We start from the raw sequence: 113,531 nt of genomic DNA, 5'->3' as shown, positions 1-113,531 counted from the left end.
CGGGAAAACAACCGGGTCCATGCCCTGCGCGCCCAGGTCTCGGCGCTCGGGCCGGCGGCGACCCTGCAGCGCGGCTATTCCGTGGTCCAGGTCCTGCCCCGCGACGGCAGCGGCCCCGAGGTGGTCACCTCCTATAAGCAATCCCCGCCCGGCTCGCAGCTGCGCATCCGCGTCGCCGACGGTTCCGTTACCGCCGCGGCCATGGCGGCCAAGCCGGCCGACTAGCCAGAACCTTATACCCGCACCTTAAGCCCCCACAACGAAAGGGAGACCAGGATGAACGAAGACACCATCGGTACCGGCCAGGCCGGCGACGACGCCTTCCCGCCCGTGGAGAACCTGACCTACGAGCAGGCCCGCGACGAGCTCATCGAGACCGTCAAGATTTTGGAGCTGGGCCAGATGAGCCTGGACGAGTCGCTGAAGTACTGGGAGCGCGGCGAGGCCTTGGCCAAGGCCTGCGAGTCCCACCTCGACGGCGCCGCCCGCCGCGTGGAAAAGGCGCTGGGCAACGACCCGGATGCGCAGGGCGAGGAGCCGGCTTCCCCGGCCGAATAGGCCCGCGCCGCGCACCCTTGCGGTTTAACAGCTAGCTACTTTTAGAACAGAGAAAGGCACCACGTTGCAGATTTATGGTTACCCGGGCGAACGCGTCGATTTCGTCTCCGCCTCCGGCTCGGCCGGGGCAGTCTTTTTTGGTGATTCCCGCGCGCTAGTCGAGGAGTTTTTCGGCCCAGCCCACCAGGCCGCCGGCGACGTCATCAGCTATTTCAACGGCGCGATCGCGCTGACCTTCGAGGACGACGGCGTCGCGGACGTCATCGTCAAGCCGCACCTGAGCCGGGAGAAGATCGACGTCTTCCAGGCCAAGGAGAAGCTGACCGGGCTGACCCAGAACGAGCTCGCGGAGCTGGCCCAGGGCCCGGGTGTCAGCGTGGAATTTACCGACCGGCTGGAAACCGTTACTTTTGCTCGCCGCTAGGCGTTCCCGCCTCGGCGACGGGCTCGGCGGCCACGATGGCAGAAATGAGGGTGCGGTAGTCGGCATCGTTAGCAGAGCCGGAGACCATAACCCGCACGTCGCCTAGGTCGGCGGCCCACAGGTCGCGGACGTCGTTGTCGTCGCTGGTGTAGATCTCCACGGTCTGCCCGTCGATCTCGGTGGTGTCGGTGTGCTCGCGGTAGTTGCCGTCATAGCCGCGGCGGACCTCGTCGTAGTCGACGGTGGTCTGCGTGGCCTGGAGGTAGCCCTTCTCGGCGGTGACGAAGCCGACGATGGGCGCCGGCTCGCCGGCGACCTGACCGCGGCGGGCGGAGTTGGCGTACCAGCCATCGGGCAGCTGCGGCAGGCGGGCCGGAACGCCGGTGGCCTGGGTTTCCATGCGCAGGAAGTTCTCCGCGTCCACCTCGGTGACCTCGGCGTGCGGCGAGTCTTCCGGGTTGACCGTGCACAGGCCGGTCGCGCCGACGACCGCCAACATCGCGATGACGGTCACGCCCAGCGACAGGATCATGTCCTTGCCGCCCTCGAAAAGTTTGGGTTTATTCTCTGCAGCCACGCCCTCCAGTATGGCAGTTGGCAACGCCGTAAGAAAAACCCTCTCCCCGCCCGCAGCGTCCGCCGGACCCGCGCCCGGACGCGCGGGACTTCCCACTTTCGGGGGCGTTTGCCCACAGGTGGGGCGTACTGCGGGTGGAAATGGCTATCGGCGTGGATAATAGAGGGTGGATAATTTTCAGATCCTCACAGCATTAAAAGGAAGGTAATCTCCTCGATGTCGAATTCTCACGCTGGAACCCCGGAGGCACCAGATCGCAACCTAGCCATGGAGCTGGTGCGGGTGACCGAAGCCGCCGCCCTGGCTTCGGGCCGGTGGGTTGGCCGCGGGCAGAAGAACGAAGGTGACGGCGCCGCCGTGGACGCGATGCGCAAGCTCATCAACTCCGTGTCCATGGAGGGCGTCGTGGTTATCGGCGAGGGCGAAAAGGACGAAGCCCCCATGCTCTTCAACGGCGAAGAGGTCGGCACCGGCGAGGGCCCGGCGATGGACATCGCGGTGGACCCGGTCGACGGCACCCGCCTGATGGCCGAGGGCCGCCCGAACGCGATTTCCGTCATCGCCGCTGCCGAGCGCGGCACCATGTACGATCCTTCGGCCGTCTTCTACATGAAGAAGATCGCCGTCGGCCCAGAGGCCAAGGGCCACATCGACATCAGCGCCTCCGTCGAGGACAACATCAACGCCGTGGCCAAGGCCAAGAAGCTGCGCCCGTCGGACATCACCGTCGTCGTGCTGGACCGCCCGCGCCACGACGATCTGATCTCCCAGATCCGCGCCGCCGGCGCGAAGGTGCGCCTCATCATGGACGGCGACGTCGCCGGCGCCATCGCGGCCGCCCAGGACGGCAACTCCATCGACATCATGATGGGCATCGGCGGCACCCCGGAGGGCATCATCACCGCTTGCGCCATGAAGTGCATGGGCGGCGAGATCCAGGGCCAGCTGTGGCCGAAGGACGAGCAGGAGGCGGAAAAGGCCAAGGCTGCCGGCCACGACCTAGACCGCGTGCTGACCAACGACGATCTGGTCTCCTCCGAGAACTGCTACTTCGCCGCCACCGGCGTGACCAACGGCGACATGCTGCGCGGCGTGTCCTACCGCGCCCACTCGGCCACCACCCGCTCGCTGGTGATGCGCTCGAAGTCCGGCACCATCCGCTACATCGATTCGATCCACCAGATGTCCAAGCTGCGGGAATACTCCGTGGTCGACTACTCGGATCCGAACGAATAAATCGGACATACTCATCACAGCCCCCTCCCGCGTGCTTTTTGTCATACTGAAAGGTGGCTGTAACGCAGTTTTCAACAGCTCAATTAATCCAACTTAAGGAAGACGAGGTTTTTCATGACTGAGTACCGCATCGAACACGACACGATGGGCGAAGTGCAGGTCCCGAAGGACGCCCTGTGGCGCGCCCAGACCCAGCGCGCGGTGGATAACTTCCCGATCTCCGGCCGTGGCCTCGAGTCCGCGCAGATCCGCGCCCTCGGCCTGCTGAAGGCGGCCTGCGCCCAGGTCAACAAGGACTCCGGCGCCCTGGATGCGGACAAGGCTGACGCCATCATCGCCGCCGCCAAGGAGATTGCTGACAACCAGCACGACGACGCCTTCCCGATCGACGTTTTCCAGACCGGCTCCGGCACGTCCTCCAACATGAACACCAACGAGGTCATCGCCTCCCTGGCTGCTAAGGCCGGCGTCGAGGTCCACCCGAACGACCACGTCAACATGGGCCAGTCCTCCAACGACACCTTCCCGACCGCCACCCACGTGGCGGCCACCTACGAGGCCGTCAACGACCTCATCCCGGGCTTGGAGGTTCTGCACGAGTCGCTTCTCAAGAAGGCACAGGAGTGGAAGGGCGTCGTCAAGTCCGGCCGCACCCACCTGATGGACGCTACCCCGGTCACCCTGGGCCAGGAGTTCGGCGGCTACGCTCGCCAGATCGAGCTCGGCATCGAGCGCGTCAAGGCTACCCTGCCGCGCCTGGGTGAGCTGGCCATCGGCGGCACCGCCACCGGCACCGGCCTGAACACCTCCGCCGACTTCGGCGCGAAGGTCACCGAGGAGCTCAAGAAGCTCACCGGCCTGGAGGAGCTGCAGGAGGCGCACAACCACTTCGAGGCCCAGGCTGCCCGCGACTCCCTGGTGGAGTTCTCCGGCGCTATGCGCACCGTGGCTGTGAGCCTGTACAAGATCGCCAACGACATCCGCCTGATGGGCTCCGGCCCGCTGACCGGCCTGTCCGAAATCCACCTGAAGGATCTGCAGCCGGGTTCGTCGATTATGCCGGGCAAGGTCAACCCGGTCCTGTGCGAGACCGCCACCCAGGTCTCCGCTCAGGTCATCGGCAACGACGCCGCCGTCGCCTTCGGCGGTTCCCAGGGCCAGTTCGAGCTCAACGTCTTCATCCCGATGATGGCGCGCAACGTGCTGGAATCCGCCCGCCTGCTGGCCAACACCGGCCGCGTCTTCGCCGAGAAGTGCATCGACGGCATCACCGCCAACGAGGAGCGCATGAAGACCTTCGCTGAGTCTTCGACCTCGATTGTCACCCCGCTGAACTCCGCCATCGGCTACGAGAACGCCGCCAAGGCCGCCAAGCACGCTCTCCACGAGAAGATCACCGTGCGCGAGGCCGTCATTGACCTGGGCTTCGTCGACGGCGAGAACCTCACCGAGGGGGAGCTGGATCGCCGCCTGAACGTGTTGGACATGGCCAACACCGACCGCGACAACTTCTAGTTCCGCCAGCGTTTAAAAGCTGACCTACGCCTCCCACCGGTCCCAGTCGGGCCGGCGGGAGGCGTTATGCTTTTGTCATGCCTGCCGATACCTTCACGCGCTACCGCGAGTCCCGTCGCTCCCGCCGCCGCCTCATCCTCGCCGGGGTGACCGTGATAGTGCTAGCGCTTCTCGCAGCCGTCGCCGCTTACCTGCTGCGCCCGGCCCCCAGCGAGCCCGCGCCGTTTTCCCTCCCCACCGCCCGCGACGACGCGGGCGGCGACTTCGAGCTGCATACCGATCCCGGCTCCGCTTCTGCCCGCGGCATGTTCTACGGCGAGCTGAGCGAGGAAGACTCCGCCGATACTCCCTGGACCGCGGTCGCGGCGCTGACCGGGCAGACGGGGATCGTGACCTACCCGGACCAAAACTGCCAGGTCTACCTCTTCGATCCGGAGGCCGACGGCTCTCGGGTGGTTTTCGACGCCGAGACCCTCGCCGGGCGCTGCCAGGCGGACGGGACCTGGGCTTTTGAGCCCGCCGACCACGGCCTGCGCGCGACGTATACCCCGCGCGATGAGGCTGCGGATGCCGGCCTGGTCCGGGGCACGCTGACCGCCGAATAGGCCACGATGTAACGCCGGAAACAATCGGCCGAGAGTTTTCGAAAAATCATAGTCGTTGCACTTGGTGCAAACTTGCACCGCGTGTAAAGTTGCACTCCGTGCAAGACGATGACTGTGTAGGACTGCGTGAACAGAAGCGCCGCAAGACGCGGCGCCGGATCGAAGACTCCGCCACCAAGCTCGTGGACGAACACGGCTTCGCGGCGGTAACGGTAGAAGAGATCTGCGAGGACGCCGGCATTTCCCGGCGCACCTTCTTCAACTACTTCGACTCCAAGGCCTCGGCGGTCATGGGCAGCCCGTCCCGGGAATTCTCCCCGGAGCTGACCGAGTGGTTTTTGACCACCCCCACCGACAACGTTCTGGAGCTCAGCCTCACCCTCATCGCTAAGCACGTAGACGATCACTACGACAGCCCGGAAATCCACGCGCGTCGGCAAAGAATTGCCCAAGACAGCGAGGTAGCCGCCGAGTCCTTCGCCCGCAAGCGGGCCAAGGCCCAGGAGCTGCGCGAGCTGATCGAGAAGCGCTTGGAAAAGACCCCGGACGACCAACAAAACCCGAGAATGTCCCCGCGGTGCGAGGCCGCGCTCATCGCCTCCCTGCTTCGGGAGTCGCTGTGGCTGGTGGCCACCGGGGACTTCTACTCCACCGATAAATCTTTGACGGAGAATCTCCGTCGTTCTGCTCAAATTATTACTTCGTACGCGAAAGGCCTGGCATGGTAGTTGCAAACCCCCACGCGGGTAAAAAGAGCGCCGACAACCTCGGGCTCATCTTCAGCGCGCTCGTGCTGACAATGTTGATGTCTTCGCTCGGCCAGATGATCTTCTCCGCGGCCCTGCCCACCATCGTGGGCGAGCTCGGCGGCGTCGACCACATGAGCTGGGTTATTTCCGCCTTCCTGGTCACCATGACCATCGCTATGCCGATTTCCGGCAAGCTCGGCGACCAGATGGGCCGCAAGTGGATCTATATCGCTGGTACCTTCACCTTCGTCATCGGCTCCACCATCGGCGGCTTCGCCAACTCGATGACGCTGCTTATCATCGGCCGTGCCGTCCAGGGCTTCGGCGCTGGCTTCATGATGATTTCCTCCCAGGCCATCGTGGCCGAGGTGACCTCCGCCCGTGAGCGCGGCAAGTTCATGGGCATCATGGGCGGCGTCTTCGGCCTGTCCTCCGTGCTCGGCCCGGTCCTGGGCGGTTGGTTCACCGACGGCCCCGGCTGGCGCTGGGGCATGTGGATGAACATCCCGCTGGGCATTCTGGCCATGGGCGTGAGCATCGCCGTGCTCCACCTGCGCGTCGGTGAGAAGAACCTGCAGAAGTTCGACACCCTGGGTGCGACCTTCATCGCCATCACCACCACCAGCCTGATCCTCATGACCACCTGGGGCGGCACCGAATACGAGTGGTCCGATCCGGTCATCCTGACCCTGGCCGCCATCACCGTCATCGGCGCCATCCTGGTCGTGCTGATCGAGCTGCGCGCGGCCGAGCCGCTCATCCCGATGCACCTGTTTAAGAACCGCAACATGGTGCTGACCACCGCCTCCGGCATGGTCCTGGGCCTGGCGATGTTCGGTGTGCTGGGTTATATGCCCACCTACCTGCAGATGGTCCACACCCTCACCCCGACCGAGGCGGGCCTGATGATGATTCCGATGATGGTCGGCCTGATCGGCACCTCCACCGGCGTGGGCTTCATCATCGCCCGGACCGGCCGCTACAAGATCTACCCGATTGTCGGCCTGGCGATTACCGCCGGCGCCCTCTACTGGCTCTCCCAGCTGACCGTGGATACCTCCCTGACCCAGCTGGGCGTGCGCTTCCTGGTCTTCGGCGTCGGCCTCGGCCTGGTCATGCAGGTGCTGGTCCTGATCGTCCAGAACTCCTTCCCGCTGGCCCAGGTCGGCACCGCGACCGCGGCCAACAACTTCTTCCGCCAGATCGGCTCCGCACTGGGCGCTTCCCTGGTCGGTTCCATGTTCATCCACAACATGCAGGATGAGATGGCCACCCGCCTGCCCAAGGCCTTCGCCCAGATGGGCGAGCAGGGCGCGGCCCTGGCCCAGAAGTTCAGCGAGAATGGCGGCGGCGCCAACTCCCTGACCCCGAACATGGTCGCCAACCTGCCCGGCCCGGTCCAGGACGCCATCCTGAATTCCTACAACGACGGCCTCACCCCCGTCATCCTGCTGATGGTCCCGATGGCCATCATCGCCCTACTGCTCCTGCTACCGCTGCGCGAGGAGCACCTCAAGGAGACCATCTCCTAAACCCCTTACCTACTCCCATGCCAACGATGGCCACCCATTGCCGCACTGCGAACCAGCCGCGGCGCGGGTGGCCATCTTCTTTTCTCGCCTGCCTGAGGGGTCGGTGCCCCAAAGACAAAACGCGCCCCTACCCAAGGTAGGAACGCGTTGCGTGCAGTAGCGGTTGAGCGGAGCTAGTCCTCAGCGGGCGCGGTGCCGGGCGCATCCGGCTTCGGCAGCAGCTTTTCGTAGACGACGGTGTCGCGCCACTGGCCGGCGAGCTCGCCGTAGGTCATCTTCGCCAGGTGGGAATAGGTACCCACCTTGGCGAAGCCGCGGGACTCGTGCAGCTTGGCCGAGCCGGTGTTTTCCGGGAAGATCCACGCGTGGATGGCCCACTTGTGCAGCTCCTGGCAGACCTCGATGAGCTTGTCCAGCAGCGCGCCGGCCACGCCCCGGCCCTGGGCCGAGGGGTCGACGTAGATGGAGTCTTCCACCACGCCGTGGAAGACGGAACGGGAGGAAATCGGGGCGGCCGAAACCCAGCCGACGACCTTGTTGTCATCGTCTTCCTCGACGGCGACGAAGACGGTGGACAGGATCTTGGCGTTGGTGAATTGCTCGAGCGACAATGCCGTCGTTTCATACGTGGCGTGGCCGGTGTTCAGGCCCTCCTCGTAAATATGCATCATCTGCGGGTAATCGTTTGTCCGGAACGGACGAATGTTGAACGACTTTTTAGACATGCTGTCCATTATTCCTTGCAGTTGTTTTTGCGCGCTAGTCGGTTTCCCAAAACCGCGTTTCGAGCGTGCTCACCAGTGCTTTTAGTGATCGCCTTCGAGCAGGTCCGTGACCAGTTCCGCGATGGCGGAACGCTCGGAGCGCTGCAGGGTCACGTGCGCGAATAGCTCGTGACCCTTGAGCTTTTCGATGACGGCCTGCACGCCGTCGTGGCGGCCGACGCGCAGGTTATCGCGCTGGGCGACGTCGTGGGTCAGCACGACGCGGGACCCCCGCCCGAGGCGGGAGAGCACGGTGAGCAGGACGTTGCGCTCGAGCGACTGTGCCTCGTCCACGATGACGAAGGAGTCGTGCAGGGAGCGGCCGCGGATGTGGGTCAGCGGGAGGACCTCGATGAGCTCGCGGTCGAGCACCTCATCCATGACGTTTTCGGAGACCAGCCCGTCCAGAGTGTCGTAGACGGCCTGTGCCCACGGGTTCATCTTCTCCGACTCGGAGCCCGGCAGGTAGCCCAGGGACTGGCCGCCGACCGCGTACATCGGGCGGAAGACCACGATCCGACGGTGCTCGCCGCGCTCCAGCACGGCCTCCAGCCCGGCGCACAGCGCCAGCGCCGACTTGCCGGTACCGGCCCGGCCGCCGACGGAGACGATGCCGACGGAATTATCCAGCAGCAGGTCCAGGGCGATGCGCTGCTCGGCCGAGCGGCCCTGCAGGCCGAAGGCGTTGACGTCGCCGCGCACGACCTGGACGGAACCGTCCGCGGCCACGCGCCCCAGCGCCGACTGCTGGCCGGCCCACAGCTTCACGCCGCAGTGCACCGGCAGCTCGGCCACGGGCGTGCCCTCGCGGGTGCGGACGTCATCAATCACGACTTCCCCATCGCGATAGAGTTCGTCAATCACCTCGCCCGGCAAGGCGGCGTCCGCCATCCCGGTGTAGCCGGTCAGCACGACGTCCTGCGCGTGGTACTCGTCCGCCGGCAGGCCCACGGCGCCAGCCTTGACGCGCAGCGGCACGTCCTTAGTCACCAGCACGGTCTCCTTGCCCTCGTGCGCCAGGTTCAGCGCGCAGGCCAGAATCCGGTGGTCCCCCTCCGGGCCGCGGAAGGCGGCCGGCAGCAGGGACTGGTCCTGGTGGTTCAGCTCCACCCGCAGGGTGCCGCCCTCTTCGTTGGCGGGTACCGGCTGGTCCAGGTGGTCGTAGGTGACGCGCAGCTGCTCCAAATGACGAAGAGCTTGGCGGGCGAACCAGCCAAGCTCTGGGTGATGACGTTTTCCTTCCAGCTCCGAGATAACAACTACCGGCAGCACGATGTCGTGCTCGGCGAATTTCTTCAGCGCCCAGGGGTCGGACAACAGCACGGAAGTATCCAGAACATAAGTCTTGGTCTTGACGGAACCGTCGAGGTGGGCGTTGGTAAGCGGAAGGGTGGAGGTCGTGGTCGGATAGGTCATGGCTTTAAGGTGCTCCCTTAAAAATTGGCGGTCAATCACGAACCAGTGGTGCCCGGCCCGTGCGGACACCACCCAATGTAGGCCGGCTAGGTTGAAATTACATGGGTGAAAGATGAACATTAGTCAAACTAGCCGCAACATCCCGGCCACCCCTTCCCTAACCATCACGAAACCCGCGGGGCCGCGGCCAAATACTGCCGCCGCTTCCCGCGGGTGTGAATCAGCGCGCCTTAATGAGGCGCTGCGAAAGATTAGTCGTTGACGTCGATGTCGGCCTCGTACTGGCCGTGGTCATCGTCGTAGTCCCACTCGATGGAGCCGTTGGTGAAGCTCTGCTTCCAGCCCTCGAAGCCGTCGTCGTCATCGTCGTCGCGCTGCTCCGGAGCGGTCGGCAGGCCGACCTTGCTGTCGACGCCGCCCTCGGCGGTCCAGGTCTCAGCGATCTTGCCGATGACCGGCTGGGCGCCGGTCTCCTCGGAGTAAGCCAGCAGCTTGTCGTCGTCGAAGGTAGCAACGGAGCCGTTCTCGCCCTCGGTGATGTCCTTCGGCTCGCCCCACTCGGAGGTCTTGTCCTCGATGGCGGAAGCGAAATCAGCCGGAACTTCCTTCTCGCCGGCGGCGGTGGTCACGGCCTTCTTGTCGCCGTTGGAACCCTTGTCGTCGGCGTCGTCGCCCTTATCGTCAGCCTTGTCGTCGGCGTCGTCATCGTTGGAGCCGGTGGCCTCGTTAGCGGCGGAGCCAGCGGCGTCGGTTGCCTCGTTGGCGGCGGAGCCGGCGGTGTCCTTAGCGTCGTTGGCGGCGTTCTCCGCGTCGGAGCACGCAACTACGCCGAAGGACAGGGTGGCAGCGGCCAGGCCGGCAACTACACGACGAGAAATCTTGTTCATGGTTGATCCTCACTTTCGTTGATAAATACGCTTTAACAGCAACTTCCACCGTAAGAACGCATCCAGAGTTTTTCAACAAATATCCCAAACTTTAGTCAGAAATTATGGGATTTCATCTAACTATTTGCGCCGTTTATGCCGGTCAGAGGATTTCTTACTTTTTGGTAACGAACGCGCGGCCGCGCGCCGCGCTTGCTTGGCTTTGGTCTTCTCCCGGGCACTGAGCTTCGGCTTCTCCTGCCGGGAGGAGTTCTTCGTCCGGCCCTTCGCCACGCCCACGAAGTCCTGGATGTCGTCGGCGTCGCGGTCCTTCTTCCACACCAGGCAGATCTCCGTGCGCGGCACCTCGGCGTCCACCAGCCCCAGCGGCACCACCTGCTTTTTGGACAGCACTTTCAGCAGCGGCCGCGGAGCAATAACGATGCCCACGTTGGCGCCGACCACCTGCAGCCCGGCGCGCACGGCCTCGACGTCCACGAGCCCGGAATCCGGGATGCGATAGTTGAGGTACTCGTCCGCGACGTCTTCTGCGCGGACGTCCTCGCCGACCTCGGCGTAGACCGAGTCCTTGGGAACGGCCACGCCGGGGGCTTCGGCGTACAGGCGCACCACGTGGAAGGAGCTGTCGATGCGCTCATCCCCACGGGCCGGCACCCGCGCCAGCGCCAGATCCGCTCCCCCTTCCAACAGGGCGGCAAGCGCGTCGTCCGCGTCCAGTGTTTCCAGTCCCCCGTGAGCGGTGTTTTCCCGGAACCGACGAAACCACTTTCCCGGCTCCGTGCCGGTGGCAAATGCTAGGCGCAACATGGTCCTTATCCTAGCGAAAGTGCTACCGTTATCTTTGTGACTGATTACCAAAAAGATTCCCCGCAGCAGCCCTCCGGCACCGCCATGCGCCCGCAGACCGCGGCGAAGAAGCTTGGCATCTACCTGCCGGCCGCCCCGGAGTCCTTCCAAACCGGCGCGGTCACCCACGCCGAGCTCCGCGAGCTCCAGCACAATCCCCCAGAGTGGCTGGCCATCCTGCGACGCGAGGGCCCGCACCCGCGCCCCGTGGTCGCCCAGAAGCTAGGTATTTCGGTGACCTCGCTGAAAAAGAACGACATGGACGCCCCGCTGACCACAGCCCAGATCAAGGAGCTGCTGGAAAACCAGCCCGAGTGGTTGCGCGCCGCGCGCACGCAGCACGCCCAGGAACGGGACAACCACTCGGGCGCCAACGAGGCGTCCGAATAAAAGCTGCAGCTAGGCCCTCGCTGAGCCTAGCTGCAGGCCCCAATCCTTAGAGCAGCTTCCAGTCCTCGAGTCCCTCGTACAGCGGGAACTGCTTGGTAATCTCCTCCACGCGGGCGCGCAGCGCCTGCTTGTCCGCCTTATCGCCTTCCACCAGAGTGGTGGCGATGATGTCGGCGACCTCAGTGAAGGCCTCCGCGTCCAGGCCACGGGTGGCCAGCGCCGGCGTACCGATGCGCAGGCCCGAAGTCACCATCGGCGGGCGCGGATCGTTCGGCACGGCGTTGCGGTTGACGGTAATGCCGACCTCGTGCAGCAGGTCCTCCGCCTGCTGACCATCGACCTCCGAGTTGCGCAGGTCGACCAGCACCAGGTGCACATCGGTGCCGCCGGTGAGCACGTCGATGCCCGCGCCCTTGGCGTCGTCCTGGGTCAGGCGCTCGGCGATAATCTTCGCGCCCTCCAGGGTGCGCTCCTGGCGCTCCTTGAACTCCGGGGTGCCGGCGATCTTCATGGCGATGGCCTTGGCCGCGATGACGTGCATCAGCGGGCCGCCCTGCTGGCCCGGGAAGACGTTCGAGTTCAGCTTCTTGGCGAGCTCCTGCTTGGCCAGGATTATGCCGGAGCGCGGGCCGCCCAGGGTCTTGTGGACGGTGGTGGTGACCACGTCTGCATACGGCACCGGCGACGGGTGCAGGCCGGCCGCGACCAGGCCCGCGAAGTGGGCCATATCGACCCACAGGTAAGCGCCGACCTCGTCGGCGATCTCGCGGAAGCGCTGGAAGTCCTGGGTGCGCGGGTAGGCGGACCAGCCGGCGATGATGACCTTCGGCTTGACCTCCAGGGCCTGCTCGCGCAGCTTGTCCATGTCGATGCGCATGGTCTCCGGGTCCACCTCGTAGGCGGCGACGTCGTAGAGCTTGCCGGAGAAGTTCAGCTTCATGCCGTGGGTCAGGTGGCCGCCGTGGGCCAGGGACAGGCCGAGGATCTTGTCGCCCGGCTCGGCCAGCGCGGCCAGGACCGCGGCGTTGGCCTGGGCGCCGGAGTGCGGCTGCACGTTGGCGAACTCCGCGCCGAAGATTTCCTTCGCCCGGTCGCGCGCCAGGTCCTCGACCACGTCGACGTGCTCACAGCCGCCGTAGTAGCGGCGACCCGGGTAGCCCTCCGCGTACTTGTTGGTCAGCACCGAGCCCTGGGCCTGCAGGACCGCGCGCGGGACGAAGTTCTCGGAGGCAATCATCTCCAGGGTGTCTCGCTGTCGGGCGAGCTCACCGGTGATCGCCGCGTGCGTGTCCGGATCCAGCTCACGCAGCTCCTGGTAGCGAACGTCCGCGTTATTCGAAGCAGTCATAGAAATTCTTCCGTACCTTCCTTGTGGGGCTAAACTCACCCGCCACTCCCCGGCCCGCTCAAAAGCCGAACGCCCCGGGGTTGTATTAGGCGTGCCACTTATCTTAACGAAAGTGAGTACTTTCCCGTTTAGTTCGGCGTTTCCCGCTACCCGTTTACACCCGCTTGGAGGGAGCTTTGGAACAATAGGGGCTATGGCGCGCACGCATGACCCCAGCCCCTACCTGAACTTCGACCGAGATTCCTGGCGCGAGCTGCGCAAATCTATGCCCCAGGTGCTGACCGAAGAAGAGGTAGCCAAGCTATCCGGCCTCGGGGAGAACATCGACCTTAACGAGGTCGCAGACGTCTACCTGCCGCTGTCGCGTCTCATCCACATGCAGGTCGAGGCCCGGCAGAAGCTCACGGCCGCCACCGAACAATTCCTGGGCAATCCGCCCGCCAACGTCCCGTTCGTCATCGGCGTGGCTGGCTCCGTGGCCGTCGGCAAGTCCACCACCGCGCGCCTGCTCCAGGTGCTGTTGCAGCGCTGGGAGCACCACCCGAAGGTCAGCCTGGTGACCACCGACGGCTTCCTCTACCCCACCAAGGTGCTCAAGGAACGCGGCCTGATGCAACGCAAGGGCTTCCCCGAGTCCTATAACCGGCGCGCGCTGCTGCGCTTTGTCACCGAGGTCAAGTCCGGCGCCGCGCAGGTCAAGGCCCCCGTCTACTCCCACGTGGTCTACGACATCCTGCCGGACGAGCAGCAGGTCATCGAGCAGCCCGACATCCTCATCCTGGAAGGCCTCAACGTGCTGCAGACCGGCCCGACGCTAATGGTCTCCGACCTGATCGATTTCTCGGTCTACGTCGACGCCCGCACCAGCGTCATCGAACAGTGGTACATCGATCGCTTCCTGCGGCTGCGCCACACGGCCTTCCGCAAGCCGGGCGCTCACTTCGCCCACTACGCCGGGCTGGAAGACCCCGAGGCCGCGGCCCAGGCCCGCGAGATCTGGCAGTCGATTAACCTGCCCAACCTGGTAGAAAACATCCTGCCGACCCGCGTGCGGGCCTCCCTGGTGCTCACCAAGGGCCCGAACCACCTGGTCGAGCAAGTGCGCATGCGCAAGCTTTAAACAAAACTCCGCGCTGAACTCCCCGTCCTACTTGCCGAAGCGGCGGGAGCGCTGCGAATAGTCACGCAGCGCGCGCAGGAAGTCGAGCTTGCGGAAGGCCGGCCAGTACGTGTCCGTGAACCAGATTTCGGAATAGGCCGCCTGCCAGAGCAGGAAGCCGGACAGGCGCTGCTCGCCCGAAGTGCGGATGACCAGGTCCGGGTCCGGCAGCCCCTTGGTGTAGAGGTGGTGCGAGATGGACTCGGCGGTCACGCGCTCAGCCATCTCCTCCGCGGTCGTGCCCTCGGCCGCCTCCGCGCGCACCAAGTCTTGGACGGCGTCGACGATCTCCTGCCGGCCGCCGTAGCCGACGGCCACGTTGACGATGACCCCGGAGTTATCCTGCGTCTTTTCGGCGGCCTGACGCATGCGATCGACGACGGGGTCCGGCAGTAGGTCTAAGTGCCCGACCAAGCGGACCTGGCAGCCCAGATCGCCCGTCGAGAGGGTCTCTACCACATCCGAGATGATGTCGAAGAGGAGCTTGACCTCCGCCTCCTGGCGCTTGAGGTTTTCCGTCGAAAGCAGATAAATAGTGACAACTTCCACCTCGGTATCGGCGCACCAAGAGATCATCTCGCCGATCTTCTTGGCCCCCTGCCGGTGCCCGTGGCTGATGTCGGTAAAACCAGCTTCCCGTGCCCACCGGCGGTTGCCGTCCGCCATGATCGCGACGTGCTTAGGCTGGGGTTTGCCCTTGAGCCCCCGCAGGAGCCGGGCTTCGTAGAGCGGGTAGAGCAAAGCTGGCACGAAATTCACGCCCTTAGTGTAGCTGGCTATTGCCTCTCTCGAGCCAAATGCGGTTGAATGTCTAGAATTTCGAGGACTTGCGACGGTCGAGGACCCCGGCCTCTGCCATGGCCGCGTCCAGCGTCTCCTTGTCGAAGGGATCGATGCCGTGCGCCTCGGCAAAGAGGGTGCGGCGGCGGAAACGGGAGTAGCGGCGGTGGAAGAACCACCCCGCCATGATGACGAAGACGCCCATGATGGCGAGGATCAGCAGGCCGATGGGCGAGGCCTTACCGAACTCCGGCCCGACCGGGCCGTCGGAGCCGCCCTGGGCCAGCAGCATGAAGCTGGGGTCGCTGGCGGCGTAAATCACGTGATCGCTGATACTCATAGGGGCTTCGTCCTCCTGGTTAGAAATGCCCGATAGGTTCAATAATACTGCTCACTACGCGGGGCAAGAAGCGTGTGCTGCGCGGTTAGCGTTCGCTGTCCGCAGAAATCCCGGCGAACAAGTCGTTTTCCGGCAGCGACGTGGACACCCGCGTGCGCGCCAGCTCGAATTCCTCGGTCGGCCAGTATTTCTGCTGCACCGCAACCGGGGTCGCGAGGAAAGCGCCGGCCGGGTCAATCTGCGTCGCGTGCGCCCGCAGGGCGGCCTCGCGGTTGGCAAAGTACTCACTACATTCTACCTGAGTGGTAACCCTGGCCATAATATCGCCGAAGCCTTCGTCCCAGCGCGCCATCATCGGGGCGTACGGGCTGGTCTTGCCCTCCTTGAGCAGCATCTCGTGGAAGATCTTCATCCGCTGGTAGATAAACCCGTGGGAGTAGTACAGCTTCAGCGGCTCCCAGGCCTCGCCGAGCTCCGGGTGGTAGCCCGGATCCCCGGCCTTTTCCCACGCGATCATCGAGGCCCGGTGCACCATCAGGTGATCCGGGTGCGGGTAGCCGCCGTTCTCGTCGTAGGTGACGATGACGTGGGGGCGGAAGGAGCGGATGACGCGGACGAATTCCTGGGCCACCACGGCATCGTCCAGCGCGGCGAAGCAGCCCTCCGGCAGTAGCGCCTGGATGTCCTCGGTCCACGGGTCCCCGGGCAGGCCGGAGTCGACGTGGCCGAGCCAGTGGTGCTTAACGCCCAGCGCCTGGGCGGCAGCGGCCATCTCCTCGCGGCGGACCTGCTTCATCCGCTCCTTAATGCCCGGCTTGTCCATCGCCGGGTTGATGATGTCGCCGCGCTCGCCACCGGTACAGGTCAACACCAGCACCTCGTCGCCTTCGGCGGCGTACTTGGCGGTGGTGGCCGCGCCCTTCGATGACTCGTCATCCGGGTGGGCGTGAATAGCTAACAGACGCAATCCAGTCACGTGCTAAAACATCCTCAATCGTAGATTTACCGTCCGGCTCAGATCCGGTGCGTGGCGCCCGCGTGCGGGGCGCGAACGTTCAACCGCCTGAGCCTATGCGGATCTATCCTAAGCGATGACGGCGAATTCCCGAACGCCGGGCACTCTGACTAGACTGTGGCTCATGAGTTCCGGAGGAGACCAGCGCGCCCCGCGTGGGGCATCGGCAGCACGGCCCACGAGCACGGTCCTGTCGGCCCGCTACGGCGGCACCCGCACCCGCACCGCCCCGAAGGATTTCACGGGCAAGGCAATCGCCCTCGTCATCGGCGCGATCATCCTGGCCATGATCTTCTACGGCGTGCAGTATTTCATGCAGCAAGAAAAGGTCAACGCGGAAATCTCCTACGTCACCCACGAAATCCGCGACGATCACACCCTGCGCGTGTGGGCGGATGTCACCCGCAACTCCCCTGACGAGGCCGCATACTGCATCGTCCAGGCCTATGACTACTCCAAGGCCGAGGTCGGCCGGCGCGAAATCCCCATCCCTGCCAACGGTAAGGACAGCATGCGCATCGCGGTCGATATCCCCACCAATGACCGCGCCGTCGCCGGCGGCGTCTACGGCTGCTCGAGCCAGATCCCGGCCTACCTCGACGTCGACAACCCCGAATACGCCGAATAATCCCGGCTCCCACGCCGCTACCGTTACTCCGCCGTGCGGCGGGACCCGCTGGCCCCAGTCTTGGGGGACGCACACAAGTGCGGCCTAGCCGCTGTGCTAAAATTCGGGGCGCTACGTGGGTCGACCGTGCCTGTTTCTTTTTCGCCGGCCGACCCCACCATTTACCACCGGCCAGGTAGTGGCACGGTGAACAATCTGAGATGAATTTAGGGAAGGTGCACCATGGCTGAACAGCAAAAGCAGTACATCACGCCGGAGACCAAGGCCAAGCTGGAGGCAGAGCTCCAGGAGCTTATCGATCACCGCCCCGTCGTTGCCGCCGAGATCAACGAGCGCCGCGAAGAGGGCGACCTCAAGGAGAACGCCGGCTACGACGCCGCCCGTGAGATGCAGGACCAGGAAGAGGCCCGCATCAAGCAGATCTCCGAGGTGCTGGCCAACTCCACCACGGAGCGCTCCGGCGTCGAGGAGGGCGTGGCCCACATCGGTTCCGTGGTGCACGTCTACTACAACGGCGACGAGGACGACAAGGAAACCTTCCTCATCGGTACCCGCGCTGCCGCCTCCGACAACAAGGACCTGGAGACCTACTCTGAGCAGTCCCCGCTGGGCGCTGCCATCCTGGGCGCTCACGAGGGTGAGACCCGCGAATACACCGCTCCGAGCGGCAAGACCAATTCGGTCACGATCCTGTCGGCCAAGCCGTATGATTCTGCTAAGGCCGCTACCCCGCGCCAGCAGTCTTAATCCACATTTCTGCGATCCCCCTAACTCAGAAAAGAGCACTCCCCATGAAGAAGTTTTCTCGCCTCGCTACCGCCGGCCTCGCCGTAGTCTCCGCCCTGGGCCTTGCTGCCTGCCACCCGCCGCACGAGAACCCGTCCGAGGAGAAGATCGACAACGCCTCGACCTTCACCGACCGCGCTGAGCCGTCCAGCTCCGCCGCCGAGTCCGGCGCGGGTTCTTCCGCCAGCACCACCGCTGAGCCCTCCTCGGCTCAGCCGACCCTGGCCGCGGCCGGCGCCCCGCGCCACCTGACCTGCGAGTCCATCGCCGTCGCTGAGCCGGATTCCATCGCTCTGGACTGCGAGGACACCACCGACTCCATCACCAACATCGAGTGGACCGAGTGGGACAATGACTCCGCCCGCGGCACCGGCACCCGCGCCGGCGGCGCCAACACCGAAGAGGTCGAGGTCGTCCTCTCCCGCCCGGCCGAGTCCCCGCAGGGCCTGACCTTCACGGAGATCACCGTCGACGGCGAAGTCGTCGGCGAGAACTAATCTCCCCCTAAACACCACCGCCCCGCCGGAGTACACACGCACTCCCGCGGGGCGGTTTTGTTGTCCAGCTAAGGGACTAAAAGACCTAACAGAACCTAGTCTTCGCGCACCCAGGCACCAATAACGCCGGGGACGACCGCCGGCCGCTGGCCCAGCAGCGCTAGCCGGTTCGGGTCCTTTTCGACCTCGGTTACGACCGCGCGCACCGACCGCGAGGACTCCTTCGACGAGTGTCCCCCGCGGTGCATGCCCATCATGGGCGCCATTCCGCGGCCGATGCCTCCTGCCCGGCCATTCTGCGACGCCCCGGCCGCAGCCTTGTTGGCTTGCTGCGCCGGGCTCTGCCCGTAGGCACCGCCGGCACCCGAACCAGCCCCGGCACCAGCGCCCAGGCCACCGCCGGCCGCTCCCGGGACACCAGCGATGCCAGCAGCCCCCGGCACCCCGCCGCGCAGGCCACCGCGCGCTCCGGCTGAACCATGGCCGGAACCGCCGGCCGCACCCGGCGCCGCCGTGGTCATCCCTCCGAAGGCACTCCCCGGCAAGAAGGCCGCCCCGCGGTTGCTTCCGGCCAGGCCACCGCCCGCTGCCCCAATCCCCGGTCGACCGGCGCCTGGTGCGGCCCACGCCCCGGCCGGGGTGACAGTGCCCGGCGCACCGGCCGGTGTCGCTACACCACCTGCTGCCGATGCACCCGGCACCACCGCGCCCGGCATACTCGGCGCCGCCACGTTGGCCGCGTGCGTTGCCATCTGCCCGCCACTGAACGCCGAATCCCCGGCCGGAATCAGCCCGTGGTCGGCCAGCCACTGGCTGCCGCGGTGGGCGGCATCGCGCATCTCCTGCCGCGTCGCGGCGTCCAGGCCCACCCCGTCGACCGCACTAATCTGGCCGTCTGCGACTTCGAAGGAGCCCGGGCCCACGCCCGGGCGGTTCATAAGCTCCTGCATCTGCTGTGGCAGTGTGACTCCCTCGGTGGAATAGCGCTGCCCGTTTCCATCCACGGCCCCCATCCCCAAGTGCAGGTCCCCACCACCGCTGGCCGGGGCCTGGTCCATCAGGCTGCGCTGGATCGGCATGGACTGCAGCACAATATTCTGCAAAGTCCCCTGGTGCTTGAGCAGCATCGCCTGCTCCGCCGCTTTCCGCGCCACCGGATCCGGGATGGCAAGAACCGTACCCCAGTCAACCGACGCCACCACCTGGTCAGCTTGCAGGCCCGCCAGCATGGTCGAGTTCTTCCCAGCCATCACCGTCGCATTAGCCGCGAACTGCCGACCCGTGGCCGCGACCTCCCGAATCTTGGCCGCGGCCCGATCCGTGGTCTCCGACTGGTTGCGCGACTGCAACTGCCCCGCCAGCGCATCCATCTCGTTGGAAATCCCATTGACCCGCGACGCGAACTGCTGCCAGCGGTGAATCGTGTTGCTAATCCGGCCCATATTCGTAAACAAGAAGCCCTGGACCAGACCAAACAGCGACGACCCCGTATTTACCACCGGCGGCACAAAGCTAAACGGACTGTAGCCCGGCTCCGGCTGGTTCACAATCGGCATCGCCGACTTGCCTACCGCCCCGCCAGCATCCGCAATATCCAGGCCATGAGCATTCGCATCTTCCTGCTGTTCGAAACCCTGGGCCTCATCCCCCAGCACCGATGCCATCCAGCCCAACTGGCCCGCAAACTTTTCCAAAGTACTAAACGCCGACGCCGGGTCCATATGCACCGCCCGCCCGTGGATATCCCCCGCCCGGTCAATGCCAGTAATGGGCGAGAAGCCGAAGTCTAAGACGTCGAAACCGAAACTATTTAACTGGCTAACTCTTTCTCGAAGCCTCCGCATGGACTCAGAAGCCATCTCGAGCTCGCGGACGTCGATGTAAAACATTAAGTTAACCCCGCCAATCCCTTGATTCCTACTTCAGCTCCTTCGCAAGCTTGAGCCGTGGTCTCTTTTTCTAATGAAGTTCTTACTAACACTATTGTCCCTCCGATAGTATCTAGATACGCGATACAAGAATTCCCCGCCGATTCTTCACTCGTCTCAAGATAGAGACCATCGACTTCCTCGTCTTTCATCTCTTTGTTTTGAGGAGAAAATTCTTGAGAAGCCAGTGTTACTACTACATCTCGCTCCTCTCCCTCCACGAAGCTACAAACTAGCTCTCCCCAGTAACCTTCCTCGGGCTTCCCAAATCCAGCTTCCGTGAATTCTTCCTGGGTGATTTCCTGACAAGGTTTAAAGAGCTCAAACCCCGGGTCCATGGCATCCGGCTCCCCTAGTGGAGGAAGCAAGGACTTCGTGGACTCGGAGTTTGAGCTGTGGGGTTCTGCGTCGGATGCAACATCCGCGGGCTCGGACGCCGCCCCCTCGGCACCAATGGTGTTGTGCTCATCCTCGGCAGAAAGCTCCGAGCCTGTTTCAGAGAAACCGACTCCGGAACAACCCCCGGCGAGAAAGGCTGTGGCTAGTGCCACGCTGCTCAGTACCTTTCTAACCATGTGATCCCCCCGATCTTTCTGCGTGCCCCACCTCAACGTGTGAGACCGCCACCCCAGCAACAAAAGCTACCCCGAGCTTGGCTTTTATTACCGGGGCGAAGCACTTGGAAGCTCCTTGTCGGCTCTCCCTCGTGCCCCTTAGCGGCGGCCTCGGTACCCAGTTTGCATGAACATCGAAATTTTGTCTTCCCGAGCCGTCAAACTTTTTTCTGCGGCCGGTTTCAGCTGGTGTCTGCGCGCTAGTCCTTTTACAGAAAGTTGACAGCGTAGGTGCAGGCCATTTGCGGTTTGAAAACTGCATGAAAGTGAGCCACTCCATGTTCAAACCAACTGGCGCTTGAAGAAACGGGTGTACCCGGAATTACATAGATGTCATAAGCCTGCGGGGAATTCTGCGCTTCTTTCGCAGCTCATGGGGTCTCAACACATGGGCTACCAAAGCCAACCTGTCTAGTGCCTGTAGGTTTATCACAACAGCTTGACTGACATGTCCTGCCATGTCCAGCACTCAGCCACTAATCGCGTGCAATAACGGCGATGCCCAATGAACCCTTCGCGCTCACCGAGAAGCGCGAGCAGCGCACCTGTTGCCAGCCCGTGACCGCGAAGGGCGCACCTGAGCCGCAGAACCGGTAAAACCGGCCAAACCGCGGGGTTGCCGGAAACACAAAACCGCCCCTCCCCAAACGGGGAAAGGCGGTAGGCAGAAAGCGTGGTGCAAGCTAGCGGTTCTGGAAGTAGCTCAGCAGGCGCAGAATCTCGGTGTAGAGCCAGACCAGGGTGACGGCCAGGCCGAGGGCCACGCCCCAGGCGTGCGACGCCGGTGCGTTTGCGCGGATGAGGCGGTCGGCCAGGTCGAAGTCGTTCATGAAGGACAGGGCAGCCAGGACGATGCAGACGATGGAGAAGATGATCGCCAGGGTGCCGCCGTCGCGCAGCGGGTTGTTGCCGGTGAACAGCGCCAGCAGCAGGTTACCGATGACCAGCACGAAGACGCCGATGATGGCGCCGGAGACAATCTTGCGGAAACGCGGGGTGACCTTGACCGCGCCGGTCTTGTAAACGAAGAGCATGCCCAGGAAGACGCCGACGGTGCCCAGGATGGCCTGGCCGATGAGGGCGCCGGCGTCGGAGCCGCCCACGGTGAAGTAGCCGGAAATCAGCAGGGAGAACCCGCCGATGAACAGGCCCTCAAAAGCAGCGTAGATAAGGGTGACGATTGCGGAGTCCCACTTCTTGCCGAAGGTGGCGACCAGAACGGTGATGAAACCGCCGATGCCGCCGACCAGCGTCAGGATCATCGACAGCGAGGCATCACCGGTAACCACGGCGATTCCGAAGTTGACGACTGCCAAGGCGATAATGACGCCGAGCGTGATACCCGTCTTGGTGACGACGTCATCGACAGTCATCGGGCGCTCAGGAGCCTGGCCGTAAGCCTGCGGGTCGTTGTAGCCATTCGAAGATTGTTGCTCCGAAGTGGCAAGCGTGTTCATTACCGGGTTGTTACTGCGCAAGGGAATCCCGCTTCCTTTCCTTTTGGGAATATGTCTAGGAGTCTAGGGTCTGGTCACTAGGATCAACGCGTCGCGTTTCCAGAAAGTTCCCACTCTGTTGACTTATACCCAAAATTCTAGTTGCTCGGTGGCTCCGGGGGTGTGCCGCCACCTTCGCCGGGGCCGCCTTGGCCCGGGCCACCGCCCGCGGCAGGCGTTTGCCCGCCACCGGTGGCCTTGTCGGTGGCATCGACGGGCACATCGATCTCCAGCCGATAACCGGCCGACCTCGAGCCAGATACCGCAGGGGTCTGCGCGTCCCAGCCGTCGGAGAATACGTTGTCGGTTTCCAGGGTTATCTTGTTGGAGTTGTCGAGCGAGCCCGCATAGGTATCGTCGTCGTAACGGGCACGCGCGACCTCTTCCGGCACGACAATCTGCGAGGTCAGCACGGAGTTAGAAGCATCAGTGATCTCATCAATGCTGGTGAATACCTCGAAGTGGATGTGCGGCCAGCGCCCGCTATAGCAGCCCGGGACGATGGAATCGAAGGTCACGGTACCGGCATCGTCAGTGACCTGGACGCCACGCAGCCAGGTTTGATCCGTCACGCCATCGGAATACATGGAGTACTCCCCCGCACCGTTACAGTGCCAGACGTAGACTGCGGCGCCGGCCAGCGGCTGGTTGTCGTTGGTGATGTCGATGAGGTTCATCGTCAGCGTCATCGGCACGCCGTCGACCGAGCCGTTGCCAGCGACGGAGGTGGTCAGGTCACGGCGCTCGACGCCGCTTTCGTCCAGAATGTCGGGACCGTTGGGGCCGTCGCCGGGTCACCATCGCGCGCATGTCTAAAGCGAGTCCCTAATCTTCGATGTCGTCCCCCGGGCGAATGCGTGTAGGCCCCAGAGCAGTTCCAGATAGCTAACCAAGCAGTTACTGAGGCGTGCCTGTATCCAATTTTGGGGCTACAAACTCAGCGTTTGCCTAGTGTTTACCTCGTTGTCGGGCCCCGGCTACCACTGGCACTTAAGGTGTTGTCTGCTCTTTTCTCTCTGTCCCTATAAGCAAGGAACCCTGCCCATGTCTGCAGTTTCCCGCCGTCGTTGGCTACCGGCTACCGTCGCCGCCACGATGACCTTCAGTGCTCTGTCCGTCCCCACCGCCCTGGCGCAGGAGACTCCGAGTCCCCTGTCGTTATCAACGAGGTGGAGTCCAACGGCGACCCAGTCGGTGACTGGGTTGAGCTAGCCAACATCGACGAGGTGAACTCGGTAGACATCAGCGGCTGGTCAATCCTGGATGACGATGACGACCACACCCCAATCGTCTTCCCGGAAGGCACCGAGATTGAATCCGGCGGCTACTTCAGCTTCTACACGGACCTGGAAGACGACGGCTTTGGCCTAGGCGGCAACGACTCGGTTCACCTCTTTGACGCCGAAAGCCAGCTCGTCGAGGAGACCACCTGGGAAGGCCACGCTGCCACCACCTGGGGCCGCGTTCCGGACATGACTGGCGAATTCGCCGTGACCGGCGAGCCGACCCGCGATGCCACCAATATCGCCGAGGGCGAGACCGAGCCGGTTGCGGATACGGAGTGGCCCTTCGACCCGCAGACCATCAAGGACGTTGATCTCGGCGAGGAGTTTGCTATCGAAGACTTCTCCGGCATCGACTTCGACGCCGACGGGCGCGCCTGGGTTGTCAACAACGACGAGGGCGGCCTGCTGGCGCTCGACTACGACGTTGACAGCGGCAGCTACACCGTCGCCGGTCAGTGGAACCTCAAGTACCCGGACGGCAGCGGCCTGCCGGATACCGAGGGCATTACCGTTGCCGAGGACGGCTCCCTCTACGTCGCCACCGAGTGCGACAACGCATCCAACAATGTCTCCCGCCCGTCCGTACTCCACTTCGCTGCGCCGACCAGCGAGGGCGGGGACCTGGCCGCCGAGCAGGAATGGAACCTGTCCGAGTTCACCGGCGAAATCGGCGCCAACTCCGGCCTGGAAGCCATTTCTGCTCTGGGCGGCGGCGAGTTCGCGGTCGGTGTCGAGGCTAACGGCGAGGTCCTCTTCGTCGACCTGTCCGGCGACGCCCCGGTTCTCAAGCAGCGCTACGAGTCCCCCTTCGAAGGCGTCATGGCGCTGGACTACGACGCCGAATCCGGCGTCCTGCGCGCCCTGTGCGACGAGGTCTGCGAAGGCGCGTCCATCGAGCTGACCCAGGCTGACGGCGAGTGGAAGGCAGCCTCCGAGGTCCAGGCCCGTCCGACCGAGATGGACAATGTAGCCAACGAGGGCTTCGCCACCCACACCTTTGCCGGCGAGTGCACCGACGGCAAGCAGGAGGAAACCACCGTCTTCCTCTGGGCCGATGACGGCGTGACCGAAGGTATTCCTTTCCGGGCTGCGGAAAACACCCGCACCACCGATTGCGAGGGCGACCAGGGCCAGGACGACGAGCAGCCGTCTCAGTCCTCCGGCTCCTCTACCTCCTCCGCCTCTTCGGCATCCTCCCTTTCTTCCCTGAGCGGTTCTAGCGTCGGCGGGATCCTCGCAGCCGTGGTCGGCATCATCGCGGTCGTGGGCGGCGCCATGGCCTTCTCCAAGGCTCTGCCGCAGCAGCTGCTCGACCTGCTGCCTGCCCAGGTTCGCCAGTTCCTGAGCTAGTCCGCTCTAGTCCGCCCCGGCTTCCGGCCGGGAGCTAGTGGGTTTAAGCAAACTAAAGACCAGCCTATTGGCTGGTCTTTTCCGTATTCATCAACGCCTGCTGCATCTGCCTCTTAAGGCCTCAGCATTGTTTTTGGGTCTTGCTAGCCGCGGTTTTTAGGCCGGCTCAGCGCTATCCACCGTCTTGACCTCACCGTGGTCCTCGGGCTTGCGCAGGAACAGCGCGGCGATAACAGCGACTACTAGCAGGCCGCCACAGACCATGAAGGCGGTGGCCGCGCCGTCGCCCTGGGCGGCACGGGTGCCTCCCCCGGCACCGGCGACGTGGCCGATGATGGCAATCATCACAGCGATACCGGCCGCGCCAGCCAGCTGGAGCAGGGTGTTGAGGATGGCGGAACCGTGCGAGTAGATTTCGGACGGCAGAGAAGACAACGCCGTGGTGATGAGCGGGGTCAGGGACAGCGCCATGGCGACGCCAAAGATCGTGTACTGCACCACCAGCAGCCAGACCGGGGATTCCTCACTGACCGTGCCCATCCACAGCAGCGCGGCCGCGCCGATCAGGGTGCCGGGGACGACCAGCGGGCGGGGCCCGACGCGGTCGTAGAAGGCGCCGGCAATAGGAGAAAGCACCGTCTCCACCAGGCCGCCCGGCAAGGAGGCCAGGCCGGCGACCAGCGCGGTGGTCAGCAGCGCGCCCTGGAGGTAGAGCGGCAGAGTGTTGGCCATGCCCAGCATCGCGGCCTGGAAGAGCACGATGACGATGATGGCCACGACGAAGTTTTTGACCGTCAGCGGGGTCAGGTCCAGCAGGGCGCGGCCGCTCGGAGCCAGGGCGAGCTGGCGCCAGATAAACAGTGCCAGGCCGATAACGCCGGCGATGGACACACCGATGACGACGCCCGCACCGTCGCCGCCGTCGATGAGCACGCCCACCGAGGACAGGCCGTAGACCAGCCCGCCGAAGGCAATGGCGGAAAGCACCACGGACACGACGTCGAGCGGGGCGCGCTTGAGCTCGCTTACGTTACGCAGCTTCCAGGCCGCAAAGGCCGCGGCGACGGCGACGAGGGCGGCCATGATCCAGAACGTGGTGTGCCAGGTGGATACGGACATCACGGCACCGGCGAACGTCGGTCCCAGGGCCGGGCCGACTGCCATGACGATCGCAATAACGCCCATGACGGTACCGCGCACTTTCGGCGGAACCACGGTCATCACGACGGTCATCTGCAACGGCAGGAGGATAGCGGTACCCACGGCCTGCAGGACACGGCCGCCCAGCAGAATCACGAACGTCGGAGAGAAGGCCGCGACGACAGAACCAATAAGGAAGGCACCGACCGCAAAGAAGTACACCGAACGCGTCGTAAAGCGATCCAGGATCCACCCGGTCATCGGCATCATGATGGCCATGGTCAACAGCACGCCAGTCAGCAGCCATTGCGCGACCGCGGAGGTGACGTCGAATTCCGTCATGATGGACGGCAGGGCCACCGACAGGGCGGTCTCATTCAGCAGCATCACAAATGTGGTCAGTGCGAGCACCGAAATAATGAGCGTGGTCTCCCCTGACAGGGAGCGGGAACGCGGATCGGGCCTGGCCATCCGGCAACCTCCTGGAAAAACAAATTAAAAAGGGCCGCACGCCCCTGACAAGGGGCGGGCGGCATAATCGTGATAAGTCAACAATGCTGGACATTTGCGGCGCTGTCAACTTGAAAAACCAGTTGGCGGGAGCAACGGCTCTGCGACCTGCGGAACTTTTATCGCGCAGGGGCACCCGCCACAGGCGGAGCCCCGGTTCTTGCGATTGGCTCGGCTAGGGGCGCGAAGGGCTGCTACCCCATCAAAATTGCGCAATTTTTCGACACTTTTTGGACACTTTAGAGCCGGAAAGCGCGGTTCCCGTGGTGCCGGCGGAGTGTTTCCGCTGGTAGTGGTGCCCCCAGTGGGACTCGAACCCACACTGAATTGATTTTAAGTCAACTGCCTCTGCCGATTGGGCTATAGGGGCTGTGCAACCCTATTGAGTCTAATTCACAACAGGGCCGGGATGGAAACCGGGTCTCGGTCCCCGTGGCTGGTTGCTTGAGTCCCGTTGCCTAGGCTCCGTTGCGAAGGGCTAGCTGTCTGAGGTATCCATGCCGGCGACCAGGCCAGCGATGATGCCGTCGAGGATGTCTTTTTCGGAGACGACGAAGGAGCGGGCATCGTTGTGCTCCTCGATGAGGTTCATGATCCCCTCGACCGCCACTGAGCCGCCGCCGATGACGTCGGCACGGCCCGGGTGAATCACCGGGTTCAGAGCGCGCTCATCGGCCGGGGTGTGCATGAGCTGGTCCAAAAGCACGCGGAGGGCGTCGAAGCGCAGCTCGGTGCCGTGGATCGCATCGGCGTCGTAGCGCTCCAGCCCCTGGGCCAGCGCCGACAGGGTGGTAAACGTGCCTGCGCAGCCCACGAAGGTCTGGGCCTTATCGACGTTGACGAGCCGGGAGACTTCCTCCATCTTGTCCGCGACGAAGTCCTTGGCGATTTCGATCTCGGTCTCCGAGGGCGGGTCGGAGGGCATGATGCGCTCGGTGATGCGCACGCAGCCCATCTGTGCCGAGTGCGAGCTGTCGATGGTGCCGTCCTCATCGCCGACGATGAACTCCGTGGAGCCGCCGCCCAAGTCGATCACACAGAACGGGGCGCGCTCCGGAGCCAAGTCGCTAACCGCGCCGTTGAAGGACAGCCGCGCCTCCTCTTCCCCGGTGATGACCTCCGCGCAGGCTCCGGGTTCGATCTCGCCGAGGAGCTCCGCGGTCAGGTCGAAAAATTCCTGCTGGTTCTTCGCATCGCGCGTCGCCGAGGTGGCGACCATCCGCACTTTCTTGACCTGCTCGAATTTCATCTGTTGGACGAATTGCTCGAGCGCGTTGCGGGCGCGGCCCAAAGCCTCCTGGGAGATTTCCCCGGTCGCGTCCACGCCTTTGCCCAGGCGGATGATTTCCATAGTCCGGGTTACATCCTTGACTTTGCCGCCGGGCTGCACATCGGAGATAAGCAGGCGGATGGAGTTGGTGCCGCAGTCGATTGCTGCTACGCGAGTCATGCTGGTGTCGTGTCCTTAGGCGAGTTGTTCGAGCGGGTAAACGAGGAGGTTATGGGCCAGTTTTAGGTATTGGAGAAGTCGAACTGTTCCATATCGATGCCCAGGTCGGCCACGCTCGGCCAGTCAGCCGGGATGGCGCTGCCGCGCAGTTCGCCGTGCTCGGCGGCCAGCGCCACTGCCTCCGTACCCAGGCGGAAGTGCTGGGGGCCTTCGGCCAGCGCGTAGGCGATCAGAACGTGCAGGCACTTGACCCGGTCGGGCATCCCGCCGCCGGAGAAATCAGTGCCCAGGTCGGCAATCTTGTTGCGCTCGGCCAGGTAGTGCTCGTGGGCGGCGCGGTAGTCGCAAGCCAAGTCGGCATCGTCAGCCAGTCGCGCTTCCATCCACTTCATGACGTGGGCGACCTCGAGGCGGGAGGCCTCCGCGGTCAGGCGGGGATCCGTCAGGTAGTACAGCGTGGGAAACGGGGTACCGTCCTCCAGCTTGGGGGCGGTCTTGATGACGGCGGGTTGGCCGTCCGGGGTGTAGTAGGAAACTTCCAGCACACCCCGCGGAGTACGGCCCAGTTGCTGGCCGACGGTGGCGAGGTCCTTATCTGTCACGGTCATAGACGCTATTGTCTCACGAACACCCCACCGGCGTGAGCGCGGGGCGCTACTGCGGCGCGTAATCCGCGCCTTGGTCCACGGGATCCGGCTGCTCCGGGGAGTTGTGGGATTCCTCGATGGCCTCCTCCACGGCCGAGGAGACCGGCCCCTCGGAGGTCTCGTCCTGGTTAGCTCCCGTGTCCTTCGGCCCACCGGAAACCACCGAACGCGGCTCTTCGCCCTCGGAGAGCGAGTCCCACAGCACCGCGTACCACGGCTGATCCTCTTCCACGGCGTCCTTGCCGGTAGTCACCGAGTGATCCGGGCTCATCTGCGGGTCCAGGATTCGGTAGGCGGTCTCCCCCGGTTCGATGACTCCCAGGCGCCGGCGGGCTTCCTGCTTGACGAAGTCCTCGTCCTGGTAGTGGTCGATCTCTTCCTGCAGCTGCGCCTTTTCGGCTTCCTTCGCGGCGATGGACTCGTTCAGCCGCGCGATTTCGGAGCGTCCCTGATAGAAGTTGCGCAGCGGCACGGCGATGGCGGCCAGCACCACCACCAGCACGGCGACGATGACGGTAAAGCCGGCGACGTCGAGGCGGTCCGGCTTCCGGTTTGCCTTGGGCCGCGGGCGCGCGGTGGACCGGCCGGAGCGCCCCGCAGAGCGCGACGCTACCGGTACGGTGGTGCGCCGCTTGCTGGGGGTTTTCTTCTCGCGTGCCATATAGGCCACTATCCTAGCGTGACCGCCCCATCGCGCAGCGGCGGCGCGGCGGGGCGAGTGTTAAAAAAGGGGCGCAGTTTAAGACCACGCCCACAGAGCCTGGCGAAGCCCCAAGACGAGTAACGGCCCCGGGGAATACCCGGGGCCGTTACTTAAAATTTAGCTGCGCTTAGCCGTTGAAGCGCGGGAAGGCGGAGCGGCCGGCGTAGACGGCGGCCTCGCCCAGCTCCTGCTCAATGCGCAGCAGCTGGTTGTACTTCGCCACGCGCTCGGAGCGAGCCGGGGCACCGGTCTTGATCTGGCCGCAGCCCAGGGCGACGGCCAGGTCGGCGATGGTGGTGTCCTCGGTCTCGCCGGAGCGGTGGGACATCATGGTGCGGTAGCCGTTGCGGTGAGCCAGGTCCACGGCGTCGAAGGTCTCGGTCAGGGTGCCGATCTGGTTGACCTTGACCAGCAGGGCGTTGGCGGCCTTCTTGTCGATGCCCTCCTGCAGGCGGGCCGGGTTGGTGACGAAGAAGTCGTCGCCGACAATCTGGACCTTCTCGCCGATGGCGGCGGTCAGGGCGGTGTAGCCCTCCCAGTCGTCTTCCTGCAGCGGATCCTCGATGGAGACGATCGGGTAAGCGTCAATGAGCTCCTCGTAGACCTTGGACATCTCCTCCGCGGTGTGCTCGCCACCCTCGAAGTGGTACTTGCCGTCCTGGTAGAACTCGGAGGAGGCAACGTCGAGGGCCAGGGCGATGTCCTTGCCCGGGGTGAAGCCGGCCTTCTCGATGGCCTCCACGATGACGTCGAGCGCCTCCTTGGTGGAGCCGACGGACGGGGCGAAGCCGCCCTCGTCGCCCAGACCGGCGGACAGGCCCTTGTCCTTGAGCACGGACTTGAGGGCGTGGTAGACCTCGGCGCCGGCGCGCAGGGCCTCGGCGAAGGAGTCGAAGTCCAGCGGGGCGATCATGAATTCCTGGACGTCCACGCCGGAGTCAGCGTGGGCGCCGCCGTTGAGGATGTTCATCATCGGCACCGGCAGGATGTGCGCGTTCGGGCCGCCGACGTAGCGGTACAGCGGCAGCGCGGCGGACTCGGCGGCAGCCTTGGCGGCGGCGATCGACACGCCCAGGATGGCGTTCGCGCCCAGGCGGGACTTGTTCTCGGTGCCGTCCAAGTCAATCATGGCCTGGTCGATCAGGCGCTGGTCATCGGCCACGAAGCCGGCCAGCTCATCAGCGATCTCCTCGTTGACGTTCTCGACCGCCTTGGTCACGCCCTTGCCCAGGTAACGGTCGTCGCCGTCACGCAGCTCGTGGGCCTCGTGGACACCGGTGGAAGCACCGGACGGGACGCCGGCGAGCCCGTGGGCACCGTCATCCAGGAAAACTTCCGCCTCCACGGTCGGGTTGCCGCGGGAATCCAGGATTTCGCGTGCGAATACGTGCAGGATATCGGCCATGCTAGAAATTCACTCCTCTAGAGGTTAGATGTGGGCGCGCCCCGAAAACATGGGACGCCTACCTAGCTTCCATTTTTACCGAAAACTTGCCCGCGGCGTGGCCATATTCGCTTTCTGTGCCGGGCTGGCCTTAGCTGGTAGCCGGTTGGCCAATGGCATAAGAATTGGCCGCAGCGGCGACTTTCCGCACGTATTCCCCCGATTGGTTGTAGGCGAGCACACCAGCGACCCACCCCTGTTCGTGCGAAAGGTCACGTCCGTCCAAGCACAACAATTTCGCCGCCCCGGCCGCGGCGTCGTCGATCTGGTTCGGGTCCGGGTGTCCGTCCCCGTTGGCGTCCACCCCGACGCGCTTCCAGGACTCGGGGATGAACTGCATGGGGCCGACGGCCCGGTCGTACTCGGTATCGCCGTCAAATTCGCCGTTGTCCGTGTCCGGGATTTCGGCCGTGTTGTTGGTCCCGTCCAGGCTGATGCCGACGATGGGCGGCTGCGGGTAGCCGTTGCTATCCAGCGAGGACGGTTTGAACCAGTTGCCCGAGTAGGTGCCGTGCCGGGTCTCCACGTAGCCGATGCCGGCCAGCGTGTTCCAGCGCAAGTTACAGCCCGGCCAGGAATCCCGGGCGATAAGCTCTGCGTTGCCGTAGGCGCGCAGCGCCTGGGCGGGGATCCCAGTCTGCTCGGACAGATCCTGGGCCCAGTAGGTCAACTTGTCCGCGGTGCGCCCTGGGGCGTGGACGTTGATGTCGGCGACTTCTGCCGGGGATTGCGGCGGAACGTTGTCCGGCACTGGGTCGAGCTTGCGTACGGGCGAGGGCGCCCCCAAAAAGGACAGTGACCAGCCCACCAGCGCGACGATCAGCACGATGGCGAGGACCGCGGCGCAGCCGCATCCCCTCAGTGCCATCTTGCCCGTCCGTTGAGTCACGAGGTCATATCCTACCGGCCTGCTATCGCCCGGGGCGAACTGCGACATGAGGGCGCCGCGACCGGCGGAAAGGGTCACAAATTTGCAACATTTGTCACTCTTTTAACTTTTGTAACAACTTCTCGGCTATGTTCTATCTGGGCTCTACCCGGCCAGCTGCCGGGCCCTGGCCCTTTCCTTAACCTCTCTTCTCACCCCAAAGGACTTTTCTCATGCGTTCTCGCCTTACCGCCGCTGCGACCGCGGCAGCCACCGCTTTGACCCTGGCCCTGGCCCCGGCGGCCCAGGCCGCCCCGTCCATCCTGGATCTGGGATCCCAGCTCATCAAGGGCGCCGACTGCAACACCCTGCGCACCACCCTGCACGCTATCGATGCCACCACCTCCGGCGAGCTGCTGACCCCGGAGACCACCCGCAACCAGCTCTCGCGCAACCTGCGCGAGCTCAACCCCAACGGCCAGACCTTCTCGCCCATTCAGCTGGCCGCCACCAAGTTCGCCGGTGAGACCGCCGACCGCGCCCTGGAGTGCGGCATCGTTAAGCAGGACACCCTGCTGACCGGCGGCACCGGCCTGTCCTCCCAGCTGGGCGACTACCTCCCGCTGCTGTCCTCCACCCTGCGCCAGGGCGCCTAAAGAAAACTGCTCAGAAGAACTGAGCAGCTAGGAGCGACGGCTGCGCGCCTTGCCCTCCCGCCAGAGACGCTCCTGCTCTTCGCTCGGCACGACCGTGCGTGTGCCGTCGAAGAGGTAGGGGCTGCGCTGGCGCATCTTGTTCACGAAGCTGGCCGCCACGTCCGCGAATTCGAAAGCACCCCGGCGGCTGGCGATCTCGGCATGGAAGAGCACCTGCAGGAAGACGTCGCCTAGCTCGGCGCAGAGCTCTGCTTCCGCGGCGCCGGAGCGCACCGCCTCGGCGAATTCGGCGGATTCTTCCTCCAGATACGGCAGCAGGCTGGTGTGCGTTTGCGCCCGCTCCCACTCCCCGATGTGCAACGCCCGCGTCATCACGCGCTGCGCCTGGCCGACCGGGTCCTGCCGCGACTCCGCCTCGATGACCGCCTCGCCCGCCGCAATCCGGCGTCGGGCCTCCGGGTCGTTGTCGTCGGTGGTCACCAGCAGGCCCTCGGGCGTTTCCCCGGTTACCAGATCGGAGAAATTCCACCGCACCTTCACGGGAACTTCGCTGGTGAAAGACACCGGGCCGGCAAGCCGGCCGTGCGCCTGCATGGGGATCAGGGTGGGCCAACGTTCATCGAGCAGCAGGACAGTCATAGACCCCGAGTATAGGGGGTCGTCTTCGCTGAATTCCCTTGCGGGCGGTATACACGATAGTTTTAACGGGTGACTAATCAAGATTCCCCGGTGGTGGCAGCGACGGGCCGCTCCCACTCCGTGACGCTATGGACGCTGGTAGCGCTCATTATCGGCTCCACGGTGGGCGCGGGCATCTTCTCCCTGCCGCAAAACATCGCCTCCGTGGCCGGCCCGGGCGCCATGCTCATCGGCTGGCTCATCGCCGGCGTCGGCATGCTGTCAGTCGCCTTCGTCTTCCAAATCCTGGCGCACCGCAAGCCCAACCTCGACTCCGGGGTGTATTCCTACGTGCGCGCCGGCCTGGGCGATTTCATCGGCTTCACCTCCGGCTGGGGCTACTGGCTCGGCTCTGTCATGGCGCAGGTCGGCTACGCCACCCTCTTCTTCAACACTGTCGGCCACTACATCCCGTTCTTCAACGCGGACCACCAGTGGACCTCCGCCCTGGCCGTTTCGGCCATGACGTGGCTCATCTTCGCCGTGCTAGCCCGCGGCATCCAGCAGGCTGCCTTCATGAACCTGGTAACCACCGTGGCCAAGCTGGTCCCCATCCTGGCCTTCATCGTCCTGGTCGCCTTCCTCGGGTTCAGCTGGGACAAGTTCACCTTCGACTTCTGGGGCCGGGCCTCCGAAGCCAGCCTGTTCGAGCAGGTCCAGGGCATCATGCTGTTTACCGTCTGGGTCTTCATCGGCGTGGAGGGCGCGTCCGTCTACTCCAAGCAGGCCCGCACCCGCGGCGACGTCGGCCGCGCGACGGTCGTCGGCTTCTTCTCCGTCCTCGCCCTGCTGGTGTCCGTATCCACGCTATCTTTCGGCGTGCTGAGCCAGGAAGAGCTCGCCGCGCTGCCGGACAACTCCATGGCCTCGGTTCTTACCGCCGTGGTCGGCCCGTGGGGCGGCGCGCTCATCTCCCTAGGCCTGTGCCTGTCCGTGCTGGGCGCTTATGTCTCCTGGCAGATGCTGTGCGCTGAGCCCATCGTGATGATGGCTATCGATGGCCTCATCCCCCGCCGCATTGGCACCGTCAACGTAGCCGGCGCCCCCTGGGCCGCGCAGCTGATTTCCACCTCGGTCATCCAGGTCTTCATCATCATCTTCTACCTGAACGAGACCTCCTACAACGCCATGGTGCAGCTGGCGACCATCATGTACCTGCTGCCCTATATCTTCTCCGCGTTCTATCTGCTCTTGCTCACGGTGCGCGGCAAGGGCCTGAACCACCCGCACGCCGGGGTGCGTTTCGATATCTCCGGGCCCGAGGTCGGTCGCCGGGACAACCGCCGCCACTTCGCCATCGCGCTGGTGGCCTTCATCTACTCGGTCTGGCTCATCTACGCCGCCGATCCGGTCTACGTACTCTTGGGAGCTCTGGCGGTCATCCCGGGCATGATTCCCTACGTCGGCACCCGTCTGTACAAGCGCGAGCGCGTCTTCAACGCCTTCGAGTGGGGCGTGGTCGTCGTCGTGACCATCGGCGCCGCCATTGCCATCTGGGGGCTAAGCACCGGCTCGCTCACCCTGAGCTAGCAGCGCCGCTTTAAAGACCACACGGCCCAGGCACGCGGCAAAGCCCGGTTGCTCTCAATGCAGCAACCGGGCTTTTTCGGTGGGTTTTCGCGGGCTAGCTAGCAGCTAGCGCTCAGGGCGCGGCTAGTAGCGGATAACCCGTCGGCCGTCCACGCCGCCGTTGATGAGGCCATCGAAGACGTCGTTGACGTCATCCAGCTTGACCTCGGTGACGGTCGGCTTGATCTTGCCGCGGGCGTAGAAGTCCAGCGCCTCTTCCAGGTCCTGACGCGTACCGACCAAGGATCCGCGGATGGTCAGGCCCTTGAAGACGATGTCGAAGATCGGCGCCGGGAAGTCTCCCGGGGGAAGGCCGTTGAAGACGATGGTGCCGCCCTTGCGCGCCATGCCGATGGCCTGACCGAAGGCCTGCGGGTGGACCGCGGTCACGAGCACGCCGTGGGCGCCGCCCTGGGTGTATTCCTCCACGGCCTGAGCCGGATCCTGGTCCTTGGCGTTGACCGCGAACTCGGCGCCGTGCTTCTTGGCGAGCTCGAGCTTGTCGTCCGCGATGTCCACCGCGATAACGCGCATGCCCATGGCCACGGCGTACTGCACGGCCACGTGGCCGAGGCCGCCGATTCCGGAAATCACCATGAACTGACCCGGCTTGGTCTCAGCCTCCTTGAGGCCCTTGTAGACCGTCACGCCGGCGCACAGGATGGGGGCTACCTCGATGGGATCGGCGCCTTCCGGGATGCGCGCGCAGTAGCGGGTGTCGACCAGCATGTACTGGCCAAACGAGCCATCCACGGTGTAGCCGCCGTATTCGGCCTCGTTACACAGGGTTTCCCGGCCGGTACGGCAGTACTCGCAGGTGCCACACGCGGACCAGAGCCACACGTTGCCCACGATGTCGCCTACCTTGACGTCGTGCTCGCCCGGCCCCAGCTTGACGACCTCGCCGACGCCCTCGTGTCCAGGCACGAAGGGCGGCTCCGGCTTGACGGGCCAGTCGCCGCCGGCGGCGTGGACGTCGGTGTGGCAGATGCCCGAGGCGATGTTCTTGACCAGCGCTTGGTTGCGGCCGGGCTCCGGCAGGTCAACGTCTTCGAGGTTAAGCCGTGGGCCGAATTCTTCGACCACCGCGGCGCGGAATTGATCTGACATGGCGGTTGGTTCCTTTCTACGTTGCTCACTGCCCCAGGCAGTCCACTTGAACTAGTCAACCCGTGGCATCTTCGACTGGATGTCATACGTACCGGCGCAAGTGCCTTAACCAGCAGCGTAGAAGTGGCGAAGGGGCCACGCTAGGGCCCTACCCCACGTGCGAAACCTGCGAAGAACAGTGTTAACACCGCGTGGTGTGGACCCACCCAAGTAGTTCCTGAGGCGAACCAGGGCCGAGCCCAATTTTACCCAATGTTATGCCCGATAACACTATTAATGACTTAAAGTGATCTACTGCACGCCCTGCTCATGGTGCCAATTTTCATTAAGGGAAAAACTTACCCCCCCGCCAAACTAAATAGTCTGACGGGGGAAGCGTGCCGCGTAGGCGGCGAGCGCGGCTACTGTCCCACCGAAATGACGTTCTTCTTGTCCTTCGGTTTCGGCTTGCCCGGGTCGTCGCCGGTGACGTCGATCTTGTCCACGTCGAACATGGCGGAGATGAAATCGGCCACCCACTGGACCAGCTCGGTATCGCGCAGCTGCGGCGAGGTAACGTTCCGCCCCGCCTTCGGGAAAGGCACCTGAAGAGCCTGGGCCGCGGCGCGGTAATTCGACCCCGGGTACAGGCGCTTGAGGCGCACCTGCTTGGAATCAGGCAGCTCGACCGGGTGGAACTTCAGGCGGGTGCCCTGCACCGTGACGTCGGAGATCCCCGCCCGGCGCGCCTGGTGGCGCAGCCGTGCGACGGCCAGCAGGCGCAGGACCTCGGTGGGCACGGGCCCGAAGCGGTCCTCCATCTCCTCTCGCACGGCGCGCAGGTCCTTATCGTCCTGGGAGGCCGCGAGCTTGCGGTAGACCTCCAGGCGCAGGCGCTCGGAGTTGATGTAGCGCTCCGGGATGTGGGCGTCCACCGGCAGATCGATGCGGATTTCCTTCGGGGCCTCGTCGGTAACCTGCGGGGTCTCGCCCTTGGCCAGGGCCTTGAAGGTCTCCACGGCCTCGCCCACCAGGCGCACGTAGAGGTCGAAGCCGACCCCGGCGATGTGCCCGGACTGCTGGGCGCCCAGCACGTTGCCGGCGCCGCGCATCTCCAGGTCCTTCATCGCCACGGCCATGCCGGCGCCCAGGTCGTTGTTCTGGGCGATGGTGGCCAGGCGGTCGTAGCTGGTCTCGCTGAGTGTCGCACCCTTCGGGTAGAGGAAGTAGGCGTAACCGCGCTCGCGGGAGCGCCCCACGCGGCCGCGCAGCTGGTGCAGCTGGGACAGGCCCATGTGGTGGGCGTTTTCCACGATCAGGGTGTTGGCGTTGGCGATGTCCAGGCCGGTCTCGACGATGGTCGTGCACACCAGCACGTCGTACTCGCGGTCCCAGAAGCCCTGCACGGTCTTTTCCAGGACTTCCTCGGGCATCTGCCCGTGGGCGACGACCACGCGGGCCTCCGGCACGAGCTCGCGGATTTCACGCGCCTTCTTTTCGATGTCCGCGACCTTGTTGTGGATGAAAAAGGTCTGGCCATCGCGCAGCAGCTCGCGCCGGATGGCGGCGGCGACCTGCTTGTCCTCGTAGGCGCCGACGTAGGTCAGCACCGGGTGCCGGTCCTCCGGCGGGGTGAGGATGGTGGACATCTCGCGGATGCCGGCCATGGACATCTCCAGGGTGCGCGGGATAGGGGTGGCGGACATCGTCAGCACGTCGACCGAGGCCTTGAGCGCCTTGATGTGCTCCTTATGCTCGACGCCGAAGCGCTGCTCCTCGTCCACGATGATGAGCCCCAGCTGCTTCCAGTACACGCCCGTCTGCAGCAGGCGGTGGGTGCCGATGACGATGTCGACCGTGCCCTCCGCCAGGCCGGAGATGATCTCCTTGGCCTCCTTCTGGGTGGTAAAGCGGGAAAGCACCCGGATTTCCAGCGGGAAGCCCGCCATGCGTTCCGCGAAGGTGTTGTAGTGCTGCTGGGCCAGCAGCGTGGTCGGCACGAGGACAGCGACCTGCTTGTCGTCTTGGACGGCCTTGAAGGCCGCGCGCACGGCGACCTCGGTCTTGCCGTAGCCCACATCGCCCACCACGACGCGATCCATCGGCACGGTGGATTCCATGTCGTGCTTGACGGCATCGATGGCCAGCATCTGGTCCTCGGTCTCCACGAAGGGGAAGTTGTCTTCCATCTCCTGCTGCCAGGGCGAGTCCTCCGCGAAGGCGTGTCCGGGCGCGGCCTGGCGCTTGGCGTAGAGCTGCACCAACTCGCCGGCGATTTCGCGCACGGCGGCCCGGGCTTTCTTCTTGGTGTTCTTCCAGTCCGAGCCGCCCATCTTGGACAGCTTCGGGGCCTCGCCGCCGGTGTACTTGCTCAGCAGGTCCAGCGAGTCCATGGGCACCCACAGCTGATCCGCCGGCTGGCCGCGCTTGGAAGCGGCGTATTCCAGCACGATGTACTCGCGCCGCGAGGTCTCGTCCCCGGCCTTGATGGTGCGCTCGGCCATCTTGAGGAAGCGGCCGATGCCGTGGGTTTCGTGCACGACGAAATCGCCCTGCTTCAGCGCCAGGGGATCGACCTTGTTGCGGCGCTTGGCCGGGCGGCGCTTGGCACCGGCGATATCGCCCACACGGTTACCGGTCAGGTCGGTTTCCGTGATGACGACCAGCGGCAGGGCCTCCGCGTCCTTGAGCTTGCGCACCTTGGGGAAGACCAGCCCGGCGTGGCTGAGCGCCTGGTACAGGGTGACCTTGCCGGGGCTGGGCTCCCAGCCCGGGGTGGCGACCTCGGTGGGGATCCCCTTCTCGGCGAAGCGGTCGACCATGCGTTTGATGGCGCCGTGGGCGGGCGCGATAAAAGCCGCGCGGCCGCCGGCCTGGGTGTGGGCCAGCAGCTCGGCCATCATCTGGTCAATGGCCTTGAGATCCCCGCGCGGGGTCGGGCCGGGCTCGAACTCCAGCGGCAGGGTCTGCGCCTCGTCGGCGGCGAACATGCCGGGCGGCGCAAAGGTCCACAGCGGGCGCCCGGAGTCGGTGACCAGGTCCGAGAGCTCGTCGTAGTCGCGGAAGCTGGCCGCGGACAGGTCGAGGCCCTCCGTGGCCAGCGGGCCGTCGGCGCCCACGGCGGCGGCCTCCCAGCCGGCGGCCATGAACTCCGCGTCCGTGTCGACGAGGTCAGAGATGCGCGTGCGGATCTTCTCCGGCGCCACGAGGACCACGTGGGCGCCCGCGTCCAGGAAGTCGGTCAGGGGGACCATCGGGGCATCGCTGAGCGCCGGCAGGAGCGCCTCCATGCCGTCGGCGGGGATCTTCTCGCCCAGCTTGGTCAGCAGCTCCACCAGGGCGGGGTTGCCCGGGTGCTTCTGGGCCAGCTCCCCGGCCCGCTGCGCGACCGCGTCAGTCACGGGCAGCTCGCGGGCGGGATAGACGTCGACGGCGCCGACCTCGATCTCGGGGATGGTGCGCTGATCGGCCACGGAGAACTTCCGGATATCAGTGATCTCGTCGCCCCAGAACTCCACGCGCACGGGGTAATCCAGCGTCGTCGGGTAGACGTCCAGGATCCCGCCGCGGATGGCGTATTCGCCCTTCCGGGCGACCATGTCCACGTGGCGGTAGGCCTTAAAGTCCAGGGCCTCCACGAGCGCAGTAAGGTCGTGCTCTTCCTCCTCCGCGAAGTGGATCGGCGCGCGGCCTTCCACATCCTTGAGGATGGGCTGGCTAAAACCGCGCGCCGCGGTGACCACCACGCGCACGTCGCCGCGTGCCAGCCGGTCGAGGACCTGCGCGCGGCGGCCGATGATATCCACGCCGGGGCTTAGACGCTCGTGCGGCAGTGTCTCCCAGGCCGGGAAATAGGCCACGGCGTCGCCCAACATGGCGGCCAGTTCGGCGCTTAAATCCTCCGCCTCGCGGCCCGTCGCGGTGACCACCAGCACCGGCGCCTGGTTGGCCAGCGTGCCGATCGCCCAGGGGCGCGCCTGGTCAATGCCGGTGATGTGGAGGGCCCGCTCCCCCACCTGGGCCGCCAGGCCTTTCAGCTTCGGATCGGAGGCAGCGACCTTGAGCAGGCCGGCCAGCATTGCCGTCATGAATTCTCCTCTTCCTGGGTCTGCCCCGCGCCACCGGCCGGCGGCGCGACGAGCTTCGGCTGGGCTTGCATGTCGGAGAGCCCATTCCAACACAAATTAACAATATGCGCGGCCACGACCTCTTTGTCCGGCTGGCGTACATCCAGCCACCATAGCGCCGTGGTGGAGACCATCCCAACCAGCGCCTGGCCGTAGAGCGTCGCCAGTTCCTCGTCCAGCCCCCGGCGGGCGAAAGCCCGGCCCAGTATATAGCTGACCTGGCCAACCGCCGTATTCAGCAGCGTCCCATAGGAGCGCTCCGTGCCCGGCTTGGAATCCCGCACCAGAATGACGAAACCGTCGGTCTCCTCCTCCACGTAGGTCAGCAGCGCGAGCGCGGCCTGCTCAATGCGCTCCCGCCAGCTGCCGTGGTCGATCGCCTCTGTAATGACGCCCTCCAGCGCCACCATCTCCCGATCCACAACGACGGCGTAGATGCCTTCCTTGCCCCCGAAATGTTCGTAGACCACCGGCTTCGAGACCCCAGCCCGCGCCGCGATCTCCTCGACGCTAGCCCCATCGAAACCTAGCTCAGCGAAAGCCGCCCGCCCCACAGCCAGCAGCTGTTCGCGCCGCTGGCGGCCCGTCATGCGTCGTTTCACCATGCCTTAAAGCCTAGCCGCCGATGCCCCCGGCCAGCACCACCGGGCCTGCCACCCACCGCAGCGCCCCAGCGCGCACCAACCACCCACAACACCATTGCCCAACCTCGCTACAGCGCCACAACCCGATTATTCCGATCCCCGGCCCGTAAGGTAGTCTGTTAGGGCACAACGCCACTTCAATGGAGCGTCGTGATTCCCCATGGTGTAATCGGCAACACTACGGTTTTTGGTACCGTCATTCTAGGTTCGAGTCCTAGTGGGGAAGCTTTTCGTTTACCCGCCCCGACCGGTTTCCACTGGTGGGGCGGGTTTTTACCAATCCGACGTCCAACCGGCCCAAACTTTCTGGGGCTATTTTCTGTTTTTCGCGGTGGACTTTCTCGTACCCCACTCACCGTGTCTAGCACTAGACAAGAATCTGGCCGACGCATAAGCTCGAGATCAGACGGCAAGGGAAAGGTCCCGGCCATCGAACATGGAAGAGAGTCCGACATGCACAAGACTAGTGTCTTCACCCAACACCTCACCACCACACTCGTCACTGCCACAGGTGCGGATTCCCGCATTTCCTGAGTGGGACCGCGGGCGCTTCACACAGTTCTGGAAACCCACTCCCCTCATCTTTGACCGAGAGTTAAGACATGACCTATATCATCAGCGCGACCCAGTTCGACTACGACTTGGAGGTCTGGGGCGAGACGCTCCCGGAAGTGCGCAAGAAGCTCATCGACGAGGCCTTGTACCAGGGCATAAATATGGACTGCTGGATAGACCAGGTCCACGCGGTCTCCCCTCTCGATGAGTCCGTATTGGACGAGGACGAGCTCGCAGAGATCAACGACCCGCGCCCACTGAACTCGGATATCCTGTGTGAGTTGGCCATCCACGTCTGGGGCGCGCCGGACGTCAAGTACGAGGTAACTGAGACTCCCGTCTCCATCACCCGCGGCGAACTCAAGGCATCCCAGCACCTGCTGGGTTTGGACAATGCCGGCATGGCGCACGCGCTCAGCGTCGCCCCGCGCACCTACGCCCGCTGGATCGCCGGGACCATGGGCATCCCGATGGGGATCCGCGAAGACGTGTGCGGCCTTTTTGCTCGCATGGACAAGGACGCGGCCGAGCTCAGCGAACTGCACTACCAGGAGACGATCGTCGTCTACCCGAGCACCGAGTCGGAACAGCAGCTCGTCGGCCGCAGCCTGGGCTGGGAGCAGCGCACCTGCGAGCTCGCGATGCGCAAGCACGGCGTGCCCGTCTACCTAGGCGGCGAGGTCTAATGACCCACTAGATCGCTAAAAACGCCCCCGCAAGTAACCATCAGGTCACCTGCGGGGGCGCTTCCATATCGCAGCTCTGAGCTGCGTTAGCTGCGGACCTTCACGAGGTCGCGGTACACAGTGGGCTCGGAGACTTCCAGACGCTCCGCGGCTGCGGCGATTCCACCTTTGAGCAGGAAGAAGCCTGCTTCTTCAAGGTCCGCAACGACCTCCAGACGCTCGTCTCGACGCATCTGGTTTGGCGCAGCGCCTTGCTTTTCTAGTGCGGTATCCAGCATGGATTCCAACAGAGACTCCAGGTTGGTCCGCAAGCTTTCCAGGGAGTGGTGGTTTTCTTCCTCTGCCTCGTCCGAACCGGTGTTGGTTGCGTTGGAGACGGCCGCAGCGCTCGTGGCTTGCGCGAGCTCTACCGCCCGGCGCTTGGCCTCGGCCGTGGTCGGCATGGGAGCTCCCTCGGCAGCGCTGTCGCGGGATTCCCCGATGAGGCTGCCAGCTAGGCGCTGCACGTTGACGAGCTCGGTGATGTCAACGTTCACGCAGACCATCCCGATGAGTTCATTGGACTCATCCCGGATGAAGTAGCTGGACGAACGGCAGATTCGGCCGACGGCGTTTACTGAGCGGTAGCCCGCCACGAACGGAATGGAGTCGTGGGAACCTTGCTTCATGAACCACAGGGCGAAGTCCGTGACCGGGCCGCCGACCTTACGGCCACTGATGTGGCTGTTAACGATGGCGATGATGGACTCATCCGGCACGGTCAGGTCGTGCAGGACAACCTCACAGTTGGGGCCCATCGCCTGGCCCATGAACTCAACCAGGGGAACGTAGCGGGCATGCAGGTCGGCCGTGTCTTTCACCGGTGCGGAGGTGATGAGGTCTTTCAATGCCGTGTGCATGTCCGCGTTCCTTATCTCTGGTAGGGGCTCAATATTTTGCTGTGATTTTTCTTACGCTTACCGTAAGTTTAGCTGCAAGGCAGCAGTCGGGGGAAGAGAACGGTGGCCAGACCGCCCTCGGAGGTCTCCCGGTACTTGGAGTTCATGTCCTTACCGGTCTGGTACATGGTCTCAATGACGTTGTCCAGGGACACGGTCGGGTCGGACTCGCGCTCCAGGGCCATGCGGGCCGCGTTGACGGCCTTGACGGCGCCGACCGCGTTGCGCTCGATGCAGGGCACCTGCACCTGGCCGCAGACCGGGTCGCAGGTCAGGCCCAGGTTGTGCTCCATGCCGATTTCGGCAGCGGCGCACACCTGCTCCGGGGTGCCACCCATCAGCTGTGCCAGACCGGCAGCAGCCATCGAGCAGGCCACGCCGACCTCGCCCTGGCAACCAACCTCAGCGCCGGAGATGGAGGCGTTCATCTTGAACAGGGCGCCCACCTGGGTACAGGTCAGGAAGTAGTCGCGGTAGGTGTCCTCGTCGACCGGGGCGACGAACTTGTCGTAGTAAGCCAGCACGGCCGGGACGATGCCGCAGGCACCATTGGTCGGGGCGGTAACCACGCGGCCACCGGAGGCGTTGACCTCGTTGACGGCCAGGCCGTAGACGTTGAGCCAGCTCATGGCGCTCAGCGGGTCGTTGCCGCCGTTCGGCTTCTCCGTCAGGCGCTTGTACAGGACCGCTGCGCGGCGGGGAACGTGGAGCTTGCCCGGCAGGGTGCCCTCGGTGGTGATGCCGCGCTGGATGCCCTCCTTCATGACCTCCCAGACCTTGGCCATGTGTTCGCGCACTGCCTCTTCGCCGTGGGCCTCAATCTCGTTGGCCATGGCCAGCTCCGGGATGGACAGGTCGTGGCGGCGGCACAGGTCGAGCAGGGCCGCGGCGGTCGGGTATGCGTACGGTACCGGCTGGTGCGGAGCGCAGGCGCCGCCGACTTCCTCAGCCTCGACGATGAAGCCGCCACCGATGGAACAGTAGAACTTCTCCATGACGACCTCGTCGCCGTTGTAGGCGGTCAGGGACATGGTGTTCTCGTGTGCCGGGTGGAAGTCGGAGCGGAAGACGATGTCGTCGAAGTCGACCATGCGCTGGGCCGAGCCGATTTCCAGCTTGTTCGTGGCGCGTACCTTGGCCAGGAAGACCGGCATTTCGTCGATGTCGACGGTCTCCGGCTCGTTGCCAGCCACGCCCATGATGATGGCGTCGTCGGTGGCGTGGCCCTTGCCCGTCAGGGACAGGGAGCCGTAGACCTCGGCGTGGATGCGGTCGACCCGGTCGATGATTTCGGCGCGCTCGAGTTCATCGACGAACTGGCGGCCGGCCTTCATTGGCCCCAGGGTGTGGGAGCTAGAGGGCCCGATACCAATCTTGAACATTTCAAAGATACTGACGAACATGGCTGGATTACCTTTCCGAAGTTTTCCTATTCCCGTAGTGGGAGTACCGAAGTGGGGGCGGAGGAAGTGGTCTTAGAAGACCTGGATGATGTTGTAGACGATGGTGGCTACGGCCACGATGCCGATGACGGTGATGAAGTAGTTGCCGAAGTTTCCGCGGAACTTCTTCAGGGCGTCAATCTTGTGGATGGCGTACTGCGGCATCAGGAAGAGCAGGATGGCAATCGTCGGGCCACACAGGGTTTCAATCATGCCCAGGATGGACGGGTTAGCCCAAGCAACCAGCCAAGCGGAGACCAGCATGAAGATGAGGGTGCCGGTTTCCAGAGCCTTGTTGCGCTCCAGGCGGCCGCCGGAGGACTTCACGACGATGCCTTCGAAGCCTTCGGCCGCACCGAGGTAGTGACCCAGGAAGGACTTGGCGACGGCGATGATGGCGACAATCGGGGCGACCCAAGCGATAATCGGGTCATCGAAGTGGTTAGCCAGGTAGGACAGGATGGTGATGTTCTGTTCCTTGGCCTCTGCGACGTTCTCCGGGGACAGGGACAGCGCGCAGCTGAAGACGAAGAACATAACCACGCCGACCATGAGGGCCTCAGCGGCGGCCAGGACCTGGCCGGTCTTCTTATCGGCAGCTGCACCGTACTCCTGGCGCTTTGCCTTGGCGAAGGAGGAGATAATCGGCGAGTGGTTGAAGGAGAAGACCATGACCGGGACCAGCAGCAGCAGGGTAACGCCCAGGCCGTGGCCGGAGACGCGGGAAATCTCGCTCATGTCGAAGGTGCTGAACAGGGCGCCCGACCAGTTCGGGATGAGGTACAGGGACAGCAGGACCAGGATGGCGATGAACGGGAAGACCAGGACGGACATGGCCTTAACCACGAAGTCGTTGCCCATGCGGACAATCAGGATGAGGCCGCCGACCAGGATGGCCGACAGGAGCCAGCGTGACGGAGGCTCAATGCCCAGCTGGTGCTGCATGAAGCTGGAGACCGTGTTGACGATGGTGACCGAGTAGACCAGCAGAATCGGGTACACCGACAGGAAGTACAGGATGGTCATGGCCATGCCGGCCTTCGGGCCGAAGTGCTCCTCGACCACCTGGGTCAGGTCAGCGTCCGGGTTGGAGCTAGAAAGCATGAAGCGGGTCAGCGCGCGGTGGGCCATGAAGGTCATCGGGAACGCAACCAGCGTCATGATGATGAGCGGGATGATGCCGCCCTGGCCGGCGTTGATCGGGAGGAAGAGGACGCCGGCACCAATTGCGGTACCGAACAGGCTCAGCATCCAGACCGTGTCGGTCTTGTGCCAACCGCGAGGATCGACGGTGGGCTTTTCGTCGGCAAGAAGGGTGGCCGTGTTCTTTGCGTTGACGGCCTGCGAATCGCCAGAGCCGGATTCTGAACCGGCGGCGTTCTGCGGGTTGATGATTGTGGACATTGTTGTCTCTCCCAGTAGTGCGATATGTGAGCCACTTTCAGGACTCGGGTGGGACTGCCATCTGGAACCCTTGTGACGGCTGCCACTCGATTTCCCTTTCGTGTTAGTTGTAACTTTATCCCTCCCCCGAGGGTTGTGCAAATAAATTTGCTGCAAAACCCAAGAAAATGACTGCAATGTGACCAAACACTCAGAAATACGGCGTACCCAGCAGGTTTATCGCCCTATAGCGATACGGTAGTACCGTTTAACTGCGTGCAAAACCGCCCTTTTTGCACGAATGACAAAGATTTTTTCAGCCCTTTAGCGGAAATTGCAGAGTAATTTTTATCAGCTTCAGGCCTTTTATCACGACCGCGAGCGCGCGATTACTTGCGGCGCTGCCCCCACCAGCGGTTTCCGGCGCGCCGCACGAACTGCGCCATGTGTTCCGCGGTGTAGTTCACGGGCGCGCGACCCGGGCGGGCCAGCACCCACCCGCGCCAGTAGGCCAGCACCGCCAGGCCCGTGCCCACCAGCGGCGCCACCAACATGCCGAGCGCCTGGAATCCGGAGATGGAAAAGCCCACCATGACCACCCCCGTAATAATGGCGGGCACGGCATAGAGCGGGCTGCCGCCGAAGATGCCTGGAATCTGCCCCGAAGCGATGTCACGAATCATTCCCCCACCCACGGCGGTCAGCACGCCCATGAACACGCAGGCAATCAGCGGCATCCCGTGGGAGAGCGCCTTGACGCACCCAGTCGTGGACCACACGCCCAAGATGATGGCGTCGCCGTGGACCTTGAAGATCTCCCAGACTTTGCCCTTGAGATCGGTCAAGAACGCCACCAGCGCGCCCACGCAGGCCAGCCCCAGGTAGGCCGGGTCGGACACAGCGGCGGCCGCGCCCGCCCCGATGAGCATGTCGCGCATCATGCCGCCGGCCAAGGCCGAAAACAGCGCGAGGAAGATGAAGCCCACGATGTCGAATTCCCGCTTGCGGGCAATCGTCCCGCCGATGATGCCGTTGAGGACCACCCCGATCAGATCAAAGACTTGATAGAGGGTGGAGATGAGCGGATCGACGTCGTGCATGCTTTCCACAATAGGCAACCGCGCGGAGCCCAACCCCGCCCGGATGCCCTTTGCCTGCTGTGCTGGCTACTTGGCGTCCAGATTGGACTGGTGCCCGCCGGGGTTGCCGCGCGGCGCCGGCTCGTTCGCACCAGCCGCGGGCTGGGCCTGATTGGTCGGCGCGTAGGGGCTGCGGGAGGCATCGATAGAGCCGTGCTGGGCGTGGTTGGACGAGTGCCCGGCGTGCTCATCGAAGGTCATCGCCGCCGGATTCACGCGCACGTCGGGCTCGTCGCCGGGCTCGACCACGACGAACTGCCCCATCATGCCCTCGTCCTCGTGCAGGAGCATGTGGCAGTGGAACATATAAGGGATGGTCGGGTCTGGGTAATAGCCAAATTCCACCAGAAGGGTCGCCGTCGCCTTCGGCGGAAGGTCGATGGTGTCCTTCCATCCCTGGGTCGGAACCTCAATCCCCTGCCCGTTGAAGTCCAGGATCTTGAAGCGGGAGTTGTGGATGTGGAAGTTGTGCGGCCAGTCCGCGTTTTCGTTTTCCACGTGCCAGATTTCCGGCTTGTCGTGTTCAATGACCTCGTCCACGCGGGCCATGTCCATAGACTCGCCATTAATAAGGAAGGTATTGAGCACGAACGTGCGCTCCTTCAGCCCGTCCGAATCGGGCGTCTTGTCCGCGGCCGGGTCGAGCTTTGCCGGCAGCGCCGGGGCTTCCGGCGCGTCATCCTGGGGGCCGCGCAGGGTCAGCAGGTCGAAGGAGTCCTGGAAGCCGAAGTCCACGGTGTACTCGCCGTTTTCGGGGATGCCGAAACGGTCCTCGCGCGGGTGGGAGACAAGCTTGATTTCCTCGCCCGGGGCCAGGTCCACTAGGGCCTCGACGCGCTCACCGGGGCCGAGCAGAATGTCGTCGGCCTCCACCGGCGCGCCCAACAGTCCGGAGTCCGTGGCGATGACCTGGAAGGGAGCGTCGTTGTCCAGGCTGAGCGTGTAGAAACGCATGGTCGCGCCGTTTAAGAAACGCAGCCGCACCCGGCGCGTGGTGGCCTGGAAAAAGCAGTTGGTCTGGCCGTTTACCACCGGAGTGGTACCCATCAGGCCTAGTGTGTCATCGATCCGGTTGTCCAACTGGTCGTCGTCAGTGAATTTGAGATCGCAGATGACGACCGGGATATCGTCCACCCCGTAGTCGTGCGGGATTTCCAGCGATTCGGAGACCTCGTCGTCCAGGATGAACATGCCAGCCAGCCCGCGGTAGGCCTGCACGGCGGTCTGCCCGTGCGGGTGCGGGTGGTACCACACCGTGGCGGCAGGCTGCGCCACCGTCCAGGACGGCTCCCAGCTCTCCCCCGGTTCGATGGGCGAGTGCGGGCCGCCGTCGGCATACGCCGGCAGCTTCATCCCGTGCCAGTGGACGGTGGTCATCTCCGGCAGGTTGTTATCTACGCGGACCTTGACCTCCTCGCCCTTCTTGGCGCGCAGCGTCGGGCCCAGGTAATCGCCGTTGAACCCCCAGGTCCGCGTGCGCGGCTGGCCGGGCAGGATCTCGGCATGGCCGGCCTGGGCCTGCAGGTTGAACGTGCGGGTTGTACCCTCCAGCGAGCCTTCATAGAGCGGCGGGATGGCCAGCTCGCGCAGGTCGCCGTCGTAGCCGCGCGGTGCGGGCTGCTGGCTGGACTGGCTATCAGAGCACGCCGCCAGCGCGGGGGCCGCCGCAGCGCCCAGGGCGGCGACGAGCGTGCCGCGGAAAAACATTCGCCGGTTGAACGGGCGGTGCACATGGGCACGAGCGGGCATAAACAATCACCTTTGCCTTCACAACACCGTGAACAATTGATACTCCCTCCAGCCTAGGCCACCGGCCTCGCCACCTGTCCCGTGTTGGCGCCGCCGCGCACAATCTCACACCGGACGAGCTTGTTCCGCCGAGCTGAAGTTCTCGCTTCGCGGGCCGCAGCGAGGCCGTCCTTACTACCCAAAATTTTCGCCGTCCAATAGGCTCAGCACCATGCAAAACAAGAATAGGGAATCCCACAACGCGCGGCGTTTCGTCTGGGCAAACGGTCTGCAAAACCTCGGCGACCAGGTGGTCTCCGCCAAGACGGTGCTGCCGTGGGCGTTCCAGGCCGCGGGCGTTCCCCATTTCTTCACCGCCTTGCTGGTGCCCTTCCGCGAGTCCGGTTCGATGCTGCCGCAGGCAGCGCTGACCCCCTGGGTGACCACGCACAACAGCCGCAAGAAGCTGTGGATGATCGGATCGGTCGGCCAGGCCGTTTCCGCTTTCCTCATCGGGCTGGTCATCATCGTCGCCCGCGGCTGGTTGCTGGGCGCCGGGGTGTTGCTGGCGCTCGCGGCGCTGTCCGTCTTTCGGGCCCTGTGCTCCATCGCGGGCAAGGACGTCCAGGGCCGCACGATTTCTAAGGGCACCCGCGGCGAGGTCACCGGCCGGGCTACCGCCGTCGGCGGCGGCGCCACCCTCATCGTTGGCATCTTCCTCGTGTTCACCGGGCACCTGCCGCAGTGGGCGCTGGGCCTGTTGGTGGTCGCCGGCTCGCTGACCTGGGCGGTGGCCACCCTGGTATTCCGCGGCATCGAGGAGCCGGTCACGGAGGAGACCCAGCAGCCGCCGGCCCAGTCCTGGTGGCGCGACACCTGGAATCTGTATACCGAAGACAGCCGCTTTCGGCAGTTCGTCAACGTCCGCTCCCTGCTGTTGGTCTCCGCACTCTCGACCACGTTTATCGTCACCCTGGCCCAGCGCAACGGCGATACGCTGCTCGGCGGCCTGGGCTCGTTCCTGTTGGCCTCCGGCGTGGCCTCGCTCATCGGCGGGCGGGTCTCCGGGGTCTTCTCCGACAAGTCGTCCCGCAACGTGATGGCCGGCGGCGCCGCGGTGGCCTCCGTGGTCCTGGTTCTTATCGTGGCTGCGGATGCCACCCTGCCCGCTGCAGTCAACCAGTGGCTGCTGCCCGCCGGCTTCTTCGTGGTCACCCTGGCCCACACCGCCATCCGCGTGGCCCGCAAGACCTACGTGGTGGACATGGCCGAGGGCGATCAGCGCACCCAGTACGTGGGCGCGGCCAACACGATGATGGGCGTCATGCTGCTCATTGTCGGCGGCATCTCCGCACTTATCGCCCTGGCCGGGCCCTCGGTTGCGCTGCTCTTTTTGGCCATCGTCGGCGCCATCGGCGTGTGGCGGGCCCGCCAGCTGGAAGACGTCTCGGCGTAGGACTTTGTGTGTACAACGCCGCGGATCGCTCCAACGTGTCTGCTCAAAAGAACGCGGCTGGGCGCGCTCCGCTATATGATGTTTAGCGAAAAACTTATTGCACTTTCGCCGATTAAGATTTTGGAGAGTTCCCCACGTGGCAAGTCCGCAACCCGTAGCCGTCATCGTTCTCGCCGCCGGCGCTGGCACCCGCATGAAGTCTGCAACGCAAAAGACTTTGCACAGCATCGGCGGCCGCACCCTTCTGGGCCATAGCCTGCACGCCGCCGCCGGCCTGGAGCCCGAGCACCTCGTGGCCGTCGTCGGCCACCAGCGTGACCAGGTCTCCCCCGCCGTCGATAGCCTCGCTGAGGAGCTCGGCCGGGAGATCCTGCAGGCGGTCCAGGAAGAACAAAACGGTACCGGCCACGCCGTGCAGTGCGGCCTGGAACCGCTACCGGACTTCGAGGGCACCGTCATCGTCACCAACGCCGACGTCCCGCTGCTGCGCGCCGAGACCATCGACGGGTTGCGCGCCGCACACCAGGAGGCCGGCAACGCGGTCACCGTGCTGTCGATGGAGCTGGACGATCCCACCGGCTACGGCCGCATCGAGCGCGCCGAGGATGGCTCCGTGCAGGCCATCGTCGAGCACAAGGACGCCAGCGACGCGCAGCGCGCTATCCGCGAGGTCAACTCCGGCGTCTTCGCCTTCGACGCCGCCACGCTGCGCTCCGCCCTGACCCGCCTGGACACCAACAACGCCCAGGGCGAGCTCTACATCACCGACGTGTTGGAGATCGCCCGCGAGGACGGCCAGTCAGTCGGCGCCTTCCGCGCCCCGGATCCGGCGGAGCTTGCCGGCGTCAACGACCGGATCCAGCTGGCCGCCGCCGGCCGCGAGCTCAACCGCCGCCTGGTGGAAGCGGCCATGCGCGGTGGCGCCACCGTGGTGGATCCGGAGACCACCTGGATTGGTGTAGGCGTGACCATCGGCCAAGACGTGACCATCCACCCCGGCACCCAGCTGTGGGGTACTACCTCCATCGGCGACAACGCCGTGGTCGGCCCCGATACCACCCTGACCGACATGCAGGTAGGAGCCGGCGCCAGCGTCATCCGCGCCCACGGCGAGGGTTCGGTCATCGGCACCGAGGCCACCGTCGGGCCGTTCACCTACATCCGCCCCGGCGTCATCCTCGGCGAAAAGGGCAAGCTGGGCGGCTTCGTCGAGGCCAAGAAGGCCCACATCGGGCCGGGCTCCAAGGTGCCGCACCTGACCTATATCGGGGACGCGACCGTCGGCCGCGAATCCAACATCGGTGCCTCCTCCGTCTTCGTCAATTACGACGGCGTCAACAAGCACCACACCACCGTGGGCGACTACGTCCGCACCGGCTCGGACACCATGTTTATTGCTCCGGTGACGGTCGGTGACGGCGTGTATTCCGGAGCGGGTACAGTAATCAAGGACGATGTTCCGGCAGGAGCACTCGTTGTCTCTGGTGGCAAGCAGCGCAACATCGAGGGCTGGGTGCAGAAGAAGCGGCCGGGTACCCCGGCGGCGGAGGCGGCAGCCCGTGCGCAAGACGAACCACATAACGGCGACCACAAATAAGAAGGGTTTTTAACTCGCTATGACTGGCAAAATCACTGGCAGCAGCAAAAACATGAAGCTGTTTTCCGGGCGCGCACACCCGGATCTGGCTGAGGCCGTAGCCAAGGAGCTCAAGACGGACCTAGTCCCCACCACCGCCCGCGACTTCGCGAACGGCGAAATCTTTATTCGCTTCGAGGAATCCGTGCGTGGTGCCGACTGCTTCGTCATGCAGTCCCACACCCAGCCGCTGAACAAGTGGCTGATGGAACAGCTCATCATGATCGATGCGCTCAAGCGCGGTTCCGCCAAGCGCATTACCGCTATCCTGCCGTTCTACCCTTACGCGCGACAGGACAAGAAGCACCGCGGCCGCGAGCCCATCTCCGCCCGCCTGGTCGCCGACCTCCTGCAGGCCGCCGGCGCAGACCGTATCGTCTCCGTCGACCTGCACACCGACCAGATCCAGGGCTTCTTCGACGGCCCGGTCGATCACATGCACGCCATGCCGATCCTGACCGACTACATCAAGAAGACCTACCCCACGGACAACATCACCGTGGTCTCCCCGGACGCCGGCCGCGTCAAGGTCGCCGAGAAGTGGGCCCACGAGCTGGGCGACGCCCCGCTGGCCTTCGTCCACAAGACCCGCTCCACCGAGGTGGCCAACCAGACCGTGTCCAACCGCGTCGTCGGTGACGTCGAGGGCCACGACTGCATCCTGCTGGATGACATGATTGATACCGGCGGCACCATCGCCGGCGCGGTCCGCGTCCTCAAGGAGGCCGGCGCCCGCAAGGTCATCATCGCCTGTACCCACGGTGTCTTCTCCGATCCGGCCCGTGAGCGCCTGTCGGAGTGCGGCGCGGAGGAGGTCATCACGACCGATACCCTGCCGCAGTCCACCGAGGGCTGGTCCAACCTGACGGTCCTGTCGATCGCGCCGCTGCTGGCCCGCACGATCCACGAGATCTTCGAAAACGGCTCGGTTACTACCCTGTTTGAGCCGCAAGACTAAGAAAAAATCACTACCCTGGGTGCCCTAGGCAACTCCCCCGTTGCGACCGTGAGCCGGAACGCCTAAACGCTCCGGTGGGTCGCAACGGTGAGGGAGCCACGACCACAAGGAAGGACACTCATGGGTAGGTTTTCTAATTTCGACGGATCCGTAGCCCTGGTCATCGGGGCCGGCTACGGAATCGGCGCCGCGGTGGCCGAGGAACTCAGCGAGTGGGGTGCTCGCCTCGTTGTCGCGGACGAAGACCCGCAGCTGCTCGGCCAGCTCGTCGAGAAGCTCCGCGCCGCCGGCGCGGAGGTCACCGGCCACGTCATGGACACCACCGTGGAGGCCGCCCACCGCGACGCCGTTGACTTGGCCGTCCAGACCTACGGCGCGCTGCACCTGGCGGTCAACTGCCCCGGCTACGGCGGCAGCGACGACCATACCGGCGAATTCGCCGTGAGCGAGTGGGATCAGCTCATCGACCGCAACCTCAACGCCGTGGCCTACGGCATGCGCTACCAGCTCGAGCAGTTCATGGACCAGGAACGTACCTCGACGTGCTCGATCGTCAACGTCGCCTCCGTGCACGGCGCCTTCGCCTCGGCGGGTAATTCCGCCTACACCGCCGCCAACCACGGCGTGGTGGGCCTGACTAAGAGCGCCGCCCTGGAATACGGCTCCAAGGCCATCCGCATTAACTGCGTGTGCCCGGCCTATGTGCGCGGCGCCCGCCTGGCCAAGGACATGGACGATGAGGCGCTGCACCTCGTCATCAATTCCCACCCGCTGGGCCGCCTGGGCCAGCCGGAAGAGGTGGCCCACTTGGTGCGTTTCCTGCTGTCCCCGGACGCGTCCTATATCACTGGCAGCGCCCACATGGTGGATGGCGGCTACACCGCTGGCTAGCATTTGCCCAGCACAGCCGCTAAAGTTCTACGTTGTTGTTGAAAGATTTCAACGTGAAAGGACTTTTTGTGAAAAAGGCTCTCATGCTGGGAATGGCGTACTTCAGTTGTACTGTCGGCGCCGGCTTCGCCTCCGGCCAAGAGATGTTGTAGTACTACGCCGCCTTCGGCTGGTGGGGTGTCATCGGCGCCATCATCGCGCTGGTGCTCATGCCCTTGGCGGCGATGATCGCCATGCAGTACGGGAGCTATTTCCAGGCGACCTCCCACGACCGCGTCTTTTCCAGCGTGTCCGGCAAGTTCCTGGCCCGCTTCGTGGACTATTCCATCACCTTCACGCAGTTTTGTATTTCCTTCGTCATGCTGGCCGGTGCGGGCGCCAACCTCAACCAGCAGTTCGGCCTGCCGCTCTGGGTGGGCTCGACGCTGATGGCCGTCGCCGTCATCATCTGCGGCATGATGAACGTCGAGAAGGTCACCAACACCCTGGGCTCTATCACCCCGTTCGTGGTTGCCCTGCTGGTGATTGCCGCGGTCTATTCCTTCATGAACGCCCCGGCGGATCTCGCCGCCGTGGGCCAGTTCGGCATCGATAACGTGGAGACCACCCTGCCGAACTGGTGGGTCTCGACCTTCAACTACGTCGGTATCGCCATGATGGGTGGCGTCTCCATGGGCATCATCATGGGCGGCGACACCACCGACGTGCGCACCGCCGGCCGCGGCGGCATCATCGGCGGCCTGCTCTTCGGCGTCCTGCTGGTCATGATGGTCGTTGCCATGATCTTCAACGTCACGGACGTCTACGAGGACGCCCTGCCGACGCTGAGCATCATCACCAACGTCAATAGCACCCTGGGCCTGTTCGCCTCGCTGGTCATCTACGTCATGATTTTCTCGACCGCGCTGGGCAACTTCTACAGCCTCTCCCGCCGTGTGTCCACGCACGCCCCGCAGCGTTTCCGCCTGACCCTCGTGGTCATCGTCATCGTCGGCTACGTGCTGTCCTTCCTGGACTTCGCCACCCTGGTCGGCGCGGTCTTCCCGATCATGGGCTACGTTGCCCTGGTGATGATCGCCGTGCTGATCTTCACCTGGCTGGCCCGCGGCCGCGGCATCATCACCGCCGAGTCCCGCCGCCGCGACAAGATCCGCTCCCTGGTGCTGCGCATGATCGACCCGAAGCAGAAGTTCAGCAACGCCCAGCGCACCGAGCTCTCCCACGAGATCTTCCACTCCAACCTGGCTTCCCAGCCGCTGCGCGAATCCGTCTCCCAGGAGGTCATCGCGGAGCTGGACGCGGACTCCAGCAACCCGTTCAGCGCCGAAGGCTACGAGGTGGATGAAGACTGGCTGGAGGGGCGCTACGAGCCCATCCAGCGCGGCCAGGTGCGCTACGTCAGCAAGACCGACCCGACCGGGTACGACGCCGACGGCAACCCCATCGCCGCGTCCGACAAGGCGGCTAACGATGCCGCGGCCGAAGCCCCCGTCACGGCGCGCCCGCAGAAGGCCTCCGAGCAGGACTCCTAGGAGTGACCAGCACTCCTAGGCGTATATGGTGTCTCGAGGCACCATGCTCCCCGGGGCACGGAAATTGCGTCGCCGGGGCCGCGCGTGCTAGATTTCTATCTGTCTCGGCGAGGGCTGACTAACCACGCGCGTGGTGTTGGCCGTTATCGACGCGATTGATAAAACTACATTCCAAGCTTCACTTATTTAAGCCTGCGATGTGACTCGACCAAGACGTCCATCGGCAGGCTTTAGTCGTATTTATACGCCAAGTCCTTGCCGTGTGTACTTTATTTCGACCTACATTCGACTCACAAGGAGAAACAATGGCTAACGAACGCCCTGTCATCAAGGCCGAAGCCCGTACCGAGTTCGGTAAGGGTGCTGCTCGCCGCCTGCGCCGCGAGTGGAAGATCCCCGGCGTGATCTACGGCTCCAACACCGAGCCGATCCACTTCGCCGCTGGCCTGCTGGAAATCCAGACCCTGCTGCGTTACCACGGCGTCAACGCCGTTCTCGAGCTGGAGATCGACGGCCAGCAGCACCTGACCATGGTTAAGCACGTCGACCAGAACGTGCTGACCCTGGACGTTGACCACATCGACCTGCTGTCCATTAAGCGCGGCGAGAAGGTCGAGGTCGAGGTTCCGGTCACCGTCGAGGGCGAGCCGGCTCCGGGCATGATGTACCTGCAGGACGCCGACGTCATCATGATCGAGGCCGACGTACTCAACATTCCGGAAGAGATCGTCGTTTCCATCGAGGGCGCCGAGGACGGCACCGTCGTCACCGCTGCCGACCTGACCATGCCGGAAGGCTCCACCCTGGTCGCCGACGACGACACCGTCATCGTCTCCATCTCCGAGCCGGAGGTTGACACCGAGCTCGAGGAGGCCGCCGAGGCTGCTGAGGAAGGCGGCGCCGACGCTGGTGCCGAGTCCGTCGACGAGGGCGAGTCCTCCTCCGAGGACGAGGAGTAATCACTCTCCCCTCGCTAGGGACTTACTGCGGGCCCTCCACGCCACGTGCGTGGGGCGGCCCGCCTTTCTTTATGCCTGTGCCACAATGGTGGGCATGAGTGACGCTCCCCTGCTAATCGTCGGCCTGGGCAACCCGGGTCCGAAATATACCGGCACCCGGCACAACATCGGCCACGAGGTCATCGCGGAGCTCGCCAGCCGGGCCACGCCGCAGGCCGCCAGCCTAAGCCTCAACCGGAAGACCAACGCGGAGATCGCCGAGCTCGCCCCGGGACGCCTGGGCGCCCGGCGTATCATCCTGGCCCAGCCCCGCACGTTCATGAACACCTCCGGCGGGGCGGTCAAGGCGCTGGCGAATTATTTCTCCGTTCAGCCGGCGGACATCGTTATTATTCACGACGAGCTGGAGCAGGACTTCGGCGCCGTACGGCTGCGCCTGGGCGGCGGGGACCACGGCCACAACGGTCTGCGTTCGGTCACGAAGTCCCTGGGTACGAAGGATTACCAGCGCCTGTCGGTGGGCATCGGCCGCCCGCCCGGGCGCATGGACCCGGCCAGCTTCGTACTGGCGCGGTTTTCCAAGAAGGAGGCTGCGGACGTGCCGATCATCGCAGCCGATGCCGTAGATGAGATGCTGCGCACGTTAACATAACCTTTTATGAGGCTAGCTACCCTGAGGACCCAGTACGGCACGACCACCGTCCGCGTGGACAGCGACTACACCGGCGTGGAGCTCGACCACGAGGACGTGGGCGCCCTCCTGCGCAGCGGCGACTGGCGCAAGGCTGCCCAGCTCTCCGGCGAGCCCATCGTCTTCGACCACGAGGATCTAGCCCCGGTCATCCCGCAGCCCGAGAAGATCATCTGCGTCGGCCTCAACTACGCCCGCCACATCCGGGAGATGGGCCGGCAGGCGCCGGACCAGCCCACGCTCTTCGTGAAATTCGCCGACGCCCTCACCGGGCCTTTCAGCGACGTGTCCATCCCCGGCTACGCGCAGAGCAAGCTCGACTACGAGGGCGAACTCGCCGCGGTCATCGGCACCCGCGCGCACCGCATCGATCGCAGCCGCGCGCTGTCGCACGTGGCCGGCTACGCCATCATGAACGACTACACCCTGCGCGATTTCCAACGCCAGACCACGCAGTTCCACGCCGGCAAGTCCTTCTACCGCAGCTCCGGCTTCGGGCCGTGGCTCACCACCGCGGATGAGTGGTCGCCGGGTTCCGGCGCCCGGCTGACCACCACGGTCAACGGTGAGACCCGCCAGGACGACAACACCGACGACCTGATTTTCCCGGTCGCCGAGCTCGTCTCCTTCTGCTCGCACCTCTACCCGCTCAACCCCGGCGACGTCATCGTCACCGGCACCCCGGAGGGCGTCGGCTTCGCCCGCGACCCGCAGCAGTTCTTGGGCCACGGCGACACCGTGCGCGTGGCGATTGAGGGCCTCGGCCACATCGAAAACACCACGGTCTTCGCCGATTAATATTCATCTTTGATGGGTTTTCCCCACGGCCTCCCGGCGGCTACGATTGAATTATGAGCAAGAAAGACACGAAGACCACCCAGCCGCCGAAGCTGAACAAGAAGGCCTACGAGGACGAGCTCAAGCGCCTGCAGGCCGAGCTGGTCGACATGCAGCAGTGGGTCGTCGAGACCGGCGCCCGCGTGGTCATCATCATGGAAGGCCGCGACGCCGCCGGCAAGGGCTCGGCGATCAAGCGGATCACCCAGTACCTCAACCCGCGCTCCTGCCGCGTGGAGGCACTTCCCGCCCCGACCTCCCGGGAGCGCGGCCAGTGGTACTTCCAGCGCTATATCGAGAAGCTGCCCACCGCGGGCGAGATCGTCATCTTCGACCGCTCCTGGTACAACCGCGCCGGCGTCGAGCGCGTCATGGGCTTTTGCACGGAACAGGAATACGTCCGCTTCCTGCACCAGGCCCCGATCTTCGAGCAGATGCTCGTCGAGGACGGCATTATGCTGCGCAAGTACTGGTTCTCCGTCTCCGACGAAGAGCAGATCGCCCGCTTCGAGTCCCGCCGCAACGATCCGCTGCGCCGTTGGAAGCTCTCGCCGATGGACCTGCAGTCCATCACCCGCTGGGAGGACTACTCGCGCGCCAAGGACGCGATGTTCATCCACACCGACACCCCCACCGCGCCGTGGTACACCGTCGAGTCGGAGGACAAGAAGCGCTCGCGCATCAACGTCATCTCGCACCTGCTCAGCTCCATCCCCTACCAGAAGATCGAGCGCGAGATGCCGGAAATCCCGCAGCGCCCGGCCTCCGACGGAGAGGAATACGAGCGCCCGGCCCGCGAGGAATTCAAGTACGTCCCCGACGTGGCCGCCAACCTCGTGCGCGGCAAGCAGGATAAGAAGAAAAAGAAGGACAAGAAGAACTAGTCCCTGCTCTTCGAGCTAAGCGGCGCCAGTCGCTTAGCCGAAATCCCAAAAATCCCCCGCCAGGTGGAACAATCCAGCTGGCGGGGGAATTTTTGTCCGGCTGCCCAAAGCCGGCCCCAGCGCTTAGGTGGTTAACACCGCGCTGCGCGCTGGGGCCTGAGAACCTTAGAGCTGCGAGGCGTGGATGCGGCTAGGCAGGACCTTCGGGCGGGCGTTGGCCAGGCGCTCGACGATGCGGATGACCTGGTTAGAGTAGCCGAACTCGTTGTCGTACCAGACGTAGAGCACCAGGTGCTTGCCGCTGGCGATGGTGGCCAGGCCGTCGACGATGCCGGCGTGGGTGGAGCCGACGAAGTCGGAGGAGACAACCTCCGGGGAGGCGATGTAGCTGATCTGCTGGCGCAGGTGGGAGCGCAGCGAGACGTCGCGCAGGAAGTTGTTGACCTCGTCGCGCTCCACCTCGCGCTCCAGCTCCAGGTTCAACACGGCCATGGACACGTCCGGGGTGGGAACGCGGATGGCGTTGCCGGTCAGCTTGCCCTCGAAGTCCGGGACGGCCTTGGCCACGGCCTTAGCGGCGCCGGTCTCGGTCAGGACCATGTTCAGGCCGGCGGCGCGGCCACGGCGGTCGCCCTTGTGGTAGTTGTCGATGAGGTTCTGGTCGTTGGTGAACGAGTGGGCGGTCTCGACGTGGCCGTGGACCACGCCGTAGCGCTCGTTGATGACCTGCAGGACCGGGGTGATGCCGTTGGTGGTACAGGAAGCCGCGGACAGGATGTTGTCGTCCTCAGCGATGTCGCCGTCGTTGATGCCGTAGACGATGTTCTTGATGTCGCCCTTGCCCGGGGCGGTCAGCAGCACGCGGGCGATGCCCGGGGCCTCCAAGTGCTGGGACAGGCCCTCGCGGTTGCGCCACGCGCCGGTGTTGTCGACCAGGATGGCGTCCTTGATGCCGTACTGGGTGTAGTCGATGGTGGCCGGGTCGGAGGCGTAGATGACCTTGATCTTGGTGCCGTTGGCCCAGATGACCTCGTTTTCCTCATCCACGGAGATGGAGCCGTTGAAGGCGCCGTGGACGGAGTCGCGGCGCAGCAGGGAGGCGCGCTTGAGGATGTCGCCGTCGCCCTTCTTGCGCACGACGATGGCGCGCAGGCGCACGCCGCCGTAAGCGGCCTCGCGGGCGATCAGGATACGGGCCAGCAGGCGGCCGATGCGGCCGAAGCCGTAGAGCACGACGTCGGTGCATTCCTTGTTGACGCCGGCGCCGACGACCTCAACCAGCTCCTGCTCGAGGTAGTCGCGCAGGCTGTTGTAGTTGTCCTTTTCCTCTTCGTAGCCGATGACCAGGCGCCCCACGTCGACGGAGGCAGAACCCAGGTTCATCTCGGTCAGTGCCTGGATGATCGGCAGGGTCTCGAAGGTGGACAGCTCGCGCTCCGCGATGCGGCGGGCGTAGCGGTGGCTCTTAATGATGTCGATGTCGGTGACGCCCACCAGCGGGCGGCCGAAGATCGTGGTGACGACATTGTTTTTGCGGTGAAGCTGGTGGATTAGCGGCAGCATCTCCTGCGCCTTTTCGAGGCGCTCATTCCAGTTTTCTTGCCACACGTGCGAGTTCGCGGTCACGAAATCAATCCTTTTCACGGTCCGATGGGTGTACAACCAATTCTCAACCAAAAAGTTTATCGCGTTCTAGTTCGCCTTTTGGTTAAGACGGCGGAGGATGTCTTCCACCCTACCCCCGCCCAGCCCAGTGGCCGGTTCGCCGACGAGGCAGTATGCCACCGCCTTATCCCCCGCCGCGCGCCGCGATCGCAGAATCTGGTTGAGATGGGGGTAGATGGCAGGGGCATCCGGGTGCTGGGCGGTGTACTCCGTCGCCAGGCCCCGGGCCACCCGACCGCTGAAAGCCCGGGTGGAGACGGTCGGCCCGCCCTTGGAAAGCATTTCCCGGTTGGCCGGGCTCGTCCCCGCCTCATCGGCTAGGAGGAAGGCGGAGCCACAGACCGCGGCCGCCACCCCCGGCAGGCCAAGCACCCGGGCGACGTCCTCCGCGGTGCGCAGGCCGCCCGCGGCCAGCAGCGGCAAGCCCACCTGGCAGGCGCGCACCAGATCCGGCAGCGCGCGCTGGTCCGGCTCGGCGTATTCGTCCCAGATACCGCGGTGCCCGCCGGCGTCGGGTCCCTGCACGCACAACACGTCGGCCCCCGCCTCCGCGGCGGCGTGTGCCTCGGCCGGGTTGGTCACGGTCACCCAGGCCTCCGTCCCGCGGCCGTGGATGCGCGCGATCTCCGCGCCGCTGAAGGGGCCGAACATCGCCCAGACCACCCGCGGCGGGGTGGACACGCCCAAGGCGAGGTCGAGCTTGGCGTCCCAACCGAAGCTGTAGTCCGCGGCGGCCAGCTCCACCCCTTCGGCCGCCGCCACTGCCAAGGCGGCCTGGCGCTCCTGCTCGCGCAGCGGCTGTTGGGGATGGAAGAGGTTAACCGCCCAGCGGGTGGTGCCGGTGTCCAGCAGCTGCTCGAGCTGCGCTTCTGCCTGCTCACGGCTGGCCGTGCCCCACGCTAGCGTGCCCAGCGAGCCGGCCTTCGCGGCCGCCGCTACCAGCGCCGGGGTGGTAGGCCCGCCGGCCATAGGCGCCGGCAGGACGGGGCAGGTGAGTTCGTCTAGGACCGTGCTAGCTGTCATGCCTTAGAAGGATATATGCCAGACTAAAAGCGTGTCTTTTTTAGATAAACTCTTAAGCCCCTTCCGGAAGTCTTCCGCACACGGTTCTGCCCGGTCCGCGTCGTCGGGCTCTGCGCACACCGCGCCCGCGCCGGAGGACCTGCGCGCCGAGTGGCTCATCGTCGGCCTGGGCAACCCGGGCCCCAAATACGCGGCGACGCGGCACAACGTCGGTTTCATGGCTATAGATGACCTGCTGGCGGCTACCGGCGGGCTGGTCCAGCCGGTGCGCGGGCTGGCGGCCGACGCCGCCTCCTTGGACATCGACGGCACGCCGGTACTGGCCGTGCGCCCGCAAAACTTTATGAACTTAAGCGGCGAGCCGGTCGGCGAGCTGGCACGGCGCCTAGGCGTGCCGCCGGAGCGCATTATTGTCATTCACGACGAGCTCGACCTACCCGCCCACAAGGTACGGCTCAAGCAGGGCGGCAATGAGAACGGGCACAACGGCCTGAAATCCCTGACCGAGCACCTGGGCACGCGGGACTACCTGCGGGTGCGCATCGGCATCGGCCGCCCGCCGAAGGGCTCGTCCATCCCCGACTATGTCCTGGGCCCGGTGGATGCCAGCCGCGGGCTGGATACGGCGATTAGCACCGCTGCTGAGGGCGCCCGGCTCATCGTGGACAAGGGCCTGGCGGCCGCGCAGAATACTATCCACTCCCGCTAAGCGCGAAAGCGCCGGATCCCGGGCGGCGGCCGCGCTAGTCTAAAGATATGAAAACCTTCGTCATCACCGGCGCCTCCGATGGCGTCGGAGCCGCCGCTGCCCGCCTCATCCACCGCACCCGCCCCGACGATCGCATCGTCGTGGTCGGCCGCAACCCGGAGAAAACCGCGCGCGTCGCCGCGGACCTCGACGCCCCGCACTTGGTCGCGGATTTCGAGTCCCTCCGCGAGGTCCGCGAGCTAGCGGACAAGCTGGCCGAGTTCGGCCCGCTGGCCGGGCTGGCCAACAACGCCGGCGGCATCTTCGACGGACCGCTGACCACGGCGGACGGCTTCGAGCGCACCTGGCAGGTCAACGTGGTGGCCCCGTTCCTGCTAACTACCTTGCTGCGCGAGCAGCTCGGTAGCGCGCCGGTGGTGCAGACCGCCTCGATCGCCAACGTCCTGCTCGCCAAGTTCGACCCCGAGGACCCGAACACCTTCCGCGGCTTCAGTTCGGAGCGCGCCTACGGCAACGCGAAGCTGGGCAGCATCCTGCTGACCCGCTACCTGCACGAGCAAGGGCTGAATTCCGTGGCCTTCCACCCCGGCGTGCTGGCCACGAATTTCTCGCGCACCTCCAACGCCCGCCTGTCCAAGGCCTACACCGGGCGGCTGGGCCGGCACTTCGGCTCGGCCGAGGACGGTGCCCACAACCTAGCGTTTTACCTGACCGGCACGCCGGGTATCCACTTCACGCCGGGCGAGTACTACAACAACCACCAGCGGCCGGGCCGCCAGAAGAAGGTCTCCGACGCCGAAATCAGCGCTTTGTTTGATGCCCTGGGAAATAGGCTGCACCTCGACTAGGCCCCGTGCGATTAAACGTCCCTACTACTGGGAAGTAAACTATGCGCCATGAGTATTGCCGCTGAAGCCAACCGCCGCCGCACCTTCGCCGTTATCGCCCACCCGGACGCCGGTAAGTCCACGCTGACCGAGGCTTTGGCGCTGCACGCCCACATCATCAACGAGGCAGGTGCGGTGCACGGCAAGGCCGGCCGCAAGTCCACCGTCTCCGACTGGATGGACATGGAAAAAGACCGCGGCATCTCCGTGGCCTCGTCGGCCCTGCAGTTCGAGTACGCGCCCGAGGGCCACGAGGGCGAGCCGTACATGATCAACCTGGTCGACACCCCGGGCCACGCGGACTTCTCGGAGGACACCTACCGCGTGCTGACCGCGGTGGACGCGGCCGTCATGCTGATCGACGCTGCCAAGGGCCTCGAGCCGCAGACCCTCAAGCTGTTCCGCGTGTGTAAGGCCCGCGGTCTGCCGATCATCACCGTGATCAACAAGTGGGACCGCGTGGGCCGGGAGCCGCTGGAGCTGGTCGATGAGATCGTCAACGAGATCCAGCTGCAGCCGACGCCGCTGTACTGGCCGGTGGGCATCGCGGGCGATTTCCGCGGCCTCGCCCACGTCAACGACGACGGCGAAGCTGACGAGTACATCCACTTCATCCGCACCGCCGGCGGTTCCACCATCGCCCCGGAGGAGCACTACTCCCCCGCCGACGCCGCCGCGAAGGAGGCCGACGTCTGGGAGACCGCCGCGGAAGAGGCCGAGCTGCTGGCCGCCGACGGCGCGGTGCACGACCAGGAAATGTTCGAGCAGTGCGTGACCAGTCCGCTGATCTTCGCCTCGGCGATGCTGAACTTCGGCGTGCACCAAATCCTGGACACCCTGTGCGCCATCGCGCCTGCGCCGCGCGAGCGCGAATCCGATCCGAAGGCCCTGGAGGCCGCCGACTCGGGCGCGTCCAGCGCGATGGACGCCGTGCGCGAGGTCACCGATGACTTTTCCGGCGTCATCTTCAAGGTCCAGGCCGGCATGGATCAGAAGCACCGCGATAACTTGGCATTCATGCGCGTGGTCTCCGGCTGCTTCGAGCGCGGCATGCAGGTCCACCACGCCCAGTCCGGGCGCTCGTTCTCCACCAAGTACGCGCTGACGGTCTTCGGCCGCACCCGCGACACGGTGGATGCCGCCTACCCGGGCGATATCGTCGGTCTGGTCAACGCCGGCTCGCTCGCCCCCGGTGACACCATCTACACCGGCCGCAAGGTGCAGTTCCGCCCGATGCCTCAGTTCGCCCCGGAGGCCTTCCGGATCCTGCGCGCGAAGTCGCTGGGCAAGTACAAGGCCTTCCGCAAGGGCCTAGATCAGCTCGCCGCCGAAGGCGTGGTCCAGATCCTGCGCAACGACGCCCGCGGCGATGCCTCCCCGGTCATGGCCGCGGTCGGCCCCATGCAGTTCGAGGTCATGCAGGCCCGCATGGAGTTGGAGTACAACGTCGAGACCGTCACCGAGCCCATCCCCTACTCCGTGGCGCGCCGCACCGACGCCGAGTCGGCCCCCGAGCTGGGCCGCCAGCGCGGCGTGGAGATCTTCACCCGCACCGACGGCGAGCTGATCGCCCTCTTCGGCGACAAGTGGAAGCTGGCCTTCATCGAGAAGGAACACCCCGAGCTGACCATGGAAACCCTGGTCGCCGACTAGGCCACCAGCCGCCCCGACAACCGGGGCCATAGACGAAGGGTGCCTGACCGGAAACTTACCGGTCAGGCACCCTTTATTTGCTTTATTCTCTGCAGCCGCTGACTAGAGCCTCAGGCTTAGGCCCGCAGCCAGCTAGAACATCAGCATGAACGGGATGACTACGATCTTGACCACCTGGGCCACGACGATGGTCGAGGCGTAGCCGGTCATGATGCGGGAGTCGGTGCTGACCCCGGTGGCGTAGTTGACCACCGCGGGCTGGCCGAAGATACCGGACACGCCACCGACGGTGCGGGTCTCGGACTGGCCCAGCATGCGACTGAACAGCGCGAAGAGGACGATGACGACGATGGTAACCAGCGCCGCCAGCACCATGGCCTTCAGGCCCACGATGGAAAACGCGGTGGAGACGAAGGCCTCGCCGGAGGCCAGGCCCACCGAGGCCAGGAAGATCATCAGGCCCCACTGCTGGAACGAGGTGTTGATGGAGGAAGGAACCTGCCACGGCACCCGGCGGGTGCGGTGGACCGCGCCGAGCACCAGGCCGGTGATCAGCGGGCCCAGGGCGAAGCCCAGCTCGAAGGAGGCTCCGCCCGGCAGCGGGATCACGATGAGCGAAATCAGGTAGCCGATGAACAGGCCGCCGGCCACGGCCACCCAGTTCAGCTCCGCGTAGGACTTGACCGAGTTACCGAAGTAGTCGCGGATATCGCCCAGGCGGTCGAACTTCACGATGAGCTCCACGACGTCGCCGGAAGCCAGGTGCGTGTCATCGTTGGCCAAGAACAGCTCGTCGCCGCGGCGCACGCGCAGGATGCGGCCGCCGTAGCGCTCGAAGAGGTTGAGCTCGCCGACGGTGCGGCCGGCGACGTCCTCGTTGGAAATCGCCACGTCCTCGATGACCAGGCGCTTGTCCACGAACGGGGTCTGCGGCTGGCGCTTGCCCAGGGCCTTGACCAGCTCGCGCGAGTAGGACTTGGTCACCATCACGCGCATGATGTCGCCGGCGTGGATCTCCGGCGAGTCGCCGGCCACCATGACCTTATTGCCGCGGCGGATGGTCGCGATGATGAAGTGCTCGCCGAATTCTTCTTCCAGGTCCGCCATGTTGACGTCGTTCTTCGTCACGCGCACTGTGATGGCGCGGAAGACCTGATCAGCGGAGTTGTCCTGGTCCTTCTTCGCGGGCCAGGTCTGCTTCAGGATGAAGGAAACCATGAGGATGGCCACGGCCACGCCCACCGGGTAGCCCAGGGAGTAGGCCACGGCCGGCAGGTCCTCGCCGGTCTGCTGCTGGGCGACGGCCAGCGAGGCCGTCGACGTCGTCGCGCCGGAGAAGACGCCTACCGCGCCCAACGGGGAAATCCCCAGAATGCCACCGAAGCCCAGCGCGGCCCCGGCTGCCAAGATCACTGCGGCCGCGGCCGCCATCATCTGCTTAATCTGCTCAGATAATTCCTTGAAGAAACGTTCCCCGGCGGACAGGCCCTGCATGTAGATGAACAGACCCAAGCCCATTTCCTGTAACTTGCTCAGGATGGTCTCGTCCAGGTCCACGAAGGAACCGAAGGCGAGCCCCACGAACAACGTGCCGGCCGCGCCGAAGCGCAGCGGCCCGAAGGGGATCATCCCGAACAAGGTGCCGAGCACGATCATCAAGAAGATGGTCAGTAGCTCATTACCTTTAAAATTTCTAACACGTTACTTAATTCTAAGCGGTCGGGTGCGCTTCGCCAGCCGAGGCCCTGCCCTGACTAGGCCCGTCGCTGGGCAGCACCCCTTTCAGGGGCAAACTTTCGACGTCGACAGCGCCCACCAACTAGAGCCGCCCCAGCAGGTGCCGCTACACTGTCGGGCCGGCTGGAACACGAGACATGTATCGCGCCTAGTACCCACTTTTGGTACCCACCTTTAGCGCCCATTTTTATACCCACGCTGAGGGCGCGGCGGTGCGAGTAAATCTGCTAACGCCACGATGCCTTTGTCACGCAGGTCTTCCTGGTGATAGTCCGTTTTCTCTTCACCCGCTACAACCTACAGAGGTGTTTCCTTGGCTGCTTCACATTCTGCTGCGCCTGCCCAATCGGCTAAGCCGGCCGGGCTTTCCATCATCATCGCCGCCGCGTTTTCGGCGTTCCTCGCCACGTTCAATGAGACTTTCCTGAACGTGGCCTTTACTCCCATCATGGCCGACTTCGGCGTGGAGGTGACCACCGTCCAGTGGCTGGCCACCGCCTATATGCTGGGCGCGGCCGTGATGACCCCGACCGCGGGTTTCTTCTTCCGCCGCTTTAATACCAAGCCGCTGTACCTGGCCACGACCGCCACCCTGATTATCGGCTCCGTCGTCGCTGCCCTGGCCCCGAACTTCACCGTGCTGCTGCTCGGCCGCATCATCCAGTCGCTAGGCACGGGCCTGCTCGTGCCCATCGGCATGAATATCGCCCTGACCGTCGCCCCGCGCGAGAAGCTGGGCACGTTCATGGGGCTGATGGGCGCGATGACCACGCTGGGCCCGTCCGTGGCCATCGTGGTCTCCGGCGGCCTGCTGGAGCTGGCCTCCTGGCGCCTGCTGCTGTGGTTCTTCGGCGGGCTGGCCCTAATCAGCTTCTTCGTCGGCTGGATCGTGGTCTACAACATCTCCGAACACGCCAAGACCACCCTGGACGCGCTCTCCGTGGCCTTGGTTGCCGTCGCGCTCATCGGGCTGCTCTACGGCATTTCCACCATCTTCGGCCCGCAGCGCCTCGTCGCCATCGCCGCCATCGTCATCGGCGCGCTAGCCCTGGCCGCCTTCGTGCGCCGCCAGCGCACCAGCGCCGATCCGCTCATCGATCTCCGCCCGTTGGGGGTCTTCGCCTTCCGCGCCGGCGTGACCATCAACATCGTCGCGCTCATCATCGTCTTCTCGATGAATATCCTCGTGCCGATCCACCTGCAGTCGGTGCACGGCACCACGGGGCTGACCGCCTCGCTGGTGCTCTTCCCCGCCATCCTCATGGCCGTCATCCTCGGCCCGGTCGCCGGCAAGATTTACGACGCGCGCGGCCCGCAGCTCATCCTGCCGCTGGGTATGGCGCTGATGGCCGTGTTCTCCCTGGCGACCTCCTGGGCCATGAGCGGGGAGGTCCTCTGGGCCATCACGCTGTGGTACATCCCGGCCATCGTGGGCTCCGCCCTGGCCATCGGCCCGGTGCAGTCCTTCGCTCTATCTTCGCTGCCGCGCCACCTGAACGCGCACGGCGTGACCATCTTCTCCACCTCGTTCCAGGTCGCCGGCTGTATCGGTTCGGCGGTCTCCACCGGCATTTACGGCGCCTTCGTCTCCTCCGGGCAGGGGTCTGATGACACCGCCAACCGCGGCTTCCTGTCCGTCGGCGCGCTGCTGTTCGTCCTCGCCGCCGGGGCGGCAGTCCTGGCGGTTGCCGGCACCCGGTCCCGCACTGCGCACGACGCCACCGACACCGCCCCGGAGGCGGACCACGCGGCCCCGGCGGTCACGGATTCCCTGGTCAGCCAGCTCATGAAGACCGACGTCTACCACCTGCCGCCTGCCGCCACGATCCGCCAGGCGCTGCAGGTCTTCGTGGACAAGAAGATCTCGGCCGTGCCCCTGCTGGCCGCCGACGGCACCCTACGCGGCATCGTCTCCGACGGCGACGTACTGGGTGCGCTGGGCACCCAGGTCCCGCGTTTTACCACGCCTTATGCCTTCCTCATCCACCACGGCGAGGACGAGTTCAGCGTCGAGGTCGCCGCGGTGCTCGACAAGCCGGTGGCCGACATCGCCACCACCGACGTGGTCACGGTTGATACCGACGACGACCTCGGTACGATTTCCGCGGTGCTGGCCGAGCGCCACCTGAAGAAGGCGCCCGTAGTCGATGCCGCCGGCCGCGTCGTCGGCGTCATCAACCGCTCGGACATCAACCGCTACCTGGTCGCAACCTACGTCTCCGCCGCCCCGCACGCCTCGGCAGCCGGCAACGGCGAGGCTTAAGCGGGGACGCGACCTAGCCGCGCAGGAACTCCTGCCAGGCGGGCCATTCGCGCTCGACCTGGCGGGCGCCGGCGGCGAAGTTGGCCCGCAGCTTGGCCACCGAGCGCTCCGTCGAGGACACCAGCATCTCCTCCGGACAGAAGAGATAGGCCTGGCCGGCCCGCTCCAGCTCCGCCAGCCGCGCGCGGGAGGCGTTGAACCGGTCCGGGCGGGCGATGAGTGCGTCCGCGATGGCCGGGTAGCGCCGGAAGAGCCCGCGCACCATGCTGGGCCGGCGCGTCTTGGGCCGGATATAGTCCCGCGGCTTGGATCCGACGAAGAAGAACTTTGTATACCCGGCCAGCTCGGCCTGCTCGATGGTGATCCCGCCGTGCTCGCCGAGGGCACCGTCGACGTAGGGCGCGCCGTCGATCACCCGCAGCGGCATCAGCAACGGCAGGGTCGAGGAAGCGCGCACCCGCACGAAAAGATCCTCCGGGACGGTCACGTCCGCGCGCGTCCAGTAGACGGACTCCCCGGTGTCGGCGCGCGTGGCGGCCAGGTTCATCTCCGCCGGGTTGGCCTGGTAGCCCTCCCAATCGAAGGGCAGGTCCTGGTCGGCGGATTTTTCGTAGATGTACTCCGCGTTGAAATAGCCCTTGCCCCGCAGCAGGGAGCCCACGCCGCCGAAGCTGGGGTTCTTGGCAAAATCGGTGAAGGAATCCTCCGCGCGGATGGGGTCCCCCGACAGGTAGTTGACCGTGTGCGAGGAACCCGCAGAGACCCCGCCGACCCAGCCGAACTGGACCTCCTGCTGGATGAACTGCACGATGCACGCGGCGGTATAAGAGTTGCGCATCCCGCCGCCTTCGATGACGAGCGCGGTATCCGAGGCATCAATCATAATGGCCGCCATTCTAACCGCGGATACAATCGAAGCCATGGATGTGCGCAGTATCTGGTCCAAGCTGACCGGTCAAAAAGGCCCCGCGCTGGCCCGGGCCCGGGTTGACGTGCCGGAACTCGCCGCCGCGCACCTGCAGGTAACCACGGCGGAGTCCCTCGTCATCGTGATCGTGGATGCGCGCACCGCCGCGGCGGTGCGGGAGGCGGCCGATAATGCCCGCCCGCTGCTGCTGACGGACGGCGCCAGCGATGCCTCCCCGGGGGACGCGCGCACGGCGGTCTACCTCCTGCCGGTGCGTAAGACCACCCTGCCGGTCCACGATCCGAAGAAGGGCTGGCTTATCCCCGTCTCCGACGAGGAGCGCCGCGCGGTAGCGGAGAAGCTGACCGGCCCGGGCGAGTTCGAAATCTCCGAGCGTCTGGCCTTCGTGGTGGATTAGGGCCTAGAGCATCGCAAAGCCGATGATGACCAGGATGGCGGCCACCACGTAGCTTCCCACCTTGCTGACGGTCTCTTTGTCCTCCCGGGCCTGGGCGAAAAGCCGCCCGGCCGCCGAGTTGGGCTTGCGCCGCACCAGCCCGACGAAGGCCGCTACCGCGATGGGCAGGGACAGGGCGAAGGTGGCGTAGAGGAAGAGCCCGCCGTAGCGGATGCCCGCGCTATAGTCCCCCGCGGCCAAATAGATGAGACCCGCGAAGAAGGCGCCGGAGGTAATCGACTGGGCCACGCCCAGGATGAAGCCGGTCAAAAACGTCAGCGGGCTGGGGTTTTGCAGGGGCCGCAAAAGCTTGCTCACCATCTCGTTGGACTCTCCCCCGCGGTGGCGCCAGGTCATCACCGCCGCGGCCAGGCCCAGCACGATGAGCAGCACGCCCAGGATGGGGGTCTCGAGGAATCCCTCGACGTAGGCCTTGAGCTGGTCCAGCACGAACATGGTCACGACCGACAGGGCGAAGACGCCGAACCAGTCGCCGAAGATCAGAAGCGGCACGATCCGGCGGTACTTGCCGCGCTCGAGCATCACGCCTAGCGCCGTGACCACGCCAATGAGCAAGGCATTGACGGAGTCCAGGAAGGCGAAACTAGCGGCGTGCAGCATGGGCGCAATCTTACCGCTTAAGCCCCGCGCGTCCGAAGCCCTGCCAAGTTGCACACAGTCTGCAAGTTTTCGTACACTGTGCAATGTTTTCCGTGTCAGTACATCTTTACGCCGGTGTGCCACGGAATCCTTCTTTCCATTTCCTCCCCTCCCCGCCCGTTCGACGTCTCGCGCGGCGCGGAGCGGGACAACCGTTGCACATTCTTCGCCTCAGAAAGAACGATTTATGTCTAAATTCCTCTACCGGCTGGGCAGCTGGTCCTACCGGAAGGTCTGGCCTTTCCTGGCCTTCTGGCTGGTCCTGCTCATCGCCATGGCCGGACTGACCGCGGGCTTCGCGAAAGAGCCGAACCCGAATTTCTCCATGCCGGACATGGATTCCACCGTTACCCAAGACAAGATGAACGAGCGCTTCGACAACGACTCGGATGCCATGAGCGAGCCCACCGGCAACGTGGTCATCCAGGCTGGCGAGGGCAAGACCCTGGACGATCCGGCCGTGATGGGCGAGGTCGACGAGCTCATCGATGAACTTAAGAGCACCGAGGCCCTGACCGACACGGACCAGATGGTCAACCCGGTGCTGGCCGCCGGCGGCATGCAGAAGCAGATGGGCGAGCAGATGGCCGCCCAGGGCATGCCCCAGGAGCAGATCCAGTCCAACCTCAAGGCCCTGTCCCCGCTGAGCGAGGACAAGACCACCGGCACCATGACCATCACCTTCGACGCGCCCGAGGTTATGGAGATCGACGCGGCCGACCGCGAGGCGGTCACCGACGTCCTGGACGACTACGACTCCGGTGACCTGACGGTCAAATACAGCGGCAACGCCTTCTCCGCCGCCGGCCAAGAGATGAACATGACCGCCGAGCTTATCGGCATGGCCGTGGCCGCCATCGTGCTGCTGATTACCTTCGGCTCCTTCGTGGCCGCCGGCATGCCGCTGATCTCCGCGGTCATCGGCGTCGGCGTGGGCCTGCTGGGAGTGCAGCTGGGCACCATCTTCACCGACACCATCTCGGACATGACCCCGATGCTGGCCTCCATGATCGGCCTGGCCGTGGGCATCGACTACGCCCTGTTCATTGTCAACCGCTACCGCAACGAGCTCATCACCTCCTCCGGGCTGAACAACCTGAGCCCGAAGGAACTGGCCCAAGAGCTCAAGAAGATGGACAAGCAGACCCGCGCCCACTCCATGGGCATGACGCTGGGCACCGCCGGTTCCTCCGTGGTCTTCGCCGGCACCACCGTGGTCATCGCGCTGGTCGCGCTGACGATGATCGGCATCCCCTTCCTGGGCACCATGGCCATCGCCGCAGCGGCCACCGTGGCCATCGCCGTGCTGGTCGCCCTGACCTTCATCCCGGCCCTGCTGGGCCTGCTGGGCACCAAGATCTTCGCCGCCCGCGTGCCGGGGCCGAAGGTTCCGGACCCGGAGGACGAAAAGCCCACCATGGGGCTCAAGTGGGTCCGCCAGATCCGCGCGCGCCCGGTGACCAACCTGGTCGCCGGTATTGTCCTGCTGGGCATCCTGGCCATCCCGGCCGCCAACCTGTCCCTGGCCATGCCGACGGACGGCTCCGCCAAGCTGGGCAGCCCGCAGCGCGATGCCTACGAGATCACCGCCGACGCTTTCGGCGAGGGCCGCAACGCCCCGATGGTCGCTTTCGTCGACGTCGCCGACGTCAACGAGCAGGAGCGGATGCCGGCCTTCCAGCAGCTGCTGGCCGACTTCAACGGCACCGAGGGCGTCGAAAACGCCCAGATCGTCCAGACGACGGACACCATGGACGCAGCTCAGGTGCTCATCACCCCGACCACGGGCGCCACCGATGAGGCCACCACGGACACCCTGAACGCGCTGCGCTCCTACCAGTCCGATTTCACGGAGTCCACCGGCGGCGAATACGGCATCACCGGTGTCACCCCGATCTTCGACGACATCTCGGAGCGACTCACGGAGATCCTCATCCCTTATATCGCCGTGGTCCTGGGCCTGGCGTTCATCGTCCTGCTGCTGGTCTTCCGCTCCATCTGGGTCCCGCTCATCGCCGCGCTCGGCTTCGCGGGTTCGATGGCCGCCGCCTTCGGCATCACCGTGGCCATCTTCCAGGAGGGCATGTTCGGCATCATCGACGATCCCCAGCCGCTGCTGTCCTTCCTGCCGATCATGCTCATCGGCCTGACCTTCGGCCTGGCCATGGACTACCAGGTCTTCCTGGTCACCCGCATGCGCGAGGGCTACGTCCACGGCAAGACCGCAGGCAATGCGACCTCCAACGGCTTCAAGCACGGCGCCCGCGTGGTCACCGCCGCCGCCCTGATCATGATCTCGGTCTTCGCCGCCTTCATGCTCATGGACGAGCCCTTCATTAAGACCATGGGCTTCGCCCTGGCCATCGGCGTGGCTATCGATGCCTTCGTGGTCCGCATGACCATCATCCCGGCCACCATGTTCCTGCTGGGCGACAAGGCCTGGTGGAGCCCCAAGTGGCTGGACAAGGCCCTACCGAACATGGACATCGAGGGCGAGGCCCTCACCGCCAACCGCGCGGCTCTGATGGACGGCGGCGACACCACCCAGGTGAGCGCCCAGCCGGCCACCACGGCGGCAGCCGGAACCGCAGCGGCCACGGCTACCGCCACGGCCACCGCTACCACCACCGCGACCGGCCACGCCGGCGCGAATACGGCTGCGGAGTCGCGCCGCGCCACCTACGCGGACTTCCACCCGGAGCACGGCGGCTACGCCGCCCACGTCGTGACGGCCCGGCGCGCCGGCGACTACGCCGAGTCCGGCCCGGCCACCCCGCTGCCCTCCGGCGATGCCCAGCGCGCGGAAACTAGCGCCCGGGGGCGGCAAGGCGATAACCTTTCTGCCAAGGGTTCCTGGTGGACCAAGGTCAAGAAGGCACTAACTGGCAATGAGTAATCTCCGAGAAACGAAAAAGCGCGCGACCCGGCAGGCGATAGCGGATGCGGCCGGCCGCATCTATCTGGCCGAAGGCGCCGAGGCGCTCACGGTTTCTCACGTGGCGGAGCAGGCGGGCATTTCCGCCCGCACCTTCCACAACTATTACTCCAGCGTGAACGCGTGCCTGTGCCAGTTCGCCCTCGACGCGGCCAGCCTCATAGTCGACAAGGTCGATGAGTACCCGGACACCGCCAGCACGACCGAGATCGTGGAAGACATCGTCCGCCAGGGCTTTCGCCGGAACGATCCGGAGCTGCACTCCATGACGTCTCTGTTCATGGTGATGGACTACCTGGAAAAGGCGTCTTGTACCGACGTCAGCCGCGAGGAGGCCGAGCGCGTGGCGGAAAAGATCCGCGAGGTCTTTGCCCGCCGCAGCCCCGAGCGGGACGCCTTCGAGGTGCAGGTTGTCCTGCACGCCTGCGTCGCGGCTAGCGCCTCGGCGACCCAGGAGTTTTTCGCCCTGCCCGCCCCGCGCGATCCGGCCCAGGGCGAGGAACTGGTCCGCCGCGCCTTCGCTACCCTGCGTTCCATTACCTAGCCGAAGCTAGGCCCGAGCGGCACGTGCCACTTGGGCAAATGTTCACTGAAGGTTTACCCTGATCCAGCGCCGCACGCGTTGGATCAGGGTAAAATTTATGTCTAGGCCTTTTTCAGGTTTTCCCTATTCGCGATAGTTTTATTGGAGTATCACACAGTGAAGGTAGCCATTCTGGGCGGGGACGGATTCTGCGGTTGGCCCGCATCCCTCTACCTGTCCGACCAGGGCCACGACGTGCACATCGTTGACAACCTCTCCCGGCGCGCCATCGACGCCGAGCTCGAAGCCGAATCGCTCACCCCGATCCGCAGCATCGAGGAGCGGTTGGAGGCGTGGAAGGAAGTCTCCGGCAAGACCATCGGCTTCCACCACATCGACGTGGCCCACGACTACGAGGGGCTGCTGGAGTTTCTCAACACCGAGCGCCCGGATGCCGTGGTCCACTTCGCCGAGCAGCGCGCCGCGCCGTATTCGATGAAGACCTCCCGGACCAAGCGCTACACGGTGGACAACAACATCAACGCGACGCACAACCTGCTGGCGGCAGTGGTCGAGTCCGGCCTGGACATCCACATCGCCCACCTGGGCACCATGGGGGTTTATGGCTACGGCACCGCCGGCATGGAGATCCCGGAAGGCTACCTGGACGTCAAGGTCGAGGTCCCGGGCTCGGATCCGGTCGAGCAGTCCATCCTCTACCCGTCCAACCCGGGCTCGGTCTACCACATGACCAAGGTGCTGGACCAGCACCTGTTCGCCTACTACGCGAAGAACGACGAGCTGCGGATTACGGATCTTCACCAGGGCATCATCTGGGGCACGCACACCGAGCAGACCCGCCGGGACGAGCGGCTAATTAACCGCTTCGACTACGACGGCGACTACGGCACCGTGCTCAACCGCTTCCTGGTCCAGGCCGGCGTCGGCTACCCGCTGACCGTCCACGGCACCGGCGGGCAGACCCGCGCCTTCATCCACATCCGCGACATGGTCCGCTGTATCGAGCTGGCCCTGAACAACCCGCCGCAGCGCGGCGAACGGGTCAAGATCATCAACCAGATGACCGAGACCCACCGCGTGCGCGACCTGGCGGAGCTAGTCGCGAAGTTCTCCGGCGCGCAGGTCGCCCACGTGCCGAACCCGCGCAAGGAGTCCGCCGAGAACGAGCTGCACGTCTCCAACGACACCTTCCTGCGCCTGGGCCTTGAGCCCACCACCCTGTCCGAGGGTCTGCTGCAGGAGGTCGAGGACGTCGCGCGCAAGTACTGCGACCGCGTGGATCGCTCCAAGATCCCGGCGCGCTCCCTGTGGACCGCCCAGCAGTCCGCCGGCGTTCCCGAGAACGAATAAGGCAGTCAACCACCGTGCGCATTGCCATCTTCACGGAAGTCTTCCTGCCCAAAATCGACGGGGTCGTCACCCGCCTGACGCACACCCTGCGCGAACTGCACGCCGCCGGGCACGAGGTGCTCGTCTTCGCCCCCGGTAACCCGCCGGCGACCTATGCCGGCTTCGAGGTCGTGTCCATCCCCTCGTTGTCCCTGTGGCCGGTCTACCCCGAGCTGAAATGGGGCCTGCCGGATCCGCGGGTGCTTTACCGGCTGCGGCGCTTCGACGCCGACGTCGTGCACGTGGTCAACCCCATCTGGACCGCGGCGCTGGGCGTGTGGGCCGCCCGCCGCGAGGCGCTTCCCCTGGTGGGCAGTTTCCACACGAACCTGCCCGAGTACGTCGACGCCCTAGGCATCGGCTGGGTCCGGCCCGCCACGGAGACGGCGCTGCGCTACCTGCACAACCAGGCCGTGGAGAACCTGTGCACCTCGGATCCCATGGTCGAGCGCGCCCAAGAGCTGGGCATCCGGAACGTGTCGCTGTGGCCGAAGGCCGTCGACACGGACAACTACTACCCGCAGCGCTACAGCGAGCAGATGCGTTCCCGCCTGACCGGCGGGCACCCCGAGGCCCCGCTGGTCACCTACGTGGGGCGCGTGTCCAAGGAAAAGGACTTGGATCGCCTGCCCGGCATCATGGCGCGGCTGCGCGAGCGCGTGCCCGGCGCGCGGCTGGCGGTGGTCGGCGCCGGCCCGTACTCCGAGCAGCTAGCGGCCCAGTTCAGCCCCGACGAGGCGGTCTTTACCGGTTACCTGTCCGGCGACGAGCTGGCCGCGGCCTTCGCCTGCGGCGACGTCTTCTGCTTCCCCTCCCGGACCGAGACCTTAGGGCTAGTCGCCCTGGAGTCCTTCGCCTCCGGCGTGCCGGTGGTCGGCACCCGTGCGGGCGGGATCCCCTTCGTCATCGATGACGGGAAGACCGGCCTGCTCGTCGACGAGGACGCCTCCGATAGCGCGTGGGCCGAGGCACTCGCGGGCGTGCTTTGCGATGCCGACCGGCGCGCTGCGATGGGCACGGCCGCGCGCGCCGAGGCCGAGCGGTGGTCCTGGGAGGCGGCCACCCGCTCCCTCGTCGAGACCTACCAGCGGGCCGTCGATGGCCCGCTCTACCGCCAGCCTTAGGCGTAGCGCAGCGTGTCTACACGTTGCCCAGCGCCGCGCGGATGCCCTCCACGTCGACGTCGCTTACAGCAGCCGGCGTAAACGTCGCGTCCTGGGTCTTGTCGACTAGCACCGCGCGCACGCCCTCGCGGAAGTCGGGCAGCCCGCGCAGGTATTTCCCCAGCGCGTTTTCCATGGCAAGCGCGTCGTCGACGCTCTCGGCGCGCTTCTCGGCGGCCAGTAGCTCGGCCGCGGCCACCAGCGAGGTCGGGCTGGCGGCCCGGGTAAGCTCCGCGACCTGGCGCGCCAGCTCCTCATTGCCGGGCTGCTCCAGGCGCTGAGAGATTTCCTCCCACGTCGGCGCGCTAAAGACCGCCTCAATATCGTCGATTGTTTCTGCCAGCGGGGCCGCCTCCTCCGGCTGGCTGGCGTGCTCGCCCAGGGCGGCATCGATCCCGCGCTCGACGATGTCCTTTTCCACGGCCTCGGCGTCCTTGACGTAGTGGGTGGCCAGGCCGGAGTAGAGGAGATCGGCGGCATACATGCGGTAGCCGGTCAGCGCCCAGAACTTCGCCAGCGCCGGCGAGGACTTCCCGCGCGTGCCCACCGTCCGCTGGGCGGCGTAGCCCGCGCCGACGTCGGTGACGTAGCCGATATTCATCTCCGGCATGGACGCAAACGTCTTGTCCGTGACAATGCGGTGGCTGCCGTGCACGGAAATCCCTACTCCCCCGCCCATGACGATTCCGTCGAGGAGCGCGATGACCGGCTTCGGGTAGTGCGCGAGCTGGGCGTTCATGGCGTACTCGTCCGAGAAGAACTGGTCTACCTCGGCGACGTTGCCATCAATGAGGCCCTCCCGGGCTGCACGCACGTCGCCGCCGGCGCAGTAGGCCTTCGGGCTGCGGGAGACAAAGAGCACCTGCTCGATGGCGTCGTCGTCGCGCCACTGGTTGAGTCCCTCGACGATCTTGTCGACCATCTCCGGGTTGAGGGAATTCAAAGCCTTGGGCCGGTTGAGCTCCACCACTCCGGTACTGTTGCGGACGTCAAGAATTACTGGGGCATCGTTGTGTTCAGTCATGGTATCCAGTATTCCACGTCACACAGCGGCGCCGCAGCCCCATATTTCACGGAGGATCATTATGCCTGCACCTACTCCCCGGCTCATCGCCCTCGACATGGACGGAACCCTCCTCGACGGCGAAGGCCGCATCCCCGCCGGGTTCACCGAACTCGCCGCCCAGCTCCACGACAGCGGTGCGGTCTTGGTACCCGCCTCCGGCCGGCAGCTGGCCACCCTCCGCGACATGTTCGCCGAAATCCGCGGCATCGAGTCCTTCATCGCGGAAAACGGCACCGTGGTCAGCCACCACGGCCAGGTCGTGGACACCACCCAGCTGCCCGCCAACGTGGTCACGGACTGCCTGACGGCTTGCGAGAACATCGACCGCGCCCATACTTACGCGGTCGTCCTCTGCGCCCCGGAAACGGCCTACGTCGCCGCGGGTACCCCGGCTGACATCCGGGCCGAAATTGACAAGTACTACCACTCCGTGACCGTGGTCGACGACCTTGCCCCGGTCGCGGCCGAAGAGCCCTTGGTCAAGCTGGCGGTCTACTGCACCGGCGACTCCGAGGAGCACGTCGCCCCGCACCTGCGGGCCGCAGCCGCGGGCAACAACCTAGCCATTTCCGGCAAGAACTGGCTGGACGTCATGTCCGCCGACGCGGACAAGGGCCACGCGCTGGAACAACTGGCCGCGAAGCTGGACATCCCGATGAATGAAACCGCCGCCTTCGGCGACTACCTCAACGACTTTCAGCTGCTCCAGGCCGCCGGCACCGCCGTGGCGATGGAGAATGCTCACCCCCGCCTGAAAGAGATCGCCGATCTCCAAGCTCCCTCCAATCTTCGCAACGGCGTGTTAGAAGTACTCCGCGACTGGTTTGGAGAATAATCCCCACCATTGCCCTGATAATGAGTCTCACTCGCAGATCAGGGCACGGTTATTTCCCCCAAGCTAGGTAGGAGCCAGTGGTGAGTTCTAGGGCCGGCAAACTGGGCAAGCGCATTGCAAAGAAGCTGAACCAGCGCCGCAGTCGCAGCCAGAGCACCGGCACTAGCGGTGTGCCGTCTTCGCCGAGCACGCCACCTGCTCAACCTGCCCCAACTCCCCAGCCGGAACCGGAGCAGCCGGAGGCGAAGAAGGAGCCGAGCAGCCCCGGCGAGGCGGCAAAACAGGGCCCTGCATCGCCTGTAGCCCCGACCACACCGCCTGCCGCGGTGCCCCAGCCGCAACGCGCGCTCGGGCCCAACCCGGTGCGCAAGGCGCTTCCCGCCGGCCGCACAGCTGCGCCGGCGAGTAACCGGCGCCCGGTGGTCAAGGCCGCTCCCCAGGTAGTGGGCACTGCCCCGAAGGCAGCGGCCGCTACGCAACCCCGCGTGGCCAAGGCTGCGCCGGCGGCGCTGCCGGCAGGCGGCAAGGCGGGATCTTCTCTTGCGGCTCCGCGCCCGCGGGAGGTGGGCGGTGTCCGCGCCGCCGCGGGAGGGAAGCAACCGCGGAAGAAGAACACGGCGCGGCTGCGCTACGTGCCCGCCCTCGACGGCCTGCGCGGGCTGGCGGTCGCCGCGGTGATTATCTACCACTTCTTCGGCGACGTGCTGCCGGGCGGCTACCTGGGCGTGGACATGTTCTTCGTCCTGTCCGGGTTCCTGATTACCTCGCTTTTGGTCCGAGAATTCGACGTGACCGGCGGGATTAGCCTGCGCGATTTCTGGGTCCGGCGTTTCCGCCGCATCCTGCCTGCGGCCGTGGCGGTGCTGGCTATCTGCACGGCGCTGGTCGGCGCCATCGGCGGCGATATCGCCGTCAACCTACGCGAGCAATTCTTCGGCACCCTGTTCTTCGCCAACAACTGGGTCCAGATCGCGACCTCCCAGTCCTATTTCGCCGACAACGAGGTCCAGGTCTTCGCCCACTACTGGTCCCTGGCCGTGGAAGAGCAGTTCTACCTGCTGTGGCCGCTGGTTATCCTGGGGCTGTTCTCCCTGGGCAGGCGGCAACCGCGGCGCCTCGCGCTAGGGGTCAGCGTGGCGCTGGGGGTTGCCTCCGCGCTGGCGATGGCCTGGCTGGTCACCCCGGGCGAGGATCCGACCCGCGTCTACTACGGCACGGATACCCACGCCTTCGGCCTGCTGGCCGGCGCGGGCCTGTCCCTTATCATCACCACGCGCAACCCGAACCCGGAAGCGCCCGCGTGGCCGCACTACTCCGCTTCCGGGCGGCGCGTGGCCGAGGCCGTCGGCCTGGTGGCGTTGGTCGCCTACGCCGCGCAGCTGCTGTTCATGGCCGACGACTTAACCTTTACCTACCGCGGCGGGCTGCTGGCCTCCAGCGTGCTGGGCGTGGCGATCATCTGCGGCATCCTGGCCGAGCGCCCAGTACTCAACGCGCTGTTCGCCAACCGCTTCATGCGCTGGGCCGGCAAGCGTTCCTTCTCCCTTTACCTGTGGCACTGGCCGGTCGTCATTATCCTGCGGGAGCTTATCGGGGGCGCGAACGTGTGGGCCGTGGGTATCCTCGCCCTGCTGCTGTCTGCCGGGCTGGCGGAGGTCAGCTACCGGTGCATTGAAAACCCGCTGCGCCGCCGCGGCTACCGCACCACCGCCCGCGATTTCTGGTCCGCCCGCCCCGACTGGGCCACGCTGCGCTCGGCGTGGAAGGTGGCGGCGTGGCCGCTGGTCCCCGTGCTGGTCTTCAGCTCCCTCGGCGGCATCGCCTGGGGCCTGGCCCACTCCGGCGACAAGACCTCATTCGAGCAGGAGCTAGATGACCTGGCCGCGCAGAACCAGTCCCACAACGCCCAGGCGCCTAGCGACGACAGCCCGCGCAAGGGTGGCGGGGACGCCGCTAGCGCCCCGAATGGCAAGACTTCGGAGGATAAGAAGACCCCGGACATGGTCCACCCCATGCCCAGCGGCGACGAGATTACCGCCGTGGGCGATTCCGTGATGCTGGCCTCCAGCCAGTCGCTGCAGGACCGCTTCCCCGGAATCTATATCGACGCGGCGGTCTCCCGGCACTACGACCAGGGAGTGCCGGCCATCCAACAGCTCGCGGACTCGGGCCAGCTGCGGGACACGGTCTTTTTGGGATTCGGCACCAACGGGCCGCAGTTAGACGACGAAATCGATCAGATGATGAAGGCCATCGGGCCAAAGCGCACGGTGCTTATCGCCACCCCCTACGGCGACCGTGACTGGATGACCGCTGCGCGGCAGGAGACCATTGCCGCCGTAGAAAAATACGACAACGTCTACCTAGCGGACTGGTGCTCGCACGCCCAGCACGACCCGAACTACCTGCGCGAAGACGGGATTCATCCGGTGGCGGGCGTGGGCACCGATCAATACGCCCTGGCCTTCTATTACGGGCTGCTGCGCTACGCCCACGGCGAGAAGGCCACGACGACTAAGTGTGAGGTTTAGTCCTCGACCTTGAACTCGGCCATCTTGTCCCAGGACTCCTTGCCCTCGATGTGGAAGTTGATGATGTCCGGGGTCTCGACCAGGTACTGCGGGAATTCGCGGCAGGAGCGCTCGAAGTGCTCGGACTGGACGTGGTCGACGTCCTTGCCGTCGGCGTAGGTCTCCAGCAGCAGGAACTTCTGGCGGTCTTCCGGATCGCGGAACCACTTGAAGTCCAGGCAGCCCTCCTCGGCGTTGCAGGCCTGGGTGTACCAGTCGATCTCATCGAGGAAGGTCTCGGCGTACTCGGGCTTGACGTGGAATTGAACGTTGATAAAAATCATGGCCCCATCCTACCCGTCTGGGTGGATGGGGCCTTGCCTCGCTGAGGAGGCGCTAATCACACTAGCGCAGGAAGAACTCGGCCACGTAGACGAACTTCCCGTCGGTGGCGGTGGCCACGCCGAAGCCGCGCCCATCGTCAATGCGGGTGACCGGGACGTCGCGGTTGAGCCACGCGGTCCGCTCGCGGGCCTCCTGCTCGGTCAGGCGGTGGACGGAGCCCTCGCCGGCATCGGCAGCCGCGGTGCCGTGGCCGACCTTGCCGTTGAAGTGGACCTTGCCGGCCGCGGCCTCGTCGGCCCACTGCTGGGCGATGCCCGCCGCGCGCTGGTTCGGGTGGTGGCCTTGCTTGACCAGGTGGGCGTGGGTGGCCGCGCCGAGATCGGAGCGAACCTGGGCGAAGGCGGCACCCTGCGGCGGGGCGATGAAGGCCGGCAGCTGGATGCCGAAGCGGTCGGCGGCCTCGTAGGCCGGGGCGGGCAGCTCCACCTGCGGGAGCTGCGAGGACAGCTGCTCGACCTGGGCGCCTGCCTGGGATGACAGGTCCGCCGGCTGCGGCAGCACCTGGGCCTGGGCTGCCTGCGTCCCGCCGAGGGTCACGGCGACGGCGGCCAGGACGGTAGAAAACTTACGAGTTCGACGGTGGTTGCGCATACTCCCGACCCTGCCAGCCGCGTACTCCTTTCGCCACGCGAGCGCGCCCGTGGCGGCGAATCGATATCGCTTTGTAATCCTTTGCGGCCCGGCACTCGCTAGTACTTATCGACGTCGAGCTCGGCGAACTGCCGGTGCAGCTCCGCCGGGTCGCGCTCGGCGGCAAGTTCCGAGCCGGCGATGGAGACGAAGCCGTCGATGACGGACTCGCCGTAGTTGTGTCCCGCGCCGTCGGGCACGTTCTTCGCCCCCGGCAGGTCGGCGGCGACCTGCAGGGAGGTGATCACCGGGAACCAGGACATCGCTGAATCGCGGCTGGCCTGGGTGTCCTCGCTCATCCAGTCGGGCTCACGCCAGGTCAGCCCCGGCGACCACCAGCTGACCGGATCCGAGGTGTGCTGGATATACAGCATGCGGGTCGGGCCCCAGTCCTGCTCCGGCAGGCTGGCCCACTCGCGGGCCTGGGCGCTGGTGGTGGCGAAACGCACCACCAGACCGCCGGCGTAGACCGGCTTGATCTCCGTGGTGCCGGGGTCGCGGCGCTCCACGAACTGGGTGCGCAGCCGGTTGAAGTGCGGTGGCCCGGTCAGCAGGATGCCGTCGACGGAGTTGGCGATGTCGCGGAGCCCGGAAAACGCCGCCTCGATACCGGTGGTGCCCAGCGACTCGCCGTAGAGGTAGAGGCGCGGGCGGTCGTCGCGCCGCAGCGTGTTCCACCAGTCGACGATCGGAGTGATGAATTCCTGCCCGGCACGCTCGACCTGCTCGCCGCCGGCCAGGAAGTGGAAGGCCGAGGGCATCGCCGAGTACTGCGCGGCGACCACCGCGGTATCCCCGCCGTAGAGCAGCTCGAAACCCTGCGCGGAATACGACGAGATCCAGCCCGTGCCCGTGGTCATCACCAGCAGGATGGCCTCGCGCTCGGTGGCTTTGGTCCGCTCCAGCTCCTCGATGAGCAAGCGGGCGCGCTCCGCATTCGTCGCGCCGTTGCCCAGGCCCGCGTAGGCGCGGATGGGTTCCTTCGCCGGCCGCCCGGTGACCCGCTCGAGTTCGGCGCGCGAGGCGCCGGCGTTGAGGAAGCGCGAGCCCTGCAGCCCCACCCCGTCGAAGTCGATGACCGACTCGGGCGAGCCGGAACGCTCCGGGTTCGCCGGCGCGCGCGTGGCCGGGCCGGGGTCGGCGTTCTGGGCGGTAAAGATCTTTTCCCCGGCGCGCACGATGACGCCCGGGACGACGCTGTCGAGCAGGTAGACGCCGAGTGCAGCCACCACCGCCGCGGCGATGATCTGGCGGCGGCGGCGCGGCCAGTTGCCCGGGATCGCCTTCCCCAGCGCGCGGACTAGGGCCCGCAGCCCGCGGGCCACGACGACCAGCGCGGTGAATACGGCCAGCGCCACCGGCAGGACCAGCAGGTATTTGGGCAGGCTGAGCGCCGGCACCGAGAAGTTTTCGGCGACGTCGCGCTGCCACCGCACCGAGTAGAAGGTCACCGCCAGCACCCAGATGCCCAGTACGGCGTAGAAGGCGTAAGCGGTAAAGGTCCGCTGCCGCGGCGACCAGGTCTCCGCGTCGAGCCAGCGGTAACGCGGCGCGAGGTAGCGCCTGACGATCCGGGTCCACAGCCACTCCAGGCCCAGGCCCACCAGGTAGCCCAGACCGGCCGCCAGGCCGCAGATAAGTCCCTGGTAGTACCAGGTGCGCGGCAGGATGGACGGGGTCAGCCCGATGACGAAGAAGATAGCGGCGGCCAGCGCGCCCCAGGCGTTGAGCCGGGAGAAGACCTCGCGCGCGTGGTCTAGCGCTACGCTTCCAGCTTTTCGCCCCATTCCAACCATTCCATTTCCAATTCCTCGCGCTGTTGCCGGTGCCCCTTCAGTGTCGCATCCAGCGCCGTCAGCCGCTCGGTGTCGACCTGTTCCGCGGCCTCGACCATCTCCTGGTTGACCTGGTCGATCTGCTGGTCCAGCTTGGTGATCTTGCGCTCGAGGGCGTTCATCTTCTTGGTGATGGTGCGCTCCTCGGCCTGCGACAGGCCCTTCTTCTCCGGCGCCGGGGCCTCGCCCTCGCCCAGGTTGATGACCCCGCGCTCGGCGGCGGCCTCCTGCTCGGCGCGGCGGCGCAGGTACTCATCGATGCCGCCGGGCAGGTGCGTGAGCTTGCCGTCCCCGAACAGCGCGTAGGCGTTGTCGGCGATGCGCTCGATGAGGTAGCGGTCGTGGGAGATGACCACGAGGGTGCCCGGCCACGAGTCCAGCAGGGATTCCAGCTCCTGCAGGGTGTCGATGTCCAGGTCGTTGGTCGGCTCGTCCAGCAGCAGGATATTCGGTTCCGCCATGAGCACGCGGGTCAGCTGCAGGCGGCGGCGCTCGCCGCCGGAGAGGTCCCCGACCGGGGTGCGCTGGCGCTTCGGGCTAAAGCCCAGGCGCTCGGCCAGCTGCGAGGCGGATAGCTCCTTCTTGCCCAGCTGGACGTAGGTGGCCACGTCCTCGACGGCGTCGATAAGCCGGCGCTGCGAGTCCAGGTCGTCGAGTTCCTGGCGCAGCCAGCCCAGCCGCACGGTCTGACCCTCGATGCGCTTACCGGCGCTGAGCTCATAGTCGCCGGCCAGCGCGCGCAGGAGCGTGGTCTTGCCGGAGCCGTTCACGCCGACCAGGCCGATGCGCTCGCCCGGAGCCAGGCGCCACGTGAAGTGATCGAGCAGCACCCGCCCGTCCGGGGCGGCGATGGTCGCGTCCTCCAGCTCGATGACCACCCTGCCCTGGCGCTGTTTGGAAAAGCTCATCAGCTCGACTTTGTCGCGCGGGGCCGGCACGTCGGCGATTAGCGCCTCGGCGGCCTCGACGCGGTAGCGCGGCTTCGAGGTGCGCGCTGGAGCCCCGCGGCGCAGCCAGGCCAGCTCCTTGCGCGCCAGGTTGCGGCGGCGCTGCTCCATGGCGTCGGCCTGCCGGGCGCGCTCCGCCCGCGCGAAGGTCCAGTCGTTGTAGCCGCCCTCGTAGACGTCGACGGTCGCGTCGTGGACCTCCCAGGTCAGCGTGGCCACCGTGTCCAGGAACCAGCGGTCGTGGGTGACCACGATGAGCGCCAGCTTGCGCGCCAGGAGATGCTGGGCCAGCCACTGCACGCCCTCGACGTCGAGGTGGTTGGTCGGCTCGTCCAAAACCACCAGGTCCAGGTCCTTGACTAAGGCCGCGGCCAGACTCACGCGGCGCTTCTCCCCGCCGGAAAGCTGCCCGACGGGGGTCTCCAGGCCCAGCTCCGCGATGCCCAACCCAGAGAGCACGTCGCGCACCTTAGCGTTCGAGGCCCACTCGTAGGTCTCCAGCCCCAGCGGGGCCACCACGCAGTCGGCAATGGTCAGCTGCTCGTCCAGCTCGAAGCGCTGGGTCACCACCGCCATGCGCAGATCGTTGGCGTGGCTGACCCGCCCCGCGTCCGGCTCCGCGATGCCGCTCAAGACCTCCAGCAGGGTCGTCTTACCCCCGCCGTTGACCCCGACGATGCCGATGCGGTCGCCCGTCTGCACGCCCAGCGACACCCCGTCGAGCAGGGTTTTTAGGCCGTAGGACTTGCTGACTTGTTCCAAGTTTAAAAGGTTCGCCATAACAGCCCACCATCTTACTTCGCCGCCCACCACACCCCTTATTGCAGATGAAAGCTGTTTGCAATAGGCTTTCGGTATGCAGAAATCAGCTATTCGAACCCTTGCCGCTTTAACCGCCGCCGGACTGGTGGTCACCGGCTGTTCCCGCCCCGACGACAGCACCGAGTCCCAGCCCTCCGAGGCCGCGCACACCGAGGCCGCGGACGCGCATTCCGACCACGAACACCACCACGACGGGGTCGAGGCCGCCGCCGGCCAGGAGGAAGTCGCCCAGCTGCCGGGCCGTATCCTCCTCAGCACCGACGACGAGCTCATCAGCCTGGACGCCAAGTCCGGCGAGGAAATCGGCCACGCGGAGGCCTCCGGATTCAAGCGCCTGAACCCCGCCGGCGACGGCCGCCACGCCCTGGTCACCCGCGGCGACAAGTTCCAGGCCTTCGACATGGGGCTCATCCGCCAGGCCCACGGCGACCACTTCCACTACTTCACCCAGGACCCCGCGCTCAGCGATGCCACCTTCGCCGGCCTCCCCCACGCCGGCCACGTGGTCAGCCACGACGGCTACACCGCGCTCTTCTCCGACGGCGACGGTAAGGCCCAGATCTACAAGACCAAGGACATGGTTGCCGACGGGGCGGCCGCCGAACCCGTCAACACCGTCGAGACCGGAGCCCCGCACCACGGCGTGGCCGTGCCGCTCAAGGACGGCTCCGTCGTGGTCACCCAGGGCACCGAGGACGAGCGCCACACCATCCAGCACCTGGACGCAGACGGCAAGAAGCTAGCCGAGACCACCGAGTGCCCCGGCGTGCACGGCGAGGCCGCCGCCCAGAACGGCAATATCGTCTTCGGCTGCGAGGACGGCCCCGTCGTCTTCGACGGCTCCGACTTCCACAAGGTCGACGTCTCCGCGTTCGCCGGCAAGGGCGGCTACCAGCGCTCCGGCAACGCCGCCGGCTCGGAGGAATCCAACATCATCCTGGCCGACAACAAGACCGACGCGGACGCCGAGCACGAGCGGCCCACCTCCGTCGCCCTCATCGACGCCGAGGATAACTCCGCCCGCACCGTCGACCTAGACGGCAGCTACTGGTTCCGTTCCCTGGCCCGCGGCCCGCTGGACGAGGGCCTGGTGCTGACCACCGACGGCAAGCTCAACGTCATCGATCCGGATTCGGCCGAGGTCACCGACAGCATCGAGGCCATTTCCCCGTGGACCGAAAACGAGGAATGGCAGGCACCCGGCCCCATCCTCAAGGCCGCTAACGGCTACGCGTATGTCACCGACGCCAACCAGAAGGAACTGGTCATCATCGACTTGTTCAAGAAGGAAGTCGTCAAACGGGTCGAGCTGGAGACCCCGGTCACGGAGATGGAAGTCTTCTAATCCTCTGAGCCCGGCGCCTCCACTAGGTGCGCGCCCTTCGCCGGGCCCTGGGCCACCAGCCCGCGCGTGCCCGGGATTTCCGTGGTGACTTCCCCCACCACGTCGGCCGCGGCCTCCGGGTCCGCGCACAGGAAAGCGCACGTGGGGCCCGAACCCGAGACGATGCCGGCCAGCGCTCCCGCGGACTTGCCCACCCGCAGCGTCTGGCGCAGGTCGGGGCGCAGGCTCAGCGCCGCTGGCTGCAGGTCATTCGCCAGCGCTTCAGCCAGCGCTTCCGGCGTGCCGCGCAGCAGCGCCTGCGAAACCGGCTGCGCGTCCAGGCGCGGCTGACCGCCCTGCCCGGCCGCGCGCAGCCGGTCCAGCTCGCCGAAGACCGCCGGGGTCGACAACCCTTGCGCGGAGGTGATAAGCGCCCAGTGATAGGAACTGCGCGTGAGCATCTCCGCGAGCCTCTCTCCTCGGCCCGTACCCAACGCCGTGCCGCCCAACAGGGTAAACGGCACGTCCGACCCCAGCTCTTCGGCCGCCGCATACAGCGCCGACTCGTCCAAACCGGCGTACCCGGCCGCCCGGGCAAAGGCCTCGTTGGCCGCCCGCAGCGCCGCCGCCGCATCCGCCGAGCCGCCGGCCATCCCGCCGGCCGCCGGAATCCCCTTGCGCAGGGAGATATGGATACCGGGCAGCTCGCCCACCCCACGGTCCCGAAAGCCCCGGGCGACCATCTCCACGGCACGCCACGCCAGGTTCTGCTCGTTGGCCGGAACCCCCTGCGCGTAGGCGCCGGAAACGTCCATGCCCAGCACAACCGGCTCGCCCGGCCGCACGCTTCCGCGGGTCTCCAGGTCTAAAACGTCGTGGATATCCAGCGCCTGAAAGACGCTGACCAGCTCGTGGTAGCCGTCCTCGCGCGCGTCGCCAACGCCCAGGTGCAGGTTCACCTTGGCGTGCGCCAGCGCGCGTACCGCAAACTCACCCATTAGTTCGCCTCCCCCGCCGCGCCGGCAATGCCCGCCAGCCGGGCGAAGTCTTCCACCGCGAGCTTTTCGCCGCGCTGACGCGGATCGATGCCCGCTGCCCGCAGCGCCTCCTCCGCCGCGTTGGCGGAGCCAAAGTGCCCGGCCAGGCTGGCGCGGAGGGTTTTGCGGCGCTGGGCAAAGGCGGCATCGACAACCGGCCAGAGCTGCGCCCGGGCCTCCTCGGTCACCGGCCAGGGCGCCTGCCCCGGGCGGTAGCAATCGATGCGCACCAGGCCCGATTCAATATTCGGGGCCGGCCAAAACACGTTGCGCCCGATGGTGCCCGCCTGCCGCACCTTCCCGTAGAAGGCGGCCTTCACGCTGGGCACGCCGTAGATCTTGCTGCCGGGCTGCGCCGCTAGGCGCTGGGCGACCTCCAGCTGGACCATGACCAGCACGCGCTCGATGGACGGGTAGGCCGCAAGCAGGTGCAGCAGCACGGGCACCGCAACGTTGTACGGAAGGTTGGCTACCAGCGCGGTCGGCTCCCCCAGCTCGCCCGCGGTGATTTTCAGCGCGTCTTTTTCCATCACGCGCAGCTTCGCCGCGTTATCCGGATCGCGCTCGGCGACGGTTTGCGGCAGCTGCCCCGCCAGGCGCGGATCGATTTCCACGGCCGTGACCTGGGCGGCCTGGCCCACCAGCCCGAGCGTCAGCGAACCCAGGCCCGGGCCTACCTCGATAACCCGATCGTCTGGGCCGACCTCGGCGGCGGCGACGATCCGGCGGATGGTATTAGGATCCAGCAGGAAATTCTGCCCCCACTTCTTGGTGGGGGTTACCTCCAGCTGCTGCGCCAGCTGGCGGATTTCTTGCGGGCCCAGGAGGGTGTCACTCATGGGCACCCATCTTAGTCCATGCCCGCGCGGGTTTTAGCGCAGGCCCATCTTGGCGGTGCAGGCCGGCCAGGCGCCCCAGCCCTGCGAAGCCTGCACGCGCTCAGCGACCGCAATCTGCTGCTCGCGGGTGGCCTGCCAGGCCTCCGGCGCGTACTCGGTGCCGCCGTGGCCCGCCCAGGTGGACGGGGTGAACTGCAGGCCGCCGGAGAAACCGTTGCCGGTGTTGATGTTCCAGTCGCCGCCGGCCTCGCACTGCACGAGGGAGTCCCAGACCGAGCCGCCGGCCACGGCCGGGGCGGAGGCGGCCTTCTTGGTGCCGCGGGCGACCACGGCGGCGGTCGGCTCCTTGTGGACCTCTTCCTTGATGACGTCCTTGGACTCTTCCTTGCCGTTCTTGGTCACCACGCGGAAGGTCTTGGTGCGCTCGCCCGGGGTGCCCTCCTCGCGGACCTCCTCGGTGCCCTCCTCGAGCTCCGGGTCGTCGACGTAGTTCGGCTCGGCGTCGAATTCCTCGGTGACGTCGAATTCGTCGGTGGAGATCTTGTCGACATTAATCTCCATGCCCTCGGTGAGCACCTCGTCGATGGCCGGGGTGACCTGGTCGTCCTTGTCGACCTCGATGCCGCGGTCCTTCAGCACGTCGCCGACGGTCTTGGCCGCGATCTTGGTGTAGGTGATCTTGCCGCCGTCGTTGATGCGGACGATCTTCGGGCTGACGACCTCCAGCGACATGTTCTCGGTGACCTTGTCGGAGGCGTTAGCCTCGGAGCCGCCGGCCAGGATGGCCGCGCCCGGGGCAATGTTTTCCAGCTGGCCGACCAGGTCCTCAACGGTCAGGGCGGTCGAGGACAGCTTCTGCTGCGCGCCATCGACGGTCACAGCCACCGGCTTGGCGGTGCGCACGGTGATGGTGTCTCCCCCGCGCAGGTCCTCCGACGGGGCCGGGTAGACCACGTCCTCGTCGCCGACCTGGACGCCGGCGCTATCCAGCGCGCCCTCCACGTCCTTGGCGAAGGTGGCCAGCGCAACCTCTTCCCCGTTGACGTCGACGGTGACGTCCTTCTGGGCGCCGACGGCCACGACGCCGCCGACGGCCAGGGTGCCCAGCACGCCGCCGGTGGCGATGCGCAGGGGCAGGGAACGAGTGTTGTTAATGCGCTTAATCTGGTGGGAAGTAGTCATCGAACTCTAAACTCTCTGAGCTTTCTTCTGCTGGGGACACGGCTGGTTTTACCCATGGTGTTATCCACGTGGGTGCGCCCTAGCCGCACGCGGTTCGCGTAGATTCACGTGGCTGCGGCCGGGGCGTCAACTTTTAATAACAGTACGATAACAGCCCAGCTCAGTCGAGCACTAAACAGACACAGCCATCCCAGCGCCACCAACTACCACTGCATTCACAGGCACCACCGGCTACCTGCACAAACGGCGCGTGTGAAGATCGCCACACTTTAGGCTTTAAGCCAGCCCGTAGACCGCGTCGAAGGTCGCCGAGACCTCTTCTGCCAGCTCCTCGACGCGCATCCCGCGCGCCTGCGCCACGCACGCCGCGGTGTGCCCGATGAAGGCCGGTTCGTTGCGGGACCCGCGGAAAGGCTCCGGTGTCATATACGGCGCGTCCGTCTCAATCAGCAGCTGCCCCGCCGGGGCCAGCGCGGCGGCCTGGCGCATCTCCTCGTTGCGTTTGAAGGTGACGTTGCCCGCGAAGGACAAGATATAGCCGCGGTCGATGGCCTCCTTGGCCACCTCCAGCGGCGAAGAAAAGCAGTGCAGCATGATGCGCGGCGGGGCGGGGGCATCGGCAAGCACGCGGAGCAAGTCTGCATCCGCCTCGCGGTTGTGGATCATCAGCGTCTTGCCGGTCTCCACCGCCAGGTCGATGTGCCAGCGCAGGTCCTCCTCCTGGACCTCCAGGGAGGCGGTGTCCTCCGGACTGTGCTTGATCCAGTAGGTGTCCAGGCCGGTCTCGCCGATGGCCACGCAGCGCGGATCCGAAGCCATCTCCCGCAGCTGCTCCCGGGCCGCCGCGTCCAGCTCGTGGGCACGGGTGGGGTGGATGGCGCAGGCGGCGTAGACGTCCGGGAACTCCTGCGCGGTGCGCAGCGCGGCGGCCGCCTCCTCCAGGCCGTCGCCGACCGTACACAGCTTCTCCACGCCGGCGGCGCGGGCGCGCTCCACCAGCTCAGCGGCCTCGCCGGTCGACGCCAGGTGGGTGTGGGCATCCACCAGGTGCGGGATAAATTCAGCAGGTTGCGGGGTCGGGCGCTTCTTTTTCGACATGGCGCCATTATAGGCGGAGTACTGTAACGTACCGGAACAACCGCAGTACGCACTAAGGAGTCAACACCTTGGCAGATTTCCAGATTCGCCGCGCCACGGCCGACGATGCCGACGCCATCGCCGACATCTTCAACGCCGGCACCAACGCCGAGCCGGCCAACAACCTCGTGACCTGGCAGGAAACCGGCGCCGACCGCGCCAAGTGGATTGCCGACCTGGAGGCCGACGGCTACCCCGTCTTCGTCGCCACCGACGACAGCGGGGTTATCGGTTTCGCCGCCTACTTCCAGTTCGTCATCCCGGGCATCTACTACGGCACCGTCGAGGACACCATCTACCTCTCCCCCGCCGCCACCGGGCGCGGGGTCGGCACCGCTTTGCTCAGCGCCGTCGTCGAGCACGCGGGCGAAAACCCCTACGTGCACACGATGATCACCTACATCGTCGACACCAACGAGGCCTCCCTGGCGCTGCACCGCAAGCTCGGCTTCGAGGAAACCGGCCGCATGCCGAATATCCACACCAAGCACGACCAGCGCCTGGGCCTGGTGCACCTGCAGCGCCACTTCAAATAAAAAGACCCCCGCTGGCAGTAGCGGGGGTCTTAAAGGGCACGTCCGGTTATTTCTGGACCGGCGCCCACTCCGGGCCGGTCTCGCCCAGCTCCGGATCAAGCTTGGCGATCAGCGGCTTCGGCTTGGCCAGCGCGGTGCCCGGCTCGACGTCCACGCGGGCCCAGGTGGCCTGCTGCTGGTCGTAATCGCCCGTAATGATGGGGTACGTGTGGCCCTGCGGGGGCAGGCCCACGCCCACGAGCTCGACCGGCAGGTCGTCGGCGACTTCCTCGATGCGCGGTTCCGCCGCCCAGACGCCGCTGCGCCCCAGGGTCTCGTGGACCTGCTGCGCGATGTGCGGCAGGAACGGGGTGAGCATGACGTTGCAGTCGGAGACGACCTGCAGGGCCGTCCACAGGACCGTCGCCAGGCGCTCGCGCTGGCTGTCGTCCTTGGCCAGCTTCCACGGCTCCTGGTCGGCGATATAGGCGTTGGCCTCGCCGACGACGTGCATGGCCGCCGTGATGGCCACCTTGAACTTGGAGTGCTCCAGAGCCTCGGCGACGGTGGCGAAGGACTCCTCCGCCAGCTGCAGGATCTTTTTGTCGGCCTCGCTCAGGCTGGCCGGGGCGGGCACCTCGCCGAAGTTCTTGTGCGCCATCGAAACCGTGCGGTTGACCAGGTTGCCCCAGCCGTTGGCCAGCTCGTTGTTGATGCGGCGGACGAACTCGTCCCAGGTGAAGTCCGTGTCCGTGTTCTCCGGGCCGGCGACGGCGATGAAGTAGCGCAGCGGGTCCGGGCCGAATTCCTTCAGGAAGTCCTTGACGTAGATGACCACGCCCTTCGACGAGGAGAACTTCGAGCCGGACATCGTCAAAAACTCCGAGGAAACGATCTCCGTCGGCAGGTTCAGCTCGCCCAGCGGGTGCTGCTCGCCGCCCTTAGACCCGCGGCCGGCGTAGCCCAGCAGCTCGGCCGGCCAGATCTGGGAGTGGAAGGTGATGTTGTCCTTGCCCTGGAAGTAGTAGTGGCGGGCGTCCGGGTTCTGCCAGTAGTCCTTCCACGCGTCCGGGTTGCCGGTGCGGTGGGCCCACTCGATGGAGGCAGACAGGTAGCCGATGACCGCGTCGAACCACACGTAGAGCTTCTTGGCGGAGTTTTCCTCCCAGCCCTCGACCGGGATCGGGATGCCCCAGTCGATGTCGCGGGTCATCGCGCGCGGGCGGATGTCCTTGAGCAGGTTCAGGGAGAACTTCAGCACGTTGGGGCGCCAGTCCTCGCGGGTGGACAGCCACTCGCGCAGGGCGTCGGCCAGCGAGGGCAGGTCCAGCAGGAAGTGCTCCGTGTCGATGAACTCGGGGGTCTCGCCGTTGATCTTGGAGACCGGGTTAATCAGATCGGCCGGGTCCAGCTGGTTGCCGCAGTTGTCGCATTGGTCGCCGCGGGCATCGTCGGCGCCGCAGATAGGACAGGTGCCTTCGATGTAGCGGTCCGGCAAGGTACGGCCCGTCGACGGGGAGATTGCACCCTTGGTGGTCTCCTTGATCATGTAGCCGTTGGCGTAGAGGCCCTTGAACAGCTCCTGGACCACCGCGTAGTGGTTGCGGGTGGTGGTGCGGGTGAATAGGTCGTAGGACAGGCCCAGGCCCGCGAGGTCTTCCGCAATCTGCCGGTTGTAGCGATCGGCCAGCTCGCGGACGGAGATGCCCTCCTTGTCGGCCTGCACCAGCAGCGGGGTGCCGTGCTCGTCCGTACCGGAGACCATCAGCACGTTGCGGCCGCGCATTCGCTGGTAGCGCGCGAACACATCCGAGGGGACGCCGAACCCCGCCACGTGTCCGATATGGCGGGGGCCGTTGGCATACGGCCAGGCAACGTTTACAACTACCGACTCAGTCATGCCTACTAGCCTATCGAATTCCACCCGGGCCTCCTACTTCAGTCCCACGCTTAACGATGCCTACCTGGGCACATTGCTCCATTTTTCGCCCTTTGGGCAGGTCGCGGCGCAAAAACGGCCGTTTTCGGCCTGTGGATAGTTTGCGCAGGGTGGTTACTTTGCTCCGAGTTATCCACAGATCGGGTTTTCGGGCCTTGTAGGGGTTGCCAGGGGCTTCTAGCGTGTGAGTCATGACAACGACAGCCATGGACACTTTGAAAGCAGCACACTCTATCTTCGCGGACGGGATCTCCTACCTGGGCCTGTGCCGCGAGTTGAGCCTGCCCGCTTTGAAGGCTGTCATGTCGGACGTTGCCGCAGCCGCGCACTACCGTGCGTGCCAGACGTTTTTCGGGCACACCACGTATACGCGCAAGCAGGCCGCCGCGAGGAAAGCGGCCGCCGCGCAGGGCCACCATCTAGATACTTTGCTGGTGCTGGACAACGCCTTCCGCCGGGTCCGACACAAGGGCGAGGCCTGGGCCATGCTCATCGAACTGTGCAACACGCCTGGCACCACCAAACCGCTGCGTAGACTAGCCAACAAAAAGGTCCTGGAGCTTAACCGCCCGGCACCGCCGGCCGAAGGCGTGCGGGTCACCCGCCGCAAAGACGGCCCCAGCACGTTTTCGGTGACCGGGGACCCTGAGCTGGTGGAAAACCTCTGGGCCACCATCAAGACCATCCCCGACGTCGAAGCCCTCTTCAGCGGTGGCCTGGAGAAGCAACCGAAGGCCACGCACGTGGTCATCTCCCTGCCCGACTGGGTGAAAATCCTTGCCGGTGATGGGGACGAGATCACCCTGCAGCTCACCAACGGGACCACCATGACGGGCGCCGAGTACGTCCGCCAATGCTTGTTGGACGCGGGCCTGGCCACCCTGGTGGATCCGAGGCGGGGTCCGGTCAATCAATACCGGTACCAGCGCCATGCTTCACCGAAGCAGAAGGACATGGCGAAGGCGGAGACCACGACGTGTGCCTGGCCGAACTGTCGGAAACCGGCCGATGAGTGCCAGGTCCACCACATCCACCCCTGGGTAGACGGCGGAGAAACCAACCAAGAGAACCTGACCTTGTTGTGCGAGTTCCATAATTCGTGGAACGACGACGACCCGGCCTATCCCAGACACGGACGGGTCAACCGAAGACACGGCAGGGTGACCTGGGATCCACCCTGGGGCGGCGGGCCCTGACGGCTGACGGCTGACACGGGGGGCAGCCGCAAACCCCAAGGAACAACCCCAGCCAAATACGCGAAAGGCGCCACGGAAACTACTCCGTAGCGCCTACTCGGCGTGCCTGAACCGAAAAAAGCGCACCGGCCGCAAAAGGGTCGGTGCGCTTTTGGCGTATGCGCGAGAGGCTTAGTGCTTGCGCTTGAGCTTGAGGCGCTCGGCGCGGCGGCGCTTGGTCTCCTGTGCGCGCTGGTACTCGCGGTGCAGGCGGCGCTCGCGGGCGAGCTTGCGCTGGAAGGCCTGGGATTCGCGGTACTCAAGGTAGATGACGTCGTTGCGCAGATCCTTGACGATGGCAAACATCAACAGCACGACAATCACCAGGAACGGCGCAGCGGCCACGATGGTGACGTTCTGCAGGTTGTTCAGCGAGTCCTCGTTGACCAGCAGCAGGGTCAGGCCAACCGCGGCGGTCAGCACACCCCAGATGGCGGACAGCCACGGCTGGGCGTCGGACTTGCCGTTCTGCGACATCGAGCCCATCACCGTCGACGCGGAGTCCGCGGAGGTGATGAAGAACGTGGCCAGCAAGATCATGGCGATGATGGAAGCAATCGCCCCGAGCGGCATGCCGTTGAGCAGGTTGAACAGCTCTTCCTCGGCGCTCTCGCCGGCAATCGAGTTGCCAGTCTGCTCGGCGTGGATGGCCGAGCCACCGAAGATAGCGAACCACAGGGTGGACACGCCGGCCGGGACCAACAGGACGCCGACGCAGAACTCGCGGACGGAACGGCCGCGGGAAATGCGCGCCAGGAACATACCGACGAACGGGGACCAGGAGACCCACCATGCCCAGTAGAAGATGGTGTAGCCGCTGAGCCACTCGCCGGCCTCGCCGTTGGCGGACTCGGCGGTACGGCCGATCATCTCGGTGAAGTTATCCAGGTAGGCACCGATGGAGCCCGGTACCAGGTTCAGGATGTTGACGGTCGGGCCAACGATGAACACGAAGATGGCCAGCAGCGCGGCCATGACCATGTTGGCGTTGGACAGGTACTGGATGCCGCGGCCCACGCCCGACAGAGCGGACAGGATAAAGGCCAGGGTCAAAACCAGAACGATGCCGATGACCACGCCGTTGCCCGGATCCTCGATGATGCCGGAGGCGGACAGGCCGGCCTGAATCTGCAGGGCACCCAGGCCCAGGGAGCAGGCGGTACCGAAAACGGTGGCGAAAATCGACAGGATATCAATCAGCTTGCCGACCGGGCCGGCAGCGCCCTTCTCGCCGATGAGCGGCACGAAGGCCGAGGACAGCAACTGCTTACGACCAATACGGAAGGTGGAGTACGCAATAGCCAGGCCCACGATGGCGTAGATGCCCCACGGGTGGAGCGTCCAGTGGAACATGGCGGTTGCCATGGCGGTATCGACCTCGTGCGGGTTGTGATCCGGAACCCCGTCACGGTAGAAGGCCAGCGGCTCGGAAGCGCCGTAGAACATCAGGCCGATGCCCATGCCGGCCGCGAACATCATCGCGATCCACGACGGCGTGGAGAACTCCGGCTCCTCGTCGATATGCCCCAGCCGGATGGTACCGAACTTGGAGACCGCGATAGCGAGAACGAAGACCACGAAGATAGTGGTAAACAGCACGTAGGCCCAGCCGAAGTTATCGACGACCAGGTTCAGGGCCTTGCCGGAGAACTCAGCGAAGCTGTCGGCGCCAGCCAGACCCCAGATGACGATAGCCAGAACCAACGCCCCGGCAACGCCGGTCACGGTCCAGTCGATCTTGGCGTCGCCGTCGGCGGCCATCTCGACGGGCTCTTCCTCGTGCTTTTCGGAGGAAAGGCCCTCGTTGTCCAGCATGGAAGCCAGCTGGCTCGTCGCCGACTGGCCGTCCAGCGCCTCATCAACGGTTTCGTATTTTTGATCTACCGGTTTGGAATCCAGCACGTCCGGATCGTGCGGATCCGCCCCTTCAGGCACGTTGTTTTCCGAATTTGTCATGCAATCTAGGTTGTTCGAAACCGGAAAGTCTTTCAAATTGCCGACCGCGTTTTTTCCTTAATCTCCGGGGTTTATCCCCGATTTTCGCCGCGCCGTGACCTCTGCAGGCTTCGGCATAACCGCTAGTCTTTAAGTTTTCCGACGGTGACACAACACGTTCCTATAACAATTGGGTTAAGAATTGCTGTGAACGGTTATTTTCCCTGCAAGTAGACCAAAAATACGCTGTTTCCCACCCACCGGTCTCAGGGAACTGCCAGCCACGGCAGCGGGCCTCACAAGGCCCGGCCCGGGCGGCGAGACGGGCCGCGGAGGCAAGTCGCGGGCAGCGATTCCCGGGCGGCTAGCCTCGGGCCGCTAGTCCCGGGCGGCTAAGACGGCATCGTAAAGCTCGCGGCTGGAGACCCCCGCCTCGCCAGCGACCTGCTTGCAGGCCGCCTTGAGCCGCAACCCGGCAGCGGCCAGCTCCTGGGCCTTAGGCACCAGCTCGTCCACGCCCACGGCGGCGGCCGCACCGCCCTCGATGACGACGGTGATCTCACCGCGCGCGTTCTCGCCCGCCCACTCGGCCAGCTGCCCCAACGGGCCGCGCTTGACCTCCTCGTAGGTCTTGGTCAGCTCGCGACAGACCGCCGCGGGCCGGTCCTCCCCCAGCACCTCGGCGGCCAGCGAGAGCGTCTCGGCCAGCCGGTGCGGCGACTCGAAAAAGACCACGGCGCGCTCCTGGCCGCGCAGCGACTCGAGCCACTTGCGCCGCGGCCCGCCCTTGCGTGGGGCGAAGCCGTCGAAGATGAAGTGCCCCACGCCCAGCCCGGACAGCGCCAGCGCGGTGGTTACCGCCGACGGCCCCGGCAGGCACGTCACCGGCACGCCGGCCTCGGCGGCGGCGACCACCAGGGAGTGCCCCGGGTCGGAGACTATCGGCATGCCGGCGTCGGTGACGACGAGGACGGTGCCGGAGCGGGCGGCATCGATAAGCCCGGCGGCGCGGGCTTCTTCGTTGTGGTCGAAGTTGGAGACCACCTTGCCCCGGATCTCCACGCCCAGGGCCTGGGCCAGGGCGCGCACGCGGCGGGTGTCCTCCGCCGCGACGACGTCGGCCTGCCCCAGCGCCTGCAGCAGGCGCGCGCTCGCGTCCCCCGGGTTGCCCAGCGGGGTGGCGGCCAGCACGACGCCGCGCGGGAGAGGCTCCAACGAAAACTCAAAGCTCATACCTAACAGCATGGCACAGGGCCGTACCCTAAACTATCTGGGGTGAGTATCCGCACTACCTCCGCCCAGCCCGCCGCCGTCCCGCGCGGCGCCCACACTCGGCCTGCCGCCGGCCCCCGGCCCGTGACGTGGACTATGGCGGACACGGTGACCACGCTCGTCATCGCGGCGCTGGCGCTCGTTAGCCGCTTCGTCGGCCTCCAATACCCCACCAGCGACGAGACCCCGATTTTCGACGAGAAGCACTACGTGCCGCAGGCCTGGGACATGGTGCGCAGCTGGGACAACCTGTTCGTCGGCGGCATCGAGTCGAACCCCGGCTACGGGCTGGTGGTGCACCCGCCGCTGGCCAAGCAGCTCATCGCGATCTCGGAGCAGGTCTTCGGCTACACGCCGCTAGGCTGGCGCACGATGGCCGCGCTCTTCGGCGTCGGCACCGTCCTGCTGATTATGGCACTGGCCCGCCAGCTGTCGAACTCGACGGTGGTGGCGACCATCGCCGGCCTCATCGCGGTCTGCGACGGCGTGCTGTTGGTCTCCTCCCGCTTCGGCATGCTGGACATCTTCCAGGTCTTTTTCATCGTCGCCGCGGCCTGGGCCCTGGTCCACGACCACAAGCAGGTCCACCAGCGCCTCGATGACGCCTGGCGCACCGGCCTGCTCAACGATGCCGCCTTCGGCCCCCGCTTCGGCTTCCGCTGGTGGCGCTTCAGCGCCGGCGTCTTCCTGGGCTTGGCGCTGGCGGTCAAGTGGTCCGGGCTGTACTACATCATGTTCTTCGGCCTGGCCAGTGTGTTCGCCGACCTGTGGCTGCGGCGCCGCTACGGGGTCCGCCGCTACGTGCTAGGCACCCTGCTGCGCGATACCCCGGCCGCGCTGGCCTCGCTCGTGGCGGTGCCGGCCGCGCTGTACGTGTGGTCGTGGCGGGCCTGGTTTACCAGCGAGACCGCCGTCTACCGCCACGCGGCCACCGACGGCACCATCGAGGCCGGCTCCTGGCTGCATCTGCTTCCCGATGCCCTCGCCAGCTGGCTCTACTACCACTTCTCGGTGCTGGAGTTCCACGCCTCCCTGACCACTTCCGGCGGGCATTCCCACCCGTGGGATTCCAAGCCGTGGGCGTGGCTGGTCGCCGCCCGCCCGATTCTCTACCACTCGCAGACGGAGATGACGTGCACGGGCGGCATCGAGTGCCGGCGGATGCTCTTCCTGTTCGGCACGCCGATCATCTGGTGGCTCATCGTGCCGGTGCTGCTGTGGTCGGCGTGGAGCTGGTTTGTCCGCCGCGACCGCCGCTTCGCGCCCGTGCTCATCGGTTTCGCCGCCGGCTTCCTGCCGTGGCTGGCCGCCTACGACCGGCAGATGTATTTCTTCTACGCCGCCGCGCTCATCCCCTTCGTCATCGTCGGCCTGGCGCTGATAGCCGGGCAGCTGGCGGGGCGCGGCCCGGTCGCCCGGTGGGCCCGCCCGCTGCGGTGGGGCTCGGTGGCCGTGGTCGGCTACGTGGCCGCCGTCGTGGCGATGTTTTTCTACTTCGCGCCCATCCTCTACGGGTTCACCGTCCCGGAGAGTTGGTACCAGTCGATGATGTGGCTGCCCAGCTGGACCTAGCTGGGGCTGACCGGGGTTAGCCAGGGCCAGCCGTGCTGTCGGCCTAGTTCGGGTCCGCGCCCAAAACGCGCCAGGCCCCGCGCAGGCTGAAGCCGCGGTCGGCAGCCCAGGCCCAGCCCAGCGCCGCGGTGGCCAGCCCCGTGGCCAGCAGCGCGTAGACCTGGTCCAGGACGAGGTTGCCCAGGGCGATGTCGCGCATCGCGAAGCCGCACAGGAAGGCGAACAGCGTGCAGGTCAGCGGCATGAGCCCCGGGGCCAGGCGGGGGCGCCAGGCGGCGAAAAGAAGGCCGGAAGCCAGCCCCAGGCGCAGCGCCGCACCCTCGATGAGCGCGGAGGCGCCGTCCGGATCCGCCGTCGGGTCGAGGACCTCGCCGGTGCCCGGCACCATGCCGGAGGACTGCGCGACCATGGCCACGGCCCACGCGGCGCTGAGGACCGCGATGACGACCAGGGCGATGCGCGCCATCGCCAGCCCCGCGTGGCGGCGCCCGGCGGTGCGCTGCCATTCGGATTCCACCCCGCCCAGGATGAATTCGGACAGGTCCTGCGGCGGGGCCATGCCCTCCCCGGCCGGCTCCGCGAAGCTCAGCGAGCGGCTCAGCCGGGCCGCCTTGTCCTGGAAGGCGCGGCACTCGGCGCACTCGGCGATGTGGGCGTCGACGACGTTCTCGTCCAGCCCGTGGAGTTCCCCGTCCAGGCGCGCGGAAATGGCGGCCTGGACTTGCTCATGCGTCAACACGGTTGAGCACCTCATCCAGGCTGGCCCGCCCCGCGCCGAAGACGACGACCATCAGCAGGGAAACGAACAAGACGCTGACGTATTCGATCCCGCCCTCGGTGGCGAAGAAGCCGTTGCCCCAGTGCGCGAAGTAGAAGGCCCCGCTGACCAGGACCATCAGCACCGCGGCGGCGGCCGTCGTCAGCAGGCCGATGACCAGAAGCGCGCCGCCGGCCAGCTCCCCGACCGCAGTCAGCCAGGCGAAAATCTGCGGCTGGGGCACGCCCAGGGCGGAGAACTGCCCGACCGTCTCGTCCATGCCGTCGATAAACAGCTTGGTCACCCCGTGGCACAAAAAGACGAGGCCGAGAATCAGCCGCAGCACAAGCAGCGCGGCATCTCTAACGGCGGGTTTGTTCATGAGCATTAGACTACCTTGGTAGCCCCACTTTGCTAAAGAAAGGCGCCGCGATGACTCACGTGTATCTGCTCGATAGCCCGCTGGGCCACCTCGGGTTGGCGGGCACCGACCAGGCCTTAACGCAGCTCGCCCTGCCCAGCGACGAACTGCCGGCCGATGCCACCCCCGGCACCACGCCACTCCTAGAGGAGGCCGCGCGGCAGCTGCGGGCCTATTTTGCGGGCTCGCCAAAGCCCTTCGACGTGCCGTTGGACTATACCAGCCAGCCGCCGTTTACCGCGGCGGTGCTGCGCGAGCTGGCCCGCGTGGGCTACGGCGAGAAACTTAGCTACGGGCAGCTGGCCGCCCGAGCCGGCCAGCCGGCGGCCGTGCGCGCGGTGGGCAACGCCTGCGCGCGCAACCCTCTGCCGCTGTTCGTGCCCTGCCACCGCGTGGTGCGCTCCGACGGCTCCCTGGGCAACTACCGCGGCGGCCTGGCCGCCAAGCGCTGGCTGCTGGAGCTGGAGGCGGGCCGGGGAACCCAAACGGGCCCGGCGGCAGTCTAAACGGTAGCAATCACGCACATTTACCTTTGAGGAGCAACTACCGATGGATAGCACTAGCACTGACACCGGACCAGTAACCGGCCCCGACGGGCTCGCGCGCACCCCGTGGGCGGCTGGGGACGAGCTTTTGCGCGAGTATTACGACACCGAATGGGGCCTGCCCGTCTACTCGGAGGCGGGCCTCTACGAAAGGCTCGTGTTGGAGGGCTTCCAGGCGGGCCTGTCCTGGCGACTCATCTTGAGCCGGCGGCCCGCCTTCCGCCTAGCCTTCGCCGACTTCGACCCCGACACCGTGGCCGCCTTCGGGGCGGACGACGTCGAGCGCCTGGCTAACGATGCCACCATCATCCGCAACCGCCGCAAAATCCAGGCCGCCATCGACAACGCCCGCGCCACCGTCGCCCTGCGCGCCGAGGGCGGCCTGAGCGAATTCCTGTGGTCCTTCCGGCCGGCGGATACGCCGCGGCCGGAGGTGGCAAAAGAAATCCCCACCACCTCAGAGGAATCGACGCAGATGTCGAAGGCGCTGAAGAAGCGGGGATTTAAGTTCGTGGGGCCGACCACCTATTTCGCGCTGATGGAGGCCATCGGGATGGTCGATACCCACCTGGTGGGCTCGCACCGGCGCGGGTGCTCGGGGCTCTGGGACTAGGCCTCGGGACCAAGCTCAAGGGCACGGCTTCGACGCCAGGCTCTGAGGCAAGGTCTTGGGGCTAGCCGACGCGGCGGGCGGCCAGGTCGTCCCGGCGGACCGGGGCGCGGTCGCCGGTGGAGTCGTCGTCGTGGTAGTAGACCGGCAGGTGGTCGAAGTCGGGGCTATCGTCGTCGACCTCGAGGACTACCGCGCCGGGGCGGCGGAGGCTGCGCGGGATGGCCAGCTCCTCGTCGGCGGCGTTGCGCACGCCCAGGCGGGCGCGCCGCAGCTGGCGGACGCGGCGGTGGCGCAGGGCCTGCTCCTGGCGCACCTGGGTGCGCAGGGCCACCAGGTAGACCACGGAGAGCACGGCGACCACGGCGGCGGGCAGCCAGCCCCAGCCGCCGAGGATGATGCCCAGGGCGACCGTGGCCACCACGGCGACGGCCAGGCCCAGCAGCGTGCGCTGGCGGCGCTGGTAGCGGTCGGTGGACGCGGCCTTATCGGCCTCCGGATCCCAGCCGCCGCGGCCTAGCCGGCGCTTGGCGAATTCCAGCTCCTCGGCAGAAAGCTCGTCATCGCCGCTGATCTCGGCCTCCTCCGTAGCTTCCGCAGCCTCCGCGGTCTCCTCGGCGGCGCTGGCGGTGGCGGCGGCATCGGCGTCGACTGCGCCGGGGTACATGAGATCCACCGGGGAGGTGTAGGACGCGTCCAGCGGGTAGGCGTCGGCGGCGACCTCGTCGACCTGCGGCGGGTCGAAGTATTCGGGGGCCTCCTCCGCAGTTAAATCCTCAGCGCCCTCGCTGTCCTCGGCCGGAACGTCCTCGCCGGTCTCGGCGTCCGCGGCGGGGGCATCGTCGAGCAGGGGCGAGTCGACGACCTCGCCGTCGATGGTCTCTTCCTGCGCGGAGACCGGCACGGCCAGGCTGGCCGGCTCGGCGTCGACGATTTCGTAGTCGTCGTCGGCATCAGTGCGGTGCACGTCCTGCGCGGTCACCCGCGGCTTGCGGCGGCCGGCGACCTTGCCCTGGTCGCCTTCGAAGAGCACCCGGGTGTCCTCGAAGCCGTCGCCGGTGTGGCTGACCGGGCGCTGGCCCCGCAGCAGCCACGGCGCCAGGACGAAGAGCCAGACCACCAGGATCAGGATGAGAATGAGGCCAGGAGACACTACGCGCTACCTCTTTCATAGTTTGACGATTGTCACAACCACAGTACTTCGCGCTTGACCCTCAACCGGCCTGCGCCACGCCCAATCCGGCGAGCTAATCCAGCACGCCGGCCGCCCGCAGCCGCGCGACGCAGCTATCCGGGAAGTCGTCGCGGACCAAGGCGACGAAATGGTGATCGCGCCACTCGCCATCGATGTGCAGGCTGCGGCGGGCGATGCCCTCCTCGCGGAAGCCGTTGTTGAATAAGACCCGCCCGGAGGCGGCGTTGTTGGGCAGGAACGTGGCCGTCACGCGGTGCATGCCCACGCGCCGGAAGGCGTGGTCGGTGCCCAAAGCGCAGGCCACGGTGGCCAGGTGCCCGCCGGTCATCTCCGAAAAGACCCAGTAGCCGATCCAGCATTCGCTCACGCTGCCGTGCTGGATATTGCCCAGCGTGAGCTGCCCGGCGAAACGCCCGTTGCACTCGATGGCAAAGGGCACCACCACCCCCTGGCGCGCCGCCGCGCCCAGGTACCACAGGTGATTCCACCAGGCCTGGGAGCTGTGGGCGGCGGCCCAGCTGGTGGGCATCGTCGGCTCGACGTGCCGCAGGTGGGCCTCGTCGTGGAGGCGCTGCGTGCGCCAGTCCGCCCCGTCCGTGCGGTGCAACGGCCGCAGGCGCACCTCGGCCCCGCGCGGGAAGCGGGCGTTCGGGCGGATGCGCACGGTCTCGGTGACCTCCGGCCATCCGGGGTGCTCGATGGCGCGCGATTCCCGCGCCCCGGTGTGGCGCTGCCAGCTGTGCCGCGCCCAGCCGAAGGGGTCGATCATGAGCGCTGGGTGATGAACATGACGTCGACGACGTCGCCGGGGCGGATATCCGTCACGGACTCCGGCACGCGGATAAGAGCGTTGGCCTCGGCCAGGCCGGCCAGCAGGTGGGCCGGCGCCCCGCCCGCGCCGGACAGGCCCTCGACCAGGTAGTCGGCGGTGTCGGCGTCGCGCATCAGGCGGGCGCGGATATAGCCGCGGCGGCCCAGGCGGGAGTCGATGTGGTTGACGGCGCGGGCGCGCACCACCCGGCGCGCGGCGTTGCGCTTGCCCAGCGCCAGCCGGATGAGCGGGCGAACGAAGACCTCGAAGACCACCAGGGCGGAGACCGGGTTGGACGAAAGCAAAAACGTCGGGATGCGCTCGTCGCCCAGCAGCCCGAAGCCCTGCACGGAGCCCGGGTGCATGGCCACCCGCGTGGTGTCGATGTCGCCGAGCTGGTCCAACACCTCGCGGATGGCGGCGGAGCCGGCGCCGCCGACGGCCCCGGAAATCACGATGACCTCGCTGCGCGCGATCTGGGTCTCCAGGTTTTCCCGGATGCGCCGCGGCTCGCCCTCGGCGATACCCACGCGGGTGACCTCGGCGCCGGCCTCGCGGGCGGCGGCCGCCAGCGCGTAGGAGTTGACGTCGAAGACCTGGCCCAGGCCCGGCTCGCGGTCGATGTCGACCAGCTCGCGGCCGAAGGAAATCACGGTCACGCGGGGGCGAGGGTAGGCCAGCACCTTCGAGCGCCCCACCGCGGCCAGCAGCCCGATCTGGGCCGGGCCCAGGATGGTGCCGGCAGACACGGCGACGTCGCCGGGCTGGATGTCGTCGCCGACGCGGCGCACGAAATCGCCGGAGCGCACCGGGCGGTGGGCGACCATGCGCTTGCGCCCGCGGTCGGTCCACTCGAGGGGAAGGACGGCATCGGCAAGCGTGGGCAGGGGCGCGCCCGTGTAGACGCGCACGGCCTGCTTCGGCTGGAGGCGCAGCGGCTGCCGGGAACCGGCCGGGACCTCCCCCACCACCGGCAGGGAACGCTCGGTCTCCGGCTCCGGGGCCTCCTCCGCGTCCGGGTCGCGCAGGCCGAGGCCGCGCTCGCCGCCGATATCAACCGCGCGGACGGCGTAGCCATCGATGGCCGCCTGCGGGAAGCCCGGCAGCGGCTGGTGCGCCTGGACCTCCTCGGCACACTTCAGCCCCAAAGCGTTGGCGATGGCGATCCGCACCGGCTCGGGCGTGACCGCCGCATCGGTGACAAACTCCAGTTGCTCTTCCACAGAACGCATAGCAACGCGCCGCCTTTCCCCGGTTAGTTCTCCGCCAACCCGTTCTCTTGCTCGTACTCCGCAATAATATGCTTGATCGCCTTATACAGCGCCGGGCCGTATTTCTCGTCGCGCAGTCCGAAGTCGACGTTGGCGGGGATGTAGCCGCCGGGGTTGCCCAGGTCGTGGCGCTTTCCGCGGTGGACCACCACGTGCACGGGCTCGCCTTCCTGGATGAGCAGCTCGATGGCGTCGGTCAGCTGCAGCTCGCCGCCCTTGCCCGGGCCGATGCGCCGCAGGGCGTCGAAGATCTTGCGGTCCAGCAGGTAGCGGCCGGTGGCCACGAGGTTGGAGGGGGCATCGGCAGGATCGGGCTTTTCGACCATGCCGACGACCTTCTTCACGCCCGGCGCGTTAGTGTCCTCGACGTCGAAGACGCCGTAGTTGTAGGTCTCCTCGCGGTCGACCTCGAAGGCACACAGGACGGACCCGCCTAGGGCCGCGCGCACGCGCGCCATGTCCTCCATGACGGTGGCGGGCAGGACGATGTCGTCCGGCAGCATGACGGCGAAGAAGTCCTCGTCCTCGTCCAGGACGGACTCGGCCAGGCCGACGGCGTGGCCGAGGCCCAGCGGCTCGGCCTGCTCGACGGCGATGGGGTGGATGAGGTCCGCGGCGCGCTGCACCTTGGCGACCTGCTCGTCCTTGCCCCGCTCGGCCAGGGTCTCGGTCAGGTCGGGGAAGCGCTCGAAGTGGCGCATGACCTCTTGCTTGTTCGGGGCGGTGATAACCGCCAGTCGCTGGGCGCCGACGGAGGCGGCTTCCTCGGCGATGAGCTCGATGCCAGGTGTATCGACTACTGGCAGCAGCTCCTTGGGCACGGTCTTGGTGGCCGGGAGGAAACGCGTCCCCATGCCGGCGGCCGGAACCACTACGGTTTTCACCCCGTGCGGGGTATTCTCGCGCTCGTTAGACATGGATCTGACCTTACCTGCTCGCCTAATCCGTTTCGGGCACCGATACGCCCTATTAGTATTTAAGTTATGAATTTGCCCTCCCCCGACGCCGATAAGCAGCAACTGCGCGAGCATTTCCGCAACGCCCGCCGCGCCCCGGCCGACGATGCCTCCTTAATCGCCCACACCGACCGCTTCCTGCGCGCCTTTGAGCACCCGCGCGTGGCGGCCTATGCCCCGCTGGCCAGCGAGCCGGGCGGCAAGGAGTGGCTGGCGGCGGTCGCGGCGGCCAGCCAGCAGGTGTGGCTGCCGCTGTCGATGCCCGGCGGCACACTGCTGTGGGCCAGCTACCACGGCGAGAAGGCCACGCGGGCGGGGGCGCTGGGCATCGCGGAGCCGGAGGGCCCGCGGTTTAATTCCACGGTGCTGGCAGGCCTCGACGTCCTGCTGGTGCCGGCGATGGCCGTGGACCGGCGCGGGTTTCGGCTAGGCAAGGGCGCGGGCTATTACGACCGCGCGCTGGCCGGCCTGCCGGCGGGCGGGCCGCTGAAGCTGGCCGTGGTGCACTCCAGCGAGGTCGTGGACGAGTTGCCGGCCGATGCCCACGACGTGCCCTGCGACGGCGCGCTCACCGACGCCGGCGTGGAGCTGTTCTAGGCACTAAGTTCCTCTGCCTGGGAACCGGCGGTGGTCCGGGCGCAGTCTATATAGACATGCGGAGTTTTACTGGTTTTTCTTCCCTGCGGCACACCCTGGCCACCCCGGGGCACCCGCGCGCGAGCCTTCTGAAAAAGCTGGCGGCCGGCGCGCTGGTGGTCGCGGCCGGCTTGGTGGGGCTGAGCGGGTGGAAGGACAACCCGCGGGTGCCGGTCTTCGCCCGCGAGGTCGCGGCCGGCCAGGAGCTGGCGGCCGAGGACGTCGAGTGGCGTTCCCTGCCGCGCGACGCCATCCCGGCGGGCGTGGCCGACCAGGCGGGGCCGGAGGATTTAGCGGGGCGGGTGGTCGTGGCGGCCGGATCGGCCGGCGAGGTGGTCACCGAGTCCCGCCTGTTGGGCGAGGAGCTTACCCACGCGTTGGGGGAATCGACGGGTCAGGACTATCATTTGGTGCCGATTAAGCTCGCGGAGCCGGACATCGCCGCGCTGCTCGCGCACGGGGATACGGTCAGCGTGGTCAGCAACGGTGGGACAGGTCAGGGCGCGCCGCCGGCCGACGCCGGGGAGGCGGAAACCGTCGTGGCGCAGGAGGGAAAAATCGTCTCCACGGCCGCCGCGGGAGAGACCACGGGCTCCCAAGCGGCTACTATTCTAATTGCACTGCCGGCCCCCGCCGCGAAGAAAGTGGCGGCCGCCTCGCTGAGTTTTCCGCTCACCGTGGTGGTCACCGGAGACCGAGCAGGCTAAACATCGAAAGGACTTCGCCATGTTGAAGGGCTTCAAAGACTTCATCCTCCGCGGTAACGTGATTGAACTGGCAATCGCCGTCATCATCGGCTCCGCTTTCACCGCCATCGTCACGGCCGTGACCGATTCCCTGATCCAGCCGCTCATCAACTCCTTCGGTTCCGCCGAGGTCGGCGGGCTGGCGTTCCAGATCAAGGCCGATGACCCGACCACCCGCATTGACCTGGGTGCCGTCATCACCGCGGCCATCAACTTCCTGATCATCGCCGCCGTGGTCTACTTCCTCATCGTCATGCCGATGAACAAGCTGGCCGAGGCCGCCAAGCGCCGCAAGGGCATCGACCCGGAGGAAGCCACCCCCACCACTGACGACCTGCTCATCGAAATCCGCGACCTGCTCGCCGCCCAGAACAACGTCGGCGACAAGGTCACCGGCCAGACCAGCGACCTGGCCGAAGAATCGACCGAGGGTCCGGGCAAGTCAATCACCGGTGATGATGCCGCCGGCAAGCACCGCGCCTAAGGATCGGCACTACAAGTTCTAATAGTGCGGCGGGATTTGCTCGCGGTAGAACGCTTCCCCGCGCGCCCCGTCCCCATCAGGACCTTCTAAGCTTTGAGGGCCGTCGTCTACTTCGACGGCCCTTTCTGCATCTGCGGAGCCGAACGCGGACACGAACGGGGGCCGGTCCGCCGTCCGGTCGTAGTCGGGGCTGTCGCTCGGGCGCACCGCGCGCCGCCGCTTGCCGCGCCGGGAGTGGGAATTCGTCATGGCTGGCTGCTGCTTAGTCCACCGAGTACTTCTGCAGCTGGTCGACCAGGTGGTGCACCAGCGGGGTCAGGGTCGCCATGCCGTCGCGGATGGCCGCACGGGAGGCCGCCACGTTGACCACCACCGTGGACCCAGACACGCCGGCGATGCCGCGGGAGGTGCAGGCATCGACAGCGCCGCAGGCCTGGCCGGAAGACCGCAGGGCCTGGGCGATGCCCGGGACCAGCTGGTCCAGCACCGTGCGGGTGGCCTCCGGGGTCTTGTCGCGCGGGCCCACGCCCGTGCCGCCGACGGTCAGCACCAGATCCACGCCGCCGACCACGGCGGTCTCAATCGCCTGGCGAATCTTCGACTTCTTGGAGCGCACCACCACTGCCCCATCGACGCGGAAATTGGCCTCGGCCAGCAGCTCCGAGCACAGGCGCCGGTTGTCTTCGGCATGCTGCTCGGGGTGGTCCGTCACGATGACGATCAGGGCGCGGCGCTGCGCGTTCATGGACTGTTCGCGCTCCTGGGCCAACAGGTAGGCATCGTCCGGCCCCGCGATGTCGCGGAGGCTGTCGCGGTTGCCGCCCCGCGGGGCGTCGGCGAGCGTGGCTGTGCGATCGGAATCGCTGGCGTCTACAGGCATGGTTCTCCTTAACGGTGGTGCGGCTTTGCGCTTTAATCTACTCGTTCGACAGCGTTACCTCTACCTGTCGCGTCTCCTCGCTGTCGGGATCCGCGACTTCCAAGGTCACGGTCTCGCCGAATTCCTGGGAACGGGTCGCCGCGATGAGCGTGTCCGAGTCCTCGATGAGGCGATCACCCAGGCGGGTGATGACGTCGCCGGCCTTGATGCCGGCTTCCGCGGCCGGGCTGCCCTCTTCGACGTTGACCACCGGCGCACCCTGGGTGAGGTTGCGCCCGTCGACCTGCACGCCCAGCATCGGGTGCTTGACCTCGCCGTTGTTGATGAGCTGATCCGCCATGCGCTTGGCGAAGTTGGACGGGATGGCAAAGCCCAGGCCGATGGAGCCGGCCTCCTGCCCCGACGAGGAGGACAAGGAGGCGATGACGGAGTTCATGCCGACGATGTTGCCGTTCATGTCCACCAGCGGGCCGCCCGAGTTGCCGGGGTTGACGGCGGCGTCGGTCTGGACGGCATCGATAAGCGAGGGCTCCCCGCCGGCCTGGGAGGCGCGCACGGGGCGGTTGACGGCCGAGACGATGCCGGAGGTCACCGTCGCGTTCAGCCCCAGCGGCGAGCCGACGGCCACGACCTGCTGGCCGACGTTGAGGTGATCGGAGTCCGCGAACTCCAGGTAGGGCAGGTTCTCGGCGTCCTTGATTTTGATGACGGCGACGTCGGTGTTGGCATCGGAGGCCACCAGCTCGGCCTCCTTGCGGGTGCCGTCGTTCATGGTGACCTGGATGCCGCCGACCGAGGAGCGCTCCGCGCCCTCGACGACGTGGTGGTTGGTCAGCACGTAGCCGTCCGGGGAGATGATCGAGCCCGAGCCCTCGGCCGCGCCGCCGCGGGTGACGACCTGGATCGCCACGACCGCGGGCAGGACCTTCTGGGAGACCTCCTCGATGGAGCCCTCGGCCGGCGCCGGGGCGGAGTCGTTGTTGGCGGGGCGGTTGAGGACCTCGTTGACGGTGGAGGTCGAGTCGTTGCTGCCGGACCCGCCCACGACGGCGCCGGTGATACCGCCCGCGCCCACGGCGACGACCAGCATCATGGCCAGCGCGGTGCCCAGGCCGACGGAGCGCTTCTTCTGCGGCGCCTCGGCGACGGCGGTCGGTGCCTCCGGCTGGCCTTGCGGTTGAGCCTGTGGCTGCTGCGGGGCTTGCGGATTGGCCTGCGCTTGGGGCTGGCCCCACTGCGCGTCGGCAGACTGCCACGTCTGGGTGTCCTGCGCGTCGGGGGTCCGCGGCTGGTTCCAGCCCTGCGACTGCGACTGGGGCTGCCCCTGGCGACCGTAGGGGCTCGACGAGCCGGTGGGCTCGGCGTTATGGGGATTGTTGTTGTTCATAGCCGTAGTATCCCTCCCTGACCTTTGGTGCCTCTGATACCCGACTGCAAACAGCTTAGGAGTATCTGGCAGGTTGCTGTATGGGATTCGATCTTAGTGACAAGTCCACAATTCGGCCAACCGCCCGGGCACGAGACTGTTGGTTGGGCTTGCTTCTAAACCGTTTACCAGGCGCGCGGCTAGCGCTGGTTGAACCAGCGCTTGGCGAACTCGCGCCCGCGCCGCTCGGAGGCCGAGGACCCGTCCAGCCCGGCGGTCGTCTCCCCGGGGTTGAGCGCAGCGTCCTCGGTGTCCCAGTCCGTGTTGGGGGCGCTGCCCGGGAAGATGATTTCCATGCGCGTGCCGTGGTCGTCGGAGTCACCGACGGTGATGGTGCCCTTGTGGCGCTCCACGACCTGGCGCACGATGGCCAGGCCCAGGCCGGAGCCGGGCATCTTCCGGGCCTCGGCGGAGCGGTAGAAACGCTCGAAGATCTTCTCGCGCTCCGCCTCCGGGATGCCCACGCCGGAGTCGTCGACGCGCAGGCGCGCGGTGTGCTCGTCCAGGCGCTGCAGGCGCACGCGCACCATGCCGGCGGCCGGCGACCACTTGGCGGCGTTGTCCAGCAGGTTAAGCACCGCCCGGCCGAGGGCGAAGGGATCGCCGACCATCACCCAGGGCTCGAGGTGGACCTGGAATTCGACGTCGGGCCGGCGCCGGCGGGCGCGCTTGAGCGAGGAGGCCACGACCTTGTCCAGCGCGACCGGCTCCATCTCCTTGTCGACGGCGTCCTCGCGGGCCAGGTCCACCAGATCGCCGATGAGCACGGAAAGCTCCTGCATCTGGGCTAGGACGTCCGCCTCCAGCTCGGCGCGGTCCTGCTCGCTCAGGCTGTCCGCGGTGTTGGACTTGTTGAGCATCATCAGCAGCTCGATATTGGTGCGCATAGACGTCAACGGGGTCTTGAGCTCGTGGCCGGCGTCCGCGACGAACTGCGATTGCTTGATGCGGGATTCCTGCAGCGCGTCCAGCATGCGGTTAAACGCCACAGCCAGCTGGGCCATGTCGTCGGTGCCCACGACGGAGATGGGGCGCAGGTCGCCGGTGCTGGCGACTTGGTCGATGGCACGCTTGAGCCGCTGGATGGGGTGCAGGCCGGTCTGGGAGACCCACACGCCGCCAGCGATGGCCAGCAGGATCCCCAAGGCGAAGACGGCCAGCAGCACCGTGCCCACGATGTCAATGACGTTCTCGGTCTCGGCCCGGCTGTCGGTTAGCACGACCCAGGAGGCGTCGTTAGCGCGCAGCGAGATCGTGTGGAGATCCCCCTCCTGCTCCATGGAGAGGCCATCCTCGGGTGGGACCTGGTCGTCGCCGTAGGTGGTGGCGTCGCCGGCCGGGGAGACGGTGAGCCGGGCCTCGGGGTGTACGGTCTTGAAGTGCTCAATCTCGTTGAGCAGGTAGTCCGGGTCCTGGTTGGCCTGGGTGCGCACGAGCATCGCCTGCGCGTGCGACTCCAAGGCCTCGTTGTCGGCGGCGCGCAGGCAGGCCGCCACGGCCCCGTAGGAACCGGCGCAGATGATAGCCGAGGTAACGGCCACGATCAGGCCGGTGAGAATAGCCAGACGCCAGCGCAGCGACGTGCGCGAGACCCACGGACGCGAGCTTCCCGTGTAAACCGTCGGTTCGTCTGAAAACTCGTCGGGCGGAGCGGAAGACTGCGCCCGAGACACCGGCTTCCGAAAAATCACGGGGTGTTCTCTCGCAACACGTAGCCGACGCCACGGACGGTATGGATAAGGCGGGGCTCGCCTTCGGCCTCGGTCTTCTTACGCAGGTAGCCGATGTAGACTTCCAGCGCGTTGCCCGAGGTCGGGAAATCATAACCCCACACGCTTTCTAGGATCACGTCGCGGGCGAGCACCTTGCGGGGGTTTTCCAGCAGCAGCTGCAACAGCGCGAACTCGGTGCGGGTCAGCGAGATCATGCGCTTGCCGCGCCAGACCTCGCGGGTATCCGCGTTGAGGTAGAGATCCTCGAAGGCCAGCTTGGATTCCTTTTCCGGTGTGGCCTGGATGGGATCGGCTGCCGCGCGCCGCGCCAGCGAACGCACGCGGGCCAGCAGCTCCTCGAGCGCGAAGGGCTTGGGCAGGTAGTCATCGGCACCTGCGTCCAGCCCCGCCACCCGATCGGCGACGCCGTCCCGGGCGGTCAGCACGAGAATGGGCCGCTCCCAGCCCTCGCTGCGCAGGGAGCGGCATACCTCGAGGCCGTCCATGTTGGGCATCATCACATCGAGGATCATCAGATCCGGGGATTCCCGGTGCACCGTCTCGACAGCTTCGACGCCGTCCCCGGCCAAGACGACCTGGTAGCCGTTAAAGCTCAGCGAACGGCAAAGCGATTCACGCACCGGCTGTTCGTCGTCCACCACGAGAATTTTCATATCTCAATTATGTCCTAAGATAAGTCTTTCCAGAAACCCAGAAAGTAAAAGTAATTTTATTAAGGTTTGGGGCCCGATTAAGGATCGAACAGGGGTACACTCAGCTGCAAAAACAACGCAACGCGTCAGTACCCCTTAGGGAATCTTAATAAGAAAAGCGCCCCGGCTACCCTTATTCGGGGTAACTCGGGGCGCGAGGGGCCGGTCAGTTAGCGGCCCAGCTATGTCGTCCTAAAAACTCTTAGAACTGCTCCACGTCAACCAGGCCGAGCTTGGCGGCCTTGACCAGACGGCGCGGGATGCGCACGGTCTGGCCGTCGATGGTGACCTCCTGGAGGTCGACGTTGTCGGCCTTCCACTGGGAGCGGCGCGAGCGGGTGTTCGCGCGGGACATCTTGAACTTAGGAGTTGCCATTTTCTTCTATCCTCCTTACGCGTTCTTCTTCTTGCGGCGAGCCATGCCACCGAAGCGCTGGTTGAAGCGCTCGACACGGCCGGCGGTGTCCATCACGCGCTGTGCACCGGTCCAGAACGGGTGCGACTCGGCGGTAACGTCGACCACGATGAGCGGGTACTCGTTGCCGTCCTCCCACTCAACGGTGCGATCGGAGGAGGCGGTGGACTTGGTCAGGAAGCGGGTACCGGTACCGGCGTCCTGGAAGACCACCGGGTGGTAATCCGGGTGGATATCTTTCTTCATGCGAATTCCCTCAGGGTTGAAACTTCGGGTCGGTTCTCCGCTTTCACCGGGCCTATAAAACTAGGCCTAGGCGGCGGAGATCGTGCCCGAGTTGGGTTTTCTAACGGACAAACAGCTACCGTCGAGCAGCACCCGAGCGATAGCAACTCGGACTATATTACAGCCGACCTGCCCTTTTCCCAAATCTCGCCCGCGCCAACGCAACGGGTGTCCACAGCAGCCACAGGCACCCCGGCAACCACGCCCGGAAAGCGGGCTTCGCCGCGCGAATTCTACGCCGAGGGCTTAAGATTATCCCCAGCACGCTGGGCGTCCTCAGACAGGGCGAAGATATAGAGGTATAGCGCCCCCGCTGTCCCCGCACTCCCCTACTGCCCGGAGCCACACAAGGCCCCACGCGGGGCGCCAAGCATGGCTCGCACGAGGCGATTAGGAAATTCGGGCGCGAGAAGGTAAGGTTTTCCCTTGCTGTTGTCACAATGTACGTTTACGCCCCGTCTACTGCAATGAAACGGCGTGATTTTTTAATCGCTCATCCTCACATTCCGAGCGGAGTAAGCCTTCTAGGCACTCGATCACGTGGTTTTAATTAGTCAAGATGTGGGCGGCTAGGAGAAAGAAGACCCATGTCGGCTATTTGCCAGGTAACGGGCCGCAAGCCGCAATTCGGCAAGCAGGTCTCGCACTCGCACCGCCGCACCTCGCGCCGTTG

General features: G+C 65.8%; 104 protein-coding genes and 1 tRNA gene (2 of these 105 only partly in view). 47 read left to right on the top strand and 58 right to left on the bottom strand.

Features of this window, described 5'->3' with window-relative positions; genetic code table 11:
- The 3 genes from xseA to VVR85_RS03460 form a co-directional block, all read left to right on the top strand.
- Positions 1–225, top strand: partial view of an exodeoxyribonuclease VII large subunit gene (xseA, locus tag VVR85_RS03470; protein ID WP_368519570.1) — the final stretch only. The gene continues 1,017 nt to the left of window position 1, outside the view; only the last 225 of its 1,242 coding nucleotides appear in the window; the start codon falls outside the window, past its left edge; its stop codon occupies positions 223–225.
- Positions 226–276: 51 nt separating this feature from the next.
- Complete coding sequence (locus VVR85_RS03465; RefSeq protein WP_368519569.1) at positions 277–558, top strand: exodeoxyribonuclease VII small subunit; 282 nt, start codon at positions 277–279, stop codon at positions 556–558.
- Positions 559–622: 64 nt separating this feature from the next.
- Complete coding sequence (locus VVR85_RS03460; RefSeq protein WP_368519568.1) at positions 623–982, top strand: hypothetical protein; 360 nt, start codon at positions 623–625, stop codon at positions 980–982.
- Here the strand turns inward: VVR85_RS03460 and VVR85_RS03455 are convergent.
- A complete protein-coding gene (locus VVR85_RS03455; protein WP_368519567.1) occupies positions 963–1,559 on the bottom strand; it encodes a DUF4245 domain-containing protein in 597 nt (198 codons plus the stop codon). The genes VVR85_RS03460 and VVR85_RS03455 overlap by 20 nt on opposite strands.
- Positions 1,560–1,775: 216 nt before the next feature.
- Between VVR85_RS03455 and glpX the strand changes: the two genes are divergently transcribed.
- The 5 genes from glpX (at position 1,776) to VVR85_RS03430 (ending at position 7,196) form a co-directional block, all read left to right on the top strand.
- Positions 1,776–2,795, top strand: a complete 1,020-nt coding sequence (glpX, locus tag VVR85_RS03450; RefSeq protein WP_368519566.1) for a class II fructose-bisphosphatase — start codon at positions 1,776–1,778, stop codon at positions 2,793–2,795.
- A 114-nt stretch (positions 2,796–2,909) separates the two neighbouring features.
- Positions 2,910–4,310: a class II fumarate hydratase gene (locus VVR85_RS03445; protein WP_368519565.1), complete on the top strand. Its 1,401-nt coding sequence runs from the start codon at positions 2,910–2,912 to the stop codon at positions 4,308–4,310.
- Between the two features lie 77 nt (positions 4,311–4,387).
- Positions 4,388–4,915: a hypothetical protein gene (locus VVR85_RS03440; protein ID WP_368519564.1), complete on the top strand. Its 528-nt coding sequence runs from the start codon at positions 4,388–4,390 to the stop codon at positions 4,913–4,915.
- A 98-nt stretch (positions 4,916–5,013) separates the two neighbouring features.
- Positions 5,014–5,643 (top strand): TetR/AcrR family transcriptional regulator, encoded by a 630-nt coding sequence (locus tag VVR85_RS03435; protein ID WP_368519563.1) that lies wholly within the window; start codon positions 5,014–5,016, stop codon positions 5,641–5,643.
- Positions 5,637–7,196: an MDR family MFS transporter gene (locus tag VVR85_RS03430; protein WP_368519562.1), complete on the top strand. Its 1,560-nt coding sequence runs from the start codon at positions 5,637–5,639 to the stop codon at positions 7,194–7,196. Before VVR85_RS03435 ends, VVR85_RS03430 begins: the two co-directional genes overlap by 7 nt.
- Positions 7,197–7,369: 173 nt before the next feature.
- Here the strand turns inward: VVR85_RS03430 and VVR85_RS03425 are convergent, their stop codons facing one another.
- The 4 genes from VVR85_RS03425 to VVR85_RS03410 all read right to left on the bottom strand — a co-directional run bounded on the left by VVR85_RS03425 (position 7,370) and on the right by VVR85_RS03410 (position 11,070).
- Positions 7,370–7,921, bottom strand: a complete 552-nt coding sequence (locus VVR85_RS03425) for an N-acetyltransferase family protein (RefSeq protein WP_368519561.1) — start codon at positions 7,919–7,921, stop codon at positions 7,370–7,372.
- Between the two features lie 81 nt (positions 7,922–8,002).
- Positions 8,003–9,376 (bottom strand): PhoH family protein, encoded by a 1,374-nt coding sequence (locus VVR85_RS03420; protein ID WP_368519560.1) that lies wholly within the window; start codon positions 9,374–9,376, stop codon positions 8,003–8,005.
- Between the two features lie 251 nt (positions 9,377–9,627).
- On the bottom strand, positions 9,628–10,263 hold the full coding sequence (locus VVR85_RS03415) for an LGFP repeat-containing protein (protein WP_368519559.1): 636 nt from the start codon (positions 10,261–10,263) through the stop codon (positions 9,628–9,630).
- 120 nt (positions 10,264–10,383) lie between these two features.
- The gene (locus VVR85_RS03410) at positions 10,384–11,070 is read right to left on the bottom strand and encodes a LysR family transcriptional regulator substrate-binding protein (RefSeq protein ID WP_368519558.1); all 687 of its coding nucleotides are present in this window, start codon (positions 11,068–11,070) and stop codon (positions 10,384–10,386) included.
- Positions 11,071–11,154: 84 nt separating this feature from the next.
- Here VVR85_RS03410 and VVR85_RS03405 point away from each other — a divergent pair, with 84 nt between their 5' ends.
- Entirely contained in the window at positions 11,155–11,499 is a 345-nt protein-coding gene (locus VVR85_RS03405) for a DUF5997 family protein (protein WP_368519790.1), read from the top strand.
- A 46-nt stretch (positions 11,500–11,545) separates the two neighbouring features.
- Here the strand turns inward: VVR85_RS03405 and glyA are convergent, their stop codons facing one another.
- On the bottom strand, positions 11,546–12,847 hold the full coding sequence (glyA, locus tag VVR85_RS03400; protein ID WP_368519557.1) for a serine hydroxymethyltransferase: 1,302 nt from the start codon (positions 12,845–12,847) through the stop codon (positions 11,546–11,548).
- A gap of 193 nt (positions 12,848–13,040) precedes the next feature.
- Here glyA and coaA point away from each other — a divergent pair, with 193 nt between their 5' ends.
- A complete protein-coding gene (coaA, locus tag VVR85_RS03395; RefSeq protein WP_368519556.1) occupies positions 13,041–13,967 on the top strand; it encodes a type I pantothenate kinase in 927 nt (308 codons plus the stop codon).
- A gap of 27 nt (positions 13,968–13,994) precedes the next feature.
- On the opposite strand, the gene VVR85_RS03390 is transcribed toward coaA, so the two are convergent.
- The 3 genes from VVR85_RS03390 to mca form a co-directional block, all read right to left on the bottom strand.
- Complete coding sequence (locus tag VVR85_RS03390) at positions 13,995–14,765, bottom strand: isoprenyl transferase (protein WP_368519555.1); 771 nt, start codon at positions 14,763–14,765, stop codon at positions 13,995–13,997.
- 52 nt (positions 14,766–14,817) lie between these two features.
- Positions 14,818–15,126, bottom strand: coding sequence for a hypothetical protein (locus VVR85_RS03385; RefSeq protein WP_368519554.1), 309 nt, complete (start codon positions 15,124–15,126; stop codon positions 14,818–14,820).
- A gap of 85 nt (positions 15,127–15,211) precedes the next feature.
- Positions 15,212–16,102, bottom strand: a complete 891-nt coding sequence (mca, locus tag VVR85_RS03380; protein WP_368519553.1) for a mycothiol conjugate amidase Mca — start codon at positions 16,100–16,102, stop codon at positions 15,212–15,214.
- Positions 16,103–16,265: 163 nt separating this feature from the next.
- Here mca and VVR85_RS03375 point away from each other — a divergent pair, with 163 nt between their 5' ends.
- The 3 genes from VVR85_RS03375 to VVR85_RS03365 all read left to right on the top strand — a co-directional run bounded on the left by VVR85_RS03375 (position 16,266) and on the right by VVR85_RS03365 (position 18,052).
- Positions 16,266–16,769 (top strand): DUF4307 domain-containing protein, encoded by a 504-nt coding sequence (locus VVR85_RS03375; protein WP_368519552.1) that lies wholly within the window; start codon positions 16,266–16,268, stop codon positions 16,767–16,769.
- Positions 16,770–16,991: 222 nt separating this feature from the next.
- Positions 16,992–17,516: a transcription elongation factor GreA gene (greA, locus tag VVR85_RS03370; protein ID WP_368519551.1), complete on the top strand. Its 525-nt coding sequence runs from the start codon at positions 16,992–16,994 to the stop codon at positions 17,514–17,516.
- Between the two features lie 44 nt (positions 17,517–17,560).
- Complete coding sequence (locus tag VVR85_RS03365) at positions 17,561–18,052, top strand: hypothetical protein (RefSeq protein WP_368519550.1); 492 nt, start codon at positions 17,561–17,563, stop codon at positions 18,050–18,052.
- A gap of 95 nt (positions 18,053–18,147) precedes the next feature.
- On the opposite strand, the gene VVR85_RS03360 is transcribed toward VVR85_RS03365, so the two are convergent.
- The 4 genes from VVR85_RS03360 to VVR85_RS03345 all read right to left on the bottom strand — a co-directional run bounded on the left by VVR85_RS03360 (position 18,148) and on the right by VVR85_RS03345 (position 22,824).
- Positions 18,148–19,941 carry a hypothetical protein gene (locus tag VVR85_RS03360; RefSeq protein WP_368519549.1) on the bottom strand — a complete coding sequence of 598 codons (1,794 nt, stop codon included), beginning with the start codon at positions 19,939–19,941 and terminating at the stop codon, positions 18,148–18,150.
- On the bottom strand, positions 19,941–20,531 hold the full coding sequence (locus VVR85_RS03355; protein WP_368519548.1) for a DUF3558 family protein: 591 nt from the start codon (positions 20,529–20,531) through the stop codon (positions 19,941–19,943). The genes VVR85_RS03360 and VVR85_RS03355 overlap by 1 nt, the downstream gene beginning before the upstream one ends.
- Before the next feature lie 746 nt (positions 20,532–21,277).
- Positions 21,278–22,072 (bottom strand): Bax inhibitor-1/YccA family protein, encoded by a 795-nt coding sequence (locus VVR85_RS03350; RefSeq protein ID WP_368519547.1) that lies wholly within the window; start codon positions 22,070–22,072, stop codon positions 21,278–21,280.
- Between the two features lie 116 nt (positions 22,073–22,188).
- On the bottom strand, positions 22,189–22,824 hold the full coding sequence (locus tag VVR85_RS03345) for a hypothetical protein (protein ID WP_368519789.1): 636 nt from the start codon (positions 22,822–22,824) through the stop codon (positions 22,189–22,191).
- A 333-nt stretch (positions 22,825–23,157) separates the two neighbouring features.
- On the opposite strand from VVR85_RS03345, the gene VVR85_RS03340 reads away from it, so the two are divergent.
- Positions 23,158–24,726: an esterase-like activity of phytase family protein gene (locus VVR85_RS03340; protein WP_368519546.1), complete on the top strand. Its 1,569-nt coding sequence runs from the start codon at positions 23,158–23,160 to the stop codon at positions 24,724–24,726.
- Between the two features lie 156 nt (positions 24,727–24,882).
- Here the strand turns inward: VVR85_RS03340 and VVR85_RS03335 are convergent, their stop codons facing one another.
- The 7 genes from VVR85_RS03335 to VVR85_RS03305 form a co-directional block, all read right to left on the bottom strand.
- Entirely contained in the window at positions 24,883–26,337 is a 1,455-nt protein-coding gene (locus tag VVR85_RS03335) for a DHA2 family efflux MFS transporter permease subunit (RefSeq protein WP_368519545.1), read from the bottom strand.
- A 332-nt stretch (positions 26,338–26,669) separates the two neighbouring features.
- Positions 26,670–26,746: transfer RNA gene (locus VVR85_RS03330), tRNA-Leu, on the bottom strand.
- Between the two features lie 108 nt (positions 26,747–26,854).
- Positions 26,855–27,826, bottom strand: a complete 972-nt coding sequence (locus VVR85_RS03325) for an exopolyphosphatase (RefSeq protein ID WP_368519544.1) — start codon at positions 27,824–27,826, stop codon at positions 26,855–26,857.
- Positions 27,827–27,888: 62 nt separating this feature from the next.
- Positions 27,889–28,434: a DUF501 domain-containing protein gene (locus VVR85_RS03320; RefSeq protein ID WP_368519543.1), complete on the bottom strand. Its 546-nt coding sequence runs from the start codon at positions 28,432–28,434 to the stop codon at positions 27,889–27,891.
- 46 nt (positions 28,435–28,480) lie between these two features.
- On the bottom strand, positions 28,481–29,134 hold the full coding sequence (locus VVR85_RS03315; protein WP_368519542.1) for a septum formation initiator family protein: 654 nt from the start codon (positions 29,132–29,134) through the stop codon (positions 28,481–28,483).
- 169 nt (positions 29,135–29,303) lie between these two features.
- Entirely contained in the window at positions 29,304–30,581 is a 1,278-nt protein-coding gene (eno, locus tag VVR85_RS03310; RefSeq protein ID WP_368519541.1) for a phosphopyruvate hydratase, read from the bottom strand.
- Positions 30,582–30,711: 130 nt separating this feature from the next.
- Positions 30,712–31,488, bottom strand: coding sequence for a lytic transglycosylase domain-containing protein (locus tag VVR85_RS03305; protein ID WP_368519788.1), 777 nt, complete (start codon positions 31,486–31,488; stop codon positions 30,712–30,714).
- 233 nt (positions 31,489–31,721) lie between these two features.
- On the opposite strand from VVR85_RS03305, the gene VVR85_RS03300 reads away from it, so the two are divergent.
- Positions 31,722–32,144: a hypothetical protein gene (locus VVR85_RS03300; RefSeq protein WP_368519540.1), complete on the top strand. Its 423-nt coding sequence runs from the start codon at positions 31,722–31,724 to the stop codon at positions 32,142–32,144.
- Positions 32,145–32,171: 27 nt separating this feature from the next.
- Here the strand turns inward: VVR85_RS03300 and VVR85_RS03295 are convergent, their stop codons facing one another.
- Complete coding sequence (locus VVR85_RS03295) at positions 32,172–32,783, bottom strand: MazG nucleotide pyrophosphohydrolase domain-containing protein (protein ID WP_368519539.1); 612 nt, start codon at positions 32,781–32,783, stop codon at positions 32,172–32,174.
- Positions 32,784–32,852: 69 nt separating this feature from the next.
- On the opposite strand from VVR85_RS03295, the gene VVR85_RS03290 reads away from it, so the two are divergent.
- Positions 32,853–34,352: an amino acid permease gene (locus tag VVR85_RS03290; RefSeq protein WP_409338174.1), complete on the top strand. Its 1,500-nt coding sequence runs from the start codon at positions 32,853–32,855 to the stop codon at positions 34,350–34,352.
- A gap of 123 nt (positions 34,353–34,475) precedes the next feature.
- Here VVR85_RS03290 and adhP read toward each other — a convergent pair whose 3' ends face one another.
- The 3 genes from adhP to VVR85_RS03275 form a co-directional block, all read right to left on the bottom strand.
- A complete protein-coding gene (gene adhP / locus VVR85_RS03285) occupies positions 34,476–35,501 on the bottom strand; it encodes an alcohol dehydrogenase AdhP (RefSeq protein WP_368519538.1) in 1,026 nt (341 codons plus the stop codon).
- A gap of 401 nt (positions 35,502–35,902) precedes the next feature.
- On the bottom strand, positions 35,903–39,559 hold the full coding sequence (gene mfd / locus VVR85_RS03280; protein ID WP_368519786.1) for a transcription-repair coupling factor: 3,657 nt from the start codon (positions 39,557–39,559) through the stop codon (positions 35,903–35,905).
- A gap of 5 nt (positions 39,560–39,564) precedes the next feature.
- Positions 39,565–40,212 carry a TetR/AcrR family transcriptional regulator gene (locus VVR85_RS03275; RefSeq protein WP_368519537.1) on the bottom strand — a complete coding sequence of 216 codons (648 nt, stop codon included), beginning with the start codon at positions 40,210–40,212 and terminating at the stop codon, positions 39,565–39,567.
- 641 nt (positions 40,213–40,853) lie between these two features.
- On the opposite strand from VVR85_RS03275, the gene VVR85_RS03270 reads away from it, so the two are divergent.
- The gene (locus VVR85_RS03270; protein ID WP_368519536.1) at positions 40,854–41,492 is read left to right on the top strand and encodes a hypothetical protein; all 639 of its coding nucleotides are present in this window, start codon (positions 40,854–40,856) and stop codon (positions 41,490–41,492) included.
- 86 nt (positions 41,493–41,578) lie between these two features.
- On the opposite strand, the gene VVR85_RS03265 is transcribed toward VVR85_RS03270, so the two are convergent.
- The 5 genes from VVR85_RS03265 to VVR85_RS03245 all read right to left on the bottom strand — a co-directional run bounded on the left by VVR85_RS03265 (position 41,579) and on the right by VVR85_RS03245 (position 48,143).
- The gene (locus VVR85_RS03265) at positions 41,579–42,391 is read right to left on the bottom strand and encodes a transcriptional regulator (protein ID WP_368519535.1); all 813 of its coding nucleotides are present in this window, start codon (positions 42,389–42,391) and stop codon (positions 41,579–41,581) included.
- Between the two features lie 68 nt (positions 42,392–42,459).
- Positions 42,460–43,833: an L-serine ammonia-lyase gene (locus VVR85_RS03260; protein WP_368519534.1), complete on the bottom strand. Its 1,374-nt coding sequence runs from the start codon at positions 43,831–43,833 to the stop codon at positions 42,460–42,462.
- Between the two features lie 72 nt (positions 43,834–43,905).
- Positions 43,906–45,276, bottom strand: a complete 1,371-nt coding sequence (locus VVR85_RS03255; protein WP_368519533.1) for an HAAAP family serine/threonine permease — start codon at positions 45,274–45,276, stop codon at positions 43,906–43,908.
- Between the two features lie 368 nt (positions 45,277–45,644).
- On the bottom strand, positions 45,645–46,355 hold the full coding sequence (locus VVR85_RS03250) for a trimeric intracellular cation channel family protein (RefSeq protein ID WP_368519532.1): 711 nt from the start codon (positions 46,353–46,355) through the stop codon (positions 45,645–45,647).
- Between the two features lie 66 nt (positions 46,356–46,421).
- Positions 46,422–48,143 (bottom strand): multicopper oxidase family protein, encoded by a 1,722-nt coding sequence (locus VVR85_RS03245; protein WP_368519531.1) that lies wholly within the window; start codon positions 48,141–48,143, stop codon positions 46,422–46,424.
- 211 nt (positions 48,144–48,354) lie between these two features.
- Here VVR85_RS03245 and VVR85_RS03240 point away from each other — a divergent pair, with 211 nt between their 5' ends.
- From VVR85_RS03240 to ppk2, 9 genes are all read left to right on the top strand, one after another.
- Positions 48,355–49,578: an MFS transporter gene (locus VVR85_RS03240; RefSeq protein WP_368519530.1), complete on the top strand. Its 1,224-nt coding sequence runs from the start codon at positions 48,355–48,357 to the stop codon at positions 49,576–49,578.
- A gap of 136 nt (positions 49,579–49,714) precedes the next feature.
- Positions 49,715–51,175 carry a bifunctional UDP-N-acetylglucosamine diphosphorylase/glucosamine-1-phosphate N-acetyltransferase GlmU gene (gene glmU, locus VVR85_RS03235; protein WP_368519529.1) on the top strand — a complete coding sequence of 487 codons (1,461 nt, stop codon included), beginning with the start codon at positions 49,715–49,717 and terminating at the stop codon, positions 51,173–51,175.
- Between the two features lie 19 nt (positions 51,176–51,194).
- A complete protein-coding gene (locus tag VVR85_RS03230; protein ID WP_368519528.1) occupies positions 51,195–52,172 on the top strand; it encodes a ribose-phosphate diphosphokinase in 978 nt (325 codons plus the stop codon).
- A 120-nt stretch (positions 52,173–52,292) separates the two neighbouring features.
- Entirely contained in the window at positions 52,293–53,063 is a 771-nt protein-coding gene (locus tag VVR85_RS03225; protein ID WP_368519527.1) for an SDR family NAD(P)-dependent oxidoreductase, read from the top strand.
- A gap of 203 nt (positions 53,064–53,266) precedes the next feature.
- On the top strand, positions 53,267–54,595 hold the full coding sequence (locus tag VVR85_RS03220) for a hypothetical protein (protein WP_368519526.1): 1,329 nt from the start codon (positions 53,267–53,269) through the stop codon (positions 54,593–54,595).
- A 305-nt stretch (positions 54,596–54,900) separates the two neighbouring features.
- Positions 54,901–55,554: a 50S ribosomal protein L25/general stress protein Ctc gene (locus VVR85_RS03215; RefSeq protein ID WP_368519525.1), complete on the top strand. Its 654-nt coding sequence runs from the start codon at positions 54,901–54,903 to the stop codon at positions 55,552–55,554.
- Between the two features lie 94 nt (positions 55,555–55,648).
- On the top strand, positions 55,649–56,206 hold the full coding sequence (gene pth / locus VVR85_RS03210) for an aminoacyl-tRNA hydrolase (RefSeq protein ID WP_368519524.1): 558 nt from the start codon (positions 55,649–55,651) through the stop codon (positions 56,204–56,206).
- Between the two features lie 6 nt (positions 56,207–56,212).
- Complete coding sequence (locus VVR85_RS03205) at positions 56,213–57,043, top strand: fumarylacetoacetate hydrolase family protein (protein WP_368519523.1); 831 nt, start codon at positions 56,213–56,215, stop codon at positions 57,041–57,043.
- Between the two features lie 53 nt (positions 57,044–57,096).
- Positions 57,097–57,966, top strand: a complete 870-nt coding sequence (gene ppk2 / locus VVR85_RS03200; RefSeq protein ID WP_368519522.1) for a polyphosphate kinase 2 — start codon at positions 57,097–57,099, stop codon at positions 57,964–57,966.
- 165 nt (positions 57,967–58,131) lie between these two features.
- Here the strand turns inward: ppk2 and VVR85_RS03195 are convergent, their stop codons facing one another.
- Positions 58,132–59,592 (bottom strand): glyceraldehyde-3-phosphate dehydrogenase, encoded by a 1,461-nt coding sequence (locus VVR85_RS03195; protein WP_368519521.1) that lies wholly within the window; start codon positions 59,590–59,592, stop codon positions 58,132–58,134.
- 66 nt (positions 59,593–59,658) lie between these two features.
- Positions 59,659–60,654 (bottom strand): nitronate monooxygenase, encoded by a 996-nt coding sequence (locus tag VVR85_RS03190; RefSeq protein WP_368519520.1) that lies wholly within the window; start codon positions 60,652–60,654, stop codon positions 59,659–59,661.
- Positions 60,655–60,793: 139 nt separating this feature from the next.
- Here VVR85_RS03190 and pth (VVR85_RS03185) point away from each other — a divergent pair, with 139 nt between their 5' ends.
- The 3 genes from pth (VVR85_RS03185) to VVR85_RS03175 are packed head-to-tail and all read left to right on the top strand — an operon-like array spanning position 60,794 to position 63,903.
- On the top strand, positions 60,794–61,363 hold the full coding sequence (gene pth, locus VVR85_RS03185) for an aminoacyl-tRNA hydrolase (protein ID WP_368519785.1): 570 nt from the start codon (positions 60,794–60,796) through the stop codon (positions 61,361–61,363).
- Positions 61,364–61,410: 47 nt separating this feature from the next.
- Positions 61,411–62,211, top strand: a complete 801-nt coding sequence (locus tag VVR85_RS03180; protein WP_368519519.1) for an SDR family NAD(P)-dependent oxidoreductase — start codon at positions 61,411–61,413, stop codon at positions 62,209–62,211.
- 48 nt (positions 62,212–62,259) lie between these two features.
- Positions 62,260–63,903, top strand: a complete 1,644-nt coding sequence (locus tag VVR85_RS03175) for a peptide chain release factor 3 (protein ID WP_368519518.1) — start codon at positions 62,260–62,262, stop codon at positions 63,901–63,903.
- Positions 63,904–64,035: 132 nt separating this feature from the next.
- On the opposite strand, the gene VVR85_RS03170 is transcribed toward VVR85_RS03175, so the two are convergent.
- Positions 64,036–65,559, bottom strand: a complete 1,524-nt coding sequence (locus tag VVR85_RS03170; RefSeq protein ID WP_368519517.1) for a TrkA C-terminal domain-containing protein — start codon at positions 65,557–65,559, stop codon at positions 64,036–64,038.
- A 394-nt stretch (positions 65,560–65,953) separates the two neighbouring features.
- Between VVR85_RS03170 and VVR85_RS03165 the strand changes: the two genes are divergently transcribed.
- The gene (locus tag VVR85_RS03165) at positions 65,954–67,903 is read left to right on the top strand and encodes an MFS transporter (protein WP_368519516.1); all 1,950 of its coding nucleotides are present in this window, start codon (positions 65,954–65,956) and stop codon (positions 67,901–67,903) included.
- 13 nt (positions 67,904–67,916) lie between these two features.
- On the opposite strand, the gene VVR85_RS03160 is transcribed toward VVR85_RS03165, so the two are convergent.
- Positions 67,917–68,786, bottom strand: a complete 870-nt coding sequence (locus VVR85_RS03160) for a patatin family protein (protein WP_368519515.1) — start codon at positions 68,784–68,786, stop codon at positions 67,917–67,919.
- A gap of 37 nt (positions 68,787–68,823) precedes the next feature.
- Here VVR85_RS03160 and VVR85_RS03155 point away from each other — a divergent pair, with 37 nt between their 5' ends.
- A complete protein-coding gene (locus tag VVR85_RS03155; protein WP_368519514.1) occupies positions 68,824–69,228 on the top strand; it encodes a hypothetical protein in 405 nt (134 codons plus the stop codon).
- 3 nt (positions 69,229–69,231) lie between these two features.
- Here the strand turns inward: VVR85_RS03155 and VVR85_RS03150 are convergent, their stop codons facing one another.
- The gene (locus VVR85_RS03150) at positions 69,232–69,888 is read right to left on the bottom strand and encodes a hypothetical protein (protein WP_368519513.1); all 657 of its coding nucleotides are present in this window, start codon (positions 69,886–69,888) and stop codon (positions 69,232–69,234) included.
- A 226-nt stretch (positions 69,889–70,114) separates the two neighbouring features.
- Between VVR85_RS03150 and VVR85_RS03145 the strand changes: the two genes are divergently transcribed.
- The 4 genes from VVR85_RS03145 to VVR85_RS03130 all read left to right on the top strand — a co-directional run bounded on the left by VVR85_RS03145 (position 70,115) and on the right by VVR85_RS03130 (position 75,919).
- Positions 70,115–72,823 carry an MMPL family transporter gene (locus tag VVR85_RS03145; protein ID WP_368519512.1) on the top strand — a complete coding sequence of 903 codons (2,709 nt, stop codon included), beginning with the start codon at positions 70,115–70,117 and terminating at the stop codon, positions 72,821–72,823.
- Positions 72,816–73,406, top strand: coding sequence for a TetR/AcrR family transcriptional regulator (locus VVR85_RS03140; protein WP_368519511.1), 591 nt, complete (start codon positions 72,816–72,818; stop codon positions 73,404–73,406). The genes VVR85_RS03145 and VVR85_RS03140 overlap by 8 nt, the downstream gene beginning before the upstream one ends.
- Before the next feature lie 156 nt (positions 73,407–73,562).
- Entirely contained in the window at positions 73,563–74,756 is a 1,194-nt protein-coding gene (locus tag VVR85_RS03135; RefSeq protein ID WP_368519510.1) for an NAD-dependent epimerase/dehydratase family protein, read from the top strand.
- Positions 74,757–74,770: 14 nt separating this feature from the next.
- Positions 74,771–75,919: a glycosyltransferase family 4 protein gene (locus VVR85_RS03130; RefSeq protein WP_368519509.1), complete on the top strand. Its 1,149-nt coding sequence runs from the start codon at positions 74,771–74,773 to the stop codon at positions 75,917–75,919.
- 16 nt (positions 75,920–75,935) lie between these two features.
- On the opposite strand, the gene VVR85_RS03125 is transcribed toward VVR85_RS03130, so the two are convergent.
- The gene (locus VVR85_RS03125; protein WP_368519508.1) at positions 75,936–76,982 is read right to left on the bottom strand and encodes a 3-hydroxyisobutyryl-CoA hydrolase; all 1,047 of its coding nucleotides are present in this window, start codon (positions 76,980–76,982) and stop codon (positions 75,936–75,938) included.
- A 61-nt stretch (positions 76,983–77,043) separates the two neighbouring features.
- Here VVR85_RS03125 and VVR85_RS03120 point away from each other — a divergent pair, with 61 nt between their 5' ends.
- Together VVR85_RS03120 and VVR85_RS03115 are read left to right on the top strand one after the other, a co-directional pair.
- Positions 77,044–77,859 (top strand): HAD family hydrolase, encoded by an 816-nt coding sequence (locus VVR85_RS03120; protein ID WP_368519507.1) that lies wholly within the window; start codon positions 77,044–77,046, stop codon positions 77,857–77,859.
- Between the two features lie 326 nt (positions 77,860–78,185).
- Complete coding sequence (locus tag VVR85_RS03115; protein ID WP_368519506.1) at positions 78,186–80,390, top strand: acyltransferase family protein; 2,205 nt, start codon at positions 78,186–78,188, stop codon at positions 80,388–80,390.
- On the opposite strand, the gene VVR85_RS03110 is transcribed toward VVR85_RS03115, so the two are convergent.
- The 4 genes from VVR85_RS03110 to VVR85_RS03095 all read right to left on the bottom strand — a co-directional run bounded on the left by VVR85_RS03110 (position 80,387) and on the right by VVR85_RS03095 (position 84,966).
- Positions 80,387–80,713, bottom strand: coding sequence for a putative quinol monooxygenase (locus tag VVR85_RS03110; protein ID WP_296204898.1), 327 nt, complete (start codon positions 80,711–80,713; stop codon positions 80,387–80,389). The two genes, VVR85_RS03115 and VVR85_RS03110, sit on opposite strands and share 4 nt — an antisense overlap.
- A 61-nt stretch (positions 80,714–80,774) precedes the next feature.
- On the bottom strand, positions 80,775–81,365 hold the full coding sequence (locus VVR85_RS03105) for a hypothetical protein (RefSeq protein ID WP_368519505.1): 591 nt from the start codon (positions 81,363–81,365) through the stop codon (positions 80,775–80,777).
- A 98-nt stretch (positions 81,366–81,463) separates the two neighbouring features.
- A complete protein-coding gene (locus tag VVR85_RS03100) occupies positions 81,464–83,191 on the bottom strand; it encodes an alpha/beta-hydrolase family protein (RefSeq protein WP_368519504.1) in 1,728 nt (575 codons plus the stop codon).
- Positions 83,167–84,966, bottom strand: a complete 1,800-nt coding sequence (locus VVR85_RS03095) for an ABC-F family ATP-binding cassette domain-containing protein (protein WP_368519503.1) — start codon at positions 84,964–84,966, stop codon at positions 83,167–83,169. The genes VVR85_RS03100 and VVR85_RS03095 overlap by 25 nt, the downstream gene beginning before the upstream one ends.
- A gap of 76 nt (positions 84,967–85,042) precedes the next feature.
- Here VVR85_RS03095 and VVR85_RS03090 point away from each other — a divergent pair, with 76 nt between their 5' ends.
- A complete protein-coding gene (locus VVR85_RS03090) occupies positions 85,043–86,353 on the top strand; it encodes a hypothetical protein (RefSeq protein WP_368519502.1) in 1,311 nt (436 codons plus the stop codon).
- Here VVR85_RS03090 and VVR85_RS03085 read toward each other — a convergent pair.
- From VVR85_RS03085 to VVR85_RS03070, 4 genes are all read right to left on the bottom strand, one after another.
- The gene (locus VVR85_RS03085) at positions 86,350–87,330 is read right to left on the bottom strand and encodes a 4-(cytidine 5'-diphospho)-2-C-methyl-D-erythritol kinase (protein WP_368519501.1); all 981 of its coding nucleotides are present in this window, start codon (positions 87,328–87,330) and stop codon (positions 86,350–86,352) included. The genes VVR85_RS03090 and VVR85_RS03085 overlap by 4 nt on opposite strands.
- A complete protein-coding gene (gene rsmA / locus VVR85_RS03080; RefSeq protein WP_368519500.1) occupies positions 87,330–88,208 on the bottom strand; it encodes a 16S rRNA (adenine(1518)-N(6)/adenine(1519)-N(6))-dimethyltransferase RsmA in 879 nt (292 codons plus the stop codon). Before rsmA ends, VVR85_RS03085 begins: the two co-directional genes overlap by 1 nt.
- Positions 88,209–88,241: 33 nt before the next feature.
- Positions 88,242–89,390 carry a transglycosylase family protein gene (locus tag VVR85_RS03075; protein WP_368519499.1) on the bottom strand — a complete coding sequence of 383 codons (1,149 nt, stop codon included), beginning with the start codon at positions 89,388–89,390 and terminating at the stop codon, positions 88,242–88,244.
- A 276-nt stretch (positions 89,391–89,666) separates the two neighbouring features.
- Positions 89,667–90,488, bottom strand: coding sequence for a TatD family hydrolase (locus VVR85_RS03070; protein ID WP_368519498.1), 822 nt, complete (start codon positions 90,486–90,488; stop codon positions 89,667–89,669).
- 68 nt (positions 90,489–90,556) lie between these two features.
- Here VVR85_RS03070 and VVR85_RS03065 point away from each other — a divergent pair, with 68 nt between their 5' ends.
- Positions 90,557–91,063 (top strand): N-acetyltransferase family protein, encoded by a 507-nt coding sequence (locus VVR85_RS03065; RefSeq protein ID WP_368519497.1) that lies wholly within the window; start codon positions 90,557–90,559, stop codon positions 91,061–91,063.
- 46 nt (positions 91,064–91,109) lie between these two features.
- On the opposite strand, the gene metG is transcribed toward VVR85_RS03065, so the two are convergent.
- Positions 91,110–92,942, bottom strand: coding sequence for a methionine--tRNA ligase (gene metG / locus VVR85_RS03060; RefSeq protein ID WP_368519496.1), 1,833 nt, complete (start codon positions 92,940–92,942; stop codon positions 91,110–91,112).
- A gap of 230 nt (positions 92,943–93,172) precedes the next feature.
- Here metG and VVR85_RS03055 point away from each other — a divergent pair, with 230 nt between their 5' ends.
- The gene (locus VVR85_RS03055; protein ID WP_368519495.1) at positions 93,173–94,177 is read left to right on the top strand and encodes an HNH endonuclease signature motif containing protein; all 1,005 of its coding nucleotides are present in this window, start codon (positions 93,173–93,175) and stop codon (positions 94,175–94,177) included.
- Between the two features lie 171 nt (positions 94,178–94,348).
- On the opposite strand, the gene VVR85_RS03050 is transcribed toward VVR85_RS03055, so the two are convergent.
- Entirely contained in the window at positions 94,349–96,172 is a 1,824-nt protein-coding gene (locus tag VVR85_RS03050) for a BCCT family transporter (RefSeq protein WP_368519494.1), read from the bottom strand.
- Positions 96,173–96,529: 357 nt separating this feature from the next.
- Positions 96,530–97,384 carry a 16S rRNA (cytidine(1402)-2'-O)-methyltransferase gene (gene rsmI / locus VVR85_RS03045; RefSeq protein ID WP_368519493.1) on the bottom strand — a complete coding sequence of 285 codons (855 nt, stop codon included), beginning with the start codon at positions 97,382–97,384 and terminating at the stop codon, positions 96,530–96,532.
- 135 nt (positions 97,385–97,519) lie between these two features.
- Here rsmI and VVR85_RS03040 point away from each other — a divergent pair, with 135 nt between their 5' ends.
- The gene (locus tag VVR85_RS03040) at positions 97,520–98,995 is read left to right on the top strand and encodes a dolichyl-phosphate-mannose--protein mannosyltransferase (RefSeq protein ID WP_368519784.1); all 1,476 of its coding nucleotides are present in this window, start codon (positions 97,520–97,522) and stop codon (positions 98,993–98,995) included.
- 43 nt (positions 98,996–99,038) lie between these two features.
- Here VVR85_RS03040 and VVR85_RS03035 read toward each other — a convergent pair whose 3' ends face one another.
- Positions 99,039–99,734: a zf-HC2 domain-containing protein gene (locus VVR85_RS03035; protein ID WP_368519492.1), complete on the bottom strand. Its 696-nt coding sequence runs from the start codon at positions 99,732–99,734 to the stop codon at positions 99,039–99,041.
- Positions 99,721–100,134: a DoxX family protein gene (locus tag VVR85_RS03030; RefSeq protein ID WP_368519491.1), complete on the bottom strand. Its 414-nt coding sequence runs from the start codon at positions 100,132–100,134 to the stop codon at positions 99,721–99,723. Before VVR85_RS03030 ends, VVR85_RS03035 begins: the two co-directional genes overlap by 14 nt.
- A gap of 50 nt (positions 100,135–100,184) precedes the next feature.
- Here VVR85_RS03030 and VVR85_RS03025 point away from each other — a divergent pair, with 50 nt between their 5' ends.
- Together VVR85_RS03025 and VVR85_RS03020 are read left to right on the top strand one after the other, a co-directional pair.
- On the top strand, positions 100,185–100,679 hold the full coding sequence (locus tag VVR85_RS03025; RefSeq protein ID WP_368519490.1) for a methylated-DNA--[protein]-cysteine S-methyltransferase: 495 nt from the start codon (positions 100,185–100,187) through the stop codon (positions 100,677–100,679).
- A 43-nt stretch (positions 100,680–100,722) separates the two neighbouring features.
- A complete protein-coding gene (locus VVR85_RS03020; protein ID WP_368519489.1) occupies positions 100,723–101,331 on the top strand; it encodes a DNA-3-methyladenine glycosylase I in 609 nt (202 codons plus the stop codon).
- Positions 101,332–101,392: 61 nt separating this feature from the next.
- Here the strand turns inward: VVR85_RS03020 and glpR are convergent, their stop codons facing one another.
- From glpR to VVR85_RS03000, 4 genes are all read right to left on the bottom strand, one after another.
- The gene (gene glpR / locus VVR85_RS03015) at positions 101,393–102,481 is read right to left on the bottom strand and encodes a gephyrin-like molybdotransferase receptor GlpR (RefSeq protein WP_368519488.1); all 1,089 of its coding nucleotides are present in this window, start codon (positions 102,479–102,481) and stop codon (positions 101,393–101,395) included.
- 94 nt (positions 102,482–102,575) lie between these two features.
- The gene (locus VVR85_RS03010; protein WP_368519487.1) at positions 102,576–103,292 is read right to left on the bottom strand and encodes a GNAT family N-acetyltransferase; all 717 of its coding nucleotides are present in this window, start codon (positions 103,290–103,292) and stop codon (positions 102,576–102,578) included.
- On the bottom strand, positions 103,289–104,566 hold the full coding sequence (glp, locus tag VVR85_RS03005) for a gephyrin-like molybdotransferase Glp (RefSeq protein WP_368519486.1): 1,278 nt from the start codon (positions 104,564–104,566) through the stop codon (positions 103,289–103,291). The genes VVR85_RS03010 and glp overlap by 4 nt, the downstream gene beginning before the upstream one ends.
- Positions 104,567–104,589: 23 nt before the next feature.
- Positions 104,590–105,522: a UTP--glucose-1-phosphate uridylyltransferase gene (locus VVR85_RS03000; RefSeq protein WP_368519485.1), complete on the bottom strand. Its 933-nt coding sequence runs from the start codon at positions 105,520–105,522 to the stop codon at positions 104,590–104,592.
- 66 nt (positions 105,523–105,588) lie between these two features.
- On the opposite strand from VVR85_RS03000, the gene VVR85_RS02995 reads away from it, so the two are divergent.
- Genes VVR85_RS02995 through mscL form a run of 3 tightly spaced genes read left to right on the top strand, consistent with a single transcriptional unit; the run spans position 105,589 to position 107,427 of the window.
- Positions 105,589–106,158, top strand: a complete 570-nt coding sequence (locus VVR85_RS02995; RefSeq protein WP_368519484.1) for a 5-formyltetrahydrofolate cyclo-ligase — start codon at positions 105,589–105,591, stop codon at positions 106,156–106,158.
- A gap of 56 nt (positions 106,159–106,214) precedes the next feature.
- On the top strand, positions 106,215–106,904 hold the full coding sequence (locus VVR85_RS02990; protein ID WP_368519483.1) for an SAF domain-containing protein: 690 nt from the start codon (positions 106,215–106,217) through the stop codon (positions 106,902–106,904).
- A gap of 19 nt (positions 106,905–106,923) precedes the next feature.
- On the top strand, positions 106,924–107,427 hold the full coding sequence (gene mscL / locus VVR85_RS02985; RefSeq protein WP_368519482.1) for a large-conductance mechanosensitive channel protein MscL: 504 nt from the start codon (positions 106,924–106,926) through the stop codon (positions 107,425–107,427).
- 262 nt (positions 107,428–107,689) lie between these two features.
- Here mscL and VVR85_RS02980 read toward each other — a convergent pair whose 3' ends face one another.
- The 6 genes from VVR85_RS02980 to VVR85_RS02955 form a co-directional block, all read right to left on the bottom strand.
- Positions 107,690–108,307: a molybdenum cofactor biosynthesis protein B gene (locus VVR85_RS02980; RefSeq protein ID WP_368519481.1), complete on the bottom strand. Its 618-nt coding sequence runs from the start codon at positions 108,305–108,307 to the stop codon at positions 107,690–107,692.
- 37 nt (positions 108,308–108,344) lie between these two features.
- Positions 108,345–109,694 carry a S1C family serine protease gene (locus VVR85_RS02975; protein ID WP_368519480.1) on the bottom strand — a complete coding sequence of 450 codons (1,350 nt, stop codon included), beginning with the start codon at positions 109,692–109,694 and terminating at the stop codon, positions 108,345–108,347.
- Between the two features lie 179 nt (positions 109,695–109,873).
- A complete protein-coding gene (locus VVR85_RS02970) occupies positions 109,874–111,424 on the bottom strand; it encodes an ATP-binding protein (protein WP_368519479.1) in 1,551 nt (516 codons plus the stop codon).
- Positions 111,421–112,119 (bottom strand): response regulator transcription factor, encoded by a 699-nt coding sequence (locus VVR85_RS02965; protein WP_368519478.1) that lies wholly within the window; start codon positions 112,117–112,119, stop codon positions 111,421–111,423. The genes VVR85_RS02970 and VVR85_RS02965 overlap by 4 nt, the downstream gene beginning before the upstream one ends.
- 241 nt (positions 112,120–112,360) lie before the next feature.
- Complete coding sequence (rpmF, locus tag VVR85_RS02960) at positions 112,361–112,534, bottom strand: 50S ribosomal protein L32 (protein ID WP_070767890.1); 174 nt, start codon at positions 112,532–112,534, stop codon at positions 112,361–112,363.
- 15 nt (positions 112,535–112,549) lie between these two features.
- The gene (locus VVR85_RS02955) at positions 112,550–112,819 is read right to left on the bottom strand and encodes a type B 50S ribosomal protein L31 (RefSeq protein WP_290225415.1); all 270 of its coding nucleotides are present in this window, start codon (positions 112,817–112,819) and stop codon (positions 112,550–112,552) included.
- Positions 112,820–113,445: 626 nt separating this feature from the next.
- Here VVR85_RS02955 and rpmB point away from each other — a divergent pair.
- Positions 113,446–113,531 carry the start of a 50S ribosomal protein L28 gene (rpmB, locus tag VVR85_RS02950; RefSeq protein WP_070767892.1) on the top strand. 151 nt of this gene lie beyond the right edge of the window, so only the first 86 of its 237 coding nucleotides appear in the window; the start codon lies at positions 113,446–113,448; its stop codon lies off the right edge, out of view.

Source organism: Corynebacterium sp. LK2590 (assembly GCF_040946105.1).
In the GTDB taxonomy this organism is placed as follows: Bacteria; Actinomycetota; Actinomycetes; order Mycobacteriales; family Mycobacteriaceae; genus Corynebacterium.
This window is presented reverse-complemented; position numbering and strand designations above follow the sequence as displayed.

Excerpts from the sequence above, each read along its gene's own strand:
- VVR85_RS03110 (WP_296204898.1), bottom strand. The coding sequence starts at position 80,713 with ATGATTTTTATCAACGTTCAATTCCACGTCAAGCCCGAGTACGCCGAG.
- VVR85_RS03240 (WP_368519530.1), top strand. The coding sequence starts at position 48,355 with ATGCAAAACAAGAATAGGGAATCCCACAACGCGCGGCGTTTCGTCTGG.
- rsmI (WP_368519493.1), bottom strand. The coding sequence starts at position 97,384 with ATGAGCTTTGAGTTTTCGTTGGAGCCTCTCCCGCGCGGCGTCGTGCTG.
- glyA (WP_368519557.1), bottom strand. The coding sequence starts at position 12,847 with ATGACTGCTTCGAATAACGCGGACGTTCGCTACCAGGAGCTGCGTGAG.
- VVR85_RS03365 (WP_368519550.1), top strand. The coding sequence starts at position 17,561 with ATGAAGAAGTTTTCTCGCCTCGCTACCGCCGGCCTCGCCGTAGTCTCC.
- VVR85_RS03120 (WP_368519507.1), top strand. The coding sequence starts at position 77,044 with ATGCCTGCACCTACTCCCCGGCTCATCGCCCTCGACATGGACGGAACC.
- VVR85_RS03335 (WP_368519545.1), bottom strand. The coding sequence starts at position 26,337 with ATGGCCAGGCCCGATCCGCGTTCCCGCTCCCTGTCAGGGGAGACCACG.
- VVR85_RS03000 (WP_368519485.1), bottom strand. The coding sequence starts at position 105,522 with ATGTCTAACGAGCGCGAGAATACCCCGCACGGGGTGAAAACCGTAGTG.
- adhP (WP_368519538.1), bottom strand. The coding sequence starts at position 35,501 with ATGTCAGATCAATTCCGCGCCGCGGTGGTCGAAGAATTCGGCCCACGG.
- greA (WP_368519551.1), top strand. The coding sequence starts at position 16,992 with ATGGCTGAACAGCAAAAGCAGTACATCACGCCGGAGACCAAGGCCAAG.
- VVR85_RS03075 (WP_368519499.1), bottom strand. The coding sequence starts at position 89,390 with ATGACTACTTCCCACCAGATTAAGCGCATTAACAACACTCGTTCCCTG.
- VVR85_RS03155 (WP_368519514.1), top strand. The coding sequence starts at position 68,824 with ATGGATGTGCGCAGTATCTGGTCCAAGCTGACCGGTCAAAAAGGCCCC.
- VVR85_RS03260 (WP_368519534.1), bottom strand. The coding sequence starts at position 43,833 with ATGTTCGTCAGTATCTTTGAAATGTTCAAGATTGGTATCGGGCCCTCT.
- VVR85_RS03440 (WP_368519564.1), top strand. The coding sequence starts at position 4,388 with ATGCCTGCCGATACCTTCACGCGCTACCGCGAGTCCCGTCGCTCCCGC.
- VVR85_RS03090 (WP_368519502.1), top strand. The coding sequence starts at position 85,043 with ATGCAGAAATCAGCTATTCGAACCCTTGCCGCTTTAACCGCCGCCGGA.
- VVR85_RS03180 (WP_368519519.1), top strand. The coding sequence starts at position 61,411 with ATGAAAACCTTCGTCATCACCGGCGCCTCCGATGGCGTCGGAGCCGCC.
- eno (WP_368519541.1), bottom strand. The coding sequence starts at position 30,581 with ATGGCCGATATCCTGCACGTATTCGCACGCGAAATCCTGGATTCCCGC.
- VVR85_RS03215 (WP_368519525.1), top strand. The coding sequence starts at position 54,901 with ATGGCTAACGAACGCCCTGTCATCAAGGCCGAAGCCCGTACCGAGTTC.
- glpX (WP_368519566.1), top strand. The coding sequence starts at position 1,776 with ATGTCGAATTCTCACGCTGGAACCCCGGAGGCACCAGATCGCAACCTA.
- VVR85_RS03020 (WP_368519489.1), top strand. The coding sequence starts at position 100,723 with ATGGATAGCACTAGCACTGACACCGGACCAGTAACCGGCCCCGACGGG.
- VVR85_RS03050 (WP_368519494.1), bottom strand. The coding sequence starts at position 96,172 with ATGACAAATTCGGAAAACAACGTGCCTGAAGGGGCGGATCCGCACGAT.
- VVR85_RS03295 (WP_368519539.1), bottom strand. The coding sequence starts at position 32,783 with ATGACTGTCCTGCTGCTCGATGAACGTTGGCCCACCCTGATCCCCATG.
- VVR85_RS03230 (WP_368519528.1), top strand. The coding sequence starts at position 51,195 with ATGACTGGCAAAATCACTGGCAGCAGCAAAAACATGAAGCTGTTTTCC.
- pth (WP_368519524.1), top strand. The coding sequence starts at position 55,649 with ATGAGTGACGCTCCCCTGCTAATCGTCGGCCTGGGCAACCCGGGTCCG.
- VVR85_RS03385 (WP_368519554.1), bottom strand. The coding sequence starts at position 15,126 with ATGAGTATCAGCGATCACGTGATTTACGCCGCCAGCGACCCCAGCTTC.
- VVR85_RS03105 (WP_368519505.1), bottom strand. The coding sequence starts at position 81,365 with ATGCGCAACCACCGTCGAACTCGTAAGTTTTCTACCGTCCTGGCCGCC.
- VVR85_RS02990 (WP_368519483.1), top strand. The coding sequence starts at position 106,215 with ATGCGGAGTTTTACTGGTTTTTCTTCCCTGCGGCACACCCTGGCCACC.
- VVR85_RS03150 (WP_368519513.1), bottom strand. The coding sequence starts at position 69,888 with ATGCTGCACGCCGCTAGTTTCGCCTTCCTGGACTCCGTCAATGCCTTG.
- VVR85_RS03425 (WP_368519561.1), bottom strand. The coding sequence starts at position 7,921 with ATGTCTAAAAAGTCGTTCAACATTCGTCCGTTCCGGACAAACGATTAC.
- rsmA (WP_368519500.1), bottom strand. The coding sequence starts at position 88,208 with ATGAGTGACACCCTCCTGGGCCCGCAAGAAATCCGCCAGCTGGCGCAG.
- VVR85_RS03465 (WP_368519569.1), top strand. The coding sequence starts at position 277 with ATGAACGAAGACACCATCGGTACCGGCCAGGCCGGCGACGACGCCTTC.
- VVR85_RS03030 (WP_368519491.1), bottom strand. The coding sequence starts at position 100,134 with ATGAACAAACCCGCCGTTAGAGATGCCGCGCTGCTTGTGCTGCGGCTG.
- VVR85_RS03405 (WP_368519790.1), top strand. The coding sequence starts at position 11,155 with ATGCGCCCGCAGACCGCGGCGAAGAAGCTTGGCATCTACCTGCCGGCC.
- VVR85_RS03125 (WP_368519508.1), bottom strand. The coding sequence starts at position 76,982 with ATGACTGAACACAACGATGCCCCAGTAATTCTTGACGTCCGCAACAGT.
- VVR85_RS03095 (WP_368519503.1), bottom strand. The coding sequence starts at position 84,966 with ATGGCGAACCTTTTAAACTTGGAACAAGTCAGCAAGTCCTACGGCCTA.
- VVR85_RS03255 (WP_368519533.1), bottom strand. The coding sequence starts at position 45,276 with ATGTCCACAATCATCAACCCGCAGAACGCCGCCGGTTCAGAATCCGGC.
- VVR85_RS03025 (WP_368519490.1), top strand. The coding sequence starts at position 100,185 with ATGACTCACGTGTATCTGCTCGATAGCCCGCTGGGCCACCTCGGGTTG.
- VVR85_RS03160 (WP_368519515.1), bottom strand. The coding sequence starts at position 68,786 with ATGATTGATGCCTCGGATACCGCGCTCGTCATCGAAGGCGGCGGGATG.
- VVR85_RS03300 (WP_368519540.1), top strand. The coding sequence starts at position 31,722 with ATGCGTTCTCGCCTTACCGCCGCTGCGACCGCGGCAGCCACCGCTTTG.
- mscL (WP_368519482.1), top strand. The coding sequence starts at position 106,924 with ATGTTGAAGGGCTTCAAAGACTTCATCCTCCGCGGTAACGTGATTGAA.
- VVR85_RS03085 (WP_368519501.1), bottom strand. The coding sequence starts at position 87,330 with ATGGGTGAGTTTGCGGTACGCGCGCTGGCGCACGCCAAGGTGAACCTG.
- VVR85_RS03360 (WP_368519549.1), bottom strand. The coding sequence starts at position 19,941 with ATGTTTTACATCGACGTCCGCGAGCTCGAGATGGCTTCTGAGTCCATG.
- VVR85_RS03430 (WP_368519562.1), top strand. The coding sequence starts at position 5,637 with ATGGTAGTTGCAAACCCCCACGCGGGTAAAAAGAGCGCCGACAACCTC.
- glp (WP_368519486.1), bottom strand. The coding sequence starts at position 104,566 with ATGCGTTCTGTGGAAGAGCAACTGGAGTTTGTCACCGATGCGGCGGTC.
- VVR85_RS02965 (WP_368519478.1), bottom strand. The coding sequence starts at position 112,119 with ATGAAAATTCTCGTGGTGGACGACGAACAGCCGGTGCGTGAATCGCTT.
- VVR85_RS03420 (WP_368519560.1), bottom strand. The coding sequence starts at position 9,376 with ATGACCTATCCGACCACGACCTCCACCCTTCCGCTTACCAACGCCCAC.
- ppk2 (WP_368519522.1), top strand. The coding sequence starts at position 57,097 with ATGAGCAAGAAAGACACGAAGACCACCCAGCCGCCGAAGCTGAACAAG.
- VVR85_RS03190 (WP_368519520.1), bottom strand. The coding sequence starts at position 60,654 with ATGACAGCTAGCACGGTCCTAGACGAACTCACCTGCCCCGTCCTGCCG.
- VVR85_RS03270 (WP_368519536.1), top strand. The coding sequence starts at position 40,854 with ATGACCTATATCATCAGCGCGACCCAGTTCGACTACGACTTGGAGGTC.
- VVR85_RS03275 (WP_368519537.1), bottom strand. The coding sequence starts at position 40,212 with ATGGTGAAACGACGCATGACGGGCCGCCAGCGGCGCGAACAGCTGCTG.
- VVR85_RS02980 (WP_368519481.1), bottom strand. The coding sequence starts at position 108,307 with ATGCCTGTAGACGCCAGCGATTCCGATCGCACAGCCACGCTCGCCGAC.
- VVR85_RS03205 (WP_368519523.1), top strand. The coding sequence starts at position 56,213 with ATGAGGCTAGCTACCCTGAGGACCCAGTACGGCACGACCACCGTCCGC.
- VVR85_RS03305 (WP_368519788.1), bottom strand. The coding sequence starts at position 31,488 with ATGGCACTGAGGGGATGCGGCTGCGCCGCGGTCCTCGCCATCGTGCTG.
- VVR85_RS03010 (WP_368519487.1), bottom strand. The coding sequence starts at position 103,292 with ATGATCGACCCCTTCGGCTGGGCGCGGCACAGCTGGCAGCGCCACACC.
- VVR85_RS02955 (WP_290225415.1), bottom strand. The coding sequence starts at position 112,819 with ATGAAGAAAGATATCCACCCGGATTACCACCCGGTGGTCTTCCAGGAC.
- VVR85_RS03225 (WP_368519527.1), top strand. The coding sequence starts at position 52,293 with ATGGGTAGGTTTTCTAATTTCGACGGATCCGTAGCCCTGGTCATCGGG.
- VVR85_RS03070 (WP_368519498.1), bottom strand. The coding sequence starts at position 90,488 with ATGTCGAAAAAGAAGCGCCCGACCCCGCAACCTGCTGAATTTATCCCG.
- VVR85_RS03140 (WP_368519511.1), top strand. The coding sequence starts at position 72,816 with ATGAGTAATCTCCGAGAAACGAAAAAGCGCGCGACCCGGCAGGCGATA.
- VVR85_RS03445 (WP_368519565.1), top strand. The coding sequence starts at position 2,910 with ATGACTGAGTACCGCATCGAACACGACACGATGGGCGAAGTGCAGGTC.
- metG (WP_368519496.1), bottom strand. The coding sequence starts at position 92,942 with ATGACTGAGTCGGTAGTTGTAAACGTTGCCTGGCCGTATGCCAACGGC.
- VVR85_RS03100 (WP_368519504.1), bottom strand. The coding sequence starts at position 83,191 with ATGGGGCGAAAAGCTGGAAGCGTAGCGCTAGACCACGCGCGCGAGGTC.
- VVR85_RS03245 (WP_368519531.1), bottom strand. The coding sequence starts at position 48,143 with ATGCCCGCTCGTGCCCATGTGCACCGCCCGTTCAACCGGCGAATGTTT.
- VVR85_RS03415 (WP_368519559.1), bottom strand. The coding sequence starts at position 10,263 with ATGAACAAGATTTCTCGTCGTGTAGTTGCCGGCCTGGCCGCTGCCACC.
- coaA (WP_368519556.1), top strand. The coding sequence starts at position 13,041 with ATGGCGCGCACGCATGACCCCAGCCCCTACCTGAACTTCGACCGAGAT.
- VVR85_RS03325 (WP_368519544.1), bottom strand. The coding sequence starts at position 27,826 with ATGACTCGCGTAGCAGCAATCGACTGCGGCACCAACTCCATCCGCCTG.
- VVR85_RS03055 (WP_368519495.1), top strand. The coding sequence starts at position 93,173 with ATGACAACGACAGCCATGGACACTTTGAAAGCAGCACACTCTATCTTC.
- VVR85_RS03250 (WP_368519532.1), bottom strand. The coding sequence starts at position 46,355 with ATGCACGACGTCGATCCGCTCATCTCCACCCTCTATCAAGTCTTTGAT.
- VVR85_RS03040 (WP_368519784.1), top strand. The coding sequence starts at position 97,520 with ATGGCGGACACGGTGACCACGCTCGTCATCGCGGCGCTGGCGCTCGTT.
- VVR85_RS02995 (WP_368519484.1), top strand. The coding sequence starts at position 105,589 with ATGAATTTGCCCTCCCCCGACGCCGATAAGCAGCAACTGCGCGAGCAT.
- rpmF (WP_070767890.1), bottom strand. The coding sequence starts at position 112,534 with ATGGCAACTCCTAAGTTCAAGATGTCCCGCGCGAACACCCGCTCGCGC.
- VVR85_RS03175 (WP_368519518.1), top strand. The coding sequence starts at position 62,260 with ATGAGTATTGCCGCTGAAGCCAACCGCCGCCGCACCTTCGCCGTTATC.
- mfd (WP_368519786.1), bottom strand. The coding sequence starts at position 39,559 with ATGCTGGCCGGCCTGCTCAAGGTCGCTGCCTCCGATCCGAAGCTGAAA.
- VVR85_RS03315 (WP_368519542.1), bottom strand. The coding sequence starts at position 29,134 with ATGGCACGCGAGAAGAAAACCCCCAGCAAGCGGCGCACCACCGTACCG.
- VVR85_RS03145 (WP_368519512.1), top strand. The coding sequence starts at position 70,115 with ATGTCTAAATTCCTCTACCGGCTGGGCAGCTGGTCCTACCGGAAGGTC.
- VVR85_RS03265 (WP_368519535.1), bottom strand. The coding sequence starts at position 42,391 with ATGCACACGGCATTGAAAGACCTCATCACCTCCGCACCGGTGAAAGAC.
- VVR85_RS03320 (WP_368519543.1), bottom strand. The coding sequence starts at position 28,434 with ATGACCGTGACAGATAAGGACCTCGCCACCGTCGGCCAGCAACTGGGC.
- VVR85_RS02975 (WP_368519480.1), bottom strand. The coding sequence starts at position 109,694 with ATGAACAACAACAATCCCCATAACGCCGAGCCCACCGGCTCGTCGAGC.
- VVR85_RS03170 (WP_368519517.1), bottom strand. The coding sequence starts at position 65,559 with ATGATCGTGCTCGGCACCTTGTTCGGGATGATCCCCTTCGGGCCGCTG.
- VVR85_RS03375 (WP_368519552.1), top strand. The coding sequence starts at position 16,266 with ATGAGTTCCGGAGGAGACCAGCGCGCCCCGCGTGGGGCATCGGCAGCA.
- VVR85_RS03410 (WP_368519558.1), bottom strand. The coding sequence starts at position 11,070 with ATGTTGCGCCTAGCATTTGCCACCGGCACGGAGCCGGGAAAGTGGTTT.